The organism is Acinetobacter rathckeae (assembly GCF_015627125.1).
Classification (GTDB): domain Bacteria; phylum Pseudomonadota; class Gammaproteobacteria; order Pseudomonadales; family Moraxellaceae; genus Acinetobacter; species Acinetobacter rathckeae.
The window spans coordinates 230,686-345,589 of record NZ_VTDO01000002.1; the positions used below are offsets into that span (position 1 = coordinate 230,686).

Below are 114,904 nucleotides of genomic sequence, written 5' to 3' on the forward strand. Positions count from 1 at the left end.
CGCTATGTGTCACTGATGCATGCCTGAGATTTGCTTGCGTATTTTTGGGTACAAGATCCATGGATATTGATAATCCTGCCATCAAATACCTACCTTTAACCATTGCTTGTCTAATATAACGTGCAATGGTTAAGTTCGGTTGACATTATAAAAAATTTATTTATCTAATGTCTTTGGTATGTAGGGCATTATATACGTTGTCTGACCATTTCAAAGAAACAAATTGAACCTGCAATGGCAACATTGAGAGACTCTTGGCCACCAGGTTGTGGAATAGTCACTGCTTTTGCATGGGCTAATGCAAATTCAGATACACCTTGACCTTCATTGCCAAGTACCCAAACACAAGGGTTTTTAAGATCTTGCTCGTACACAGTATTGGCTTGATGAGAGCTTGTCGCAAATACAGGAATTTTAAACTGTGGTAACACTGTTGTTAAGTCCACACGCTCAAAGCAACACAAAGAAAAGTGAGCCCCCATGCCTGCACGAAGTACGCGAGGTGACCATAGTGAAGCGACAGCAGGTGTACATAGAATTTGCTTAATGTTGGCTGCTGCTGCTGAGCGTAATAATGTACCTACATTACCAGGGTCTTGTACGTCATCTAAAATTAAGGTGTCAACATTGTAATTGATCGTTTGAGTATGTCTTGGAATATCAATCACAGCCAAGCAGGCAATGGTTGTGCCAAGTGTACTTAAACTCTTATACAGTGCTTCACTAATAATAAAGATATGGCCTGTGTGTAGCGCTTGAATGTCTTGTAAGTCAGGATGTTTTAGTGCGATTTCAGTGGTAAAAAACGCATGAATTTTTTGGCCGCTTTCTAGCCAAGCAATACATGCATGTGTGCTTTCTAAAACAGTTTGTTGCTGTTTCTTTCGATAATTGTTTTGCTCGATTAATGCACGTAGGTGTTTAATCTTAGGATTGTCTTTCGACTCTAGGTAAATGATAGACATCTTTTTCGCCAAAAAAAGTACAAAACATCATGTTTTGTACTAGGGGTAAAGTAATTAGGGCAGATTAGTGATAGCTTTTTAAAAGCTCAATCTCATCTTTTGCACCTAAAATGACAGGAACGCGTTGGTGTAATCCAGTCGGTTGAATATCCATAATACGCTCACGGCCTGTAGTTGAGTCACCACCTGCTTGTTCAATGAGCATACTCATCGGGTTTGCTTCATACATTAGGCGTAAACGACCTGGCTTACCTGTATTTTTAAGGTCGAAAGGGTACATGAAAATTCCGCCACGACTTAAAATACGATGTATATCGCCTACCATACATGCGATCCAACGCATGTTGAAGTCTTTACCTCGAACGCCTGTTTTGCCATCGAGTAATTCTGAAATATAGCGTTGAACAGGTTTTTCCCAATGTCTATGGTTTGATGAGTTAATCGCAAACTCTTGGGTTGTATGTGGAATGGTTACATTTTCTTGAGTTAAGACAAAATCTTTTAAATCAATGTCATAAGTAAATAAAATAACACCTGTGCCAAAGGTCAAAGCCAGCATGGTAGATGGCCCATACATGACATAACCTGCTGCAACTTGGCTTGTACCTGGTTGCATAAAGTCTTCGGCTTGAGTGATTTTATTCTTTGCAGGAAGTACAGAGAAAATACTACCCACACACATATTAATGTCGATGTTACTTGAACCATCAAGTGGATCAAACAACACTAAATATTCACCATTTTCTTGTGCAGGTAGAAACTCTTCAAGTTCTTCAGAGGCAAATCCACCTACATGAGGGTGTTTTTGGAGTGCATTGATAAATTGTTCGTTAGAGAAAATATCTAGATTCTTTTGTGTTTCACCTTGTACATTTTCATGTTCTGCACTGCCTAAAATGCCAGCAATTGCACCTTGTTGTAAGTTGTAGTCAATAATATTACAGCATGTGGCAATTGCATTGATAACCTCAGCAAGTTCAGTTGGTATTTTTCCCGTTTGTTGTTTTAAGTATTGGGACAAGGTGGTGTTCGACATAACGAGAGGCTCCGAAAAGTACAGTTTTTTCTTAGCAAAATAGTGAGCTGATGTATTATAGATGAAACTTGATTGTGTAAAGTTTTTCTAACGATGACCATGCATGTTTATTCTATGAGTGCTTACAATTTGCTAAGAACGTGCTATGTTTATTATATAACAAGTTTGCCTTGAAGGTGGCACAGATGACAACAAAAAGTTTTGATGAAATGCCAATAGCCACAGAGTCTTTAGATATAAATGAGATATCTGAGGAATCCAGCAAGCAAGCTTGGGCTGATTATGAAGTCAAGCCTGAATACAAGCAATATAATAAACATGATTTAATTGAATCATTTCAATCTTGCGAAAATGTGACTTTCACAAAATTAGACACAAAAAAAGTGCTCTATAAATAAGAGCACTTTATGGTGTTTGTTATGGGAGTAACAGCGGTGGTACGGCTTCGTAGTTAAGTTCCACACGGCGGTTTTCAGCCCATGCTTCTGGTGTATGTGCTGGGTTTACAGGCATTTCTTTACCATAACTAATGGCTTCAAGCTGACTTGCATTGACACCAATTGAAATTAAATAGCTTTGTACTGCTTTTGCACGTCGTTCACCTAAAGCCATGTTGTACTCACGTGTGCCACGTTCATCTGTATGACCTGTCAGTGCGACATGTGATGTTGGGTTGGCTTGTAAGAACTGTGCATGTGCTTGTAGTGTTTGGTAATCCGTTTGAGAAATTGCACTACTGTCAAAATCGAAATGTACAACATGATTTGCTAAGAAGGCTTTATTTTCTGCTGTTACACCTTTAGATGAGGCACCTTTAAGGTTTTTAGCATCTAAAGCTGCATCATCGCTGAGTCCATTGGTATTTACAGCCATGGGCGTTGGTGCTTCTGTCATGGGCGTTGTTGTTTGAGTGGCAGGTTTACGTGTTGCACACCCTGTAAACATGAGTGCGGACATAATGCACGGTAAAATGAGATACTTTTTATTCATTGTAGACTCCAGTCATTTTATTTAGGGGCCCAAGCAGGTTCTCGTACTTCACCTTGTTCGCTTGGTAGGTTCATTCTAAACTGCCCATTGAGTGATACGATGGATAACAGGCCACGATTTCCTTCTTGTGTGGCATATACAACCATCTGCCCATTTGGAGAAAAACTTGGAGATTCATCGAGGGTTGTTGGGGTGAGCACACTATACACACCAGAGTTTAGATCTTGTATTGCAATTTTGAAGCTGTTACCACTTTGACGACTGACCATCGCAAGTTTTCGGCCATCTGCACTTAATGTGCTACGTGCATTAAACGTACCTCTAAAGGTAAGGCGTTGAATTGAGGCATTGTCAAAGCTGTAGCGGTAAATTTGTGGTGAACCACCACGGTCAGATGTGAAAATAAATGATTTACCATCAGGGGCATATCTTGCTTCTGTATCTATGGCTGAATCTTTAGTAAGGCGTTCAATTTGGCGTGTTTCTAGGTTCATTTGGTAAATGTCTGGGTTACCGTCCATAGAACCTGTAAATAGCATAGATTTACCATCAGGGGAAAAGCTAGGTGCACCATTTAAACCTGGATAATTGGTGAGAACTTGTCTTTGACCTGTAGATAGGTCTTGTAAATAAATACGTGGTCTTTTGGTTTCGAATGATACATAACCAATAGACTTACCATCTGGTGTCCATGTAGGTGACAAAATAGGGTAGTGTGATGCCAATACTGTGATTGGTCTTTCACCATCTGTATCTGCAACTTGTAGTGTATAGCGTTGGTCAGGTAAGTTTGGATTACGTAGTACGTAAGCGATTCTACCACTAAAGCTACCTTGTATACCTGTAAGTGCTTGATAAATAGCATCACTAATGGCATGACCTGCTTGACGTACTCTAGAGACTGGTGCTGTGAGTACTTCATTCAGTAAAAACTGCTTTTTTTCAACATCAAACAGTTGGTAGTGAATTTGGTAACTATTTGGATCGGGTTGGCTGACTTTGCCGACAACAACGTAAGGCACACCTGCATTTGCCCAACTACTTGCATCTATGCTATTGAGTGAAGACGTTGAGGGTAAGTTTTTAGATGCACTGGTGAATTTTCCAGAATGATTAAGGTCATTCTCTACAATGGTATATATTTTTTGGTCACTGTCGAACGGTACAATGGCAATTTTGGGTGCGGTTGCATCTGGTGATTTAGCAATTTCCAGCTGTAATTGAGCCTGTGCAGAGGTTGTGATGACTGCACCACATGACAGTGCTAGCATAATTGCCAGTAAATGTTTACGGTTCATTTCCATAATTATTTTCACGTATAACAAAGGTTAAACTTAAGTCAAACTAGCATGATGCATACTAATTTAACCCAAATAGATTAAGTAAAGTGTTACTGTGCTGTAAATGTTGCATTAACAGTTTGTGCTTCACGTCTTGCATCTGGGTCAGATGGCATTGGGTAAGGTGCTGCTTGTCTAATCGCGGCTTCAACACTCGCTTTAACATCTGGATCGCTTGCCGTCACGAGTACAGATGCGACTTGGCCTGAAGCGGTAAGCATGAGGCGCACTGTTGCTTTTTTACCGCTGGTACCTGGTGGTACATCCCAAGTTCTTTCAATCTTTTTGGTAAATTGATTTTTTGCATCAGATGCAATTCGTTTTGCTTCGGCTTTTTTATTTGCTGCTGCATCAGCTTCAGCTTGTTGCTTTGCTTCGGCCTCCGCTTTTTGTTTAGCAAGGTTCGCCTGTTTTTTAGCCTCTAAATCAGCTTTATGTTTTGCGTCTGCTTCAGCTTTTTGCTTAGCTAAGTTTGCTTGTTTTTTAGCCTCTAAATCAGCTTTATGTTTTGCGTCTGCTTCAGCTTTTTGCTTAGCTAAGTTTGCTTGTTTTTTAGCCTCTAAATCAGCTTTATGTTTTGCGTCCGCCTCGGCTTTTTGTTTAGCAAGATTGGCTTGTTTTTTAGCATCTGCCTCAGCTTGGCGTTTTTCTTCCGCTTCGGCTTTTTGCTTAGCAAGGTTAGCTTGTTTTTTAGCTTCTACATCAGCTTTATGTTTTGCGTCCGCCTCGGCTTTTTGCTTGGCAATGTTTGCTTGTTTTTTAGCATCTGCCTCAGCTTGACGTTTTTCTTCCACCTCTGCTTTTTGCTTAGCAAGATTGGCCTGTTTTTTAGCTTCTAAATCGGCTTGACGTTTTTCCTCAGCTTCAGCTTTTTGCTTAGCTAAGTTGGCTTGTTTTTTAGCATCTGCCTCAGCTTGACGTTTTTCTTCCGCCTCGGCTTTTTGCTTGGCAAGGTTCGCCTGTTTTTTAGCTTCTAAATCGGCTTGACGTTTTTCCTCAGCTTCAGCTTTTTGCTTAGCTAAGTTGGCTTGTTTTTTAGCATCTGCCTCAGCTTGACGTTTTTCTTCAGCTTCTGATTTTTGTTTAGCAAGGTTTGCTTGCTTTTGAGCTTCTAAATCAGCTTCACGCTTTGCATCTGCTTCGGATTGTTCTTTAGCCTTGGTTTCTTCCTGACGTTTTTTTTCTGCATCTGCCTTTTGTTTACTCAGGAGTGTTTGTTGAGCCGCTGTGGCTAATGCAAGCGTCTCTGCAACGTTTTGATGATCACTTGGTGCTTCAGAAGCTTGGGTCGTTGTAGGCGTTTCTTGTTGTGTATCTTCACTCTTGTTTTGAAAAGGTGTGAGCTGATCTGCACTGACTAAAAATGTTTTAATTTCTTTGGGTGGTTTTGGGGGAGGTGTTGTACCTAAATAGAGCAGGCCTGTTAAGGCAACAGCATGTACACCCACCGTAAAACCAAGGGCTTTAATATTATCTTTTTGAGCATACTTTTGTTGAAATTTTTTCATACATTATTTGGTGGTGTCGGTGAGTAAACCCACTTGGGTCAGGCCAGCATCTTGTAATGATGCCATGAGAGCAACAACTTCACCATAAGGTCTAGATTTTGCACCATTAATAAGTACAGTCAGTTGTTTTTGCTGACTTTGTGCTTGATTTTGCTCATCGGTTAACGCAGTTTTTAGTGTGTCGAGTGACATTTTTTGGTCTTTATATTGACCATACTGCAATAAGTACTCTCCCTGTTCATTTAAACTCACAATCGCAGGGGGAGATTTTGCTTCAAAGGGTTGTGAATTGGCTTTTGGTAGGTCTACTTTTAGACTACTGGTAATCATGGGTGCTGTGACCATAAAAATAACCAAAAGTACCAGCATGACATCGATATACGGAACGACATTCATATCGCTTTTAAGCGGTTTTTTGATGCGTGCAAAACGTCCTGAGCGCTGTATTGCCATTATGCACGATCCTTCGTCGCTTCAATTGATTGACGTTGTAGTACGGTAATCATTTCTTCTGCAAAAAGTGCTCGGTCTGAATAAATGGCTTCACTTTTTGAGGTGAATCTGTTAAATGCCAAGACCGATGGAATCGCTGCAAAAAGACCAATTGCAGTTGCAATAAGTGCTTCTGCAATACCCGGTGCAACTGTAGCAAGGGTTACTTGTTCTACCGCAGAAAGTCCAATAAATGCATTCATAATGCCCCAGACTGTGCCAAATAGACCAATATAAGGCGCAACTGAGCCAATGCTTGCTAAGCCACTTAACCCTTGCTCTAGACGGCTTTGATCTCTTGAGAGCCCAACATGCAGTATGCGTTCAGTACCATCCATTTTTTGGCTAATGGTACTTTCACTTTTTTGTAATCTGGTAAACTCAAGGTAGGCATCATAGAAAATATCTTCAAGGCCACGGCGTTGTGAGTTAAGTTGTGCATTGTTAAATAGGGTGTTCAGTTCAGCACCAGACCAAAAGATTTTTTGAAAGTGTTCATCTTCTTTGCCGGCCTTGTTGAACCCCATGGAAAGTTTTGCAATCACATACCAGCTGTAGAACGATGCAAATAAAAGAATGAGCATGACCGCTTGAACAACAGGGCTTGCTTGTAAAACGAGATCACTGATGTGTAGTGATGTAGCATTTGGAGTGGTCATAATATACGTTTAGTTCTGTTTTACTGGTGGCTGAGATATTGCTTTTATTTCTTGGGGTAATCTGCAAGGGGCCATATTCGCATTTAAGCATGCCAATTCGACCTTGCCTGTAACAAGCAGGATTTCACCACGATAAATATTTTGTTGCAATACTAAAGATGCACTTTTACAACAAATAACCTCTACACCCACATGTACGAGGTCATCCATCAGAATTGGCTTAAGGTATTTTAGGTCGACATGTCGTACCACAAAGCTGTAGTCTGTTTGATGCCAGTAATGTGCAACACCTGAAGCACGTAACCATTCTGTGCGGGCACGTTCCATGAAAGACAGATGGTTAGCATGGTAAACAATACCACCTGCATCGGTGTCTTCTATATAAACACGAACTGGAAACCAAAATGTATTGTTATTGTCTGGATGTTGACTAAGTTGTGACATATCAAACCTATATTTATTGTGTTGTTTTTTCTGGTGGTGTTAGGCCAAATTGTAAATAAGCCATATTGGTTGCAATACGCCCTCTAGCGGTACGCATGACATAGCCTTGTTGTATAAGGTATGGCTCGATGACATCTTCAATTGTACCACTGTCTTCGGCCATTGCTGCAGCCAGTGCTTCTACACCTGCAGGGCCACCATCGAAGCGTTCTATGAGCATACTGAGGTAGCGACGATCTAGCGTATCTAACCCTGAACGATCTACATTTAGCATATCTAATGCCAGTTGGGCAATCTCTTGGGTGATTTCGCCTGTGCCTTTCACTTGTGCGTAATCTCTTGCTCTACGTAATAGACGGTTAGCAATACGTGGTGTACCTCTAGAGCGTTGAGCAATTTCTTTTGCCCCTGCTTGTGTTGTAGGTACATCCATGAGTCGTGCTGAACGTTCAACAATAAATGTTAAATCTTCGACAGAATAGAACTCTAGTCGTTGCACAATACCAAAACGATCACGTAGTGGGGAGGTGAGTAAGCCTGCTCGTGTCGTAGCAGCAACAAGTGTGAACTGGGGTAAATCGAGTTTAATTGAGCGAGCGGCAGGGCCTTCACCAATCATGATATCTAGCTGGTAGTCTTCCATGGCTGGATATAAAATTTCTTCAATGACTGGAGAAAGTCGATGAATTTCATCAATAAATAAAACATCACCTTCTTCTAGGTTGGTGAGCAAGGCGGCCAAGTCACCTGCACGTTCGAGTACTGGGCCTGAGGTTGACTTTAAGCTACCGCCCATCTCTCTTGCAATAATATTGGCCAGTGTGGTTTTACCCAAACCTGGAGGGCCAAAAATGAGGGTGTGGTCGAGTGCTTCACCACGTCCTCTGGCTGCCCCAATAAAGATTTCCATTTGCTCTCTCACCACAGGCTGACCAATATAGTCACTGAGTGTTGTTGGGCGAATGGCTCGATCAATTTGGTCTTCTGGCTTTTCAAAGCCACTTATCATTCTATCTTGCATGGCTATGTTATTTCATCATCGATTTAAGTGCAGCACGAATCATATCGGCCACTTCGGTGTGTTGGTCTTTGACTGATGCAATGACTTTTTTGGCTTCAAGTGGTTTGTAGCCAAGTGATTGCAGTGCCGCTTCTGCTTCTGCAACTGCAGTATGTGCTGAAAAGGTTGCTATATTATCTGTTGTGCTTTGTAATGTAGATGCTGTTGTCGTGCTGTGGTGTTGTAATGCTTTAATTCGATCTCTTAAATCAATCATTAAGCGTTCAGCTGTTTTTTTACCAACGCCAGGCACTTTGGTTAGGGTATTAATATCATCATGTTCGATGGTTTGTATCAGTAGATCTACACTAAGGGTGGATAAAATACCCAGTGCCATTTTAGGTCCAACGCCAGTGACTTTGAGCAAGGTGCGAAAGATGGTTTTTTCACGTGCTTCTGCAAAACCATATAGTAATTGTGCATCTTCTCGCACAGAGAGATGTGTCCATAGTGTGATCGTTTGGCCTTTTTGTAGCTGACAGAAGGTAGATAAAGGTGTATCTATTTCATAACCCACACCATGTACTTGAAGTAGTACTGTCGGTGCTTCAAGTGCAACCACCTCGCCAGTTAAGCAACCAATCATGTCGTGTCCTTTTTATCTGTATGTAGGTCGTTGACCTTGTAAAATTTGTGCAATATCGTAAGCTTGATGGTCTGAAAATTTACCGACAATATCTAAGACTTGCATAATATTTTCGTAATGACTTGCACCAAAATGAATGCCATATTGTTGTAAAATGGTCATGAGTTTTTGGTCTTTAAAACTGAGTTGACGTGCAGGGTCGGCGAGTGGAACAAATGCATCTAAGATGTGCTGTAGGCTCATATGTGCCACAATTTCTAAGTCCATTTTTTGTCTATGTGCAAAAATTTTGTCTCTTGCTAAGGTTTTTGCAGCATCAATGCCCTGAGCAATGTCAGGTGAACAATATTGGAGAAGTGTACCCTTAAATTGGCCTCTTAAAATATCTGTTTGATATTTTGCAAATGTACTTGCCACTTCTTCTACGAGTCTTTTCATGGCACGGCCACGTAGGGCAGAAATTTTTTGTTGCCATGTTACCCATGTGAGTGAAAGTTCATGGGGTATGCCATAGTCTGCAATCAGTTGTATAAAAATAGGTTCAACTTCTTCATAGCTGAGCATGTCTAAACTGATGCCATCTTCTAGGTCGATGAGAGCATAGCAAATGTCATCTGCAGCTTCTAATAAATAAGTGAGGGGATGGCGACAGTAGTGGTAGGGGCCGAGTTCAATCAGTCCTAATTTGTTGGCAATATTTTCTAGGATATGTTTTTCACTTTGATAGCAACCAAATTTACTGCGTTGATACGCTTGCTTAGTGTCATCATTGCTAATGATATGAGATAGCCACGGGTATTTAAGGTATGTACCAAGTGTTGCAAACGTCAGGCGCATGCCACCATCTTCTGGGTGGTCATCTATGCGTGTAATCAGGCGTAGGCCTTGAGCATTGCCTTCAAACTGTCTGACATCTGCTTGTTCTTCGGGGCTCAGTTGGTCAAGTTTCCCTTGTTTTGCGGCATGGTCAAACCACTCTCTAATGGCATATTCACCTGCATGGCCAAAAGGTGGGTTGCCAATATCATGTGCAAGACAAGCGGCTTGAATAATGGCACCAACATCTGTGGGGTCTATCCATGATGGTAAATCATCTTTAATTTTTTCGGCAGCTAACATCCCTAATGAACGACCAATACAAGACACTTCTAATGAGTGAGTCAAGCGAGTATGTACACCATCGTTTTGGGTCAGTGGGTGCACTTGTGTTTTTCTGTTGAGCTGTCTAAAACTTTGTGAAAATACAATGCGGTCATAGTCCTTATGAAAAGGGCTTCTGCCCAGTTCACTATGACTTTTTTTGCTTCCTAGCCGAATGGCGGAAAGTAGTTCTAGCCAACGCATTTCTTTCATTAATTTTAATAAGTTCCTTGTAGTGGTTGTTTACATCATGCCAAAAAATTGCAGGATTCTCTAGTCACTTGCGTCAAAATTTGTCGCAGTATTTGGATATTTGTTTGGAATTTTAACGATATCTGATAGGCATATAAAATATTGGCTTTTATGATTGGTATTCATTTGAATTAAGTTTTATTTAAGCTTCGGTTTTTATTATACAAAACATAGGAATTCTGCTGTAATTTCCTATTTTTGGGCCATACTCCTACTGACAGAGTATGGCTTTTTTTTATCTGTAAAATATGCCTTTTAAGTGAAAACGCAATATTTAAGAGGTTAGATTTTGCTGTAATTACGGGCAGTTTAAGCGTTGTAATGCAGCAACACGTTGTTCAATGGTTGGGTGCGTTTGAAATAAAGCACTTAAACTGAAGCCACCTTGCTCTTTACCTTCGGTAATCGCTAGTGCTTTCATTTCTTTTGGCATTTGATCAGGTAATTCAGTTTCTGCTTGTAAACGCAGTAAGGCTGAAATCATGGCTTGCTTACCTGCGAGCTGTGCACCTGCTTCATCTGCACGGTACTCACGGTAGCGCGAGAACCACATCACGACAGCACTTGCTAAAATACCAAATACAATGTCTAACACCATCGTAATAATAAAGTAGGCAATACCAGGGGCTTCACCGTCTTCACGACCAAAAACATTGCGGTCAATAAAGTCACCGACGACGCGAGCAAAGAACATCACAAATGTGTTCACGACACCTTGAACTAAAGACAGTGTGACCATATCACCATTGGCAACGTGACCAATTTCGTGTGCAAGCACTGCACGCAATTCGTTTTGATTCATGCGTTCAAGTAAACCGCTAGACACGGCAACTAAGGCATCATTTTTATTCCAACCTGTTGCAAAAGCGTTTGATTGGTAAGAATGAAAGATACCGACTTCTGGCATTTTAATACCAGCACGTTGTGATAAATCAGCAACCATTTGCAGTAAAACAACTTCTGCTTGGCTACGTGGTGCATTCGGGTTAATAAGTTCTGTACCCGTGGTTTTTTTCGCCATCCACTTTGACATGAATAACGATACAAAAGAGCCAACCATACCAAACACAAAACAGACAACCAGTAAGTTACCTAACTTTAGACCGCCTGCGCCGTGATAACTCCCGACACCTAAAACTGACAAAATAAGACCAGCGACAACTAGTACCGCGAGGTTGGTTAGCAAAAACAAACCAATCCGCATCATTGAGTAGATCCTCTATAATAGAAAAAAGAAGTTATTGTTTATTTATAAACAATAAACCTTAGTATTTACTATGTGGCTTGGTTTTTTAAATTTCAAGCACTATTTGTTAGATTTTTGAATATTATCTGCCAAGAGAGCATCATATTATTTTTGTACGAGTACTTCAGTAAATGTACCATCTGCAGTTTGAATAATTTTTTTACGATACTTTGAGCTATCTACATTTGTTTGTGTTGTTTTTTTTGTACTTGGCACTGTGTTTGACGTACTGGTATTTAGACCTAACTGTGTTTGATATAGGTTGTGGTAGCGACTGAGTACACGTTCTACATAGTTCTGTGTTTCTTTAAAGGGGGGGATACCCCCATATTTGTTGACGTTACCTACACCTGCATTATATGCCGCGAGTGCTAAAGGCGTATTGCCATTAAATTGCTTTAATAATAACGCAATATATTTTGCTCCACCATGAATATTGGCCTCAGGATTAAAGCTGTCAGATACATTTAAATGCTTTGCTGTTGCTGGCATGAGTTGCATCAGCCCCTGAGCTCCTACAGGTGATTTTGCATAAATATTAAAACTAGACTCTGTGTGCATAATGGCTTTAATAAGCCCTTCAGGTACGCCGTGCTTTTGTGCGGCACTACTAATAATTGTATCGAAGGCATTTTTGTTTTTACTAAAACTAGGTAGTACTGCAGACTCATTTTTTCCCCAGTTTTTATAGCGATGAATATTACTGTCTGGGTAATAAGTGACAGTCACTTTTTTTAACTGTTTATTGGATTGGGCTTGGTTGGTAAGCAGTATATCACCATTGGCATCTTGGTAAGTATAAATATTGCCTGCATGGCTTGTAGAGGATGTATAAATACCATGTGTTGCAAGTAAAAGCATGAGCACGTGATGTTGTTTCAATATGAGTGATATTCGATGAAGAGATTGACTAATGCTTTTATCAATTTAGAAAATGAAAAGCAAGTAGAAATATGGTAAAGCAATAGTTTGATGATGAGTAAGACCTAATATGGCGTGGTCTTACTCGTCATCAACACGATCGTGTGAGTATTAGCTGATTTGCTGTTGGCGTACAGCAGTTGGTGTTTTAGCTTGAATCTTTGCTTTTAACTTTTTTTGCATAGGCCTTTCGTTATATAACTTGAGTATGATCACAATAATTGCAAGTATGGCTGTGAGTCCATTGGCAGTCATGACTGGAATATCATTCATTTTATAACCATAAAATGTCCAACTGGTAACGCCAAAAAATAATGCAGCATACATGCCTAAAGACACACCTTTTGTGTCTTTTTGGCGAATCATGTGAATTACTTGTAACGAAAAAGATCCTGTAGTGACCCATGCTGCTAAGGTGCCGAGTGCAACAGGCCAACGATAGAGCACAGCAACTGAAATAAATACTGCAACAACCGTTGCGATCACGCAGTAAACACTCCTCCGATACTGTTTAGTCATCATCTTTTCCTTATTGTTTGTGTTTATCTTCACTCGGTGATGTTAAACGAGTGAATTGTTTTGATGAGCTCTGTATAAAAAGTTTTTTGCTCAGCCAGTGAGCCAAACAGGCCTGTATGTGTTGCAAACGCAGATACAGGGTCTGAGTGTTCAAAAACTTTATCAATGGCTACATCATTTAACGCACTATCTAGGTATTTAAAAGACAGTTGACCTTGGTGGTACTGTTGTAAAAAATAAAAATATAAAGCGACAAGTTGAAGTGCGTACTGTGGAGTTTTACCGAGCTCTAAGCAGTCTTTAATGGTCGGTAAAATAAAGCCACGTAGTTTGGAGATACTGTCTGAAGCCACTCGAGCAACCGTATCTTTGACGTATGGACTACTAAAGCGGTCTAAGATGGTTTGACATTCAACATCGGTATTGATGCTGATGTGATGGCTTTCTAAAGCATCTTTAACATCATATTTAGCATAATTTGTCAGTATGTTGCAAATTGATGGCGCTAAAGTTTCATGAATAAAAGTATGTTTTTGTAGTGCACCAAACCAAGAAAGTCCGCTATGACTGGCATTAAGCAGTCTAATTTTAGCTTCCTCATAGGGCATAACATCTTCTACAAATTCAACACCGACTTTAGAGAGTTGAGGGTAGTCAGTAACAAAATCTTTTTCCAAAACCCATCGAGTGTAATGTTCACATGTAATTGGGACGGCATCAGATTGCTCTAGTTGCGCTTGAACACGCTTAATACTTTGTGTATTGACTTGAGGGGTAATGCGGTCAACCATACTGTTTGGTGTTGAAGTGAACTGTTCGATCCATGCTAAGAGTTCTATATTTCCTTTGGCTTGGACAAAATCATATAACCCTTTGGCAAAGCTGTCGCCATTACTGCGTAAATTATCACAACATAATAATGTCACTGCACCACTATGCTGTTGCATGCGTAAATTAAGTATGTCGTAAAGTACCCCATACAGGGTTTGAATTTCACCACTACCTAAAAGGTCATGCTGAATTGCAGGGTGGTCTAAGTCAAGCTGGTTATTCTCTTTGAGAAAGTAACCGCCCTCAGTTACTGTAAAAGAAATGATTTTAGTGTTTGGGTTCGCACCAACTTTTACAGTTGATTGAAGCCGATGGTCCCATAATAAAATTTGGTCAAGACATTCGATGGTTTGATAATTGAACTCTCCTGAAGGAGAAATCATTTCGAGTGTGTAGTCTCCATTTTGTTGTTGCAGTTGTTTAAGCGTTTCTTGAGATGAACTGTTGCGAATATTTGCTAAGCTCACTTGCCACGCTTGTTTTCCTTCTTGATTGAGTTGATTTAAATAATATGCTTGGTGTGCTCTGAAAAAGGCACTTGCGCCTAAATGTAGCCAAATATTTTCAGAGTTGGGTTCCATACTCTGCCTACTCAAACTAGCTCCTTCCTCTGTAGAGGTTTTTTTGATCACTTTTAGCTTAGCATTAACTGAGACAAAATAAAAAACAACTTGGCATAGATTAAGGGGTTTTAGCCTCAAATCTATGGGGGTTATGTATAAATAGACTCTCTTTTTTTTTGTTTTTATGAATGTTTTTTAAGTTGTAAAATATTGTTTTTAATGTATATAAAATTTATATTTTCTTTTTTTAGTTGTTTTTTATACAACGTATTAGATTTTGTAACAATTTAGACATATTTATTTTTATCTTTTGATATTTTATACCACATGATTTGTTACACATTGTAAATTGTTGATCTTTTCAGCATTTTTGTTTTATGAAAAAAAATTAAAAATATTTTTAATTTTTTTGTCTTGACTTAATTAAGTTGTTGTTTATAAATAATTTTATTTAGAGGTTAAAAAATAACCAAACCAATGCAAAGCCTTATGCTACGTGTGCTTAGTTTTGTCAAGATGGTGACAATCCACAGGTTTATCCACAGTTTTTGTGGAAAACTGAGTTGAGGAAAATGATTTATTTCGATTGTTGCTGAAATTGCTTAATAATTGATAGATTTTGCTTGCTAGGTTTATTTTTTACCTTAAAAAATGACTTTATATATGAAAATGCTACATGATAAAACAGATGTGTTTGACGTTTAAATTGAAATATCTTATGTAATTGATTGATAAGATAGATGCGAATAAGGAAAGAATCATATAAAATTGCCATCTATTTTTTTTAATGGTTTGCATCGTCATGTACTCTCCAATTGAGTCCCAACAAGGATTTAATTTTAAGCCTGAATTGCCAACAAGTTCATCGTATTATCGGTTGTTAAAGAAACTGCGTAGGCAGGTAGGTCATGCTATTCGTGATTTTAAAATGATCGAAGAGGGTGATAAAGTGATGGTGTGTATTTCTGGTGGGAAAGACAGTTATACCTTGCTTGACATTTTATTGCAGTTTAAGCGTATTGCACCAATTCATTTTGATGTAGTTGCTGTGAACTTGGATCAAAAACAGCCAGGTTTCCCAGAAGATGTTTTGCCAAAGTATTTAGAAGAAAATAATATTCCGTATTATATTTTAGAAAAAGATACGTATAGCATTACAAAAAAACTGACACCAGAAGGTAAGACCTATTGTGCTGTGTGCTCACGTTTACGCCGTGGCTCGCTATATGGCTTTGCACAAGAAATTGGGGCAACTAAGGTAGCTTTAGGGCATCACCGTGATGATATTATTGCGACCTTCTTTTTAAACTTGTTTCATGGCGGTAGCTTAAAAGCGATGCCACCGAAACTTTTGTCTTCAGATAAGAAAAATATTTTGATTCGTCCACTGGCGTATGTGGAAGAAAAAGATATTATTAAATATGCCCAAATGCGTAAGTTCCCGATTATTCCATGTAATTTATGTGGTTCGCAGGAGAATTTACAGCGTGCAATGCTCAACGATATGTTGCGTGAGTGGGATAAAGCACATCCTAAGCGTTTACACAGCATTTTTGGTGCATTACAAAATGTTGCACCATCGCAATTAGCAGATCGTGAGTTATTTGACTTTGAAAAGTTAGATGAGCAACGTGAGACTGAGGCAAAAAGCCCTGAATCAGATAAAAACAAACTAGACGTTGTTAATTTAGGTTATATGGCATAATGAGCACAGAAAGAGGAGCGATATACATATATCGCTCCTTTAAATCGTGTTGTACCATTTATAACAATTTTTAGATGATATATACGCCACCACATGTTAACGGTAGATGTAATCATCATTTTGACGATGTTTGTCGTTTAAAATTTAAATAAGTTAAAGGAAGTAGTATGCCTGTATTTTTAACCGAAGAATGGTTTTCTCAAGTTGAAACACTCACAGCTCAAGCAGGAGATTTAAACTTATCACCTGCGTTGCAGAACTTAATCATTAATTTGATTGTGTCTGACTCAGAAACAGGCGTAAAAGAGCTTTCTTTAGCAGCGGGGAAGTTACAAAAAGGGCTTGCTGAACATGCGAAAACGACATTAACAATGAATGCACAAACCTTGAGAAAAGTATTTCTAGAGTTTGATATGACTGCAGCCATGCAAGCATTTATGACTGGTAAAATTAAAGTACAAGGTGATATGTCGCAGCTGATGGCATTACAGACAGCAAAACCAAGCCCAGTGCAAAAAGAGTTATTCCGTAATATTTTGGCACATACTCAGTTATGATCATGTGGTAGTGGTTATGTAAGAGGGGGGGCATTTATATATGCTGTTAGAACCTTCTTAGCTATAAAAAAATGAGCGTTATGCTCATTTTTTTATAGCTAAATTTTATACTTCAACCGTAGAAGTATAATTGCTTTGAATATGTTCGAGATACGCACGTATACGCGTCACATATTGTACAGCTTGTCTATATTTACCATTTGAGGCTTGATTTGCCTTTAGGTAGCTGTAAATGTTAATCCATTCATTAGGGTTTTTGCCCTGTTTAGATACTTTAGATTGTATCGCTGATAAAGCACCAGGTCCCATGTTGTAAGCAACCAAGGCATACCATCCACGATCAGGATAGGCAATTTCATCATATTGCTCTAGCAGTTGATCTAAGTACTTCGCACCACCTTGTATGCTTTGCTGCGGGTTGTCTCTGTCTGTAACACCCATGGCTTTTGCTGTGTTGTTGGTGAGCATCATTAAGCCACGAACGCCTGTGGCAGATACTGAATTAGGCTTAAGGTATGACTCTTGATACCCCATGGCAGCTAAAAATTGCCAATCAAGATTATACTTTTGTGCTTCTCGTTTAAAGCTTGCCTTGTAAATTGGCATACGCTTTTTAAGGTCTTGTTCAATGGTTTCCCAAGCGTCTTCATCTACTGTATTGTGGTTGTAGAAAGAGGCCAGCTGGTCAATGTATCCATTGTCATTGGCTTTACAGGTAAAACCTGTGGCTGTTTGTGCCAATGGATCAGCTGCATTATTAACGACTAAGTTAATGTTGCTTGATAGACCATGTTTTTCAAGTGAGTTTAGGTTGCCACATGTTGCTGAAAAAAAGTTTAATTTCTTTTTTTCTATGGTTTGCATCGGTGCATTGGTTAAAGCCATGTTTGCTTTACCATCTGCAACCAATTGAAGTGCAGTTGCATCGTCAGCAACAATTTTAAAGTCAAGCTGAACATTTAAACTTTTTGCGTAGTTACGCATGAGGTCATAGCCAAAGCCATGTAAGCTTTGGCCATTATTAAATACTGTATTCGGGCTTTTCACCGAGACTACAGTTAGGCGATTGTTGTTCATTACGTCTACATATTGGTTGGTTTCTTTTTTAGAACCAATGGCATGTAGCTGTAATAAAGGTAGCATGGCAAGTGCTGTGATAACAGATAAGCGAACGGGCAGTTTTTGGGTTTGACATGTAAGACGCAAACGCCTCGCTACATCCGATAAGTTTTTTTGCATAGTGACTCCACGACAGAGAATAACCACCCAATGAGGCTAAAAAAAGACAGATGTCTAATGCCTACGTAAGTTGCTAAAGTGTTGAGGGGGTAGTCATGTTTGCTATGTTGATAGCAAGAATTAAAGTTGGATTTATATCGTATGGAAGTAATTAAATTACTTTACTTACAATATAGGTGAAAAAATAGCCATGTTGTGAGATTGGGTGAATAATAATGTGCTGAATATCAAAAGTCAAACTTGACTTTTTTAAATAAATGAAATTTAAAATCTAAAATTTAAATTGTTACAAATTTTTATGATTAAACTCAATCATTTAATTTGATTCTTCTATCATAAAAATAATGCAAATTTTTTTGATCATCCTTGCAAAAATTTATGTGTGTCTGCTTAGAAAATAGACTTTTTTAGGGGGGGTGGGGTGAAATGTACTTCCAATGAAAAGCAATGGAAATATTTTGATATGCTGTTGGTTTTTTTTTGTGCTTTTAGACGAGTCCTAGACATAAAACATTTGCAATGTAATCATTTTGTTTATATTATTACGCACATTGGAAGCGTGGCAGAGCGGTTTAATGCACCGGTCTTGAAAACCGACGAGGGTTTACCCCCTCCGTGAGTTCGAATCTCACCGCTTCCGCCAAATATACTGTTCTACACAGTGCAAGAAGCCACCCTAGTTTAGGGTGGCTTTTTTGTTTTATTCGGGTAGGTCAAACCAAAGCACATGACTGTCTTTGGAAAGTGCAGTAATACGGTCTTCATTTGTAAAAGCCAAAGCATCGCCTGGATTCAAGACATGTTGCCCAATTTTCACTTGGCCTGAAATGACATGGATATAGTTAATGTCATGCTGGCGTGTGATAGGAAGTTCTTGGCTTTCATTAATAAAAGCTGTTTTTACTTCTGCAGACTGGCGAATGTACATTAATGCATTATTCTCTTGCCCTGCAATCGTATGCCATTGGTCTGGTTGCTGTTTGGGGTCGAGTGCAACTTGTTGATAGCTTGGTGTTGCGTTTCTTACATTTGGATGAATCCAAATTTGAAAAAGATGCACAGGTGTAGCATGTTGATTGACTTCACTGTGCTCGACACCTGTTCCTGCACTCATTAATTGCCATTCACCTGCATGAATTTCACCATGATTACCCATACTGTCTTTATGGGTAATGGTACCTGAAATGACGTAGGTTAATATCTCCATATTGTCATGTGGATGTGTACCAAAACCGCGGTGTGCTGCAATGGTGTCATCGTTAATGACGCGTAATGCACCAACACCCATAAAGCGTCTGTCGACCCATCGGCCAAATGAAAAGCTGTGGTAGGTGTTTAGCCAATCACTTTGTACATGGCCACGATTTTGATGGTGATGTAAATATGTTTTCATGTCATATGCTTCTTTATTGATAATATAATGACTATTTTATTGTTTTAAATTAATGTTTAAATGTTTAATTTAGGAAGTACTGTTCTAAAAATAAAACAGTTTGATTAGAAAAGCCTTTGCATTTTATTGTTTAATGCAAAGGCGTTAAGGGTGTTATTTTTCAATGCCGAACTTGTAAATAGTTACACTATGATATGTCTGGTCAGGATTGAGGCGAGTAGATGGAAAGTTACTTTTGTTTGGACTATCTGGAAAGTGCTGTGTTTCTAGAGCCAATGCATCTGATTGACGATAAAGTACACCATCTCTGCCCATGACATTACCATGTAAATGGTTTGCGGTGTAAAACTGTATGCTTGGTTCAGTGGTAAATACCTCTAGGCTACGTTTAGATTGAGGGTCTATGACTTTAGCTGCAAGATCTAGATGATTTAATTGAGTTTTATGAAGTACCCATGTTTGGTCGTAGCCATAGCCGTAGGCCAGTTGTTGGTTATTGCTACGAAGATCTTTGACAACAGGTTTTGCCGTTGTGAAATCAAATGGTGTGCCTTTGACATCAATAAACTCACCTGTTGGCAATGAGTTTTGATCTGTTTTTAAAATATGGTCTGCGTGTATCTGTACTATATGGTTTAAAATGCCATACGGGCTATTTTTAACGCCTGCTAAGTTAAAGTAGCTATGGTTGGTTAAGTTAATAACAGTGGGCTGGTCAGTTTTGGCTTTATACTCAATTTTAAACTCATTTTGGTCAGATAAGCTGTAAATGACTTCAATATCAAGCTTACCTGGAAAACCTTGATCACCATTGGGGCTAGTTAAGGTTAATGCTGCTTTTACAGTTTCACCTTGTTCGATTAATGGTTTTACGTTCCATATTCGCTTGTCATAGCCAAGTGAGCCACCATGTAATGTATTTGGGCCATTGTTTTTTTCAAGTGTGTAGGTTTTTCCATCTAAAGTAAATTGGCCTTGACCAATACGGTTGGCATAGCGACCAATCAGTGAGCCAAAGTGAATGCCTTCTTGGGTATCTGTGACTTCATAACCGTGTAAATCATCAAAACCAAGTACAATATTTTCTTTCTGGCCTTTTGAGTCGGGTGTGATCATTTGTGTGATTACAGCACCAAAATTAAGAAACGATACAGAAACGCCTTGATTATTGGTCATGGTATAACGAGTGACAGGCTGTCCATTTTGTGTTGTGCCATAAGGTTCACTTGTCAGCGTTGCGGCATGACATAAGTTTCCAAGAGCCATTGTAATAATACCTATATAGAGTTGATGTCTACTTTTCATTGAATCGTCCTTTGATTCTATTGTCTATTTTATTTATGTTGCAAATACTTTTATATTTGACAAGGCTATTATATTTATGAAAAGTATAGGAATATTGCAGTTATTTAGACTTATGCGTGTCAGCTATAACGTATTTTTACGTGAGGAGCGGTATATATAGTGAAAATGCTAAATATATAGACAAGTAAAAATTACAGAAGTAGGTCATTTTTTGATGTTATTAGTTAGTTGTATGAAAACGTAGAGGGTTTGACTATATAGGAGCTACTATGTATGGCAGAACAATATGTAGTTTTTGTGGCTATAGATGTGCAAGCCACGACAGCTTGTTTAGTTGTATAGGAAGGGTTTTTTGTAGGGAATTTGGCATTACATCTTAAGTCAGAGGTAAGCCAATAATGACTTACCTCTGATATTTATTAAAGTGCTTTAATGTGGCTGTCGATAGCGTTAGCTTGAGTTGCTGCATTACCTACATAAGTTGCTGGAGTAAGTTCAACAAGGCGAGCACGTTCAGCTTCAGGGACGTGAGCTAATTCATCGCTATTAACAAAGTTGACCATCATTTCACGTGTCATGGCTTGGCCACGTGTCAGTGCTTTAAGTTTTTCATATGGTTTTTCAATGTTATAACGGCGCATCACTGTTTGAATTGGTTCAGCCAATACTTCTTGTGATTGCTCTAAGTCTGCAAGTAAGCGTTGAGCATTGAGTTCAAGTTTACCAACACCTTTTAAGCATGCGTCAAACGCAATTAAACTTTGTGCAAAACCAACACCCATGTTACGAAGTACAGTCGAGTCCGTTAAGTCACGCTGCCAACGAGAAATAGGGAGTTTCTCGCCAAGATGAGCAAGAATTGCATTGGCAATACCTAAGTTACCTTCTGAATTTTCAAAGTCAATTGGGTTGACTTTGTGTGGCATGGTTGATGAACCCACTTCACCATCTTTTAATTTTTGTTTGAAATAACCTAAAGAGATGTAACCCCATACGTCACGGTTGAAGTCAATTAAAATGGTATTGAAACGACGTAAAGCATCAAATAGCTCTGCCATGTAGTCATGTGGTTCAATTTGAGTGGTGTAAGGGTTGAATGTTAAACCCAATGATTCTACAAAGTTTTGTGCATGAGCTGCCCAGTCAATTTCTGGATACGCTGAAAGGTGAGCATTATAGTTACCTACAGCACCATTAATTTTTCCGAGTAAATCAACATTTTCAAACTGTTTTACTTGGCGAGCAAGGCGATACGCCACGTTTGCCATTTCTTTCCCTAGCGTTGTTGGGCTCGCTGTTTGTCCGTGGGTACGAGAAAGCATTGGCTGTGCGGCATGTGTTGTTGCAAGTGTTGCCACAGCAGTTGTCAGTTGATTCATTGACTGTAATAGCACTTCACGGCCAGATTTAAGCATGAGTGCATGAGATAAATTGTTAATATCTTCAGAAGTACATGCGAAATGGATAAATTCGCCAGCATCTTTTAATTCATCAATGTGTGCAATTTTTTCTTTCAGAAAGTATTCAACTGCTTTTACGTCATGGTTTGTAGTGCGTTCAATTTCTTTAATACGTAGAGCATCAGCTTCGCTGAATTGGTTTACAATCTCATCTAAAGCATTGTTTGTTGCTTCGCTAAATGGTTGTACTTCTTGAATTTGCGCATGTTTTGCTAAAGACTGTAACCAACGAACCTCTACAGTAACACGGGCATGAATTAAACCGTATTCTGATAAGAAAGGACGCAAAGCATCGCATTTGCTCGCATAACGACCATCTAGTGGTGAGAGTGCTGTTAAAGCGTTCATAGATTTTCCTTTAAATATAGTGCGTGGTGACACCTAAAATGGTTACTTGTCTGCAAGTTGAAATTGCATACGAGCAATGGCATGAATATTTTGTTTGATCTTACGTTTGCTAAAAATTAAGTGTCTAGACCGCCCCCCCATCTGTCGCCAAAGATGAGCCAGTTGCAGACCTGTAAATAGCATGGCACGTATACGGTTGGTATGTTGAGTATCTTTAAAAGCTTCTGGATTCCCTCTAACTAAAATACGAGGCTCTATTTGAGCTGCTGTATCTAGGTAGGTTTGCGCCAGATTGGCAATAATGCTTGGATGTAAGTAGTTTTGATCAAAAAAAGACAGCTGTTGCAGTATTTTTTGCTGTGTTTGACTGATTTTTTCTACGAAGGCAGGATTGCTATACACTTTCTTTTCTAATTGTAATAATGAAATGGCATAGGTGGTTGCAAGTTTAGCTTGAGGAAGCTTGGGTGTTTTTGCTTTTGGGTGTGGTGAAAAGGGTTGATTGACGCTGTCTTCTAAATTTTCTAGCCCGAGTGTCAGTGAGTTAAAGTGGTCAAATAAGTCGAGTGGGTTAAGTTTTGAATGTTGATTGGTGGTTGGGCGTATATTTAGACTGGCTTTAATCAGCTGTTCAAAATAGAAAAGACACCGATCGGTACTGCGTTGTGTACCAGTAAGTGCGGTCAAGTGCGTCAGTTGAGCGGCTTGAAAGACCCCTGCAAGAGCAAGGGTTCTGTTTTGAGCATCTGTGAGTATGCTAGGCTGTTGAAAAGGCTGATCAACCATGCCTGTGTATCCTCTTATATAAAGTCTGGGGTTGGTGCATTGCTATGGTGAATGACTCCACCGCCTAAACACACGTCATCTGTATAGAACACCACGCTTTGACCCGGTGTTACTGCACGTTGAGCAACATCAAACTCAACACGAATACCATGTTGTTCATCTATAAATAAGGTGCATGCTTGGTCAGGTTGGCGGTAACGTGTTTTTGCAGTACAGCGAAAGCCTGTACTTGGAATGTTTTGCTCACCTGCGACCCAATCTATGCTGTTTGTCCAGAGCACTGTACTTTGCATGAGTGGGTTTTCATGGCCTTGTCCTACAACGAGACGGTTATTTTCTAAGTCTTTATATAGTACGAACCACGCACCCTCTTGGCTGTCTTTAATGCCACCTAAGCCAATACCACCACGTTGTCCGAGCGTGTAGTACATAAGTCCATGATGCTCACCAACTTCTTGGCCATTTTCGAGGACAATTTTTCCCGGTTGCGCAGGTAGGTATTGCTTTAAAAAGTCGTTGAAACGTCTTTCACCAATAAAGCAAATACCTGTAGAGTCTTTTTTCTTGGCCGTTGCAAGGCCGAGTTCTTCCGCAATACGGCGTACTTCAGGCTTTTCAATATTTCCTACAGGAAAGAGGGTTTTGTTGATCTCTTGACCATTGACTGCATGTAAGAAGTAGCTTTGATCTTTATTTTGGTCTACACCACGTAACAATGGGGCATAGGTTTGACCTTTGCTATTGGTTTTGCTTTCACCACGCCGTGTGTAGTGACCCGTGGCAATAAAGTCTGCACCTAAAGTCATGGCATGGTCTAAAAATGCTTTAAATTTAATTTCTTTATTGCATAAAATATCTGGGTTTGGTGTACGACCTGCCGCATATTCTGCTAAGAAAAGTTCAAATACACGATCCCAATACTCCATGGCAAAGTTTGCAGTATGCAAAGTAATGCCGAGTTTGTCTGCAACGGCTTGTGCATCTGCAAGGTCTTCTAATGCGGTACAGTATTCGGTGCCATCATCTTCTTCCCAATTTTTCATGAATAAACCTTCAACATGATAGCCCTGTTGAAGTAATAAAGCCGCAGAAACAGAAGAATCTACACCACCAGACATTCCGACGATGACACGTTGTTGCATAGGACTATGTATCCAAATTTAAAGTAGGTTGAGGTGAAAAAGGGTGTTCGTAGATCATCGATAAAGGGTATTTTTGCCCTTTTTCATAATCTTGAATGGCTTTGATAACCAATGGGCTTCGTGCTTGAGCTGAGAGTTCTAATTCTTCTTTGCTGAGCCAAACAGTCCGAATAATATCTGGGTCAAGGGTCGTGTTAGCGACATCATTGAGTATGTGTGCAGCAAAACAGAATCTAAAGTATGTACGATCTGGTGCCATAGGTGGGGTATAGCTGTAAATACCAATGAGGTGGTCAATCTCAACGCAATAGCCGGTTTCTTCCAGTGTTTCTCTTTGAGCAGCCGCAATGAGCGTTTCATTGTATTCTAAATGGCCAGCAGGTTGGTTATACACAGTATGTACAATGCCTTCGCTGTGTTCTTCCACAAAAAGGTATTGTCCATCTTTTTCAATGACAGTGGCAACTGTCACATGTGTAGACCAAGCATTCGCCATATTTCAATGCACCATGCGCTAAAAAAGCGTATTTTACGCAATTTCAGCACATGATGCTATGCTTGGTTCTAAATTAGAATAAATTACTAAAGAATTGTTTAATGTGATCAATCATTCTAGAGAAGAAACCTGCTTCTTCCACTGCTTTTAAAGCAACGACAGGTTTTTCAGAAATGACTTTACCATTAAGTGATGCCACCAATTTACCAATCACTTGACCGCTTTGTAAGGGTGCATTGAGTGATGGTGAAATTTGCAGGTCGGTTTTAATATCGCCTGCTTGGCCTTTTGGCATGGTCACACTAAAGTCATCTACAATACCTACAGGGACTTCATTGTCTGTACCAAACCATACTTTGACATTTTTTAGCGTTTGGCCAGCAGGTTTTAGGCGAACGGTTTCATAGTTTGCATAACCCCAAGCCAAAAGCTCACGTGTTTGTATCGCACGTGCATTGACACTTGGTGCACCAAAAATGACGGTAATCAAACGCATTGGCCCGCGTTTACTAGATGTTGTTAAACAGTAACCTGCTTCATTGGTGTGACCAGTTTTTAAGCCATCTACTGTTGGGTCGGTATAAAGCAGTGGGTTGCGGTTACCTTGCTTAATGTTATTAAAGGTAAACTCTTTTTCTGAGTAAATTGGATAATATTTTGCACTGTCATGAATAATATGCTGTGCCAAAATTGCCATATCTTTGGCTGTTGAATAATGGCCGTCAGCAGGTAAGCCTGTTGAGTTCATAAAATTGGTGTTTTGCATACCAATTCGTTTGGCTTCTTGATTCATCATATGGGCAAATGTGCCTTCATTTCCGGCAATGTGTTCAGCCATCGCTTTGGCTGAGTCATTACCTGACTGCACAATAATACCACGTAACATTTGCATCACACTGGCTGTACCATTTAATGGCACAAACATGCATGATTCTGAACGGTTACCACGACACCATGCGTCTTCATTGACTCTCACATTTTCATTTTCTGTGAGTTGGCCTTTTAAAAGCTTTTGTTCAACGATGTAACTGGTCATCATTTTTGTCATTGATGCAGGAGCGAGTTTTTCATTCTCATTTTTAGCTGCAAGAATCTGTCCTGTCTGATAGTCCATAAGGACATAGGATTTATTATCGAGATCAGGCGGTGAAGATAGGACAGTTGCTGCATACGACAGTGATGGTAAAAGTAGGAGCGCAGCAAAGGTGCTTTTTCTGCTCATTGAGGATCATTCCAATGGTTAGAGTCGTGTAATTAAGTTGGGCATTGTAGGGTAAATTTTGGCTAACTTCTATATGTGTTCTGTGCTTATTTACCTTGTGTATGGCCGAATTTAAGGGCTTTTTGCTAAAGAAGAGATTTCTTTACAAATTTCTTTATTGTCAGCTTCACCTGCTTTGTTTGCATCTTGTCGAGCTTGTTCTAAAAAGGGTTTGAAATCTTTTTGTTTGGCTCGCATTTGTAGTGCATTGACAGGGTTTTGAATGCCAGGCATATTTTCTTTAACTAATTCTGCATAACCACTACGGTAAGCAGGGTCTTTTTTAAATCCATAGTCAGTACATAGCTCAGACAGCACATAAATAGCGGCTAATTCTTCGTCGGTAACACCCCCTTGTTGAGGGGTCACATCAATATTTTTGTCATCTGTATTTGTTGATTTTGCTTGTAGTTGACTCACGGGCAACGCAAGCAAAAAGCTACTCATAAGACAAGCTACAAGCGGGTGGTGTAATGGTTTTTTTATCATAAGCGGTACTTTAAAGACATCATATTTCAAGAACTGTTTATGATATTAAACAACTTTTCTTAGAATGAAAGCAATAAACTGTATAAAAGCTGTATAAAGTGTTGTTGAAATTTTATATTTAGCCAAAGTGTAGGCATTTTCGTGTATGAATATCATGTCTAGTTATACATTTTTTATAAAATACTGTTTTATATGAACTTTAATTTTTGGTGGTGAATTATGAATATTTTGGTTTCAAACGATGATGGGGTGCTTGCCCCTGGTATTCAGGCATTGGCAAAAGCACTTAAACCTTTAGGGCGTGTGGTGGTGGTTGCGCCTGAGTCGGAAAAAAGTGGCTTTTCAAGTGCTTTAAGTTTAGATCGACCTTTACGTCCTGTAGAGATTATGCCAGATGTGTGGGCTGTTAATGGTACGCCTGCAGACTGTGTGTATTTATCGATGAATGGTTTGTTTGACTTTGAGTTTGACTTGGTGGTGAGTGGTATTAATAGTGGCTCAAATTTGGGAGATGATGTGTTGTACTCGGGTACAGTCGGTGCTGCATTTGAGGGACGTTTAATGAAACAGCCTGCGATTGCTGTGTCTTTGGTGGGCCAACAACGTAGTGATTATCATGAACCCAATGCATTTGCATATGCTGCTCAGTGGGCACATGATTTTATTTCTAAAGGATTGCCACAGCTTCCTGAGCGCCATATTTTAAATGTCAATATTCCGTATTTGCCTACCGAGCAGATTCGAGGTACACGAGTGACTTATCAAGGCCAGAGAAAACAAGCTAAACCTCTCACAAGCCATGTCGACCCAAGAGGCCATCACGTGTATTGGATTGGGCTTGCAGGTGAAGCCATTGTTGACACTTTAGATGAGGGTACGGGGCAGGTTTCAGATTTTTATGCCATAAATCATGGCTATGTGAGTGTGACACCTATACAAATGGATGCAACAAACTATGCTGTTTTGGAACAATTAAAACAATCGATTGAGTCCTTGGTTTAGAGGGTTCAATGTATTGATGTTATTGCTTTGTGAAATTAGGTATTTATTTCACTACCTGTGTGGGCTTTTTTGTTAGTCTTAGTGCCATCAAGCCAATTGTTTGGAACGATGAGGAATATTCATGTCAATTTTAATAAAAAAACAAGCCAATCATTCTGTGTGGCAGTTATCTCGTGTCGTATTGCTCGGCTTACCTTTGGCAAGTGTTGTATTGTTAGGTGGCTGTGCATCTAAACCTGAAATTACTGCACCTACACGAATTGCAGCTCAGCCAGCCCCTGGTTCTTATACTGTTAAGTCTGGTGATACGTTAAGTGGTATTGCTGCACGTTATGGGCTGAACTATATTTCTGTGGCAGAAATGAATAATATTCCTGCACCGTATACCATTTATGTGCATCAAGTATTAAAACTAAAAGGCACTGCTGAAAGTAGTAGTAATACAACTGTTGTAAGAAGTACACAGCCAACGCCTGTACGTACGCAAAGTATTCCACCAATTCAAACGCAAAGTATTCCATTACCGTCTGCAGAACCTGTGAAAGTAACGCCACCTGTAGTTAAAACCGTCCCTTCGGTGTCTGTACCAGCGGCCAGTAATGCCTTGCACTGGGTAAAACCATCGAATGGGCAAGTTATTGCCAGATATGATTTAAGCCGTAATATTAAGGGGATTCGCTATGCAGGTCAGGTAGGTGACCCAGTATTTGCGGCAGCCGATGGTCAGGTGGTTTATGCTGATGATGGTTTAAAAGAGTTTGGTAATCTGATTTTAATTAAGCATAGCAATGGTTATATTAGTGCTTATGCACATAATAGTCTGATGCTTGTGCAAAGTGGTGCACGAGTAAAAGCAGGACAGAAAATTGCACAGATGGGTTCATCTGGTACAAACCGTGTCATGCTTGAGTTTCAACTAAGAGCTGAGGGTAAGGCCATAGACCCTGCATTGGTTGTGCCTTTAAACTAATTGTAAATGGTTCTGAAAGGGTGAGTATACCTTTGATTTAGCGTACTCTTTACTGAAAAGCCTTACACAAGACTAGATCTATGCGGTATGATAGCCCACGAAGTGTAAATGAATGAAGGAACACAAATGACTGAACAAGCACGCGACACTGAAGCATTGATTCACGAGCAAATTGCGAAACATGCAGTGTTATTGTACATGAAAGGTACGCCACAATTTCCACAGTGTGGTTTTTCTGCCCGTGCGGTAGAGGCACTCAGTCAAATTGGTCGTCCATTTGCTTATGTGAATATTTTAGAAAACCAAGACATTCGTGCAACATTGCCTAAAATTGCAAACTGGCCAACATTTCCACAATTGTGGGTGAAAGGTGAGTTAATTGGTGGTAGCGATATTATTCTTGAAATGTTCCAAAATGGTGAATTAAAGCCATTAATTGAAGAAAATAGCCCTGAAGCATAATTGTTTGTCTTATTGAAATAAAGCACCTTTGGGTGCTTTATTTTTTGAGTAATAAGGAGTGGGTATGCGTATTAGTGTTGTAGGTGCAGGGCGAGTAGCCACACATTTGGCCTTGGTTTTAAAAGCACAGGGCTATTTATTAGTTGACATATGTAGTCGGCAACAATCACATGCTGAACAACTTGCACAAGTTGTGGGGGCACGTGCTTTAACAGACATACATCAGCTAAATACCCATATAGACTTACTGATGATCGCAGTGACAGATCAGGCGATTGAAAGCGTTACTCTTGAGTTAGAACATATACAGCCAGATTTTTTGGTGGTACATACCTCAGGGAGCACAGACTTAAAGGTGATTTCTGAGCGTATAAAGTATGCAGGGGTGTTTTATCCGCTACAAACATTTAGCTTAGGGGCTAAAATAGATTGGTCAAGTGTGCCTATTTTTATAGAAGCAAATACTGTAGAGCATGTAGATGTTTTAAAAGCATTCGCTCAACAGTTGTCACATCATGTATATGAGTATAGCTCGGCTCAGCGTTTAAGTTTGCATTTGGCCGCCGTGTTTGCTTGTAATTTTTCTAATTATTGTTATGACGTTGCTCAGCAAATTGTTCAAGCACAGGGCGTTGATTTTAAGCTTCTTTCGCTACTGATTTTAGCCACAGCACAAAAAGCAACGCAAATTGACCCTGTAATGGCTCAAACAGGCCCTGCCATGCGACAGGATGCAGTCATTTTACAGCAACATCTTGCATTTTTGCAGCAACATATGCCAAGCCAAGCTAAGATGTATCAGCTACTCAGTGAGCAGATTCAGCATAGGCATATATTGTCTGATAAAAAATAAAAGGCTACTGTATTAATTTACTTTTTTAAAGATAAAGTCATTAATTACGTGACCTGCCTCAATACCACGGCGCTCAAATTTAGTAAGTGGTCGCCAATCTGGGCGAGGGTAGCTGTTGCCACGCCCTGCAAGGTTTTCTAGATTTGGTCGGTTATCGAGTACATCAAGCATCCACTCGGCATAGGGTTCCCAATCTGTTGCAGCATGAAATGTGCCACCCATTTCTAACTTTGCTTCCACCAATTCCATGCGTTCATGTGCAACAAAACGGCGTTTAAAGTGGCGTTTTTTCTGCCATGGATCTGGGAAATATAGTTGTATACAGTTAATGCTATGATCAGGCATTTCTTTCAGTACATGAATAGCGTCTGCATCAAGCACTTTTAAGTTATTTAGCTCTGCAATCCCTGCTTCGTATACACACTGTGCGATACCCGGTACGTGTACTTCAATACCGACAAAATTACGTTCAGGATTAGCCGCAGCCATTTGTACCAATGAACGTCCCATACCAAAGCCAATTTCGACAGTTAAAGGTCGCTCTGGGTGTTCGAAATGCTGACGTAAGTCACCAACAGGGTAAGATAAAATTAACGCTTGGTGTTGTTCAAGTGCAGTACGTTGTGAGGTGTTTAATGGCGAAGAACGTCGCATAAATGTCACAATTTCACGATGTTCGTGTAAATCATCAAGCTCGACAATTTGAGGGTCAAGTGGATTGTTACTGGTCATTTTAAACATCACATCACATTGTAAAAACGCTATTTTAAGTACTGTTATGGTGAAGTCAAATGCTATTTAACTTTTACGTAAGGTTAGTGCTTTGCAGGGTTAAGGTATTTTTTACAAAAAAAGAATGCTCAAATACACGTATTATGAATAAACCTACTGATTGACCGAATCTTAGATTTTAGACCAAATCATTTTTATATCAAATGCATCAACATTTTAATTTAGAGCACTTAGAAGATGGTATAACTATATGCTATACATAATTAAACACAGCAGGTATGTAGTATTGGCTGTATATATAAGAGCAAAATATGCATATATTTCGGTATTGTAACGAAGCACTGTACTGGAAAAAGAATATATTATTCAAAACTATGTTTATGGTGTGGCTTTTACTTCACACTTATAAGGTGTGATGAATATGCTGTAAATATTGAGTAATGACTTGTTTTGCGGCAGTTTTTACGAGATCACCATATTTCTCACTGTCGTCTCTGATTTTTTCAATATCAATTTGATGGTGAGACAGTTCATGATGATGGCCAATCAGCCACTGCTCAATATACTGAGCATCTATTTCTAAGTGAAATTGTAATGCCAAGCTGTGACCGAGTTGAAAGGCTTGATGAGGGTAGTATGCAGAACTGGCCAGTAGTTTAGCTTTTTTTGGTAAGTCGAAGGTATCGCCGTGCCAATGTAATACTGGTATATCGGCCAAAGGTGACAAAATATTATTAGCGTCACTGAGCTGTAATTGCCCCCAGCCAATTTCTTTATGCTCACCTGCATACACTGAAGCACCGAGTGCTTTTGCCATGAGCTGTGCCCCTAAGCAAATACCAAGCGTAGGCTTGTTGTGTATTAAACGTAGCTTAAGTAAAGCCAATTCATGCTTTAAAAAAGGAAAGCTTGAGATGTCATTTACACCAATCGGGCCACCTAAAATCACGGTTAACCCTTCATGATTTAATGCAGTGTCAAGAGAGTCTACGCCTGCATCAAAATAGCGTATCCGATAACCATGTTCATAAAAAACATCTTCAAGTGAGCCTAAGTCTTCAAATGAAACATGTTTAATGGCGTAAATGGTGGGGTGTGAGCAATGCATAAGCAATACCTTTATTCGTAGAAATGGCGTGAGCACTAAAGTATATTAGCATAGCTTTTGATGGCTAAAAGCTTAACATTTCGCATAAAAGTCGGTAGGCTATCTAGATTATATTTTTGAAGTGGTCGTATGAAGCAAGAAACTGCGTTGAAACTCTTAAAAGCAGGCGAAAATGTATTTTTGACAGGGTCGGCAGGGGCGGGCAAAACGTACACACTGAACCAGTATATACAATATTTAAAAGAACGTAGAGTCTCTGTTGCCATTACTGCATCTACAGGCATTGCTGCAACGCATATGAATGGTATGACCATTCATACATGGAGTGGTATAGGAATTAAAGATCACTTGACGCAAGATGATCTTAAACGCATGAAAGAGCGTAAATATTTAAAAGAACATTTAGAAAGTGCTCAGGTTTTGGTGATTGATGAAATTTCAATGTTGCACGCCAAACAGTTAAATCTAGTGAACCAAGTTTTAAAACATTTTAAAGAAAATGATGAACCATTTGGTGGCATACAAGTTATTTTAGCGGGCGATTTTTTCCAGCTTCCTCCTGTTGGTCGTAAAGGTGAACGTAATCGAGATAAGTTCTGTTTTATGTCTGAGGCATGGGTTGAAGCAAAGTTTAGAATTTGTTACCTGACAGAACAGCATCGTCAAGATGATGAAACACTCAATCAAATTTTAAATGCGATTCGCTCTGAATCTATTACACCACAACACCAGCAAGCGTTAAGCGCCACAAAGCAACAAGATATTGGTGATACATATACGCGTTTATATACTCATAATATGGACGTAGATAGCCTAAATGAACAACATTTACAACAGTTGAACCAAGAATCACATACCTTTCAAGCCACATTAGAAGGCAATGCTAAACTTTTAGAAACCTTAAAGTCTTCTGTAAGAGCACCTGAAACATTGGTGTTAAAAAAACATGCCAAAGTAATGTTTGTAAAAAACAATTTTGACATGGGTTATATTAATGGCAGCTTAGGTGAAGTCATTGGCTTTGAAGATGATGATGAGTTTGGCTTATTGCCTGAAGTAAAACTCACAGATGGTACAGTGTTATTGGTGACACCAGAAACATGGTCTGTTGAAAATGATGAAGGCAAAGTCATTTCAAGTTTTCAACAAATTCCACTCCGACTTGCATGGGCGATTACCATTCATAAAAGCCAAGGCATGACTTTGGATGCAGCAGAAATTAATCTATCTCATACCTTTGAAAATGGGCAGGGCTATGTTGCATTGTCGCGTTTAAAATCTATACACGGCTTAAAATTATTGGGTTTTGATGCAAAAGCATTAACACTCGACCCATTGGCGATAAAAGCAGATCGACGTTTTCAAGAACTCTCTGAAGAAGCTCAAGTACATTTTGCAGATGCAGATTTGGAACAACAACATAAAGCATTTATTCGGCATTGTGGTGGTACGCTCAATGAAATTGAGATTAAGAAAAATAAAAACAAAATGACCCAACATGCTCAAAGCGCTCTCAATTTAAATACGCTTGAGGCCACCCGTGATTTATTTGAAAATGGCTATGAGATTCAAGATATTGCTCAAGAACGTGGTTTAGCACCATCGACAATTATTCGCCATTTAGAAAAACTACACAAAGAACATGGTTTAGATATTAGTACCGCAAGTCCTGGTGATGAAGTGATTGAGCAGGTCAGAAAAATTTATAAGAAATTACAAAAGTCGAAAAAAGAAGAGCACTTTTTAGCAGATGGCTCAATCAAACTACGCCCAATTGTAGAGCAAATTCAACCAACAATGGGATACGATCAGGTACGATTAGCACTGCTATTTATTCAATAATTGTAGATATGTATTGCAGTGTCATAGACATTGCGTAAGATAAATTATTGTCTTTGAAAAGAGTTTGCTGTCATGAAAGCATATATCTATGAGCATTGCCCATTTTGTTTGCGTGTGCGTATGATCGCAGGATTTAAAAACTTGCCCATGCAATATGCTGTGATTATGGAGGGTGACGCTGAAACACCAATCCATTTGGTGGGTAAAAAAGTTGTACCGATCTTACAACGCCTTGATGGGAAATATATGACTGAAAGTTTAGATATTGTGCAGTATCTAGATCATCTGAGTGAACCACGCTATGCACAAGGTGACTTGAACCCTGAGATTAAACTATGGCTTGATGGTAGTTTAAAACTGATTACTAAATTGATCGTGCCTCGTTTTGTGCGTGCAGACTTCGCAGAAATTTCTACACCAGTATCACGCCAAGCTTTTATTGAGCGAGAAACACAGGTCTTTGGTTCATTAGATGCATTGTTTGAGCAAAGCGATATTTATATTCCTATGATGAACAAACAATTGGCAGCATTAGATGTCTTAGTGGACCAAGATGAGCAGATTAACTTAACAGATTTTATTTTATTCCCTTGGTTACGTAGTTTGAGTATTGTTGCAGGCGTGCAATTTGCACCAAAAACACTCCGTTATATGAACCGTATTGCCACAGCAAGTAAAGTCCCCTTATTATTTGATCAAAATCTTTGATATGCACTAATTTGGTGCATTGTGTGGGTGTTATTTGTGAAACTATCCTTTATCTTATGTTTTTTTTAAGTGACCACTGAGATTAATTGTACTGAAACGAGTGTTTGTAGATTAAAATAAGGTATATGTGAGTAAATAAAAAACAATTGTTGGCTATTTTTGTTTTTAATAGTTAAAAGTATGGTGTGATACATTGTATTGGCATTATATATGCTTGTTTGTGTCGATGTAATGATGTAATAAAAATATTCAAAATAAATTGGGTGATATTATGACAAAACAAGCTTCACAAGACCTCTCTCAGGGGCTTAAAAATAGGCATGTCACCATGCTTTCGATTGCGGGGGTGATTGGTGCTGGACTATTTGTAGGTTCGGGGCATGCGATTGCGTCTGCGGGGCCTGCGGTACTGTTATCTTATATGGTTGCAGGTACATTGGTTGTTTTAGTCATGCGTATGTTATCTGAAATGGCGATAGCCCAGCCAGACAGTGGCTCATTCTCAACATATGCAGATCGTTCAATTGGAAAATGGGCAGGCTTTACCATTGGTTGGATGTATTGGTGGTTTTGGGTATTAGTGATTCCTTTTGAAGCAAATGCTGCGGCAACCATTATGAACTCTTGGGTTCCTGATGTGCCTATTTGGGTATTTGCATTTGTGGTCACGGCTGTGTTGACTGTGACCAATTTGTTTAGTGTTAAAAACTATGGCGAATTTGAATTTTGGTTTTCAACCATTAAAGTAGTTTCTATCATTGCTTTTATTGTAATCGGCTTAGCTGCCATTTTTGGCTTTTCTGCGAATCCTAATGTGAGCGGTGTGAGTAATTTATATGCTCATGGTGGTTTCTTACCCAATGGTTGGGGGGCTGTATTAGGTGCATTACTTGCAACCATGTTTTCTTTTATGGGCTCTGAGATTGTCACCATTGCGGCAACAGAATCAAAAGACCCAGAAAAGCAAATTAGCAAAGCAACCAATTCAGTCATTTGGCGTATTGCTTTATTTTACTTGCTGTCTATTTTTATTGTTGTGAGTTTAGTGCCTTGGAATGATCCAATGCTTGCCAAGATGGGGTCATATCAAGCCGTTTTACAGCTTTTACATATTCCATATGCGAAGTTTATTGTAGATGTTATTGTACTGACGGCTGTAACCAGTTGCTTGAATTCTGCATTGTATACAGCATCACGTATGGTATTTTCATTGTCAAAACGTGGCGATGCACCAAAATTCTTACAAACCTTGAGTCAATCTAAAACACCAATTTACGCAGTATTACTCTCAACAGCAGTTGCATTTTTATGTACTTTTGCGAATTATGCAGCCCCTGCAGAAGTTTTTAGTTTCTTACTAGACAGTTCGGGTGCAATTGCATTACTGGTTTACCTTGTAATTGCTGTATCTCAGCTAAGAATGCGTAAAAAGCTGATTCAAGAGGGTACAGATATTCGTATGAAAATGTGGCTGTATCCGTATTTGACATGGGCTGTCATTATATTTATTGTTGCAGCACTTGTGGTAATGTTTTTTGATCCGAAACATACTCATGAAATTACATCTACAGGCATTTTAGCGATCTTGGTAATCATTTCAGGTGTCATTGTTTCAAAAAAGCGTAACCATGCCCAATAGCATAAGGGCATAGTACAAAATATAACGTGTTAAATCGTTAAATGTTTTTAGGGCATGAGCAGTTACTCCTCTCATGCCTTTTTTTTCTTTTTTGGTGGAAGGTCTGTTCTGAAAAAGAGTAACTAAAATAACCACTTATAGTAGTGTTGTTGACCCTGTTCAGAAATTTCAAGTATGTATGCTTCGCCAGACTCTTCTCGCCAATCACCCAGTACAATTCTCTGTTTTTGCTCGAGTAGATGTATTTGTGGGCGGTGTGTATGCCCATGTATGAGATGGTCAACCTTTAATATGGCGTCAGATGTTGCGTTTGCATTGACATCCATAATGGTTGGTTTTTTATGTTGATGCGATTGTGCACTTTTTTTTCTAAAGCCGTTGGCGAGTTTTTTACGAAAAGAGAGTGGTGTTTTTTTGAGTGTAGACAGTACCAGTGGGTGTCGAATGACTTTCTTAAACCGCTGATAGGAAATATCATCTGTACACAGTGCATCGCCGTGTTCTAAGCGATATGTTTGATCTGCAATGTGTAGGGTATAGCTGTCTGGTAAGTAGACGCCTGCAAAGTGATCTAAAAATTGTTGACCTAAGGCAAAATCTCGGTTGCCAGCTTGAAAGTAAATACAATTCCCTGCATTTTGAAAGCATTGTAATTGCTGGATCATTTCATCTAACCATGGACTTTTTTGGTCATCACCAATCCAAGCGTTAAACCAATCGCCCAAAATATAGAGTTGTGTTTGCTGATTCTTATAATGCTCAAGTAAATCGAAGAACCCCCGAACGAGTCGAGGGTGCTGTTCAGACAAATGTAAGTCTGAAATAAAAAGGTATGTAGCCACTGTATGGAAGACTAAAATTATTCAGAAATAATTTTAGCAGACTCAATCACAATGTTTTCTAAAGGAACATCTGCATGGTAGCCACGGTTACCAGTGCGAACGCCTTTAATGCTTTCAACAACGTCTAGGCCTTCAGTCACTTTACCAAATACAGCATAACCCCAACCTTGAGTGGTTTTACCTGAATGGTTTAGGAAGCTGTTGTTTTTTACGTTAATAAAGAACTGAGCAGATGCAGAGTGAGGTGCTTGTGTACGTGCCATAGCAATTGTACCAACATCATTGCTTAGGCCGTTGTCTGCTTCGTTTTCAATAGAGTCACGGGTTACTTTTTCTTTGAAGTTTTCGTCAAAGCCACCGCCTTGAATCATAAAACTGTCAATGACACGGTGAAAAATCACGCCATCATAAAAACCATCACGGACATATTCTAGAAAGTTAGCCACTGTTTTAGGTGCTTTATCGCTGTTGAGTTCAAGAACAATACGTCCTTTATTGGTGTTTAACTCGACAAGAGGAAAACTCATTTCATAATCTCCTAATCATGGACACAATTGCCATGGTTTTTTGGTTGAGAGAAGCATAAGCAAACTGTAAACTAGATAGCAAGTATAAACATCAATTATCTTTGAAAAAAGCCAAGATGATGTTCCGTTTAGTCAAAATTTAACTGTATAGAAGTGAATAATCTATTATGAAGCCAAATGATGTTGTTTCAAATCTGCCTACCCCTCCGACGACAGATCGTCTTGCTTCTACTGAGTCTGTGCAGCAAGAACAACAGCCAGGCTTAGACTTTGTGCGTCAAATTATTACTGACGACTTAGCAGAGGGGCGTACACAAACAGTGGTAACACGTTTTCCACCAGAGCCAAATGGTTATTTACATATTGGTCACGTAAAAGCCATCTGTTTAAACTTTGGTGTGGCAAGTGAGTTTAATGGTCAATGTAATTTACGTTTTGACGATACAAACCCAGATGCAGAAGAACAAGAATATGTTACAGGTATTGCAAATGATATTCAGTGGCTAGGTTTTGAGTGGAGTGGTGACGCTCGCTATGCATCAAGCTACTTTGAACAACTTTACACTTGGGCCGTTGACCTGATTAAACAAGGTGATGCGTATGTAGATTTACAAACGCCTGAGCAAATTAAACTGAACCGTGGTAATTTTGTGGAAGCGGGTAAAAATTCACCATACCGTGATGCCAGTGTAGAAGAAAATTTACAGCAGTTTGAAAAGATGCGTTCTGGTGAGTACAGCGAAGGACAAGCTGTCTTGCGTGCTAAAATTGACATGGCAAGCCCGAATGTACACATGCGTGACCCAATTTTGTACCGTATTTTGCATGCATCGCACCATCAAACAGGCGATACATGGAAAATTTACCCAATGTATGACTATGCACACCCATTGTCTGATGCAATTGAGGGTGTTACACACTCATTATGTACTTTAGAGTTCCAAGACCACCGCCCATTTTACGATTGGGTGATTGCGAAAGTACATTCAAAAGATGTACCTCGCCAGTATGAATCATCTCGTTTAAATATTGACTACACCATCACTTCAAAACGTAAGTTACGCCGTTTGGTTGAAGGTGGTTTTGTGAGTGGTTGGGATGACCCACGTATGCCAACCGTTGTGGGGATGCGTCGCCGTGGTTTTACACCAGAAGGCTTACGTGATTTCTGTAAGCGTGTTGGGGTATCTAAAACAGATGGTGTGGTTGATGTGGCCATGCTTGAATTTTGTATTCGTCAGTCATTAGAAAGTACGGCTGCCCGTGGTATGGCAGTACTAGAGCCATTAAAAGTTACGCTGACCAATTTACCTGAAGCGATGGATTTGGTGCATGCACGTCATCCAAATGTAGACTTAGGCGAGCGAGTGATTCCTTTAACGCAAGAGATTTATATTGACCGTAAGGACTTTGAAGAAGTACCACCAAAAGGCTTTAAGCGTTTGACAGTGGGTGGTGAAGTTCGTTTACGTCATGCCTATGTAGTACGTTGTGATGAAGTGATTAAAAATGAGCAAGGTGAAGTTGTTGAACTAAAATGTTCAATAGATGCAGATACTTTGGGTAAAAAGCCAGAAGGCCGTAAAGTGAAAGGTGTGATTCATTGGGTATCTGCTACGCATGGTGTGCCTGCAGAAGTACGTATGTACGATCGTTTATTTAATGAAGCGAATCCAGATGCAGGTGATGACTTCTTGGCACATTTAAATCAAGATTCACTCAAAGTGGTACAAGCGGTGGTTGAGCCTGCACTTGCACAAGCTCTTGCAGAAGATCGCTTCCAGTTTGAGCGTGAAGGTTATTTTGTGGCTGATCGTTATGATCATTCAAAAGACAAATTGGTGTTTAACCGTATTTTAGATTTAAAAGACAGTTTTAAACCTGATGTTAAATAAATAATCATGTATTGATGAATAAGGGCTTTTTGGCATTGGTTAAAAGGCCCTTATTTTTTAGGGTAGTTTTTTTGTCGAATACTTTTGCTTTTATCATGTAGTTTTTTCTTGATATAAAGTACCAGTGCAAAACAGGCGGTCGCAATCGTAATAAATAGACCGTTCATGTAACTCATGAGTGAGCTGACATAGCCAATGGTCGTGAGTCTGTTCATCATTTTAACCACTTGTGGACTACTTTCTATCCCTGTAATCGCCCAACTACATAAATGCTCGCAGTTGTTAATAATTAAATGGTATTGGTTTTCATGCATACGTGAACGCATACGCCGTACTACCGCTTTACCTGAAAATTTGGGATTTTTATATGTACGAATATATACGTGTTTGCCATGTGAAAACTGCCAAAATTGCGTCAGTTCTATCGGACGTTTTTTAAATAAGTGGGCAAACCCTGAGTAATGTATAACACGCCCCCGACCAGCATATATACCGTGGTGGCTATAGCCCAAATGTTTCACAATTAAGTGTGAACCGATAGGAATATGTAGGCGTTGATGCTGTTTTTTCACAGGAAAACAAAGTAATCAAAGTCACGTTATTATAACAAAATTACGTCTTATATATTAAAAAATGACTGATTTTCACGAACTATTCAAAGCTAGACCATAGTCTACATCGCTTTTTAAAGATGGTTGGCATAGCTATTGCTTCTGTTGTTACATGAAATAAACAAAAATAGAAGGTTTTCATGAGCAAAGTAAAAGGGTTTTCTTCACCAGAAGATGAATATTTAGGAGTTGGGAAAAGCTTTGCCTATGGTTTACAGCATGTATTAATCATGTACGGTGGGATTGTTGCACCTCCATTAATTGTTGGCTCAGCTGTCGGTTTAAGTGCGAGCCAAATTGGCATGCTCATTACGGCATCATTATTTGTGGGTGGTTTGGCAACTTTGCTACAAACCGTTGGGGTGAAATGGTTTGGGGTGAAACTGCCTTTAGTGCAGGGGGTCTCTTTTGCAGGTGTAGCAACCATGATTGCCATTGGTACATCTGGTGGTGGTTTTCAAGCCATTTTAGGCGCAGTCTTTGCCAGTGCGATTGTGGGTTTAGTTATTGCACCATTTTTTGCAAGAATTGTAAGATTTTTTCCACCTGTCGTCACAGGGTGTGTTATCACCATTATTGGGCTATCACTGCTTCCTGTTGCGTTAAGATGGGTCATGGGTGGCAATAGTAAAGCACCGAATTGGGGCTCATTAGAAAACCTTGGTTTAGCTGCCATGACTTTAGTGATTCTATTAATTTTAAGTAAATTTGGCTCAGTTGCGATACGCCGTTTGGCTGTTTTGTCTTCAATTGTACTTGGAACAATTTTTGCCTATTTGCTTGGTTTTTGTGATTTTTCGAAAGTTACAACAGGCAGTTGGATTGCGTTTCCAAGCATTTTAGAATTTGGTATGCCAACATTTCAAATACCTGCCATTATTGCCATGTGTATTGTTATGATTGTTACACTTACAGAAACCACTGCAGATATTTTGGCAGTCAGTGAGATTGTAGGGACAGAAGCAGATCAAAAACGTATTGCCAATGGCTTACGTGCAGATATGTTGTCCTCAGCAGTTGCACCATTTTTTGGCACATTTATGCAAAGTGCATTTGCACAAAACGTAGGTTTGGTTGCCATTACGGGTATTAAAAGCCGTTTTGTGGTTGCTGCAGGTGGTGTTATTTTGGTGTTGCTTGGCTTGTTACCAATTATGGGGCGTTTTGTAGCAGCAATTCCAACACCTGTACTTGGCGGTGCAGGGCTAGTGTTGTTTGGTACTGTGGCAGCAAGTGGTATTCGCACCTTGGCACAAGTTGACTTCCGTGAGCAGAAAAATCTTATTATTGTTGCTGTTGCTATTTCAGCAGGCATGATTCCAATCATTAATGGTGATTTCTTTATGCACTTCCCTAAATGGGTACAAACGCTATTTCATTCAGGAATTAGTACAACCTGTATTGTTGCTGTATTTTTAAATATTTTCTTTAATCACTTTGCAATGGGTCGTCAAACAGCCTCAGCGAAAACAAGTACAGACTCAGTAAAATCATCACATTAAATTGGAGTCATAGCAGTGGGTAAGCTCACTGCTACTGAGTGATGTGTTGCGTATCAAATAAGTGATGAGAATCACTTATTTTTTTTGCGATATAAAATTGATTAGATGCTTTAACAATAATAATTTGGCTACGAATTGGAATTGTACCAAAGTCAGCATAGACCTGAATATAATGCAATTGACCATATTCATCTCTCACTCTTGCTTCAGCATGACGATGAGTTGAAGCCTCTCCATTAGAAATCGTTGCCAGTCTTCCTACTAAATTGGGGGCTTTATAGCGATAACGTGGTGTGATGACTTGGTTTAAGCAATGCACCATAAATACAGTAAAAAACGTACCTATAACGGTAGCCAGTGGTAATACATATAGCATGGTACTAAAGCTTTGCTGATAGGCAAAATAAGCGAATTGTACAAAGTAGCCTGCAAAGCTAAAATTTAGTAAAAAGAACAGGACAATCAGTACTTTTGAGAACTTTACCGATGAAAAGCTACGCCATAAATGACTCGGAATAACAGGTTTTAGAAAGTACAGCGGTTGTTTGCCAAAATAAAAACCAATGGTTTCAATGGCACTCATGGTAATGAGGCTCACAACACAGACATGAAATGGCAGTAATTCTGGGCTAAGTAAAAAATGACTAAACCGATGACCCATATAATATCCCCCTTACGTTAAAGCGTACATGTAGATGTCTTGTGATTTAAAAGCGTACCCCATGTTCGATAGCCTTGCGTATCTATATGAATTTGTCCAGAGGCATACACGCCTAGACCAAGATTAAGATTTGCACCATATTTTTGCCAAAACTTACACAATTCAACTTTTGTTGATGCAATCTGCTCTAAGTCAGCGTCTTGTGGCGTTGCAGGGCCAATTCTAAAATCAATGGCCGAATTATATAGATGTCGTGACTCATTCGCACCACCTGCACATTGGTTGGTGGGAAGGTCTCTGTATACAGACGTTACTTCAAAATCTTTAAGTATGTGCTGTTCTATAAGTTGTTTTAATACTTTGAGGGTGGCAACTTGATTTGGCCAAAGCTCTTGATTCGGTACAGCGTACTCTTGACTGGCACATTTTTGCCAATCTCTTGCTGTGCGAAATAGTTCAAATGAGGGTACAACATTGGCAACATGGTGTTTTGCTAAAAAGTTTTCGTAGGCACTGACTTGTTGAGCGTGGTTTTTCTCAGCTAACCATTGTGTGTAACTATTGGGTATGGCTTTGCTGATGACAACAGCATGCTTTAAATCTATTGTTGTAATACTATTACTGACGAGCAGTTTAGATGGCTCATTATGCTGAGTTGTAATAGGAGTTTGTATTGACTCACAAGACAGAAGCAGGAATGGCAGTGTAAAACACAAAAACGACTTTTTACGTGGCAATGCAGTCATATGGGTAGATCAAGTGAAGAGAAGGTGACTTGAGCGTAGTTTACGTGATATTTGAAATAGAAAAATGATTAATTGGGTGCTAAATAAAAAAGACCAGTAAATACTGGTCTTTCAAATTATTTTTCTAAGTACTGTAGCTTATCAGGCTTACCATTCCATTCATCACGGTCTTCTGGCTGTTCACCAATTTCGGTGATGTTCGTCCAGTTTTCTGCCTCTGCTAACTCTGCATTGAGTGCAATAAACACTTCTTGGCCTTCAGGTAACTCATCTTCAGAGAAAATCGCATTGGCTGGGCATTCAGGTTCACATAATGCACAGTCAATACATTCGTCTGGGTGAATAACAAGAAAGTTTGGCCCCTCATAGAAGCAATCTACAGGACATACTTCAACACAGTCTTGATATTTACATTTAATACAGTTTTCAGTGACAACAAAGGCCATAGCGACAGCTACCTAAAAAATTTGGTGTTAATTCTTGATTGTCATATTGTAGGCAAAAAAGGGGGTAACTAACAATTCCTTTTATTGATATTAATTATTAAAATCTATGAATAAGACACTTCTATATGAATTTTTCTGATTAATGATAATTAATATCATCTAAAACATGTTTCAAATTGTGAACAAAAAGCCATTGTCATATTTTTTTAAACAAACTTTTGCATGCTCGTAGTGTAGTTGTTTGAGATGTTCTTGATATGGCTTATATGGATGGTCGAATGAATAGCAAAACAGAATTAAATCAGCAAAAACAAATCAAAAACGCAAAACGTGGTGGACATAAACCGAGTATTGCTAAAGATATAAACAAACATAAAATACAAAAACTACAACGTTTCATGAAGGAGTTAGAGCAAGAATATGCCCAGCATTGGCATGAAGCCACGCATCAGGCACAGGTCTATGAGCAAGGTTATGCCCAAGCCCTGCATCATGTACAAAGTCGATTAACTGATATTCTAAGCATTAAATAATATATTAAATCTCGTACTTATTATGCTTTAAGTACGAGATTTTTGTCTTATTGAAGCTCAGATTTTAGTGCATAGAGTCGTTCTAAGGCTTGTTTGGGTGTCATGTCATCGAGGTCTAACTCGCGAAGCATTTGATCAATGCGTGATGGCGTTTCAACATGGATGACTTTTTCAACCACCTCAGGCTCAATCTGACTAAATAGGTCACTTTGTTGTGCTGTGCTTGGTGTTGTAAGCTGTTGTTTTTCTAACAGCTTGAGCTTTTTTTGTGCTTCTTTGATGACATTGTTTGGAATACCTGCCAACTTCGCCACTTGCAAGCCATGACTTTGACTGGCAGGGCCTGTTTGTACTTTGTGAAGTAAAATGAGGCTACCATTTATTTCTTTAGCAGTGACGTGATAATTGTCTATGTTTTGGTCTGAACCAAGTTCGGTAAGTTCAAAGTAATGTGTGGCAAATAAACATAAACATTTAATACGTTTCGATAAATCGAGTACGCATGCCCAAGCTAAAGACAGGCCATCATAAGTACTCGTACCACGCCCAACTTCGTCCATAAGTACTAAGGACTGTGGTGTGGCATGGTGCAAGATTTGTGATGTTTCCGTCATTTCTACCATAAAAGTAGACTTACCTGTAGAGAGGTCATCTGCTGAGCCAATACGCGTGAAAATACGATCGATTGGGCCAAGGAGGGCCTGTTCAGCAGGTACAAAACTACCACAATGTGCCAATAACGTAATCAGTGCTGTTTGACGCATGAAGGTAGATTTACCACCCATGTTGGGCCCTGTAATAATAGCAAGGCGGTGTTGGTGGTCGAGATGAGTGTTATTGGGCGTAAATGGGCTTTTATTGAGTGATTCGACTACAGGATGGCGACCTGCGGTAATGTGTATACCAGTTTCTACAGTAAAGTCAGGTTGAGTCCAATGTCTAAGTCGTGCTTGGTGAGCAAAGTTACTCAGTACATCGAGCTGTGCAATAGCACTGCTCATACACTGAAGTTGACCTAAATGACCACGCAGTTGTTCAAGTATTTGCTCAAATAGCATTTTTTCACGGGCTAAAGCACGTGACTCACTTGAAAGTACTTTATCTTCAAAGGACTTTAATTCAGGCGTAATGTAACGCTCAACATTTTTAAGTGTTTGTCTGCGAATATAGTGTGTTGGTGCTTGTTCTGCTTGGGCTCGTGAGAGTTCTATGTAATAACCACTGATACGGTTATAGCTAATTTTTAAGGTGTTAATTCCCGTTTCTTGTTTTTCTTTCACTTCAAGATCAATGAGGAATTGCCCTGCGTGGTCACGTATTTTTCTTAGCTCGTCAAGTTCTGGGTCAAAACCTTCTGCAATGACTTGCCCATCACGTAGTAGTACAGGGGGTGCTTCTACAATAGCAGCAGATAAATATTGATGAAGTGATTCAAAATCGCCAATGTCTTGGGCTAAATCTTGAAGTAGCTTGGCCGATGGCGTTAATCTGAGTAAAGGTTCTAAAGTCTGTTTAAGCTCAGGCAGTTGTGCACATGCTTGTCTAATTAAAACCAAATCACGAGGGCGAGCTGTACCTAAAGCCACTCGACTCAACACCCGTTCAATGTCGCCAATCTGTTTTAATGGGGCTCTAATATTACTTTCATGGTCGTACTCAAGCATATGGCGAATCGCATCAAGCCGTTGCTCGAGTATGGCGCTGTCTCTGAGCGGTTGCATGAGTGTACGGCGTAATAAACGTGCCCCCATGGCAGTTTGGCAGTCATTCACCAAATCAAATAAAGAGGTTCCATGTTCAAATAAGGGCTCAACGATTTCTAAGTTACGCCGTGTTACAGGATCTAGTGCAATGAAGTCTTGGCTTTGTTCAACTTGTATGGCTTGAATGTGTGGTAACGCCGTTTTTTGAGTTTCTTTGGCGTAGTGAATTAGTGCTGCCGCCGCTGCTTGTGCAAGGGGCAGGTGGTCTATACCAAAGCCTGCAAGTGTTGAAACATTCAGCTGATCACATAAGGTTTTATGTGCATTGTTGACATTAAAGTCTACATTTGGGCGTTTTGTAATTGGACACTCTTGTTGTTTTTTAATGAGATCTATGATGTTTTCATCAATTAAATCTTCATCAATTAGAATTTCACTTGGCATAAGCCGAGACAGTTCAATACCCAATAATTCGGGTTTAAACTCAATTTGCTGTACTTTAAAAAGACTTGAGCTTAAGTCGAGTAAGGCAATACCAACTTGATTTTGTTTAATACTTAAAGCCACTAAATTTGAGCTTTGTGTGCTGTTTAATAAAGCATCATCTGTAAGTGTGCCTGGTGTTAAAATACGCACGACTTGTCGGTCTACAGGGCCTTTGCCTGTGACTTCACCCACTTGTTCACAAATGGCAACAGTTTCACCACGTTTGACTAAGCGAGCCAAGTAACCTTCTGCAGCATGGTAAGGTACACCAGCCATTGGAATAGGGTCACCGCCACTTTTCCCCCGATGGGTGAGTGTTATGCCAAGTAGTTTAGCAGCCTTTTTTGCATCATCAAAAAATAATTCGTAGAAATCACCCATACGGTAAAATAATAAGCTGTGAGGGTGTTGGATTTTTACATTGAGATACTGCTGCATCATGGGGGTGTGTGCTGCAATATTTTCAAAAATTTGATTGAGTGTTGACACAAGCAAGCCTTAAATTGAATAAAAACAAGAACAATGTGAGGTGACTTTACTATAAATAATGTTGAATAAACAGGTTGTATAGATACATGCAAAGCATGATCAAATAAAAAGGATTTAATTTATTATTTTTTAACCACTTTGTGTGGCTTAGTCTTTCGTTATATTTGACTTTATTTTGAGCATTTTTAGTGTTTATATATAGCATCTGCTTACTTTTTAAGGCATAGTCAAATAAAGCAATAAAACTAACCTGTAAAATAATGGAGCTGAACATGTCTGGCAAAATAGATACAAAAATATTACTTATTGGTACGCAATCTGAAATTTATATTCAGGCATTGCAAGCCACATTTAGCACAGTACATCAGCTTGCATTAGAACAAGACCAGACTGAATTTCTAAAACAACATGGACACGAGTTTAAAATTGCAGCAACAAGTAATAATGTCGGTATTCGTGCCGCGTTGATTGACCAATTACCTGAGCTAAAAATTATTGCAAGTTTTGGTGTGGGTTTTGATAGCATTGACGTGGCTTATGCAAATAAAAAAGGTATTGTTGTTACCAATACACCAAATGTATTGAATGATTGTGTAGCAGATACAGCCATGATGATGACTTATGCACTGTCTAGACAGCTTTTACAAGCAGACCGTTTTGTTAGAACAGGACAGTGGGCAAAAGCTGAGTATCCATTGACGCGAAATACAGCACGAAAAGTTTGTGCCATTTTAGGTATGGGAAATATTGGTGAAGCGATTGCTAAGCGTGCTGAAGCTGCAGGCATGGAAATTATTTATCATAACCGTAGTAAAAAATCGCATGTGTCATACCGTTATGTAGACAGTGTAGATGAATTAGCCAAACAAGCCGATGTACTGGTATTGGCTTTACCAAGTACAGGCCAAACAAAACATATTCTGAATGCAGATGTATTGGCACAAATGAAAAAGACTGCTTTTGTGGTGAATATTGCACGTGGTTCCGTGATTGATCAAAAAGCACTGATTCATAGTCTACAAACAGGTCAAATTGCAGGAGCGGGCTTAGATGTCTTTGAGGTTGAGCCTTGTGTAGATAGTCCGTTATTGAGCATGGACAACGTCGTTTTGACGCCTCATTATGCCAGTGGTACTTATGAAACACGCCAAGCGATGGCTGATTTAGTGGCTGATAATATTAAAGCATATTTAGATGGCCGTGAAGTATTAACCCCTGTGACTGTTTAATTGTAATGAGTGAGTACATGGCTCTAAATAGATACATGTACTCTATTATGTGTTGAGCAAAAAATTGGGCAACATTATATTTGTATTGAGGTGTATCGTTATAAAAAGTTGTGTTGTATTCAGCGTGTGAAAATAAAAAATGATTAAAATGTACCTTATATAATACTGGTGAAAATAATGAAAATTTCAACATGTTTATCTATATTTCTAATGACCTTAACTTTCCCAAGCCTAGGTCATTGCTTTACACCTTCTGGGTCATGGACGCTCGTTGATGATACGCCAGATGTAAAAGATTATTTTTTTAGAGTTAATGTTGATCCAGGGGAAGAGTATAAAAATATTTCAACTGATGTGACTGCACCCTCATCGGTTTATTTTGCACAATACGTGACGTTTCAACAAGCCAATGGCGGTTATTTAGGGTTACAGCGAAGCCGTGGTCAAAAACGAGCATTGGTTTCATTATGGACAGGCGATAAACCTGAAGAAAGTAAGTATTTTAATGCAGTAGGAGGTGCACTACCTAAGTTGGAGAGTTGTCATGAGTTTGGTAAGTGTTCATCCATTCAAGGAGCGTATGCGTGGAAAGTTGGTCATCAATACCGATTTAGATTTGAAAAAAGTCCAACATTAAAAGATAAAGGTGGGCAATGGTGGCAGATTACCTTAACTGATTTAACAACCAATCGCACCGATATTCTAGGTCAGTTAGAGACACCACTGAGTTTTGGGGGCTTAAAGAAATCAAACGGATTATTCCTTGAATATTTTTGGGGGCCTTACCGCTGTGATACCTTGAGACATGCAAATACAACATATTATGCCATTCAAGGAAATTGGGGGAAATCTACAAAACTGGCTTCAAAGGATGGCACGGGGTATGGCAAAGTCCATGAGTGTGCAAATGATCTATTGCTACCGAATACATCAGCGACAACGTTAGGGTCAAGTTCTTATGTCGGCCGTGATAATGCTGTTGAGGCGGTTGGAAATCAATATCGTGGTGTGCAAAAGTGGGATTCTTCGGTAAATTTTGTGCGACAAGGGATTTTTTATTCTAAGAACCTGAATGACACCTATCCTGTATTATGGCAAGCTAAAAAAACAGGTCATGTGCAAGACATTCCAACTACTGAGGTATCTAATAGTGACTGGCGTTTTATAGGGTTAGGTTATCCGATTATTAATGATCTTTATCTGACAAATCGCCCATTATTTCAGTGGGATCAGCGTAATGATCGTGACGTGATTGTTGGTGATTATTTTGTTTATTCTAACCCATATAGCAAAGACGTAGAATATTTTAAACTGAAAAGAAAATCTGCAGGATATTTCCCAACCGATAAAAGCAGTAATGCAGATTGGGAATATATTGGTCGTCATTTTATTAAAGGAGAGCCTTTAAAGCCACAAGTGTATTCAACGTGGGGGGCGAATAATCGTTATGGGAAAGTTGGCGAGGTCTTTCGCTCAGGTCACTTATTATTTCGACTAAAAACAACCGCTCAATATTGGTATTTCCCTGATCAGGGGGCGACAAGTAATACATGGTGGGATTTAATAGGTATTTTGCCTTAAATGCTTGTGTATGATGATGGGTCAAGATTTCAATACAAATATTGACCCATTTATTTTTTTAAAGATATTGATGAAGAGTTACTTCGCTTTCTAACGATTAAATACATCATAAGTAAATCTTTTTTATTTTTAAGAAACCTCATGATATTAGGCTGATGTATGAGTTAAGCCTAAGGGGATTAAATGGGGTAGAGGTTTTATGTTAAGTTTGTATTTTGGGTTGGCTATTTTTTGTTTTATTGCCTCGGTAACCCCAGGGCCAAATAATATTATTTTAATTATTGCAACGCATCGAGCAGGTCTTGTTGGGGCAATACCTGTACTTTTAGGCATTTGTGTTGGATTTTCTATCATGCTTGCCTGTAGTGGCGTGGTGCTTGGTTACTTAAATCAAAATATTTATGTGCATAATATTTTGGCAGTTGTGAGCCTGTGTTTCTTACTTTATGTTTGTTATTGTATTTTTAAAATGAATATTAATGATAAATTAGTAGATGATGATGCAAAAAGTAAAGACTTTAATTTTTTCACAGCATCTTTATTTCAATGGATTAACCCCAAAGCTTGGATTATTTGTAGTGCCGCTGCTGCAACTTATGTAAAAGCAGACATGGGGTATGGCAGTGTATTTTTAACTGCGTTTGTTATGTCTATTTTAGGTTGTACCCCATGGCTGGTTTTAGGTAGTTATTTAGATCAAATCTTAAATACCACGCTTAAAAAATCTATATTCTTTAAGAGTATGGCAGTCATTTTATTGGTGACAGTATTGTATTCATACCTTGCATAGCATACATGGTGATTGAGTTGGATATTGCAACATTAAAGCATTTTGCACAGTATTATATTTGGGCAACTGCTCGTTTAAATGAAACGTTGGTGCAGGTGTCTGAACAAGATTTTATACAGGAAAAAGGTCTATTTTTTCATAGTATTTTAGGCACACTCAATCATTTATATGTAGGCGAAACATTGTGGTTTGCCCGATTTAACCAATTAGAGCCACCCCAGTTGAGGTTAAACCAAATTGTTTTATCGGGTAAACAAGATATATTGATCGGGTTGCAAGAAAAAGCAGTGCAATGGCAATCATTTCTTGATGTTATGCCAGAGTCTTTATTAGATAGTGATTTAAACTATATATCTTCTACAGGAGCTGAGTATTGTTTACCTTATGGACAAACGTTGTTGCATGTATTTAATCATGCAACACACCATAGAGGCCAAATTACTGCTGCACTGACACAGTTTGGTTATACATGTCCTGAACTTGATTTGGTGTATATGTTGGTTGAAAATAGGGTTTAAGTACTATTGTACTTGGTTGGTAAAGTTTTTAGATTATGGTTTTGAGTCATTTGCATTCTATTTAACTTTTTTGTGTATATTGTTGTTTTATAAATATAATAATTCGCCACGATTAAAAAATGAAATAAAAATGACACCTTGATCTAATATGCTATCTTTTGTACTCATTTTATTTTAAACAAAGCCCCCCCAAGCTAAAAGATAAGGTTAAATGGCTTTAAATAGAGGCATAGATGTTTTTATAGTGATAAAAATACTCAAGGTTTTTAGTTTAGAGTAAGAGAAAAGTGCAATAGGGGGCAGTGAGTCATTATTTATCAGTGGCCTTTTTAGGTTTTTAGGCTAAGAGGTCAGTCATTTTATAGCGATGCTCCTTCGATAGCATTGTCTTTTATAAAGTCTTTAAATTTCAGTTTTTAAAAAAATAATACCACTGGTGTTATAAGTTTTTTGGGGGAAGTGGTATGCATAAACATCAAATTAAATTCAAATATTTATCGATGATTCAGCATGGTTTATTACGATTGTTTACATGTAAAACATTGCTACACGTTCGCCGTTGGTTAATGCATTATATTCCTTTTCTGAAATTAAAAAGTGAAGTCACTGATGTTGTATATTTATCTTGGTTGGTAGATGTTGATGCAGTGACCGCACAATATCCTCATTTTGTACCTTTTTGGCAAAAAGATGGCAAAACTATTTTTACAATTTTGACCTATCAACATCATCATTTTGGCTTCGCATTTTTAGGTTGGTTGCGTAAATTGTTCCCATCACCTAAGCAAAGTAATTGGCGTTTTTATTTAGCCACAACACACGCCAATAAAACGGTCATCTTTGAGCAAATCATTGTTGACCAGTTCCTTTATGTGCTTGGGGGGCGTTTAGCAAGTGATGTCATGCCTGCACAATTGGCAACACAGTTTGAGCATCATATAAATAGAAATATGCTGTCCGATGAAATAAGGACGCATATTCAATTGGATGATCAGTATTCATTTTCCTCCCAAATCAGAACAACAGATCAAACACAGTTGCCTGACGTATGGAAGCCATTGTTTAAAGATTGGAATGAGGCGGTCACATTCTTGGTCGATCAAGATCATGCTTGGTCACAGTGGAGCGATGATGCTGAGCATATTTCGCAAGGAGATATTGATATGTCCATTCAGCCGAACCAAATTAGACCTGCAAAAGTACAAAACATTCAAAGTCCTGAGATTTTAAAACAGTGGACAACGGACACAGAGCAAGAGGTATTTGCTTTTGTTGTGTCAGATTTACATTTTTATGTGCAGGGTGAGCATATGTTACTTAGAAATAGCTCATATTAATAACGAAGTCTAAGCAAAGGGTCTTAGAATTGTTGGTTATTTAAACCAGAAATGAAATGCCAGTCGATTTTCTAGAGCCTATATCAGATTTTATGTAAGTGCCTTTTTGGGTATTTCAAAATTCTATGGTTTTGTCATAAAAAAGCCATATAGAATCATCATCTATATGGCTTTTTAAGAAGCGTGTTAACTCTTAACCAAATGGAACCCCAATTTTAAATACAAATTGGTTACGTCCGTGGTTGTCTGAAACTTTGTTGTAGCCTGTGGCACAGTCGGCAGTACCATCTGCAAAACATTTACCTTGAAGTTGATAACGCCATGCTGCAGTTGCCCACCATTTTTGTGAAGCGTAATGTACTGTTGGGCCAATAAAGTGAGCCGTTTGTGTATGCTCATTCCAGAAGTAGCCATCATGGTCTGTGTGTAAGCGTCCTTCTAAACCTGCAGACCAATTGGGTGCAAAACGGTAGCTCGCACCATATAGAATGTCTCCCATTGAGTTGCGAATGGTTCCAGCATTATCATATTTTTCTTTTTCTGGCTCGTATAATAAGTTTAGTGCAACAATCAGACGGTCATCTAAGAAGTTAGATTGTAGTAAAAGGCGAACTTCAAGTGAGTCTTCTAGTCGGCCTAGTGTTGGTTCAACATATACCCCAACACCGACTGGTGAAGTGACTGGGTTGATTGCTCTCCAAATGAGCTCTAAAGACCCGCCATCAACAGTGAATTTTTTGTATGAGTCTGCGTCATGTGCACTAGAAGGTACACCAAAGCCTGCATTACATGGGTTTGCATCGCCATCACACATGTCTGGATTGGTATAGTTTTTCTTGGCCTGTATAGAATATGCATTTAAATAGCCTGCAATTTGTACGTCATCCGATACGCCATATTCTATTGCTGTACGGTACAAGCCTAAATTGTATGAGCCAGTTTGTTGGCCATGAGTAACATCAGCGCGTTGCTCAAATTCATACGTACCTTTTGGTTGTGTGTCTAATGTATATAAAAAACCAAAAAGCCCCTCACCAGCATGGGTGACGTTGCTGACACTACATGCCAAACATAAAGATAAGATCGTCTTTCTTAATGAAAATTGTCGCATTTTAGTTACTCTTTTTTATTGAGTGTTAATGATTATCATTTTTTCTTAATTTTTTATTAATTTTTGCACGATTTTTTAATTGCTTTTTAAGATACACTCTTAAAAATACGGATCCAATAAAAACATAGAGACGGTTAGTCATCATGAAATGGACAACTTGTTTGGGTGCTACATTACTTGTGACTCCCATTGTTTCACATGCCACGATTTATCTTACCAATGAACAAGTAAAGCAGGTTATTTTCCCAAACCAAATGCTTGTAAAGGAAAATATTCAACTGACACCAGAAAAAATTAAACAGCTTAAACAAATTTCGGGTATTAACTCTGCACTCAAAACAGATCAGATTTATAAAACCAAAGAAGGGGATTGGCTGATTATAGATCAGGTGATTGGTAAGCATGAAATGATTACTTACGCCGTGGGAATTCACGCCAATGGCAGTATTAAACAAATTGAAGTGATGGAATACACAGAAACGTATGGTGACCAAGTCAGAAATGCATCATGGCGTGATCAATTTGTAGGTAAAACTTCAAATTCTGCGCTGACTTTAGGTAAAGATATTAAAAATATTAGTGGTGCAACATTGTCTTCTAAGCATTTAACCGATGGTGTGCACCGTGCAATGGCATTGTATGCAATGGAACTAAAATCATTAAAATAACGCGTTCTCGTCCATTACTTGGTACATTTGTAGATATCCATGTACATGTGCCTAATAAAAGCCAACTTATGGTTGATCGGGTACATGTGGCGATATCACAAGCTTATCAAGTCATTGAGTCTGTACAGTCTTTAATGAGCTTTCACGACAAAAATAGTGCCCTTAATCAATTAAATGCAACAGCCCATACCACAGTAGTGCAAACACACCCTTGGATTTATGCAGTATTGCAACGTGCTCAAAAAATACATCATTACTCAGATGGATTATTTGATTGTAGTATTGCACCTATCTTGGTGGATTATGGTTTTTTACCTACACATCAATCCCATAACAATACTAACAACCAGTGGGCTACACAAAAAGATGTCATCTTATTGTCTCAAAATAGAGTTCAATTTAAATCACCTTTAAGCCTAGATTTGGGTGGTATTGCAAAAGGTTTTGCGGTAGATCTAGCACTACATTGTTTAAGACAACACCACATTAAACATGTTGTCATTAATGCGGGAGGGGATTTACGAGTGATGGGAGACTTTGAAGAAGCGATTTATATTCGTAACCCTGTTCAACCAAGCCAAGTAAAGTATTTGGGGAGCTTATCTAATGGCGCAATTGCAACATCGGGGAGTTATTTTGCAACAAAAATGTACCATCAGCAGCAAGTATCACATTTGATTGACCCTTTAACACAGCAGTCCGTGGTTACGGATCAAAGTTTTACTGTACTTGCCCCACAGGCATGGCTTGCAGATGCTTTAACTAAAGTGTTGGTACTAAGTGAAAATACCGAACACACTTGTTTTAAGCATTTTGGTGCGAAAGCATTGATTATAGAAAAATTTGAGAGTGAATGGTGAAAACATCAATTCGATTGCCTAAAATTCAAAAATATACCTTATATGTGATTTGGACGGTTTTAAGTATCACGGGGGTGTATTTTGCATATAGCCAAGATTGGAAAATGTATGATCCAAGCGATCTGACGGTATATAGTCTAAAATTACACGGTATTTGTGCCAGTATAATGCTGATCTTAATTGGAACACTGATTCCAATCCATATTCAACGCTCATTAGAAATCAAACGCAATGTAAAATCAGGCATTCCGACACTGGTGTTTATGCTGTTATTGGCTTTTAGTGGCATTGGTTTGTATTACAGTGCAGAAGGTTGGATAAGTGTTGTTAAGTTAGTACACATTTGGGTGGGTATTTTAATGATAGTTCTTATCCCATTTCATATTTGGCTTGGTCGTAGACGTAAAAAAATCACACTACCATAAGGTTGTAGTGTGATATCTGATTTACGCTTTAAATTTTATAGCATGGTAAGCCAGTGTTAACCAACCCAAAATCATCAGCAGGCCACCAAAAGGAGTGATTGCGCCGAGTACACGAGGTAAGCCTAAACTCATGACATAAAGCGAACCACAGAAAAATAAAATGCCGACTTGAATAAGTATAAAGCTGGCTTTAATTGGAAAAGCTGGTACAGCTTTAGCCAATATAGAGAGTGCAAGAAGGCCTATTGCGTGGTAGAAAAAATATTCTGTTGATGTATGCCACCATGTGAGTTGTTCTACACTTGCACGTGTTTTTAGCCCATGTGCACCAAATGCGCCTAAAATCACGGCTATTGCCAAATTAATTGCAGAAATTGCAAGCCACATCTTTTGCTGTCCTTGAATCTATCATAATGAGCATCAGTATAAGCATGCAGAAAAAGAAAGGGTAGCACTTATGGCTACCACTTTATTAGATCAGTCAATGCCGTTGAATTAATTGGAAGACATGGCGACTTTAATTTTTTCCATTGCATTTTTTTCGAGTTGGCGAATACGTTCTGCTGACACGTTATATTCAGATGCCAATTCATGCAAAGTCGACTTGTCATCATCAAGCCAGCGTCGTTGTAGAATATTCCGTGAGCGGTCATCTAAGTCATTCATTGCACTATGCAGTGCATTGTTACTTTCTTCCTCCCAATCCTCATCTTCAGCAAGACGAGCAGGATCGTAACGATTATCTTCAAGATAAAGTGAAGGTGAGACGTAGTGGCTAGACTCATCGTCATCGTCATTTTGACTCTCAAAGGCAGCATCGTATGATGTTAAACGCCCTTCCATTTCTAAGACTTGTTCAGGTGTAACATTTAAGTCTTTTGCAATTGACTCTGCTTCTTTGAGTGTAAGACGTTTGCTTGATTTTTTTAAACTTCTTAAATTAAAAAAGAGTTTACGCTGTGCCTTAGTGGTTGCAATTTTAACAATACGCCAGTTTCGAATCACATACTCATGAATTTCTGCTTTAATCCAATGTACTGCAAATGACACCAAACGTACGCCCATACTTGGGTCAAAACGCTTAACGGCTTTCATTAGGCCAAGGTTACCTTCTTGTATAAGGTCACCCTGAGGTAGGCCGTACCCTGCATATGTTCGTGCAATATGAATGACAAAGCGCAGGTGAGACATCACTAACATTTTAGCGGCATCTAAATCTTGGTTATAAAAATAACGATTCGCCAGCTCTCTTTCTTGCTCTGGCGTTAATATGGGAATTTGGTTGACACTACTGATATATGCTCCCAGATTTGCACCTGGTGCAGACAACGACAGGGGCATCGGTAGATTGCTGCTGTCAGTCATGGATACTCCTTAATGGGATACGTTTTCACGTGAGTTTTATGATAATTCGCTTTACAAGATAGATTAAGGTAAAAAGCGTATATAAATGTAAATAAGTATATCAATGGTGAGCGTTCAAGTATTTTGAGTATTAAATTGAATACAAAAGTGAAACTCGACTTCAGATATTTTAATCAAAGTGCAATGGATATTACGTAACTGACAAAAGCGTAAGATATCTATTTCACTATTGGGGTCAGAGGTAATCAGTTTTAAAGGTTGATGAGGATGGTCTTTAATCGCACGCTTGAGCATGAGTAGTGGCAAGGGGCAAGTTTTATTCGTTGCATCAACAGTGACAAAATTTTGTACGTGTTGTGAGGTCATAAAAATCTGTAAATACTTCAAATATTCAGATTATTTTAGCAAAAACATATGGGTTTAAAAAGTGATATTTAAAGAATTGAAATGATAAGCAGAATTTCAGCAGATTATTTATAAAAACAATAAAAGATTTGTTGAAAATATTCTATGAATTACGAGTTAAGCGTGTTACTCTCGAATAGTAATTAAGGGGAGCTTAAATATAACAGCCCACCATAAATACATTTTTTGGATGTAACCGGATTTTGTTGATAGTTTTACAGAAATGATCACAAGCTTAGAAATAATAAAATTTTTAACACTTGTTCACTCTGCTGTTTGCAACACCGGGTGGTCCTTTTCAATATCACTGAGGATTAACTTATGACAGTACGTGAACAAGGCGTAGTTAAATGGTTCAACGACACTAAAGGTTTCGGCTTTATTCAACGCAATGGCGGCGACGATGTATTCGTTCACTTCCGTGCTATTCAAGGCGACGGTCACCGTTCACTACGTGACGGCCAACGCGTTGAATTCAGTGTTGTGCAAGGTCAAAAAGGTTTTCAAGCTGAAGAAGTTCAGCCTTTAGACTAAGTATTTGGCAAATTGCTGAATATGACACCCCGATAGTTAACACTTCGGGGTGTTTTTGTTTATAATGCTGTTTCATTAAACTGAGTTAGAGATTCATTTAGAATGGCAGCAGGTTTTGAAACCATTAAGTTACACCCACAGTTAAAACAGGCGATAGACTCGCTCGGTTTTAAATCTATGACTCCCATACAACAACGCGTCCTTCAGTTTACTTTAGCAGGGCATGATGCCATTGGCCGTGCACAAACAGGGACAGGAAAGACTGCCGCTTTTTTAATTAGTATTATTAATGATTTGTTGAATAATCCAATACAACAACAACGATACCGTGGTGAACCACGTGCTTTAATTTTAGCACCAACAAGAGAGCTTGCTATTCAAATTGAGCAAGATGCCAAAGAACTGACAAAATTCACAGACTTAAGTGTTTTAACTTTGGTGGGTGGTGTCGATTTTGATAAGCAAAAAAAACAGCTAGATCAAAAGCATGTAGACATTATTGTCGCAACGCCAGGTCGCTTAATTGACTTTAGTGAGCAAAAAGAAATTTGGTTAGATCAAATTGAGTTTTTAGTCATAGATGAAGCAGACCGCTTGTTAGACATGGGATTTATTCCAAGTGTGAAGCGAATTATTCGCTTTGCACCACGTAAAGAACAACGCCAAACGCTGATGTTTTCTGCAACTTTTAGTTATGATGTCCTCAATTTGGCTAGGCAGTGGTTATTTGAGCCAGTGACGGTTGAAATTGAGCCTGAAAAGAAGACTAATGCAGACGTGGAGCAGCGTGTGTATGTGGTTTCAAAACAAGATAAATACAAACTACTCAAAGAAATTTTGTCGAAAGAACCGATTGAAAAAGTCGTTATTTTTGCCAATAGACGAGATCAAGTCCGTAAAATCTATGATCATCTGAAAAAAGACAACTATGCTGTAGTGATGCTGTCGGGTGAAATCTCACAAGACAAACGCTTAAAAATGCTCGATCAGTTTAAGTCAGGTAAACATCATATTATGATAGCAACCGATGTTGCAGGCCGTGGTATACATGTCGATGGTGTTTCACATGTGATTAATTATACTTTGCCTGAACAGTCAGATGACTACGTACACCGCATTGGTCGAACAGGCCGTGCAGGAACACAAGGGGTAAGTATTAGTTTCTTATCTGAAGATGATGCCTTTTACTTGCCAGATATTGAAAAAGCGATTGGGCAAAAACTTCCCTTAACACGCTTAGAAGGCTACTGCTAATCATACTTACACAAGTCCATATTCTGGGCTTGTGTTGTTTTAGGTGGTGAAATTGAATACAAACCATATTTACGCTATGTTGGGTCTGCGTAATAATACTGGCGTATTTTTTTTAGATTATGCTAACCTAAATAAAATTTAACAAAACTGATTGAGACACTTATGACATTATCATCTGTAGATTTAATACATGACAATATGCTTCAACGCCAATCAGTAGGGCTTTTGAGTGAACCTGCACCGAATAAGCAACAGTTAGAGCGTGCGTTCCAAGCGGCTTTGACAGCACCAGATCATCACCGCCTCAAGCCCACCAGTTTTGTTGTCATTGATGAAGAAAAGCGTCAGGCTTTTGGTAACTTGCTATCACATGCTATGGCAGACTTTGATGGTATAGATCCGACACAAGTTGAGCGTGTGAGATCTCATCCGCTTCGAGCGCCACTTTTAGTACTTGCACTTACCACCTTAACAGATCACCCGAAAGTGCCACATTATGAACAAATTTTAAGTACAGGTGCTGCTGTACAAAACTTTTTATTGTCCCTGCAGTCACAAGGTTTCTCAACCATTTGGCGTACAGGCGCAGTTGTAGAATCAAGTACCTTAAAAAAAGCACTTGGCTTACAAGAGCGTGATTATATCTCTGGTATTATTTATATTGGTACAGCAGATAAAGCATTACAACAACGCACAGACCATAATGTAGATGGTCATATTTCTGCATGGCAGAGTGATGCAGATTTAGAAGCGAAGTAACTTAAACATGATAGAACAAGTATTCTCTGAAGCTGTGAGCAAAACACAAAGTCATCAAAACCAACTAAAACTTGCTATTTTGGGTGGTGGAAGTTTTGGTACGGCAATGGCCAATATGGCTGCAAAAAATGGTTGTGATACTACACTGTGGATTCGTAATGCGGATGTTGTAGCTGAAATTACTCAAACACGTATTAATAAAAAATACCTACCTGATTTTGAGCTCGATGCGACATTGAAGGTTTCTGCATCATTAGAAGAATCTGTTTTAGGTTGTGATTTGATTTTGGTGGCAATTCCTAGTCATTCATTTCGTGCAATTCTGAAGCAGATAAAACCATTTATTACTGCACAAGCTGTCATTTCTTTGACCAAAGGTATTGAACCCGATAGTTTTTGTTTTATGAGTGAAATTATTCAACAAGAATTACCACAAGTGCCTTATGGCGTGATTTCTGGCCCAAACTTAGCCAAAGAAATTGTCGCAGGCATGCCAACAGGTACAGTGGTAGCAAGTCAATCAGACTTGGTGCGACATGCTGTGCAAACATCACTACATAGTGCAGTTTTTCGTGTTTTTGCAAGTGACGATGTCTATGGTGTAGAGCTTGGTGGGGCACTTAAAAATATCTATGCTATTGCTATGGGTATGGCTGCAGCTTATAACATTGGTGAAAACACCCGTAGTATGATTTTGACCCGAGCACTTGCAGAAATGAGTCGCTTTGCTGTAAAGCTGGGTGCAAATCCACTTACATTTCTAGGGCTTTCGGGTGTTGGTGATTTGTTTGCCACCTGCAATAGTGCACTGAGTCGCAATTACCAAGTGGGTTTTGCACTTGGAAAAGGACAAATGCTTGAAGAAGCTACAAAAGCACTTGGACAGACTGCAGAGGGAATCAATACAGTCATACAAGTGCGTAAGCGAGCCATTGAGTTAGATGTTTATATGCCAATTACCAATGCATTATATGAAGTGATTTTCGAACAGGCTCCTGCACTAAATATGGCATTGTCACTTATGAAAAATGGGCATCGTAGTGATGTTGAATTTGTTTTACCACATCAAGAGAATATGCTATTTAAATAATTTGGAGTGTGAAAAATGCAACTTACGTTGGTTCGTCATGGTGAAGCACATCCTGCTGGTGTTGATGGTAATGATACCATTCGACCACTCACACCAAGAGGTCATGAGCAAGCTGAGCAGACTGCACAGTATATCAAACAAAAAGTTGCGCAACCTGATTTGTTTGTTGTGAGTCCACTACTTAGAGCACAGCAGACCCTTAAACATATACAACAACAGTACCCAAACATTCCTGTTATGTTGTGTGATCATATCAAACCTGATGATGATGCTGAGGTTGCTGTAGAGTGGCTGTCTTATTTAGATTTTGAAAATGTGGTCGTGGTGTGTCATATGAATGTTGTGGCACATATAGAAGAACTTTTGTTGGCACAGAGTTTTCACTCATTTTCACTTGCTGAAGCTCGTATATATGATCAAGCGGTGATTGCTAAAGGATTGTCGGAATTAAAAGGTGGTTTTATTCCTCAAGATAAATAATAGATTACAGAGAGTATGACAGTTTTATGAAAAATAATAACGCATAAAGCATAGTATTTATAAAGTTAAATGCCCTATAATACACCAAGTTAAAGCCAATGAAATTGATTGCATATGATGTATTCACTCGCTCGACCTCTGTTATTTTCTTTGTCACCAGAGCGTGCACATGAGTTGACATTATCTTGGTTAGATCGTGCATATCGCTTAGGCTTACTTAAAGCGAAAACGATTCAAAAACCTGTCACATGTATGGGTATTGAGTTTGCCAACCCTGTTGGTTTAGCCGCAGGGTTAGATAAAAATGGTGCACATATTGATGCACTTGTCGCACTTGGCTTTGGGTTTATTGAAATTGGTACAGTAACACCAAGACCACAAAGCGGAAATCCCAAACCTCGCTTATTTAGAATTCCTCAGGCACACGCTATTATTAACCGTATGGGCTTTAATAATGACGGTGTAGATCAGCTGGTTGAAAACGTAAAAGCTGCAAAATATACAGGTGTGCTTGGTATTAATATTGGTAAAAATGCAGATACACCTGTAGAGAATGCAGTTGATGACTACTTATATTGCTTAGAAAAAGTTTATCATTATGCTTCTTATGTTACGGTGAATATCTCATCACCAAACACAAAGAATTTAAGAAGTTTACAAAGTGGTGATGCGTTAACATTATTACTTTCAACCTTAAAAGCACGCCAACTTGAGCTTGCTGAAGAATACCAACACTATGTACCACTGGTGTTAAAAGTTGCACCAGACTTAACCACTGAAGACATCGATTTTATTGCATCTGCTTTACTTCAATACAATATTGATGGCTTGATTGTGACCAATACTACGCTCTCACGAGAGGGTGTTGAAAACCTAGCATGTGCAGATGAAGCGGGTGGACTATCTGGTCAACCTGTGTTTGAAAAAAGTACGAGCTGTTTAAAACAATTTGCAGAACGTTTAAAGCAAGATATTCCATTGATTGGTGTTGGTGGCATTTTAACGGGCGATCAAGCATTGGCGAAACAAAATGCAGGTGCACAATTGGTACAAATTTATACAGGACTGATTTATACAGGGCCAAAACTTGTACAAGATAGTATTCATGCGATGACCTAATATACATGAACAGCTTAGATATTATTATTGTGGTGCTCGTGTTGTTAGGAGGAGTAAGTGGTTTGCGACAAGGATTGATTCAGGCCTTGGCGAACTTAGTGGGCTGGTTTTTTGCACTATTTGTTGGTGCAAAATATGCAAGTGATCTTGCTCCGATGATGTCAGGCTTAAGTCATGATGTTGTTGTGCAAAAAATTGTTGCATTTGCTACTTTAGTTTTAATGGTTGTAGCGTTAACATGGCTGGTTTCTGCCATTATCAATAAAATTTTTGTCAGTTTAAACTTAGGCCCACTAAACCGTTTTGCTGGCGGTATATTGGGTGTCCTAAAAACTGTTTTAGTCATACTGATTACTATGCAAGGCATACAACCTTGGGTACAGACTGCAGAAAATTGGAAGCAGTCGAAAATTGTACACATGTTATTGCCATATGCTCCACTTGCTACTGGTGTGACAAAAGATGTTGCGCAAGAAGCAATAGAGCACTTTCATAAAACAGAGACACCAAATGTCTCACCTGTGAGTTCAGAGACTTCATTGAAAAGAAGCTCATCTGGACATGCTACAGAAAACCCTTTTAATTAATCCAAGCTTGATTGCGAGGTTGCTATGTGTGGAGTTGTTGGGATCGCTGGAAAATCACCGGTAAACCAATTATTGTTTGACGCTTTGACGATGTTACAACATCGTGGACAAGATGCTGCGGGCATAGTCACTTGCAAAGATGGTCGTCTATTTCTTAGAAAAGACAATGGTTTAGTGCGTGATGTCTTTCATACACGCCATATGCGAGCTTTGCAAGGTAACTATGGTATAGGCCATGTTCGTTACCCTACAGCAGGCTCGTCAAGCAGTGCAGAAGCCCAACCATTTTATGTGAACTCACCGTATGGTATTACGTTGGCACATAATGGTAATTTAACCAACGCAGATGACATTAGACAAGATCTGTTCGAAACAGACTTACGTCATATGAACACGGACTCTGACTCAGAAGTGTTACTGAATGTCTTTGCACATGAGTTACAAAAGCTAAGAACATTGCACCCAACACCAGAAGATATTTTTTACGCAGTGCATCGTGTACATCAGCGTTGTCGTGGTGCATATGGTGTATTGGCTATGATTACAGGTCAAGGCTTGGTTGGTTTTCGTGATCCAAATGGTATTCGTCCACTTATTTATGGCTCACGTGAACTAGAAAGTGGGCAAAAAGAATACATTATTGCATCAGAGTCGGTGGCAATTACTGCACTTGGTTTTAAAGTCGAACGTGATATTGAACCTGGTGAAGCCATTTATATTGATGAAGCTGGAAACTTGTTTAGCAAGCAATGTGCGACAAACCCACAATATTTCCCATGTATTTTTGAATATGTTTATTTTGCCCGTCCAGATGCGATTATTGATGGTATTTCTGTCTATAAAGCACGTTTGAAAATGGGTGAAAAACTTGCTTCCCGTATTTTAAAAGAATGGGGTGAAGAGCACGGTATAGATGTTGTGATTCCTATTCCAGATACTAGTCGTACATCTGCTTTAGAGTTAGCCAATGTTTTAGGGGTGAAGTTCCGAGAGGGCTTTATGAAAAACCGCTATATTGGCCGTACCTTTATTATGCCAGGGCAACAGCAACGTGAAAAATCTGTACGTCAAAAGCTAAACCCTGTTGAGCTTGAATTCAAGGGTAAAAATGTTTTACTCGTTGATGACTCGATTGTACGTGGTACAACTTGTAATGAAATTATTCAAATGGCACGAGACTCAGGTGCTAAAAAAGTATTCTTTGCTTCTGCTGCACCTATGGTGAAATATCCAAATGTGTATGGTATTGATATGCCAGCAAAAAATGAGTTGATTGCATCTGAGCGTAGCGTTGAAGAAATTAGAGCATTAATTGGTGCAGATCGTTTAATCTTCCAAGACTTAGAAGAATTAAAAGATGCTATACGTATCCCGAAAGTACCACAAGTGACAGACTTTGACTGTTCAGTCTTTGATGGAAAATATGTGACAGGTGATATCGATACAGTATATCTAGACCACCTAGAGCAAAGCCGTTCAGATAAAGCCAAGAAAAAAGACAGTTATATTGATGTCAATATTGATGCTGCATCGGTCGATCTGACAGGAATTACAGAAGCCTAAGAGATAAATAAAAAGTGGGTATATCCCACTTTTTATTTGCTTTATGATTGAGTGTTTTCATATAAAAATGACTGATTCATGATATTGTGAATTAATGATGCACTGTATAAAAACAAAAAATGAGTTGTAGCACATCGTAAGAGAAAACTGATTGGTCGTTTAAATTGTTTTGCTTATGATCAAAAGTGTATGTATATGGAATAATCTTAATCTAGGAATGGTTAACATTGACACAGCATAGAACAGCAGCCATGCATAAAAAGAATCTGTTTATTGCAATGATTATCTGTTTATTTGCTATTGTACTTACATTGGCAATTTTAAACTTTTCATTTGGCTTAATTGTATATTACTTAGACCAAACACAATCAATTTGGTGGAATCGCTATAGCCAAACCTTTTTAATGTGTGTGATTTCGATCATGCTTGCATCTTTAGTCTACGAAATATACATTTTTAGAAAAGGCGGGCATTCGCTAGCACGGCAAATGAATGCTCGGTATCTAGATATTTCGGAATGTACACCTGAAGAGTTAGTTGCGGTACAAATTACAGAAACATTAGCCGAACAGTTTCATATTGTCGTCCCTTCAGTTTATATTTTACCGAATGAGGTCGGGGTGAATGCATTAACAGCAGGGGCAGACGATACCGATACAGTGATTATTTTAACTTGGGGTGCATTACAAAACTTAGATGAATTAGAGCTACATGGTTTATTAAGTTATACCTTTAACCAAATTATTACGGGTGAAGCACAACAAAATATTCGCTTAAAAATTTTATTTAGTGCACTGATTACCTTTAATCAATTGGGAAGTGAAATTGCACGTCGGGGATTCCGTTCAGACATCAAACAACAACGATATAAGTTTGAAACAGTACTTATTGCTGTTGGCGGAATGATTTGGTTGATGGGAAGTTTAGGGCTTCTGATTTCGAGATTAGTGAAGTACTTTACGCTGTCTGGTCGAACATTTAAAAATGACATACAGACCCAAGCTTTATTGCATAGCGATACCAATTTGCAAACACTGCTTAGAATTTATGTACACCACGCAGGCTCTCAAATACATAGTTCATACTCAGAGTCGATTGCGCATATGTGCTTTGCAAACTCTTTAAGCCCGCAAAGTTGGCTTAATACTCATCCGAGTATTAAAAGCCGTATTTATCGTTTATCACCACATTTACTTAAAGAGCTGCAACAAGAAAAGCTCAAAAAATTAACACATTTAACCTCATTTAAGTTATTTAGGCCTTTTGAGTATGAAGAATTTGGCACAACACATATTTTGTGGTCTGCGCCTAAGCCTTTACCTCAGCTAAGACTTGCTAATGACCGATGTGCTGAGCATGAGCATGTTTATACACTAAATCCAGCAATACGAAAAAATATAGAAAAGCCCCAAGTGGTTATGCGTGCATTACAAACTGCTACGGGTGTACGAGAAGTTTTAGTTGCCATTTTAATGATTCGACAGCATAAAGCATTTATTCCAGCAACAGCAACAGCAACGGTGAGCCATGCAATTATTGAAGCATTACAACATATAGATCATCGTTTACATGTACAAATTTTTTTAGATGCTTGTGAGCAACTGACAACAATGCCTTTGAGTATGGCACGTAAGTTTCTAACACGGTTGGCAGACATTATTCAAAGTGATAGTTATATTGGGCTACTTGATATTTTATTATTAGAAAAGGTAAAGGCTAAACTAAATCTTTTGCCTGTACATATGCCAACATCCAGTGACAACATTTCAACAGAGCTAGCAATATTGGTTGATGCACTATTGCATGTTCAGCACCTTGGGCAAGACAGTCAAAAAAAACGTCGTACAGATATACTTATGCAATTGATTGGCGAAGATCTAACAATAAATCAGCATCATGTCGATTTGGGATTAATCCTTCATCACATGGGAGGACTTCTATTGAGAGATCGACTAAAGTTTTTGTATATTGCAGAGCAATGTTTATGGAATGACCGTGTAATTACACAGGAAGAACTTGATGTACTTGAACTGTTATATTGGAGATTCGGTTTTAAAAGTCATGTGATGGTTGATCGGGTATTAAATCATAATAATATAATGATAATGTAGTTCATCTATATCTGTGAAATGCTAAAATAGCAGGCCCAAGAGATAAATTCCATTGTTTATGAATGATCTGATGTCACAGCAACAGCGACACCTATTACAAAGTATGGGGGTTGATGTATGGGTTGCCAAAGATACGCAAGCTCAAGTTTTTGTTGCAACACAATTCTGGCGTGATCAGGTCAGTGAATCGTTTGATCTTGATGAAGAGCCACCACAGCAAGTGGTACAGAATTTAGTTATAGATAAACCATCACGTCATATTGGGTCAAAGCACAATATAGAGGCCGTAACAGCAGAGTCTATTACGCCTGCCGTTGTAAAAAATCAAACTATAGCCCCTGCAGAAACGCCTTTAGCACAACTAGAAGCTGAAAAAGTTATACAGCAGGTATTGCCATTTACTTTAGCTTTATTGGTCACAGATCAGTGTAGTGTGTTGTTTGATCATACGCAACTATTGGCAGAAGAGGTATTGTTTGTTGAAAACTTGGTATCTGCTTTAGGTGCAACCATAACACAGTTACGTTGGCCAATAGACTTGGCAGGTTTTCAGCAAAGTGATTATATAAATAGTTATGTGAAGGGGTTTATTGACAGCGTATCACCACAACAACAGGTGATTTTACTTGGAAACTTACCAACGGCAGTAAATATAGATATTACATATAAAATGCAAAGTATTGCAGAATTAATGAAAAACCCTACACAAAAAAGAGCACTGTGGGAAAGTATAAAAAGTATTGAATAGCTAAAAAGTGCTTTAAATTAAGCGTTAAGCTGTGCCTTAATTTTAGCAGAAGCAATAGAAGGGTCGGCACGTCCGGCTATGATCGGACGTAGAGAATTCATCACCTTACCCATATCTTTCATGCTAGTAGCTTCTTGCTCAGAAATAATCTTTGCAATGATAGAATCAAGCTCTTCCTCAGTCATAGCAACTGGTAGAAATTGAGATAAAATCTCAATTTCGGCTTGCTCTTTACTAGCTAAATCGTCACGGCCAGCAACAGCAAAAGCTTTTACTGACTCTTTACGTTGTTTAACTTGCTTTTCGACAATTGCAAGTACTCGACTTTCATCAAGTTCTATGCGTTCATCAACTTCAATTTGTTTAATAGCTGCTTGTAAGCTACGAATAACAGTCAATGTCGACATTTCTTTAGCGCGCATGGCACTTTTCAATGCGTCAGTAATTTGGCTTTTTAAGTTATTCATACAAGCAACCTCAGTCACAAATTAATTAGTAAAGACGAGTAGTACGTACAGATTCGCGAGTCAATTTCTTTTGGTAGCGTTTAACAGCAGCTGCTTTTTTACGCTTACGTTCTTGAGTTGGTTTCTCATAGAATTCACGTTTACGAACATCTGCTAAAACACCAGCTTTTTCGCAAGAACGTTTGAAACGACGGATTGCTACGTCAACTGGTTCGCCTTCTTTCAATTTAACTTGTGGCATGAAGAATCCTCAATATTATGGATAAAATCTAGTACGGTATGCACTAGAAAACAAGTGAAGTGCGGTATTTTACTCATTTACATCTCATACTACAAGCCTATAATAGCTTTGCTGTGAATTGAATGTGAAAAATAGGCGTATAAATGATTGTTTTAGGCTTGGAAACATCTTGTGATGAAACTGGACTTGCACTGTATGACAGTGAAAAAGGCTTGCTTGGTCAAGTGCTTTATACACAAATGCAACTGCATGCAGAGTATGGTGGTGTTGTACCAGAACTTGCTTCTCGTGACCACGTTCGAAAAATGGTGCCATTGCTAGACAGTTTGTTAAAGCAAGCCAATATTCAAAAGCAGCACATTGATGCAGTGGCATATACACGAGGCCCGGGTTTAATGGGTGCACTCATGACAGGGGCTCTATTTGGTCGCACTTTGGCATTTGCATTAAATAAACCTGCAATTGGTGTACATCATATGGAAGGCCACATGCTTGCACCGCTGTTGTCTGAAACACCACCAGAGTTTCCTTTTGTGGCGTTATTGGTTTCAGGTGGTCATACCCAACTCATGGCAGCCTATGGTATTGGCGATTATGAAATGCTCGGGGAATCTATTGATGATGCGGCAGGTGAAGCCTTCGATAAAGTTGCAAAAATGATGAATCTCCCTTATCCAGGTGGGCCAAATATTGCAAAACTTGCTTTACAAGGGAATGCTCAGGCATTTGATTTTCCACGTCCAATGTTGCATAAAGGCTTAGTTTTTTCATTTAGTGGCTTAAAAACTGCGGTTTCAGTGCAACTTAAAAAACTTGGCGATGAAAATAGAGATGCTGATATTGCAGCCTCTTTTCAAGAAGCCATTGTAGATACTTTAGTGAAGAAGTCAGTCAATGCTTTAAAACAAACAGGGTTAAAGCGTTTAGTGATTGCAGGTGGTGTGAGTGCAAACATACGCTTACGTGAACAGCTAGAACAGGCTTTGCCAAAAATTAAAGCACAAGTTTATTATGCAGAGCCTGCTTTATGTACAGATAATGGTGCAATGATTGCTTTTGCTGGTTATCAACGTTTAAAAGAGGGGGCGTGTGATAGTTTGGTGGTCACAACAACCCCGCGTTGGCCAATGACTGAGTTAGATAAACCTAATAATTTACCTCAATAAGCTGAAAACGAGCCACATTCTCTCCGTTAGCTAAAGTCACGTGTTCTGTAAACATGGTTAAAGGTCTGACCCATAGCGAAAAATCACCGTAGAGGCACTGATATACGACCAGTTGCTCTTGGGTTTCGCTGTGCTTGGCTGTGCCGATGACCTGATACTTTTGACCTTTATAGTGTTGGTAAATACCGTGTGGTAGGTGCATGATGTATTCCGCAGGTTGAATGAATGGTTTATAAGGTGCTTATTATATGGCTATAGCCTAAATTAATCTTGAGTATTACTTTTTGAGTCAATTTAATTGTATTTAGATTCAGGTTATAAAACGTTATAATTATTTAAAATTCAATGTAATGAGTGAGTATGCCATTTACGATTCTAAAAACAGTTGCTTATGAAGAAGACGTAAAGAAAAGCCGTTTTCAAGCATTTGCGATTCCTGTTGAAACAGAAGAAGATGTGAAAATGGTTTTAGATGACTATAAGGATATCTCGACGACACATCAGTGCTGGGCATGGAAAATTGGTCATAATGTAAGGTTTAATGATGATGGTGAGCCATCAGGTACGGCAGGGCGTCCTATTTTAGCGACCATTGAAGGCAACGAGTTGACCAACGTTTTAGTCTTAGTCAATCGGTGGTATGGTGGCATTAAACTAGGTACAGGTGGTTTGGTACGAGCCTATGGTGGAACAGCAGGAAAAGCATTACTTTTGGTAGAAAAAGTAGAACTGATAGAAAAAGTAGATGTTTTTTTTGATTGTAATTTTAGTGAATGGCCTATTTTACAGTACGAGTTAGTACAACAAGACATTACATTTACGGAAGAATATACAGCAGATGGCGTAAGTATTACTGCGAAAATACAAATACACCAAAAAGATACCCTTGCACAAAAAATTCAAGATGTAACCCGTGGCAGAGAAGAGCTCAAAGGACTGGATGATGACTGATCCACTGCTTAAATATAGAGAACAGCATAAGCATCGTTTAAACTATATGCCATGGTTATATTGGCGACTTAAAGATAAGCATAAACAGTGGGCAGTAGCGTGGCAAAAAGAATACCAAGCGTATTTAATGGATATGGAAACCATTGAAATTGGCGAGAATGTTTTTATTTCGCCATTGGCTCATATTTTTGCAGAACGTGGGCGAAAAATAACAATAGGTGATAATACGTTTATTGCTGCAGATAGCGTACTACATGGCCCATTAACCATTGGTAACGAAGTGGCCATTAATCACCATTGTATTTTAGATGGTGGTCGGGCGGGAATTGTCTTACATGACCAAGCAAGACTTGCCGCTTATACTCATTTGTATGCATTTAATCATGGCATAGAAAAGGACACAGCCATTTATCAACAACCTGTGACATCTAAAGGCATAGAAGTAGGTCAAGATGTTTGGTTAGGGGCACATGTAGGCGTTAGAGATGGCGTAAAAATAGGGGATCATGCTGTAGTGGGTATGCACAGTATGGTCACAAAAAATGTAGAGCCTTATGCTGTAGTTGCGGGAAATCCGGCTAAATTGATAAAATTTCGTGACAATTGATACATAAATGAACGAATTTGTGCCTGTAATTAGAATAAAACAGTTGCACGGGTATCCACTTGTGTTAAGTTGAAATAATGATTACGTATAGAACAAACTCGTAAGAGAGGCAAAAATGAAACGTGTTATTGCGTGTATTGACTCATCACCATGTGTTAATGCAATTGCTGAAGCTGCGGCGTGGATTGCAAAAACAACGCATCGTGAGCTTGTGTTATTACAGGTTTTAGATTATTACCCATCTAGTTATCATTTAGGCGAGATTAGTGGTGTAATCGGTTTTGAAAGTAATGCTATGCTACTGAAAGAGCTGGCTGAGTTAGAGCAAAAACAAAGTAGTCTTGCATTAGATTATAGTAATAATTTATTGAAACATATTAAACAGCAAATAGAAGAGAAGCATGGGTTAAGTGTTTCTATTGTGCAAGAAAAAGGTGATTTTTTAGAGCAAAGTTTAGGTGCTTTACAAGAAGATGATATTGCTTTGATTGGTAAAGTAGGTGACAGTGCTGCTGAGAAAAATAAAGATTTAGGCGGTAATGTTGAAAACTTTATTCGTGGTGCCAAATGTACAGTCATGACGGTAAGTGAACACTTTAAGCCACCTACTCGTTTTATTTTTGCATATGAATATTCTGATGTTTGTACGAAAATGATGCATAGTATTGCGGAAAGTGATTTATTCAAGCATTTGCAATGCCATTTATTATATGTTGGTGATTATCCTGAAGTATTGGAAGAGCCACAAGCGTACTTAAAAGAGCGTGGTTTTGATGTGGTGGTAGAGCATCGTCATGGTGACGTTGCACAAGGAATTATTGATTACCAACGAGAGCATGGTATTCAGTTTGTGATTTTAGGTGCATTTAGCCAAAGTCGTATTCAGCAATTTTTCTTAGGTAGTATCACGACAAAAGTATATCGTGAGATTACTGTACCGTTAATTGTGGCAAAATAATGTGTACCATAAAGTTATCCGCAAAAGATGTGGATAACTTTATGGATAATGTTTTTATATATAATTAACTATATGTTTCTAAAGATAAAATATAAAGTGTCTATTTTTTGTTTTATTTAACAATAGCAATTGCTAAACCATCGTGTCCTTTACTACCTACAGTTTGTAATGCTGTACAAGAGAGCAATTTAGGGTGTTCTTTTAATGCTACAAACATGTCTCGAATACCTGTAATACTCGGTTTATGATTTGTAGGGTCAATAATATCACCTGCACGAATGACATTATCTAATACAATAATACTACCAGAGTGACTAAACTGAAGTGCCAGTTCTAAGTAAATAGGGTAGCTCCCTTTATCTGCATCAATAAATATAAAGTCAAATGGTGCAGTGTCTTTAGGCAAAGCATTTAGTACCTCTGCTGCCATGCCAATGCGTAGTTCAATATTGACATTCATTTGTGCATTGTTAATATTTTCTTGTGCAACAGCTGCGTGACTATCTCTTCCTTCAATGGTCAGTAAGTAGCCATCTTCAGGTAATGCACGAGCCAGCCAAAGCGTACTGTAGGCGGCAAATGTACCAATTTCTAGCACACGTTTAGCCTTGTTCATTTGGATGAGCATTTGCAATAACATGCCTTGGTTTGGGGCAACTGCAAGATGATTAGATAAACCACGTTGGTCTGTATTGTCTATGACTCGTTGTAGTTTTTCATCTTGAGGAATCAGGTGAGATTCGATGTAGTGATCAAGGTCAGACCAAGTTTTTTGCATTGTATTACCGTATTTATCTATAACGAAAAGCTGTCATGAATTGTATACAATTCATGACCCAGAAAAATACTGATTATTCAAATAATGGTTGTTTTATTGCCATTGGCACAATATTTTTTTGTGCATCATGTAAAAATTGTTCGAGTGGGCACAGTGTACCTACGGGCGTTGGTTTACAGTAATTGTACTGGAGTGTTGCCTGTGGTAGGGGCTGTTGACTTGAAAGTGGAGTGAGTTGTCGCCATTGGTCTAGGGTTCTGGCACTAAAATCTATTTTCACAAACTGTTTGTTGGTTTTAAGCTCTTTATATTTACTAAACGTTAAACTACCACCTGGTGGAATATCATCTGCTAAGTATTGTGGTAGTTGCCAATGGAAACCAAGCAGTGTTTTTATTTCAGAGATATTGGTGTCATGACCTACAAATACAACCAAAGGTCGGTGTAAGGGGCTTGAGGTCTGTGTGGTTGAAAGGGCTTTGAGTATTTGTTGATATAAAATAGATCCTCCCATTTGGGCGTAGGGCATAATTTCATTGAGATAAACATATTTTGCTTGATGCAATTGCATGAGGTTTTTTACATCATTGGCATTATGCACATGGCCAAAAGCCACTTGATCGAGTGGGAAGTTTTCACTGTACTGTAGGCGAATGGTTTCACCAATATTTGCTCCTTCACTTGCAGGACCACTGAGTTTAGGTTGGCCCTTTTGACTCAGTTTTAATTTCCATGGCTCACTTAAAAATTGGCAACTGTCTGGAGCACATACAGCACTTTTTAAGCTTTGGCCTGCATTGTGGTAGCGTGCTTGAACTTGATCTTGGCTCACTATTTTCTGTTTAAATTGTTGTTTAATCTCTTTAAATACACTTTCTGCACTTCCCATTTTTAATGCATCAAATAAAGGGTCTTGGTCATATTTACTGACATTAACACTAAAATGGCATTGCGGATTTATCCCTGTCGCAAAAGCTTGAGCTGTTTTTTGCGTTCGCTCATCTGGTGCTGCCCAAATAAAAAGCTGGTTTTGCTGTGTTTCACAGGGCTGTGTTTGTGTGAATGCTAACCCTTGTTGTTGCCACAAACCAATTTGATATTGTGCTTGGTTTACAATACCTGCATAACCTCGTGCAGTCAGGTGACCATCGGGTACTGACCATGTTGGCCATGTTTTTCCAGTGGCTTGATTGAGTGCTTCAGTATTGGTTTGTGGGCGAATGCCGTGGCGAACTAAAGTGACAACCTGTTCTAATTGATATTGCTCTGTACTATTTGCATAAGTCTGGCATGATCCAATCAGCATCATTGCTGTCGTGAGTGTGCCTAATACTTTTTTGTGGTGCATTTTTGTATGCCTATACTGTTTTTATTTAATATTTCAGTGTAGTCCTTGAATGATTTACTTTTGATTAAATGCAACAAAATAATAAATAAAAAAGCCACGGTCATCTGCCGTGGCTTTATTTTGTTTTATGTTTTAAGCTGAGATTGCCATAGCATCAACTGAAAGTTCTGCAACACTAGGTTTTGGTTTTTCAGGGGTGAGTCCAAGCTTAGCAAAGAGTTGTTTATCTTGACCTTCACCTGCATTTGGTGTGGTCAGCAATTTTTCACCTGAAAACAGTGAGTTTGCACCTGCCATAAAGGCCAATGCTTGATCTGAGTCACTCAGTGCTTCACGGCCTGCAGAAAGGCGTATATAGCTTTTCGGCATAATAATACGTGCTACAGCAATAGTTTTAATCCATTCTGTAGTGTCGAGCTTATCTACATTGGCAAGTGGTGTGCCTTCAATGGGTACAAGCATGTTGATAGGTACAGACTCTGGGTGTATTGGTAAGGTAGCAAGTTCATGCAATAAACCGATACGGTCTTGTTTACCTTCACCAAGCCCAACAATACCACCGCTACAGACTTTCATACCAACACTTCTTACGTGGTCAAGTGTATCTAAGCGGTCATCAAAAGTACGGGTTGTAATAATATTACTGTAGTACTCACGAGAAGTATCTAGATTGTGGTTGTAGTAATCTAAGCCTGCAGTTTTTAAGCGTTCCGCTTGTGATTGATTCAGCATACCCAAAGTCATGCAAGTTTCTAGGCCTAAAGATTTTACTTCTTTTACCATTTCTAATACATAAGGCATATCTCTTTCATGTGGGTTACGCCAAGCGGCACCCATACAAAAGCGAGAAGAGCCAGCTTCTTTCGCTGCTTTTGCTTCGGTAATCACTTTTTCAACTGCAATACGTTTTTCAGCTTCTAATTTAGAATCATAGCGAGATGATTGTGAGCAATATTTACAATCCTCAGGACAACGACCTGTCTTAATTGAAAGGAGTGTACTCACTTGAATGCTGTTTGCTTCGAAGTTTTCACGATGAATACGTTGGGCTTCAAAAACAAGATCTAAAAAGGGTTGATCATAAAGTTTTTGGATTTCCTCACGGCTCCAATCATTTCTTACAGTCATTTTGTATTCCACATCAGTTGCAGTGTAATTTTATAGTGTCATCATACCGAAAATAATCTGTTGTGATTAGGCAAAATACTCCAAACTTCTTATGATTTGTAAGTTTGCTGTTGTTAGAGCATTTATCTGCGTCTAGAGCTAGTACGACTACGCCCTCGTGCCATACCACCAAGGGCATTCAGCACAGCCATTTTGCTCATGCTACCAGATGCATGAGCATGGCAAATGGCCGCAGCTAATGCATCGGCTGCATCGGACTGTGGTTTAATACTGAGTTTTAATATCCGCATGACCATCATTTGAACTTGTTCTTTGTCTGCAGCACCATAACCAACAACAGACTGTTTAATTTGTCTTGCGGTGTATTCGGCTACTTGTAAATCTAAATTCACCAGTGCTGCAATGGCTGCACCACGTGCTTGACCAAGTTTTAGAGCAGAGTCTGGGTTTTGTGCCATAAACACTTGTTCTACAGCGGCTTCCGTTGGCCCATGAAATTTAACAATACGTTCTATGCCTGCAAAAATTCTTTTTAGCCTTTCAGGGATTTCTTGTGTTTCTGTTCGGATTGTACCTGCATCAATAAATTTAAGCTCACTGCCTTGACGTTCAATAATACCGTAACCTGTGAGGCGAGAACCTGGATCAATCCCAATAATTAAAGACATAATAAAAGTATTTTGTAGAGTTATGCAGGAAGTATAGAACGTTTTAATCAAGATTATGCCAATACAGCATGCTATTTGTTTAATTTATATTTAAATTGACTTTAATTTTTATAAAAAGCCCTTATCTTATTCATTGAGATATAAGTGTCGTGTTGTGTATTTCGGCAACTTTATATGACTTTATTTGAGTGTTAAAAGGTAAGCAAAATTTCATGAACATCGTTTTTATGGTTGTTATTGGTGCAATTTTAGAAATTGCAGTATGGATTGGTGTTGCTCAGTTCATTAGCGGTTGGTATGTGTTTTTTTGGTTTATCTTTGCCGCACTAATTGGCTTTAAGTTACTACGTTCAAGTACCGCAACCATTATGCCTCAATTACAACAAATGCAAATGACTGGGCAGATGGCTTTAGATGCCAATGTATCACGTAAAGTTGCTATGGCAATTGCAGGTGTTTTACTTATTATTCCTGGGCTAATTTCAGATCTCATTGCATTACTTATTTTACTACCTCCTGTACAAAAAATGGTGGTGTCTGCATTAATGGGTGCAATGGCAAAACGTCAGCAAGCCATGATGGATAAAATGATGGGCGGTATGATGGGGGGTGCAACAGGTGGTGCAAATCCATTTGAAGATCTAATGAAACAAATGCAAGGTCAAGGGCAACAAAATTCATCACGTGGAAAAAATGGTGCTCAAATTATTGATGGGGAAGCGACTGAAGTGAACCCTGATGTGAAAAAAATTAACATGAAAGATGTGAAATAGTTTTAGCTATATCTTCATTTGAGTAAAGCCTTCAATATTACACATTAACTGTTGAGCTTAAGAGATTGAACAAGTAAGGCGACTGTCTGTTGCTTCGTATTTAATCTGCTTTATGAGGGGGTAAAGATAATCCCTTATTCAACGCCGTAGATGTCATATATTTTTTAGCGTAAAAATAATCTTACTGTGCAGGTCATTATATGGGTTAATGATCTGTGATTTATACCATTATTTAGGTTTCACTTGAGGTGTATGTTCATTATTTAAAGGTACTTGTTTTTCTGCTTTGTCATAAACGTGACTTGTGAGCTTCGCTACATGATTTTCAGAACCTTTATAACCTTTGCTACGGTTGGCTCTTTCTCGGAATTTGCCTTGATTAATTAACATGGTTAATTTGCCTTTTTGTTTGAATTAAAAAAACCCACATCATGTGGGTTTTTTATTATGCTAGGTGATTATAAGCCACTTGCATCGCGTAGTGCTTGCATTTTGTCGGTTTTTTCCCAAGTAAATGCATGGTCTGAACCATCACGGCCGAAGTGGCCATAGGTCGCAGTTTGTTGGTACATTGGCTGAATGAGATCAAGCATACGTGTAATGCCGTATGGTCTTAAATCAAAATGCTCACGAATTAAAGCAATGATTAAAGCTTCATCGACTTTAGCTGTGCCAAATGTATTAATTGAAATCGATGTTGGTTCTGCAACTCCGATCGCATAACTGACTTGAATTTCACATTTTTCTGCAAGGCCTGCTGCAACTACATTTTTAGCAACATAACGACCTGCATATGCTGCCGAACGGTCTACTTTTGACGGGTCTTTACCAGAGAAAGCACCACCACCGTGACGAGCCATACCACCGTAAGTATCAACAATAATTTTACGGCCTGTTAAACCACAGTCACCTACAGGGCCACCAATCACAAATTTCCCTGTAGGGTTAATGTGAAACTTGGTGCTCGAATGGAACATATCTGATGGAATGACAGGTTTAATGATTTCTTCAATCACAGCTTCTTTTAGTTGCTCTTGAGAGATATCTGGGTCATGTTGTGTAGACAGTACTACAGCATCTAAACGAACAGGACGGCCATTTTCATAGGCAAAAGTCACTTGGCTTTTTGCATCTGGACGCAACCATGCCAATGTACCGTTGCGACGTAGCGTTGCTTGACGCTCCATTAAACGGTGTGCATAAGACACGGGAGCGGGCATAAGTACGTCAGTTTCACGGCTTGCGTAACCAAACATGAGTCCTTGGTCGCCTGCACCTTGGTCTTCTGCATTTTGGCGGTCAACACCCTGAGCAATTTCAGGAGATTGTTTACCCATCATATTAATGACAGCACATGTAGAGCCATCAAAGCCTAAATCTGAATGGTTGTAACCAATATCATTAACCGTTTTACGAACAATGGTTTCGATATCAATGTTCGCCGTGGTCGTGACTTCACCAGCAAGTACAACAGCCCCTGTTTTTACTAAAGTTTCACAGGCAACCCGACCATGAGGGTCTTCTTTTAAAATTGCATCTAGAATTGCATCACTAATTTGGTCGGCCATTTTATCTGGATGACCTTCGCTTACAGATTCCGAAGTAAAAACAGCGTACTCGCGCATGAAAGCCCTATAACAGTAATTTTTTAAAGACCCAACATTTTACATTGAGTTGGATAGAATCACTAGGGGCAGTTACGCTAATTGAATAAAATTCTTGCAAAGAGAGAATTCTTTTAGTTTTATTCAGTATTTAAATCAAAAAAAGCCCATCTTAGACTAAGATGGGCTTTTGCGGTGATAGGTGTTTAGTTAATAACCGCCTGTTTTAAGTGATCTACTTTAGTGCCAATGTCTTTTTTTACTTCACCTGTTTTTTCTGCTACGGCATGAGCATCTTTTTTCACAGTTTGACCTGCTTGAGCTGTTTTTTCTTTAGTGTAGTCTTTGGTTTTGTCCCACTTTTCGCCTGTGTAGTTTTTGGTTTTATCCCACTTTTCAGATGTATAGTGTTTCCCTTGTTCAGCTTTTTTTTCCACGGTATGTTTACTTTTCTCAAAAGTACGTTTGGTTGCGTCTTTTGCTTCAGTATATTTATCCTTTACTGTTGTATCAGCTTTGCCTGAGTCGGTTCTAATGCTACTTCCAGCTGCACTGGTTTTTTGCTCAGCTTTTTGCCATGCGTGTTTTGCATCACCTTTGAGGTCTTCTGCACGTGTGGTCGCAGATTTTTTAACATCTTGGTAGTCTTGTGAAATTGTTTGCACAACGCCATTACTGTTGGTGGCTGTTTCAGTAGCGTTTGCAAATGTGCTCAAACTTGCAATAGAGCAAAGCGTTCCGACTAAAACTGTATTTTTAACGTTCATTGTTATACCTTAAATATATGAAACACATCATAATATTAGCAAGAATGAATAATTTTGCTGTTAATAGATGTTTAAGAATTGGTTGCGTCATGACATAGTCCTGTTGTGAAGATGTAACTTTGAGAATATTTTTGATTAAAAAACAAGCATATTGGCGCTTTTCTAACATTAGAATAGTTTTTGCTGCATAAATTGTAGCCTAGAGTCTTTACCCCGTCGCATTTTTTTAAGACAATATGCACAGCTTGAATATCTATTCACTTTCTTTAGCATTTATTCTTGGATCTGATCTATGACAACCCCTTTAAATGAACGTCGTATTGCCAATGCGATTCGTGTATTAGCAATGGATGCTGTTCAACAAGCGAACTCAGGGCATCCTGGTGCACCAATGGGGATGGCAGATATTGCTGATGTGGTGTGGCGTGAGTTTTTAAACCACAACCCAACGAATCCACAGTGGTTGAACCGTGACCGTTTTGTCCTTTCTAATGGTCATGGGTCAATGTTGCAATACGCACTGCTTCATTTAACAGGTTATGACTTATCTCTAAATGACCTTAAACAATTTAGACAACTACACTCTAAAACACCAGGTCACCCAGAATTGGGCTATGCACCAGGTATTGAAACGACGACAGGCCCGTTAGGTCAGGGTATTGCTAATGCGGTTGGTTTTGCTTTGGCAGAAAAAACCCTTGCTGCACAATTTAATAAAGAAAACTTTGATGTCGTAAACCATTTCACGTATGTGTTTTTAGGTGATGGTTGTTTAATGGAAGGTGTTTCTCACGAAGCATGCTCGTTGGCTGGAACGCTAGGCCTAGGCAAGTTAATTGCTTACTACGATGACAACGGTATTTCTATTGATGGTGAAGTAGAAGGCTGGTTTAGTGATGATACAGATCAACGTTTTAAAGCATATGGTTGGCAAGTATTGCATGTAGATGGTCATGACCATGATGCAATTCGTAAAGCAACAGTTGAAGCAAAAGCAGAACTCACAAAACCAACACTTATTGTATGTAAAACAGTAATTGGTTTAGGTTCACCAAACAAACAAGGCAAAGAGTCAAGTCATGGTGCACCACTTGGGGCAGATGAGATTACATTGACACGCCAAGCACTGGGTTGGGATACCCCTGCATTTGAAGTACCTGCAGACATTTATGACGCATGGGATGCTAAAGAAAAAGGCCAACAGTCTGAATTACAATGGAATGCATTGTTTGCAAAGTATGAGTCACAATACCCAACTGAAGCTGCAGAGTTATTACGCCGTACACATGGTGATTTGCCTGCAACTTTTGCTGCTCAAGCAGACGAATTTATTGCACAAACGGCTGCAAAAGCAGAAACCATTGCAACGCGTAAAGCAAGCCAAAATACCCTACAAGCGTTTGGCCCATTATTACCAGAGTTTTTAGGTGGTTCTGCTGACTTAGCAGGTTCAAACTTAACCCTATGGAAAGGCTGTGAAGGCGTACAAAATAATCCAGCGGGTAATTACGTGTACTACGGTGTACGTGAGTTTGGTATGACCGCGATTGCAAATGGTGTTGCGTTACACGGTGGTTTCGTTCCTTATGTTGCAACGTTCCTTATGTTTATGGAATATGCACGTAATGCGGTACGTATGTCTGCATTAATGAAGCAACGTGTGATTCATGTGTATACCCATGACTCGATTGGTTTAGGTGAAGATGGCCCAACGCATCAACCAATTGAACAAATTGCATCTTTGCGTAATACGCCGAACTTAAATACTTGGCGTCCTGCAGATACAGTAGAAACAGCTGTGGCTTGGAAGTCGTCTTTAGTACGTAAAGATGGCCCATCTGCACTGATTTTATCTCGTCAAAATCTGGCATTCCAAACACGTACAGATGCGCAAATTGCAAATATTGCGAAAGGCGGTTACGTGCTTGCTGAAGAAAAAGGTGAGTTAAAAGCCATTATTATTGCTACAGGATCTGAGATTGATCTTGCAATGCAAGCATATGCTCAATTAGAGGGTGTGCGTGTGGTATCTATGCCATGTGCTGAAGAGTTTATGAAGCAAGATGTTGCATACCGTGAAGCAGTATTGCCAGCGGCTATTCGTGCACGTGTTGCAGTAGAAGCTGCGCATGTAGATTACTGGTGGAAATTTGTTGGTTTAGACGGTCAAGTGATTGGTATGACGACCTATGGAGAGTCTGCACCTGCAAAAGCACTGTTTGAGCACTTTGGTATTACTGTTGAAGCGATTGTAAACGCAGTAAACACAATGACTGCTTAATGTAAAGCGATCTAAAAAAGCCTCCGCAATGTCGGAGGCTTTTTATTGTTATCTAGAAATTAAAGCTTATTGAGTTGTTGCATACCTACCCAATGTTTAGAAAATTGATAGGCGGCACGGCCCGAGCGTTGCCCTCGACTTTGACACCATCTTAATGCTTCAGCCCTTACATGTTCATCATACACAAGGCCTGCTTTTTGTAGATAGTGTTCTACAATCTCTAAATACAAATTTTGGTCCATTGGATAAAAAGAAAGCCATAAACCAAAACGGTCAGAAAGAGAAATTTTTTCTTCAATGGCCTCTTGAGGGTGTAACTCGTTGTATTGGGGCACATCAACACGAGTCACTGGAGTGTTTTCATGCATAAACTCTGGTAATAAGTGGCGTCTATTACTGGTTGCATAGACAATAAATTGGTTATTGCCCGATTGTAATGAGCCATCTAAAGCACTTTTTAAACTACGGTAATTTTCATCTTCGGCATTAAATGCGAGATCATCACAGTAAATAATGTATTTTTCTGGTCGCCCAACCAATAACTTTTCAATTAAGTGTAAATCACATAAATCATTACGTTCAATTTCAATCAATCGTAAGCCTTGGTCTTGGTAGCGGTGTAATAGTGACCTTACTATTGAGGACTTACCTGTACCACGTGAGCCTGTGAGTAAAATATCATTGGCAGGTAAGCCATGAAGAAACTGTAAGGTATTTTGAATGATTTTTTCTTTTTGTCGTTCAATGCCTTTTAAGTCATCTAAATAAATGGCTTTAGGGTTATGAATAGGTACAAGCTGTTTGTTTTGCCAACGGTAGGCGGGTGCTGAAAAGTCTGTCTCTTGTCGTAGCTCAGGTAAGCTTTGTTGCAGTCTTTTAAGTACATCGGAAAATGTATTGATGATTGTATCTGGAATTTGTAATTGCATTGTTGTGACCAAAAAACTGAATGTATAGATTATCTTGGCGTGTTTTTTACATAATGTATAGATGATGCAAGTAAATTCTTTACGATAAGCAGGTTTATAAATGCTATATTTAAATGACAACAAACAAAACATTGCTGTAATTACAGCAATGTGATGATGGGTTAGAGGTAGGTTATGCTTGATTTAATTTCAAAACATACATCAAATATTCAACAGACATTTAAAATAAAAAAATTAGAGCATCAACTGGCTAAAGCGGAAAACTATGCACAGTGGCAACAGATTGCTTTTGAATTAGATCAATGTACAGATGCTTTGGCATGGAAACATGACCTACAATCTTCTTATTTTACAGTAGATTTGATTTTAAATCGGCTAAATACGCTAAGACAATATCGAACACAGCACGATATACCAGCAATGATTCATTTACTTAGAGAAGGGTTAAGTTACGATATTGCCAATATTTGTCATCCTATGCTGTTTTCAGTGATACGTTTGGGTACAAAACAAATCATTGAAGACTATGTGGCAGAGGTGAGTGAATGTTTGAGTGATATTTCCCAGTTGCCAAATGTCGAGATGAGCTTAGAGCAAAAGCTTAAATTTTTTAATCGCTGTCAAACGGCATATGGTCAGCCTGCTTTAATGTTTTCAGGTGGGGCAACGCTTGGGCTTTTTCATAGTGGTGTGTGTAAAGCACTTAAAGAACAAGATTTGTTGCCAAATGTACTCTCTGGAGCAAGTGCAGGGGCTGTTATGGCATCTTTACTGGGCAGTATAGATGCAGACCAGCTAGACATACTCACACAAAGTGATAATTTGTTTAGTGATGTTTTTCAATTTAAGTCTTTTAAAATGCTATTAAAAGAACCTACGGGTTTTACCAGTAACGAAGCATTAAAAAAGTTTTTAATCGCACATTTAGGCGATCTCACTTTTGCTGAGGCTTATGAAAAGTCAGGACTACATTTAAACATTGCTGTGGCACCGTATGATGCAACACAAAAACCACAGTTACTTAACCAATATACCTCACCAGATGTTTTGATTTGGAGTGCGGTACTGGCTTCGTGTGCTGTACCTATCTTGTTTTCACCGGTGAAGCTTTTGGCAAAATGTGAAAATGGTCAGCATGTGCCATTTTTAGGAGACACCCAGTGGGTTGATGGCAGTGTACGTAGTGATTTTCCGCAAGAAAAAATGGCTCGGTTATATAACATGAATTACAGTATTGCTAGTCAAGCCAATCCGCATGTTGTGCCATTTATGCAAACCGATGTAGAGCGATATAGGCAAGACTTGCTCAGTTGGCCTGAAAAAATTGTACGTCGGCAAGGAAAACTACTGGCCAAGGGTGTAATGGACTTTACGCGTGAGCGTGTTGGTGCTGTACCACAAGTTAGACGTTTACTCGACCACGGTTATGGCATTGTAGACCAACATTACTATGGTGATATTAATATTATTGGGCAGTATAGCCTACGTCATTACACCTATTTATTACAAAATCCAACGCCTGAAATTTTTAAGAAATTACAACTTGAAGGCGAGCGGGCGACATGGCCAAAACTATCTATGATAGAAATGCATGCACGCGTGGGAAAAACCATTGAACACATTTTGACTGATTTGAAGAAACAGCAAAATACGAGTTAATGTCCCATGTGTTTTGATTTAAATAAACCTTACGCCGTGCAAGCATACCCTCGTAAAGAGAGTGAGCAATATGGTCGTAAGTTGTATCAATTGATACAAAATGAGCAACAATATTGGCTTAAATATCAGCAAACAGATGAGCTTGAGCAATATAGTCAAATACATATAGATGGGTGGCAAAGAGAGCTACTTTTTTATCATAAGCATAAAGATGTTGCATATGTACTGCCAAGTCAAATGATAGACCTTGCACAGTTAAGAGGTATTGATGCTAGGGGGCAGGGCATGCTATTGCCTCATAAAAACTATTACTTTACCTCAGCTCCTCAAAATGTCTGTGAAGCACAACAACGAATCAAAGCAGTCTGTCAGGTATTATTTCAATTCCATGCTCTAGGTTATGTGCATGGCGATATAAAAAAACATCACTTTTTAGCAGATTTACAAGGTCTTTATTTAATTGATTTTGAACATAGCTTTTATGACGGTACAGAAATTGTAGGTACGCATGCGACTCCACGTTATATGGCACCAGAGTTGTTTCATGGTGCTTTAAAAACGCAAGAAAGTGACTTTTATGCGCTTGGTATAGTGGTTTATGAATGGCTCACACACAAAAAACTATTTGCTAAAGATTATCATGATTGGGCAGTTTTACATTGTCAGTGTGAGTTTTATACTTTGCCTGAGGTGTATAAAGGGTTGCAGCCGATATTAGATATCATGCTCAGCAAGCGAGTAGAGCAAAGAAAGCAGCGTTTACAGCAGTTAAAAAGTATATTAAATCAACAGATTGCTTGAAGTTATATGTATTTTCCTTAATTTTGATTGATATTTGCACATGCGGTAATTTTTTTAATAAAAAGGCTTGTCAGCTATAATGGTTATCTATATTATACACATCCATCGGGGGCGTGGCGAAATTGGTAGACGCACTGGATTTAGGTTCCAGCGCCGCAAGGTGTAAGAGTTCGAGTCTCTTCGCCCCCACCAACACATGTTATGTGTTATAGAGGATTGGTGTAATGGTAGCATGACGGTCTCCAAAACCGTTCGTAAAGGTTCGAATCCTTTATCCTCTGCCATGATTGGGGATGTGGCGAAATTGGTAGACGCACTGGATTTAGGTTCCAGCGCCGCAAGGTGTAAGAGTTCGAGTCTCTTCATCCCCACCATTAAAAAAGCAAGATTGAAAGTCTTGCTTTTTTTGTGCCTGTAATTTAGAAAGTTATTTCATATTTTTATAAAAAATAATAATCTGAATATGGATACATTATTTTAAACTTTCAATTGGACAGAGACATAAATGATTACTCATTTTAAGTGAGTGACTACTGAGATAGAGTTATCCTAATATTATTCTATTCATTACAGTACAATTTTCGGTGCTTTACGTAAGCTTAAGAATAAAACAAATAATGCGATTACATTAACGAAGCAGTTGAATATAAATACCTGCCTAGAGCCTAGAAAATCCACAATTAATCCACCAGATACTGCACCTAATGGCATTGCTCCATAAATTAATGTTCTTGCTGCACCTACAACCTTCCCCATTGTTTCAGACGGTACCACACTTTGGCGGTAAGTCATTGAATAAATATTAAATAACCCAAGACATAGCCCCCACAAAAAGTATCCAAGCGAGATAAGTATAGATGTCATCCAAATGGGTCCTATTGCAAGTGACATAATGACCGAACCAATAATCATGATTGTGATAGAGCAGAGCATTAGAAATTTGACACTAAAAAACTGGCAAAGCCATCGCGCTAAAAAGTTCCCAAGTAATGATCCGATACCACTGAAGATTAATAGAGTAGAAGCTATTAATGTACTAAATCCGAATAAATTAAAACTAATCACAAAATAAACGGATTGCACAGCCATGAAGCCAAAGTTTGCTATTGCACTTACGAGGACAATACTCATTAATATAGGCCGTGATAAAAGCTCATTAAAGCCATCAAAAAATGAGTTTTTAGGATTGTGGGGAATTTCTTTTCTATCTGTAGGTTCTACAGCGAGCTTTGTGATCAATATGGCTGAAATGAAAAATGTGAGTGCATTAATGAAAAGTGAAGATATTGCGCCTAGCATATTGACAATGAAACCTCCTAGGCCAGGACCACTAATTTCACCGATGGAGGAAATGATTTCAAGGTTAGAGTTGGCAGAAAGGCGTTTATCGCTAGGAATCACGACAGGGAATAGTGAAGATATTGATAATTCAAAGAAGATTCTAGCAATACCAATCAAAAACGCGATTGTTATGATAAATGGAATGTTTATTGTATAAAAGCTATATAAAATAGGGATGGATAATACTAAAATAAACCGAGTGAACTCTGCATAAATTGCAATCTTCTTTCTATCTGCACGATCAACAAAAGTACCAATACTCATGCTAAAAAGTAGGTTAGGTAGGTAGCGTGCAGCAGATATTAAGCTAACTTCTACTGCAGATGCATGTAATACATGAATGGCGATAATTGGTAAGGCAATGTTATGAATTGCTATACCTACAGTTGCAACAGCCTGAGAATACCAAATGACTCTAAATTGATTAAGCACCCATGCTGAATGAGAATCGATTTTTTTAAACAAATGGGTGCTCCTTTTTTATTTTTTGATGGTGGTATTGGGATTTTTATTTAATCCTGTATTTTGTTTTTTTGTGTAATATCTTTAGCTTACTTATGAGTAATTTGTATATATACTACCTGCTAAATCATTTTTATTTTACTATTTTGGGTTGAAATAAGTTAAACAGGAAAACCGATACAAATAGTTTAAATGTTTTATCTAACTTTATAGTGTGTCTCAAAGCTATAAATGCCTTTTTTCTTGCAATCTTTTTACTGTATCCTCTAATTGACTATAGTGATGAATAGTTGCATCAGAGAGTGGTTGTTGAAGGCTAAGTGTAGGGTGAAAGTAAATTGTTTGCATCCCTACTTTTTTTGCACCCTCGATATCTGCTTTAGGATGGTCTCCAATAAAAATACAATCAGATGGTCTACAATTGAATTGCTTACAGGCATACATAAATATTTCTGGATCTGGTTTTCTTAAACCAATTGCTTCTGAAACAACAACCAAAGAAAAATACTCAGACAAGCCTAAGGCATAAAAGTTATGCTCTTGAAAAGGGGTTTTACCATTGGATATTAACCCAAGCCGATACCCTTGTTTATATAGTCTTTGCATTGTTTCTTCTACACATTCAAATGATGTAGAGAACTTATTAAAATCATTGATGTAAGACTCAAGTAGTTGATGTTGAGTGTGGTTAGTAATATGAAACTCTTGAATTAACTGGCGGTAAACAACATCCTTCCATACAGATCCATTATTTTCTAATTCAATAAATCTTTTAATAAAGGATTCTTTGAGGGCTTGGGGAACGAGTTTAAAAAAGTTTACTTGCCAATTAATAAACTTGATTAGTGACTCACTTCTATTCAGAATGGTTTGGTCTAAGTCAAATAAGAGTACTTTTTTCATGTTGTCGTTTACGCCTTTATTGGATGAAAATATTAACCATTACATGGCTTATAATATAAGTTTATGTATGATGTAGAAGTAGCTAAAGGTTTTGTTTTATATTAATAATTTCAAATTAATATGTTTTATACATTTGAAGTTGAGTTAGCTCCGTAGTGTGAGGAATATCCACACACAGTAATTAATATAAAATCTTATATTTTCAAAAAATGTATGCTCTGTCATGTTTTTATATACTTCAAAGTATATATGTTATTAAAATTGATCTCAAAAAATGGCTTAAGCTTTTTAATACTAGACGTATTGCATGAAATAGCTAGCCATAATATGCTAATTTCTTAGGTTGATTGATAAAATTTTTAAAAATCCTCATCCATTTCTATGAAATGTTCTACTTTAATTTGAAGACTTACTAGAGTTGATACTGTGCGAGTGTCATTAAATGAATGAAATTAGTTTTAAATTAGTCAATATCACAAAAAAATTTGACGAAAGAGTAGTTTTAAATAATATTAATTGTGACTTTAATCGGTGTGGGTTATATGCTTTTATTGGTGAAAATGGATCTGGGAAGTCCACGTTATTATCCATTCTTGCATGTAATTTGAAACCAAATTCAGGTCATGTACTATTAAACAACAGAGTGTGTAATAGTGCTGAATTTTATAGTGATATTGCATATATTCCAGATAAAGTTTTAGCTTATCCATTTATTACGGGAATTGAGTTTATAGAGCTCATATCTATACTGAGAAAAGTGGACCCAGAAAATTATAATGCTTTAATTAGGAGGTTTAATTTAGAAGAACATAAGTATACAAAGTTTGAAAATATGTCTTTGGGTACGGCAAAAAAATTCATGTTAATTTCTGGGCTGATGACAAAGTGCAAGGTGCTAGTGATGGATGAACCTACGAATGGATTAGATATTCATTCTGTTGATGTGTTAAATGATATATTGTTAAAAATGAGAACAGATAAAATGATATTTATGACTAGCCATGATCAATTTATTTTAGAGAGTCCTTTTGTAGAAAAAATAGAAATTAACCAATTGAATGATTCTTCTTAGGTATTTTATGTTTAAATCATTTGAAATTTTCTCTAAAGTCTTATATTGGAGAATGCATTACTTCTCAAAAGAAACATTTAATCTATTAAAAAACTATAAACATATACTATTAAGCCTTTTATTATTTTTAGGCCCAATGTTTTTTTTAATTCTAAACTCATTCTCTGTGGTTTTATTAGATTTATTGAAATCTAAATCTGTTGTTAATAGCTTTTTGACTTGGATTGGTTTGTTACTTATTTATTTGGTGGCTGTATTTTCGCAAAAGAAATCTATATTGGGAGGGGAAGAATACTTTTATTTACTAAAAAGTCATTTAGGGGATTATCAAAACTTCTTTTTGAACATTGTTGTGATTTTTATATCTAATATTTATTTGTTTATTCCATTTTTAATGGCTCTCTTTGATGTGTTCTATGTTGGTAATGATTCAAATGCTTTTCTAAGCTTTTTAGTTTTAATGTCTTGGATTTTTCTAACATTAGTTAGTCAATTAACTTTAATTACAAGCAAAAAGTATATTTTTCTATTCGTATTGATACTTACATTGGCTAGTGTTTTATCTATTCCTGTTTTTGGTGGAATATTTATTTCATTATTAATCAATATTTTTATATTAATAATATCAGTTTATAAAATTACAAGAAAGAAGGAGTTAAGTTATATTAATTTGGATAAAATTCACTATAGTATAGATCTAATGAAAATAAATAGAGAGTCTAGCTTATTATATAATATCAGTAAATTGCTGATTCAATATTTTTGTATAAAACATGATTTAATTAAAAAACTTTTTTTAATTTTAATATCATTGTCACCTTTTATATTTTATGTGTTTATATGGATTAATTATTTTAAGAGTGGAAAATTTTTAATTTTAATATGTTTAATTACACTCTCTTATATTTCAGTGGCTTTAGGAAGGATAGGGGCTGTTTTTAATTATCAATATAAAAGTAACTTATATTTTTTGAAATGTAATGGTCTAAATACCAAAATTTATTACATCTCAGTTTTATTGAATTTAATATTGGTTTCAACAGTCTTAAGTATACCAGCTATTTTGACGATTTATAGTATTGAAGCTAATAAGTGTTCTTTGGTATCTTTAATTATTTTGTATTTAGGCGTGCTTTTATCATTTTTTATAAATAAAAATATTGAAAGTGTTTATGTGGTTTCTAGAGTATTGGTATGGATACTTTTGGGAATAACTTTTTACTATTTTATCGGCTTATAAAATAATGAGCAATAAACATCATACGTTAAAGACTTTATTTTTAAGCTGAAATAGCCTATACACATGTAATTAATAACCCTTATTTTGTTTTGAACTTATTGAGTGGTTTTAAAAACAACTTGTATAAGCTTGGAGTTAGTGCTAATAACCTTTAAGCCGAAGCATTCACTCTTTGAATGGTCGGCTCACTTGGTATGTAAACATCTATAAGAGAAATATATATTCTAAGCTTTCAAATGGTCTTCAAACTCTTCGCCCAGTTGCATTGCAAGAGGGTTACCAGAAAGCTCACAGGTTACCAAACCGTATTCTTTCTTAAAGCTAAACGTAAAGCCTCGATTGTCAGTCAAACTTTTTACTGAATAGCCTAAGTTTTCTAGCCAAATTCTAAATGCAATTAAATTTTTTGCTTTAACAACTTTTTTCATTTTAATAATGTCCTTTAGTGTGCCTACCTAAATTCTTTATAAGGTTAACTCATGTATTTTTAAAGGGTGAATTGATATAATAATTGTGATTTTTTTTCACCTTTGTAAAAAATTATAGCCAAACAAAAAAATTATGCAGGCATTCTAAAAAATGTACTAAAATTGATCTTTTAATGTACGAATATGACTAAATTCATTCACGGACTCAACTCGTAAAAAAGGATTGGTCTCTAACTCTATAGATAAAGTGCTAGGTAGAGTGACTTGGTTAAGTAATCGTAAATTTTCAATATGTTCAGCACGTTGCTGTAAAAGCAAATTATGTGGCTCTATGGTTAATGCAAATTTTGCATTTGAAAGCGTATATTCATGTGCACAGTAAATTTTTGTACTTATAGGTAGGGCAGATAAGCGCTGTAGAGAGTTAAACATCTGTTGATGTGTACCCTCAAATACACGTCCGCATCCGAGTGCAAATAATGTATCACCTACAAAAGCACTCTCTATTGCAGAAATATAGTAACAAATATGCCCAAGTGTATGTCCTGGTGTATAAATGACTTCAATGCTTAAATCTGCAAATTTAAAATAGTCACCATCGCTGAGTGCATGGGTGATCATCGGGATTTTTTGTTGTTCGTATATTGGGCCATATACAGGCACTTGATACACTTCTAATAAACCACTCACACCACCAGTATGATCTTTATGCCAATGAGTAAACCAAATTTGTTTTATTTGGAGTTGATGCGTAGCACAATAGTCAACTACACAAGCAGACTCGGTTGGGTCAATAACTACAGTGTTGTTATTTCGATCTTCAATCAGCCAAATGTAGTTTTGTGAACTATTCGCAACATCAATGACATGTATTTTGAAATTTTGCATGATATTTTTCCTACCAGTAAGCTATTACTATCAATATACATGATGATTTTATTGGTTTTAGTGTTGATTCAACAATCTCTATACATCTTAGCTATTTATCATAGCCCAACGTTATAACATTGCCTACGAAACCTTATCTTTTGAGTAAAATAACAAGAAATAAAAACATAATACCACTAAACTATATCTGTTGGTTTGAATGAAAAAGGTGTGTAAGCATAATGTTGTGTTTAAAAAATGGCATGTTGTTAGAAACGGCTTGTGTTGCGATACAAGATCGAGCCTTTCAGTATGGTGATGGCTGTTTCACAACCATGAAAATCCAACACAATCATATTTCATTGTGGCCAAGGCACATTCAGCGTTTACAACGAGATTGTGCAAAACTCATGCTTAAACCACATTGGCATTATGTAGAGCAGCTGATTCAAGATATGAAAAATGCCAGTGAATTACAGCATTTTACAGGCACCATTAAAGTAGTTATCAGTCGTGGGCAAAGCCAAAGAGGTTATGGTTTTTCTGATGTGCAAAAAGCAGATGTTTATATTTTATTTTATGAAGATCACAGTATAAAGCCAAGCTATAGCGAAATTGCTTCTGATGTTTTAGCATTACCTATTGCTACACAATTGATGCCAAACTTAGTTGGTGTGAAGTCTCTAAATCGCCTAGAGCAGGTATTGTTAAAGCATGAAGCGGGCAGTCGTGATTTATCTGAGGCTTTGGTTTTAGATACTCGTGGTCATATTGTAGAAGGTGTAAGTAGCAACTGTTTTTTATATGTTGATGGTGTATGGCATACGCCTCAATTGAGTGGTAATGGGGTGCAAGGTGTTATGCGTGAAGAAATTTTATCTCGTATGCGTAGTTTTGGTGTGCCTGTTTATGAGTCAGATTTGTCTAAAGAGCAGTTAGATGGTGTGGATGCCTTGTTTTTTTGTAATGCATTACACCCTATGCAGGCAGTCCATACTTTATCGGGGCGTTGTTTGGATACATCAATCACCCAAGCGTTATTTAATCTGTTGACATTGGAACAAATATAATGTGTGCAAAATCATCAAAAACGAAAGTAAAAAAAGCACGCACTTGGTTTATTGGCTTTATTGTTATGGTAATACTGATAAGTTTTGTCATCTATAAAATGAGTTTAGGGCGTATTTATCCAATAACTGCTAATAAACAATTTGTGTCAATTAATAGTGGCGAAACCTATAGTGGTTTAATTGATAAACTGGCTGAACAAAATAAAGTACAATTTCCTTTTGTGCTTAAAATTTATCGTAAGTTGTTCATACAAAGCCAATTAAAAGCAGGTGTTTATGAAGTTCATCATGGTATGACAGTCCGAGAGGTTTTTGACTTAATGTCAGATGCGGACAATGCGCAAATGAATAAAATTATGGTTATTGATGGTACAACGTCAAAACAATTACTAGAACGTTTAAGAAAAGACCCGAACGTTGTTAAAACCGTAGTGAATCTGCCCGAAGCAGAGATGATGAAAGCATTAGATATTCCTTATAGTCATTTAGAAGGTTTACTGGCACCTGATACATATTTTTTTATGAAAGGTGAAACAGATAAGAAAATTCTGTTGCATTTATACCACCGTCAAATGGATACCTTAGATCGTGAATGGCAAGGTAGGGCAACAGGGTTACCCTATAAAAATAAATACGAAGCATTAATTATGGCCTCGATTGTTAAAAAAGAAACCAGCGTAGATCATGAGCTTACTCAGGTTTCAGGTGTTTTTACCCGCCGTTTACAGTTGGGTATGAGGCTACAAACGGATCCTACGGTGATTTATGGTATGGGGGACCGTTATAATGGTAAAATTACCAAGCAAGATTTGCGTACACCAACCGCATACAATACTTATACTATTACAGGTTTGCCACCTACACCGATTGCTTTACCAGACGCAAAATCTATAAATGCAGTGATGCACCCAGATGACTCAAAAAATGTCTATTTTGTGGCAACGGGCAATGGTGGCCATAAGTTTAGTGAAAATTTAACTGAGCATAACCAAGCTGTACAGGAATATCTCTCAGTGCTAAGATCGAAGAAAGATGGAGCAACACCTTAAATGTTTATTAGTTTTGAAGGTACAGAAGGTGTCGGGAAAAGTACGCTAATTCAGCGAATTTATGACACCTTACTCGAAAAAAATAATGCCGTGACTTTAACTCGTGAGCCGGGAGGCACAGCGATCGCTGAGCGTATTCGAGCATTGTTATTAGAAGTTCATGAAGAACAGATGTGCTCAGATACAGAGCTTTTATTGATGTATGCAGCGCGAAGTCAGCACCTTGCACAGGTGATTTTACCTGCGCTAAATGCCAACCAAATTGTATTATGTGATCGTTTTACTGATGCAAGCTTTGCTTATCAGGTCATGGGGCGTGGTCTTGCTTCAGAAAAACTACAAATCCTGAATCAAAGTTTTGTTTCTCGTATGCCAGATTTAACACTTTGGCTTGATGCACCTGTAGAAATAGGTATGGCTCGTGCAAAAGCACGTAGTGAGTTGGATCGTTTTGAGCAAGAAAAGATTTCATTTTTTAATAAAGTACGTTCAGGTTATCAATATTTATATGAAACACAGCCTGAAAGAGTAAAAAAAATAGATGCAACTCAACCACCTGAAGATGTTTTAAGTCAGGCTTTAGCATATATACAGAAACACATTACTGTCTGAATTTAGTTAATGCCCAGTTATTGGGCATTAATTTTTTTGCTTGCTTATATTTGGTGCGTGTTGATTTTGTTGTATAGAATATAATTAACCTATTTATATTAAATAAATATTAATTTACAAAAACAATTAATTTAACCAATACAGCATGATAATTATTCTAGATAGACATTTTTTGATCAAATATGATAATTGATTCAAAGTTGGTATGGTATTTGCTTCTATGGGTGGAGAGTTTTGGTCATCTTTTTTATTTTAAAAGACACTAAAACAGGGCGAAGTCATAGGGGTTTAAGGAATGAAATTTTTATCAAAATCTGTACTAGTTTCAGCGTTAATGGTGTCTAGTTTTGGTGGTTTAGTCACGTCAGCAAATGCTGCTGATACATTAGAAAAAATTAAAACAAGTGGCAAAATTATTATTGGTCACCGTGAATCATCTGATCCGATTTCATATGTTGCTGGTGGTAAGGCTGTAGGTTATGCCGTTGATATTTGTGACAATGTGGCAAATGAAATTAAAAAAGAATTAAAAATGCCAAACCTAAAAGTTGAATATAAGGCGATCACATCTTCAACACGTATTCCTGAACTATTGTCAGGTAATATCGATATGGAGTGTGGTACAACAACGAATTCTAAACAACGTCAAGAACAAGTTGGTTTCTCTACAAACTACTATGCAACTGAAGTTCGTATGGCTGTAAAAGCAAATTCAGGCGTGAAGAGTATTGCGGATCTAAATGGTAAAGCTGTTGTAACGACACAAGGTACAACTTCAGACAAATACATTAAAATGAATGAAAAAGGTCAACAAGTAAATGTACAAAACGTTTACGGTAAAGACCATGCAGATTCATTTGCAATGCTTGCCTCAGGCCGTGCAGCAGCATTTGTAATGGATGATAACATTCTTGCAGGCTTGATTGCTAAATCATCTAACCCGAAAGAATTTGCAATTGTAGGTCCTGTACTTTCATCTGAACCTTACGGCATTATGATTGCTAAAGGCGATACAAAAATGAAAGCAGTGACTGACCGTGTTGTGACAGGTATGTGGAAATCTGGTCAAATGGATCAGCTATACAAAAAATGGTTCCAATCACCAATTCCACCTAAAAATGTAAACTTGAACATGCATCAAAGTGAATCGTTCAAACATTTGAAACAACATCCTACTGACGCTGGTATCTAATATACCAACCAGCTAAATACTGACCATCTTCCCAAAGATGGTCAGTCTGTTTTTTTAGGGGGATTTATGTCATTTGGTTCATTAAATTGGACAGCATTTTGTTCTGCTTCAAATGAATTTGGAGTAGATAAAGCTGCATGGGCTGAGTCGATATGTCAGCATATTGGTGGACAAAGCTACTCTGTAGCTGCAGAAGCACCAACGTGGTTGCAAATGCTAGGTGCTGGTGTATTCACTATGGTGTGGACCGCATTTGGTGCATTTCTTATTGCCTTCTTTCTGGGGTCATTATTGGGCGTAGCACGTACATTGCCGAATAAGTGGTTGTCAGGCGTAGGTAATGTCTATGTTGAAATATTTCGAAATGTTCCGCTTATTGTACAACTTTTCTTTTGGGCGTTTATTTTCCCAGAGTTTTTACCACACAGTATTAGTAGTGGTAGTGGTGAAATGGTTGCAGGTGGTTGGTGGAAAGGCCTACTTAACACACATCCAGCGGCAATAGGTGTATTTGCATTAGGTTTATATACTGCAGCGCGTGTTTCTGAACATATTCGTGCAGGTATCTTAACGGTTTCACGTGGTCAAAAGTTTGCTGCGTCTGCAATGGGCTTTACGACAGCACAAAGCTACCGTTATGTAGTACTACCAGTTGCTTACCGTATGGTATGGCCAACGGTGACTTCAGAGGCGATGAACGTCTTTAAAAACTCAGCTGTTTTGTATGCGTTAAGTGTGCTTAATTTCTTTGCATATACGAAAACTATGCGAGAAGAAACATCTCAAGATATCGTTATTTTAGTTCTATCAACACCTGTTTATTTGGTTGTAACGTATTCAATCAAACACCTTATGGTTTGGATTGAGAAAAAAATGGCTGTACCTGGTCTAGGTTCAGGAGGTAAATAAGCATGGATTTTAGTTTACTACAACATGCAGAAGTATCTCAGGCATTATTAAAAGGCCTAGGATTTACGCTTACAGTTACAGTTTTATCGATGATTGGTGGTATTTTAATTGGTACCCCACTTGCAATGATGCGTTTATCAAACAATAAGTTTGCCAGTAACTTTGCAAAAGTGTACGTTGACTGTTTTCGTGGTATTCCACTGATTCAGGTCATCTTTATTTTTTACTTTTTACTCCCAAAAGTTTTTGAATTCCAAACAGATACTTATTACGGCCCACTTTTCTCAAGTGTCATTACATTTGCGATTTTTGAAGCGGCCTTTTTCTCTGAAATTGTTCGTTCAGGAATACAATCTATTTCTAAAGGACAAGTTTCAGCAGGGTATGCGATTGGTTTTACCTATAGCCAGTCCATGCGTTATGTTGTGCTACCACAGGCTTTTCGTAACATGATTCCTGTGCTACTCACACAAACTATTATTTTGTTCCAAGATGTCTCTTTGGTCTACGTGATCAGTGCACCTGACTTCTTAGGTAATGCAGACACACTTGCAAATACTTATGGTCCAGAAACCAAAGCGACATTTTATGCAGTAGTTGCGATCGTTTATTTTGCTATTTCATTCTTCTTGTCTCGTTTAGTGAAACGTTTACAAGAAAAAATAGCCATCATACGTTAGTAGGGAAATTAAATATGCCAATGATTGACATCCAACATATCTCTAAATGGTATGGTGACTTCCGAGTATTGACAGATTGTTCAACCACAATTGAAAAAGGTGATGTAGTTGTTGTCTGTGGTCCATCTGGATCTGGTAAATCAACACTCATCAAAACAGTAAATGCACTTGAACCATTTCAAAAAGGCAATATTATTGTCAATGGTGCATCGTTAAAGGACCCTAAAACCAACTTGGCTGAGTTTAGATCACATGTTGGTATGGTGTTTCAGCACTTTGAATTGTTTCCACACATGACTGTGATGGAAAACCTGACCATTGCACAAGTAAAAGTATTGGGTCGTAATTTGGCTGATGCTCAGAAAAAAGCACAACAATATTTAGAACGTGTTGGTATGCTTGCACATAAAGATAAGTTCCCAGGACAGCTTTCAGGCGGTCAGCAACAACGTATTGCGATTGCTCGTGGTCTATGTATGGACCCTGTGTGTATGTTGTTTGATGAGCCGACATCTGCACTTGACCCTGAAATGGTGGGTGAAGTTCTAGATGTAATGGTTCAACTTGCAAATGAAGGCATGACCATGATGTGTGTAACACATGAAATGGGCTTTGCTAAGAAAGTATCGAATCGTTTAATCTTTATGGACGCAGGTGAAATTTTAGAAGACTGCTCTACAAAAGACTTCTTTGAAAATATTGATGAACGTCATGAACGTGCACGTATTTTCTTAGATAAAATTCAAGCGGTGCACTAAGGTCTTAAATGACTTGAATCTGTAGAAAAAATTGCCGATACGCTTCAACTTTCTTTTCTAAAGCTAAAGGATATGCTCTAGAGCTAGAAGGCAAACGATACAAGCCAAAAGATCTGTTATCAACAGTGACTTGGCTTGGTTTGCCAATTTTGGGTATAGGTGTGTTTTTAAAATGCAACATCATCGCCTGTGTTGCTTTTTCCCCAGTTGTCATAATTGTATGGCAGTTGGGGATTTTTTTGAGTAGTGCTAAGAGGTTGGTTGGCTCGACCACATGCAAATGTAAATCTGATGCATTTTGTTTTTTTCGAATGACTTTAAATGCTGTATCAAATATACCAATATTTTGTGTTTGTAAAAATGTTTTAATCTTGTCCAAGTGAAAGTTTTTTTGCTCTGTATTTATAAAATAATGTTTATCATTAAAAAAAATTAGTCCCATAATTCGCCACATATCATTTTGATAGTTTGGATAATAAAAATCCATTTTCCATTTGTCTTTCGGTGGGGGAAAGCTACCGAGAAGTAATATTTTTGTATTGGAGGGTAGAAATGGATCGAGTGGGTGAGTTTCAATATCTTGCATATTATTCCTTATAAAAGCTAAATATGGGTGTGGTGCATTTAATGTTAAATCTTAAATTCACTAGGGATAACTATGGCTTCATGATATGGTTATAGCTGTTTCCATAGTTTAAGGTAAGATGTTTTATGTATGAATATAACTATAGAACGGGCTGGGGTGAAGCTAAATATGACTTTAGTGCAGAGTTAAATAAAGAAGTCGAAGCTTTAGGCGAGCCAACAACACAAGAGCAAGCGATTGAGCAACTCGGTTATATTTGTGATCAGAGCTTGTTTTTTAACCCTGAGAATTCCCCTAAATATATTACTGTACTGATTGCGAAAGATGTAACGCCTGATTTATATCAATATATTGTAATTTTTGCTTTATACACTGAAAGTGTAGAGTATTTTGGCGTGACAGATACACCAAGTTTAATAGAACTATTGGGTAAACTTGTACCATTGGTGCAGTATTAACATTCGTTTTATCATGTGAATGGAAAACATGGCTTGATAATGCAAGATTGGGAGATTTTGAAAAATATCCGTCTGCAATCGTTGTTAGATAGTCCAAGTGCTTTTGCAATAACCTATGTCACTGCTCAACAATATACGGAGTCGGAGTGACGTAGTCGAGCATCATCTGCAACACAGTATCAATATGCTTTAGCTTTTTCTGAAGGAATAGCAGTGGGTATTATTGGTTAGACTAAAAACTTCCTTAATGAGTTTAATCTTATAGCAATGTGGGTAGACCAAGCTATCGTGGTCAGGGGGTTGCTGATGAGCTCATTTTTTTTATGAAAAAATTAGCAATATCTAAAGGATATAATCGAATAGTACTCAATGTTTCTAAAGGTAATGTGAAAGCGTTTTCTTTTTACTCTAGACATTGTTTTAATGTACAGACTAAACAAGCGAATTTATCTGTAACAACTGACGATGGGGCTGAGAAGATGGTACGTATTATATAGTGTGAAGTTAATATGGCCTAACTATCTAATCTTTATATAAAATACTAAAAGTGTTTTTGAAGTCTATCGCTTTTACTTTTTTCTGAGGGATAATCGCTTCGCGATATGTTTATAAATTCTTATATCATAAGCCGTATTGTAAACAGGTAATAAACCCGAATTATTATACGGCTCATTTTGTTGCCAGACTTAAAAAAGACAAGATTTTACTGATGAGATGTCTTTGTTATAAAGGCATCAAAACCATTTTTTCTAAGTTCGCATGCAGGGCATGCATTGCAACCATAGCCCCAAGCGTATAAATGTGTGCGGTCGCCATTGTAGCAAGTATGTGTTTCTTTAATCACATAATCGACAGCACTTTGACCACAAAGAGATTGGGTCATGGCCCATGTGTCACATTTGTCTATCCACATCAGTGGTGTGTGAATGACCACTTTTTTATCCAACCCTAAACTTAATGCGACTTGTAGGGCTTTCATGGTGTTGTCTCTACAATCTGGATAGCCAGAGAAATCTGTTTCACAGACACCAGTGACAATATGTTCTATGTCATGCTTATAGGCTACAGTGCTTGCGACATTTAGAAAAATTAAGTTGCGACCAGGTACGAATGTATTTGGGTACTTTTCTGTTTGGTCAATACTGACTTCATGGGTAAGTGATGTGGTATTTACTTGTGATAAGAAGTCTAAATTAAAAATATGGTCTAATTTTAACTTGTTTTTCCAGCTAGGCTTTAATGTTTCTATAGATTGCAAAATTTGACTACGGCATTGCATTTCAACATGATGTTTTTGACCGTATTCAAAGCCTACAGTATAGACCTCATCAAAATTTTCAAGCGCCCACATGAGGCATGTGGTGGAATCTTGTCCGCCAGAAAACAAAACTAATGCTTTACTCATATTTAACAGCCTATTTTAAAACAGTGAATAGTGGCTTGTACTATGTTACATATGCAACAGACATACAAAAATAATGCGTAATGACGCAATATTGGTTGGAATAAATAGATGGTTAGCAAAATAGTATATCTTGAGCGATATGTAAAACAAATATTCTGCTTGCATTTGCCAGTTGTAATAAAATGTACAACTACGATTGGTAACATATAAATACTATCCATTTACGTCGTTTTATGGAATGATGTATTTATAAAATATAAAGCAAAGTCGTAATGCTTTATCACAGTTTTGTCCAGTTTTGGACCGCCATGAATCGTCTCTACGAACGTGGTTTTTTATTAGAAAGTCAATAGGGCTTATTTTAGCCCTATTGTTGTCTTGAATGATTAGTCTTCTACTTTTACTTCTACTCGCGCAGTAATGGCACACATAAGCTCATAGCCGAGCGTACCTGATGCTGCCGCAACTTCATCTATTGCTAAGATATTGCCACATTTAGATTGTCCCCATAGTACAACTTCATCGCCAATATTGGCATCTGAATGTGTAAGGTCAACAGCTAACATATCCATACTCACTCGACCCAGTAGAGTAGTCCGTTGACCATTAACCAATACAGGTGTACCTGTTGGAGATACTCTTTGGTAGCCATCTGCATAACCGCAAGCAACAATACCGACTTTCATGTCTTGTTTTGCAATAAATTTTGATCCATAGCCAATGCTTTCGTTTGCACCGATTTGCTGTACGGCAATAATTTCACTGCGTAAACTCATGGTTGGCTTTAAGCCCCAATCGGCTGCACTGTGTGTTGGGTAGTCGGGTGAGCTACCATAGAGTGCTATACCTGCTCGTACAAAGTCTGAGGGGATATGGTGATGGCGTAACATGGCAGCACTGTTGCTTACCGATTGTTTTCCCGCTAAACCGTTAATGGTGTTTTGAAAAACTTCATATTGGTAATTTGTACCATTTTCACCAAAGCGGTCACCATCTGCATCTGAAAAATGCATCATATGATGTAATTTAGAGACGCAGTTTAATTGCGATAAGGTATGCCACGCTGTCGCATAATCTTCAGGTTTAAAGCCTAAACGATTCATACCGCTATTCATTTTTAAAAACACTTCGAATGTTGCATTACTTTGGTGGGCTTTTAGCCATTGAATTTGATGTGGGCTATGTATGGCAAAACTTAAATGATATTGTGCACATAAGTCTAGATCTGTGGCATGAAATATGCCTTCGAGTAACAGAATTTGACCGTTGTAATTTAGCTGACGTAAACGCATTGCCTCACTCAAATCGAGTAAGGCAAAGCCATCTGCATTTTTAAAGCAATCATATACATTTTCAATGCCGTGACCATAAGCATTGGCCTTTACAACAGTAAGTAGGTGTTGTGAGTTTCCTGTATGTTGTCGTGCAATTTTAAGGTTGTTTTTTAATGCATTTTTATGAATGATAGCCTGAATAGGGCGTGGCATATAGAACTTCCTGTATAAGTAAATGCAATCTTAAAGGTAACGCTGTAAAGATAGACCTTCAGTACTAATATCAGGGCGTTGGTTGAGTACCAAGTCACTGATGAGCTTTCCTGAGCCACATGCCATGGTCCAACCAAGGGTGCCGTGTCCTGTGTTTAAGAATAAATTATTATAGCGTGTTGCACCAATAATTGGCGTGCTGTCTGGTGTCATTGGGCGTAAGCCAGTCCAAAAAGTCGCCTCAGCTGTGTTACCGCCTGGGAATAGGTCATTGGTGACCATTTCTAAAGTGGCTCTACGTTTTTGTTTTAAGCTTAAATCGAAACCGCTCAGCTCAGCCATACCACCAACACGAATACGGTTGTCAAAACGAGTAATGGCAATTTTGTAGCTTTCATCAAGCACTGTAGATTCGGGTGCACGTGTTGCATCTGTAATTGGAATCGTGAGTGAGTAGCCTTTAACTGGATATACTGGAATATCTAAGTGCAAGGGTTTTAAAAAGTCACGACTGTAGCTACCAAAGGCTAAAACATAACGGTCTGCAGTATGTACAACACCATCAACGAGAACCCCTTTAATTTCATCGCCTTCAACAATCAGTTGTTGTACATTTTGATTGAATTTGAACTCAACACCTTGTTGTTCTGCCAGTTTTGCTAATGCATTGGTAAATAAGTAGCAATCGCCTGTTTCATCGTTTGGTAGATGTAAGCCTCCAACCAGTTTGTCTTTTGCAAAACCTAAAGCAGGTTCAACACGCTCCAGATCATTACTATAGAGGAGTTCATGGGGGACGCCACATTCTTTGAGTACGGCAATATCACGTTGCACTGCTTCAAGTTGGGCTTCTTTGCGAAAAACTTGTAATGTGCCCTTTGAGCGGTGTTCATAGGCAATACCCGTATCACTACGTAATGCACGTAAGCAGTCACGGCTGTATTCGGCAACCCGTGTCATGCGTTCTTTATTGGTCGCATAACTTTTGGGGTTACAGTTTTTGAGCATTTGTGCCATCCACTGTAGCTGCCATGCACTGCCATCTAAGCCAATTGCAAGTGGTGCATGTTGTTGAAACATCCACTTCATGGCTTTGATTGGAATACCAGGTGCTGCCCAAGGGGTTGAATATCCAGGAGAGATTTGCCCTGCATTAGCAAAGCTAGTTTCTTCTGCAGGATTAGGTTGTCTATCAAAGACAGTGACTTGAGCCCCGTTTTTCGATAAATAGTAAGCACTGGTTGTGCCAATCACACCGCTACCAAGAACAATCACGTGCATGAGGATTTCCTGCAAAATTTTATAAGTGAATTTACCTAGTATATTGTTATTTTAGGAGTGAATTTTACTGTTTTTAGTGCTTTAATGGCCTGTATTCCACAGATTTTCATGTAAATTTAGGTAAAATGAGTAAAAATGCGTAAGTTAGATCGGACTGATTATCAAATTTTAGATATCTTGCAAAAGCAAGGTCGTATTGCCATTAGTGAGTTGGCATCACAAGTCAATTTGTCGACAACACCATGTTCTGAGCGTGTAAAAAGGTTAGAACGAGAAGGTGTGATTACAGGGTACCATGCACGGTTAAACCCTGCTTATGTAGACCGTAATTTATTGGTTTTTCTAGAGATTAAACTTTCTGCAAAATCTGGTGATGTGTTTGACCATGTGGCCATGAATTTGTCTGATATTCCAGAAGTATTAGAGTGTCATTTAATTTCAGGCGAGTTTGATTATTTGGTGAAAGCTCGCTTAAAAGAAATGGGGGTATATCGTCGGTTATTGGCTGATATTTTGAAAAAATTACCTGCATCTGCTTCATCACACAGTTATATTGTTATGGAAGAAATTAAAGAAACGCTGTATTTAGATTTAAAGCAACTGTAGTTAAGTGTATCTGATCAATCACTATCATGGCTAATAATAGAAGCCATATAGATGTTTTTGAAGCAAATAAAGTATTATCTAATGCCTATGGAATGGCTAATGATGAGATATTGGGTACATGCTTTTTGCTAAAATATCAAAAGATATAAGAGATATATTTATTAATACCTCTTGTTTGCTGGCACGATGTAAAGCAAGTTAAAAAATTGTTTCTAAGTTGCTTTGATGAATCAATTGGTTGGTATGTTTTTTATATATGAGAGTAAATAGTGCTTTTAATGAGGGTAAACACGATACAACATTGAGTTTATTCTAGATATAGAAGACAATCTAATTTCATTAAACTGGGTTTTAATGGCAGGTTGTTTATTTTTAATGTATGCAACCTTTTTGTATAACTACAGCATATAAAATATTTTGGAGTCTAAAGATGATGCAACGTAAGATTGCTTTTATTGGCGGTGGTAATATGGCAGCTGCCATTATTTCAGGTTTAATTGCATCTGGATATGACAAAAAATTGATTACTGTGTCTGCCCCAAGTGAAAAGACCCGCACACGGTTTAGTCAAAATGTGGGTGTTTTAGCCACGGCAGATAATGTAAAAGCTGCTTCTGAGGCAGATGTGGTGGTGTTGGCTGTAAAACCACAGCTTATGCGAGAAGTATGTGATGGTCTAAAAGGGATTACAGATATTGACCAAAAGCTGTTTTTAACCATCGCTGCCGGTACGGCAGTCCAGCTATATAGAGATATTTTAAGCCCTAATTTAAAAATTATTCGTATTATGCCGAATACGCCGTCACTTGTAGGTGAAGGAGTGAGTGGTTTATTTGCAGATGATAAAACCAGTGCACAAGATAAAGCATTTACAACGGACTTAATGTCTGCTGTAGGTAAAGTCGTTTGGGTGGAAAAAGAAACCGAGATCAATCATGTGATTGCTATTGCAGGCAGTGCACCTGGATATTTATTTTTATTTTTAGAAGCGATGCAAGAAAAAGCAGTATCGCTTGGTTTTCAGCCTGAACAAGCACGTGAGTTAATTTTGCAAACAGCAAAAGGTGTTGTTGCTTTGGCTGAATATGAGCAAGATTTAGGTTTTAATCAGTTACGTGCAAATGTTACATCTAAAGGCGGAACAACTTTTGAAGCTTTAAATGTGTTTGATAAAAAAGGCTTAAAACCTACAGTAGATGAAGCAATGCAAGCAGCCATTGACCGTGCTCAAAGCATGGAAATAGAGTTCTCCTTAGCAAAAAAATCATAAGTATTTTATAGCGAGCTAGAATGTAGTGAATACTAAAATTTACTATGTTCTAGATAAGTGCATACATATTTTTTACGAGATAAATTAGCAATATTACTGGCTGAAGATGCTATAGCCGATGGCTGAATTTGTGTATAATAAAATGCAATATTAATAAGATTGGCAACATGAATAACATGTGCCATAGATCATCGACATGAAAATTTTACCATCTTCCGAATATCACCAAATTATAAAATATACAGGGTATTGGTTGTGTGTTTCTGTTGCAATCGGACTAATTTCTGGTTTGGCATCAACATTGATTTTTAGTTGTTTCGATATTGCCAATAAAGTACGTGCTTTATATCCTGCATTAATCTACTTTTTGCCTTTTGTTGGTTTGTTTATTGGTTATCTATTTTATCGTTTTGGTACGCCAATTGAAAAAGGCACACACTTACTGATTGATGAAATTCATGAACCAAAATCATTCATTCCAAAAAGAATGAGTCCACTCATTTTCTTTAGTGCAATTTTAACGCAGTTATTTGGTGGGTCTGCAGGACGAGAGGCCCCTGCGGTGCAGTTGTCTGGTGCATTAGCAGACCATATTGCACAAGTTTTGCGGGTTTCTAGAGATCATCGTAAGATTTTTCTGATGGCAAGTATTGGGGCTGGTTTTTCAGGTATTTTTGGGTTGCCACTTGCTGGTGCAATGTATGGTTTAGAAATTACCGCACTCGGTAATTTACGTTATTCGGCTGTTTTTCCTTGTTTTGTTGCTTCATTGATTGCGGCTAAAATTCCAGAGGCATTTGATATTGTGCATCCACATATCTTTTATGTGGTCAGTAGTTATCCTGAAATTAATATAAAAATTTTACTATCTTTAATTATTGCAGGGCTGATCTTTGGTGTTGCTGCACGGTTATTTATTGCATCTATTCACTATGCCAGTATAGGATTTAAAAAAGCCATTCCGTTTATGCCGTTTAGGGCAATGGTGGGCGGCATTATTTTAATGTTACTTACGCTTTGGGTTGGCTCACAAGAGTTTAATGGCTTAGGGGTAAATAAAGTGATTGCTGCCTTTTATGTGCCATTACCTGTGACTGATTTTTTAAATAAAACTTTATTTACAGCATTAACTCTAGGCTCAGGTTTTAAGGGGGGGGAAATTACACCATTATTTTTTGTGGGGGCAACGCTTGGTAATGCACTTGGGGGTTTTTTACCATTACCATTGTCTTTATTGGCGGCACTTGGGCTAGTGGGTATATTTTCAGGTGCAAGTAAGGCTCCAATTACGTCTTTAATTCTAGCTGTAGAGTTGTTCGGTACGCAGGTTATTGTTTATGCAATGATTATTTGTCTGGTTGCGTATTTATTTTCAGGCAACTGTGGGCTATATAGAACACAAAAGCCCACAGAGCATCATTCATAACATTAATGAGGCAGTGTACGTTTTTCTACTTTTAGTGCAATTAAGAAGATGATTAATCCGCCTAAAGTTAAAATAATTGCTACCCAAATTGGTGATAACCAACCTAAGTTTTTGTTGAGTACCCATCCTCCTAAAAATGCTCCAAGCGCATTTGCGAAGTTGAGTGCTGAATGATTTAATGTGGCAGCTAAAGACTGTGCATTTCCTGCAACGTCCATTAATCGAGTTTGTAGTGTTGTGGCAAGTCCCATAACACTCACACCAATTAAAAACAGTGCCAGTATGGCAGTGTACATATTACTCATCATGATTAATGCAATACAAAATGATAAAGTTGAGCAAGACAATATTCCAATAGTGGTTTTAGTGAGGTTTTTATCTGCAAAGTAGCCACTAACAAAGTTACTACAGACCATACCAAGTCCCCAAATGGCCAATACAATTGGAATCAGGTCATTCTTTAGGTGGGTGTAATTGAGTAAAATAGGTGAAATATAGCTATAAACAGCAAATATACCACCAAAACCAATCGCACCTACCGCAAGTGTGAGCCACATATTAATATTTTTTAAACCGCGAAGCTCTTCTAAAATACTCTCATTGTCTTTAATGGCAATATTCGGTACAAAAAACAAAATCGCAATAATTGTAATAAAGGCCACTGTGCCAGAAAAACCAAAGCCTGCTTGCCAACCAAAGGTTTGCCCAATCCATGTGGCTAAAGGCACACCAATCACGTTTGCTACGGTTAAGCCAAGCATCATGCGTGCAACTGCAGTTGCACGACGCTTTGGCCCAGCAAGTTCAGCTGCAACCAAAGAGGCAATACCAAAGTATGCACCATGAGGTAAGCCTGCAACAAAACGAGACAGTAAGACAATATCATAGCTATGTACAAAAGCCGTGGTGATATTGGCTAAACCGTAGAACAGCATTAATGCAATAAGAAACTTCTTTTTGGGAATACGTGCCCCAAGTATTGCAAACAAAGGTGCACCCACAAGTACACCTAAAGCGTAGGCACTTATGAGATGTCCTGCACTTGGTACAGAAATTTGCAGGTTATTGGCAATTTCTTGTAGTAGCCCCATCGCTGCAAATTCGGTTGTACCAATACAAAACCCACCGATTGCAAGGGAGAGTATGGCTAAAAATAAGGAGTAAGAGGGTTGAGTTTGTGCGGTCATATTATCATCGAAAAACAAGGTTATTTTTATTCTACAAGAAAAAACCACTGCTCTTGAACCCTATGTCGCGTTATTCATATAAAGATAAGAAGTAAAAGTTCAATTATACTGACGTGAGTTGAATGCTTTAATGGCTATCAATGTTATAAAGTATGGCTCATTTTAGTGTGATAGTTATATTGGGGGGAGTTTCTTTGAATTGTGTTTGGATGTTTGTTTAATGTCACCCGTTAAATCATCAAGCTAAGAATATTTTTATATTTGAAAATAGTTTTAAATCATTAAGAGTTGAAAGTGAATTTTTATCATTAAATTTATGATATAATGAATTATTTTCAAAAAATAATGGTTATGTTAGAAATTCGTCATTTAAAAACATTGTTGGCTTTAAGAGAGCATGGCTCTTTGGTGGCGGCTGCAGGTGATTTGTGTTTGACGCCATCAGCAATTTCGCATCAACTTAAAGAGCTAGATCATTGGTACGGTGTGGAGGTCGTGAATCGTCGTAGTCGGCCAGTACAGTTCTCAAGTGTTGGGCAGCGTTTACTTAAGTTAGCTGATGATATTTTACCGCAAATACATCTTACACATAGTGATATTACACGTATTATCCATGGACAAACAGGTCGTATTATTTTTGCATCGGAATGTCATAGCTGTTTTGACTGGTTGATGCCATTGTTGAACCAATACCGTCAACAGTATCCTGATGTTGACTTGGATTTTGCACCAGCATTTGAGTCAAATCCACATGAATTACTACAAAATGGTGAGTTTGATGTGTTGATTACTGCAGACCCTATTGAGCTAAAAGGTATTGAATATTTTGCTATTTTTGAATATGAATCACGACTCGTGTTATCAAATACACATGCTTTGGTTCGATCTCAGCAGATTACTGTACAAGATTTGGCAAACGAAACTTTAGTCACTTATCCTGTAGATAAGCACCGTTTAGACATTATGTCTCACTTATTTATTCCTGCAAAAATACAACCTAAGAGTGTGCGTACGACGGATTTAACACAAATGTTAATTCAGTTGGTGGCGAGTGGTCGTGGCGTAGCGGCATTGCCTGATTGGGTGGTGAATGAGTATGAACAAAAAGGGTGGGTGACGAGCCGTCGTTTAAGCTGTGTTTCGCCACAAGGGTTGCGCCGTACATTGTATGCGGGTTATCGTACAGAAGGTAAAGAAAAAAGCTATTTTGAAGGCTTTTTAAAGCAACTTGAAAAGTTCTCGAAAAAAAGAACACAATATTATTAGACACTTAAAGATAAATATGGCATTTATTAAATGCCATATTTATGGTTTTAAATGTGTATTAGGTTGTTGTTATATTTACTCCAGCATGTTTTAAATATTCATCAAAAGAAATAAAGCTTTCTTTTTTAGTGCAGTATACACGTGCGTGTGGTGGAACTGGTCTATCAAATTGTACATAATGCGTGGCGTAGTCTGTAGTATAATTTACTGTAGGTGTAGCAATATGGGTTTTCATAATATCTGCCTTGACCAACATATCTCAAATAATACGGTCACCATATAGCGATTGTTCTTTGGGTTTAAAGAGCCATAAGCGTAATAGAGAAAATACTTCTTTTCTAAAAAAGTAGCAGTTTGTATCAACAAAATCTTTACCATTCGAATGTGTACAAGTGCCTAAGCGTTCTTCTGGTTCAATATATAGTGTTCTTGCTATTGTAATGACAGGCGGGTTGCCGTAATTTTTATATGTCCAAATAATATTGCTGATATGTTCATCATCATACCAGTTGTCTGCATCTAAAAAGCAAATGGCATCAAATTCTAAAGCAGAGGCAATTGCTGCTCCAATGCCTCTGGGGGTGTCACCATAATCTGCAGTGTTGGGTATCGTCATATGTTGGCAGTCCCATGTATTAATTTCTTGGTATGGGAAGCCATCTGAAATTAGAAAATGAACCACATTTCCTTGCTGTCTTAATACACTGTCATGACAGCGTTTAATCATATTTATACTTTCTTTAAAATAGGGGGTAATAACGGCAATTTTCATATAATTTTTTAATGTAGTTAAAGTTTAAAAAGTAGTATGTAAGGGAAAAACAATCATTTCTAACGCATAAAGTCTATCATTGAATGGTTAATATTTATAAAATTATATTTTATTTAAAGTTTGTTAGTGAAAAGCTCAACTAAATACTTTAAATATGACATTGTATTTTTTAGTGCTGTCTAACTCTATTTAAATGAGCGGTGCTAAATTGAATTTAGATAGTATTTCTATTTTAAAATATTTGATTACTTTTGACGTGTTGTAGTTGTTTTTATATTTTTGAATTAAAGCTATTCCTGCAAAAAATGAAGCAATCATAAAAATTTTTTACTACACGATGTTCAGTAACTTTAGAAAAGAAATCGTAAGTGCTATACAAAGTATTATTTTTGCGAAATTTTCTTTTTGAGCATACCAAAACAGCATTGATAGTAAACTTAAAAATGTAGCCATCGAAGATAATATTTCTATCATTTAACACCTCTTCTTTTCACAATTATTGGTGTATGGACAATTTGGCTCTTTATATCGCTATTATTGAATTAAAATACTTAAAATCATATTAAGTATTTTGAATATAATGTCAAAAGGGGGTACTTTAACATTGAAGTGTCAACAACAATAGATATCATCTAGATAAACTATTTAGCCCTAAAAAGAGTCTTGAACCTTTCAAGTTGTCTTTTAGTCAATGCTAGTTTGATTTAAGCTTGATAGATAAAGAGCGATAAAATACCTGCTGCAATGAGTGGCCCAACAGGTACGCCTTTTAAAAGTGCTACGCCTGCAATTGTGCCAATTAATAGCCCTGCAATGACATCTGGTTGAGCACTCATAAGGCGAACACCACGAGCACCAAGCCAAGCAACTACTAAACCAGTGACAATGGCTAAAATGGATTTATAGCTAGCAAAAGATTTAAGAAGTGTTTCTCCTGCGATTGTACCACTTGCAATGGGTGCTAAAACACCAATAGTCAGTATAGTTATACCAAAATTTAGCGCATGGCTTTGAATAAATGGAAAGTATTGCGACAGTGGTGTAATCCGCACAATAATTAAAACCACACTGGCAATGGTAACAGATGAGTTGTGGCTCATTACGCCACAGGCCAAGAGAACAAAAAGTGCGGTGAGGTTAATATCAATAGAAGCCATATGCCAAGATAAAGTCATTGTTTTGCCACATTGTAGCCTATTTTATCTGGATTACTGATATATAAGTCATAAAAAGTTCATAAAATCACAGCATTTTTAGTAAACTGTGTTTATACATGGTTTAGGTTACTCGAATGCGTTTAGATAAATTATTAATTTCTCAAGGTTTTGGTCCAAGAAAGGAGTGCCAGTTTCTAATTGAGCATGGTGCTGTGTCTGTGCATGGTGAAGTGTGTACGAGTATTAAACAGCACGTAGACCCTAAAGGACTTGAATACACGGTAAATGACGTAGTGTATGAGTACCGTGAAAATGTGTATTTGGCACTGAATAAACCACAAGGCTATGAGTGCTCACATCGGCCAGACTATCATTTAAGTGTTTTTGAGTTGTTACCTGAATTGCTGATTAACCGTGGTTTACAAGCCGTTGGCCGTTTAGACCAAGATACAACAGGGCTAATTTTATTTACAGATGATGGTAAATGGTTACATGGATTGACGCACCCGAAAAAGCATATTGCAAAAAGGTATGTTGTTACGACAAAAGACCCTATAGATGCCACGCAGATTGAACGACTAGAACAAGGCGTTGCTCTACGTAATGAAATTGGTTTATATAAAGCCACTGATGTATTGCAGGTGGATGAGCATACTTTACAGTTTACGATTCATCAGGGCATTTATCATCAGGTGAAGCGAATGATCGCTGCAGTGGGTAATGCAGTAGATACGTTGCATCGAAGCCAAATAGGGGAATGGGTGTTGCCTGAAACTTTAGCAGAAGGGGAATGGCAGTACTTAGCGGCCTCTGATTTATTAAAACTACAGCATCAATAACATTTACTGATCATCTTTATTGTTGAGTAGTGCTTGGAGTGTTTGTAAAAACTCATCATCATTGATGTTGTGTTGTTCTTGTACCGTGTTGCTCTTTTTGTTTCTGGGAGTATCTAAGTTGATATTCTGATTTTCAATAGAAAATGGAATAGATTTAGTAATGACGACTTGCTTAAAAAAAAGGCGCACGGCTTGAGCAGGTGTAATACCGAGTTGCTTAAATACGGCAAATGCTTGTTTTTTTTCTTGTGAGTCTAAACGCACTTGATAGACTTCGGTTTTTCTCATGACGCTAAGCCAATTCATTGTAAGTTAATATCAGTTTATTTTAGCTAAAATTTAAGCAATTACAATATCTATACGCACTATTTTGTCATTACACTGTCATGGCAATGTCAGGTTTTGGCGAGAAAAAAACTGCATATTTTGTTTTGTGATTGGATCTGTAAAAGCCAACATATATGCAAGTAGTTGCAAGGGCTGGCTAAAGTCATGTTCTTCTTTGTGTGTGACGACAGGGTAAAACGGGTCATATAAAATAGGAATATTTAAAGCATTTAAATGCACCCGCAGTTGATGCTGCTTACCTGAGCTGGGTTTGAGTAAGTATTTTGCATAGTTTTGATTGTGCATTATGCACTCAATTGTTGTTTCACTATTTGCAGGTAGGTTTGGATCAATGCACATGGTGTAAAAGGGTTCACCTTTTTTCATGTGGCACTGAAATTGATATGGCAAAGACAGGTTTGACGTATATCGTGCAATGGCGTGGTAATGTTTGGTGACTTGGCGGTCTGCAAATAGCTGCTGGTATACAGCACGGTTAGTTGGCTTTTTAGAAAACATCACTAAGCCGGCTGTTTCACGATCTAAGCGATGAATGGGGCTTAAATCCTCAATACCCGTTTGTTGTTTTAAACGAACTAAAAGTGTCTGTTGTACATAACGCCCTGTGGGGCTGACGGTTAAAAAGTGAGGTTTATCGACCACTAGAAGATCATCATTTTCAAAAATAATGTGGTGTGAGAAAGGCACGTTTATTTCGTGTTCTAAAAAGCGATAATAAAAAATATATTGCTGTGCTTGGTATGGTGTGTACGTATTTACAGGCATTAACGCTTGATTTAAAACTAGGCCATCATCACAGCGTTGTTGCCATTCATCTGCTTGAATGTGTGGAAAATGTGCACATAAAAACTCAAATATGGTCTTATGGTGGGTATGTGATGGTAGTACAACACGACTGGCACTAACGCCGTGTATCATAGGTGGTTTAAGGTCGTGAAGTGACATAAATGAGGTGCTGTAGCGTAGGCAAATAAATGGGGAATAGTAGGTTTTCAAGTGTTGCAATGCTATCATAGCAAGGTATTTTTTTCTATGATTTAAGACTATGTTACACAGCCTCACTTTAGATGTTTTATCTATACAAGACACTCAGCGTTATGCAGATACGTTAGCCAGTTGTTTTACTGAAGGGGTGGTGTATTTAATTGGTGATTTGGGGGCAGGTAAAACGACTTTTACACGTTACTTTTTAGAGTCTTTTGGCCATGAAGGGGCGGTGAAAAGTCCAACATATACCATCGTTGAGCCGTATCATATCGACGGTCGTAATATTTTTCATTTTGATTTATATCGTTTAGATGACCCGTATGAGCTTGAACTTATGGGTATCCGTGATTATTTAGAAGAAGATCATGCACTGTTTTTATTTGAATGGCCATCGAAAGGCGATGGTGAAATTCCAATGGCAGACATTACTTTACGTATTGAAAAAACAGAAGATGAGCAAGCCCGTAAATTTACTTTTGAAAGTGACTCTAAACGGTTAATTGAGTTAATACAGGAACATCTGAATGCAAAACGCTAATCTACAGCGAATTGAAACGTTAGATGCGGCTTTAGCCAACCAAATTGCTGCAGGTGAGGTGATTGAACGCCCATCGTCTGTGGTGAAAGAGTTACTGGAAAATGCGATTGATGCTGGTGCTAACTCGTTAATTATTCGAGTCGCACAAGGTGGCAGTACGCTCATTGAGATTATAGATAATGGTATTGGTATTCATGCTGATGATTTAGCATTCGCTGTGATGCGCCATGCCACAAGTAAAATAAAAACATCTGATGATCTACATTCGATTGCCAGTTTAGGCTTTCGTGGAGAGGCTTTGGCATCTATTGCGGCCGTTTCTCGTTTAAGTCTTACCAGTAGCCAAGATGACTCAGGTGTGGGGTATCAGCTTGAAATTAATGGTACAGCGTTTAACCATCAACAGGTTCGAGCCTGTGCGTGTGAGCGTGGTACACATATTCGGGTACAAGATTTATTTTTTAATGTACCTGCACGGCGAAAGTTTTTAAAAAGACCTTCGACTGAGTTTATGCATATAGAAGAGGTGGTACGCCGTTTAGCACTGACGTATTTTGATGTGCGTTTTATGCTTGAGCATAATGACCAAATTAAGCTGAATTTACCTAAAGCAACCAGTGGTGCGTTGCGGTTACAGCGAGTACAGCAACTTTTAGGTAAAGCTTTTGCAGAAAATGCCTATTGGGTTGATGCGGAAATGACAGGAATGCGTTTGAATGGTTGGTTAGGTCATCCATCAGATGCACGCCCTCAAGCCGATTTACAATATGTGTATGTGAATGGTCGTATTGTGAAAGATAAAACCATTTCACATGCCTTGCGTATGGCGTATGAAGGGATATTACATGGACATCAGTATGCAGGGTATTTGCTATTTTTAGAGGTCGAGCCAGACACTGTAGATGTTAATGTTCACCCGACAAAACATGAAGTGCGCTTTTTAAATCAAAGAAGTGTGCATGAGTTTGTACGTCATACTGCAAAAGAGGTTTTGGCACAATTTCAAACCGCAGTTGCTGACCTCAGTCAAGCTGTTAAAGCACCTGTGATGCATCAAACCATGATGCCACAGCCTAGATTGCAAGAAACGCTTGGTTTACATCAGCAGACAGTTGAGCAGACAGCTGAAAAAAATGAGATGCTACATACGCATGATGATGGTTTAACCACCACGTTTAATCAGGCACAAGTTAAATCTTCGGTAAATTATGGTCAACCGAAAAATGTATCTTCTTCGCCACAGTTTCAAAATGCCTTACAGTCGTATTTAGCACCATTACGTGACAGTGAACAGGTTGAAACAACACAGACCAAAGATGAGCACCCTTTGGGTGTTGCGATAGCTCAGCTACATGGTATTTATATTTTGGCACAAAATACTGAAGGCTTAATTATTGTAGATATGCATGCCGCACATGAGCGAATTGTATTTGAGCAGATGAAAGCCAGTTGGGATAGTCCTGAGTTTTGGGCATCACAGCAACTGTTAATTCCTAAAATAATTAGCCTAAGCGTATCTCAGATTGAAAAATTTGAACAACGCAAAGCTCAATTTGCAAAGTTTGGGTTAGAGCTTGACTTATATGGCCAGCATGAACTGATTGTACGTGGTGTACCTGCAATTTTACATCAGGCTAATCTAACGCATTTGGTGTCTGAATTACTTAATGACTTAGACCCTAATGACCAAGCTTTAGGTTTATTGCAAAAACGAGATCAGATTTTAGCAGGCATGGCATGTCATGGTGCAGTACGCGCCCATCGGCAACTCAGTCTACCTGAAATGAACGCTTTATTGCGTCAAATGGAACAGACTGCATTTGCAAGCCAATGTAATCATGGTCGGCCAACATGGCGCGCGTTTCCATTATCGCAATTAGATAAATTATTTGCTCGAGGAGAGTAGTGATTCATGAGCAAGACATTACCTGTCATTAATTTAATGGGGCCAACTGCCAGTGGTAAAACTGCGTTGGCGTGTGAGTTGTATGAACATGGCGGTTTTGAGTTAATCTCTGTAGATTCTGCTTTGGTGTATAAAGATATGGATATTGGTACAGCCAAACCATCTGTGGCAGAGCAACAACAATATCCACATCATTTAATTGACTTAATTACGCCGTTAGAGGTGTATTCTGCTGCTGAGTTTGTGACAGATGCTGTACGTATCATTGATCAAACGCATGCAAAAGGTAAAGTGCCTATTTTGGTGGGTGGTACAATGCTTTATTTTAAAGCGTTGTTAGAAGGCTTGTCTGACCATTTACCCAGCGCAGACCAGAGTGTACGTGATGAGATTTTGCAACAAGCAGAGCAGAATGGTTGGCAGTCTGTGCATGAAGAATTACAACGTGTAGATACCGAGGCTGCCGCAAAATTTTCTGTTTCAGATAAGCAAAGAATGATTCGTGCCTTAGAGGTTTATCGCTTAACAGGTCGTTCAATTACAGAAATACAACGTGAGCAACCCAAATCCCTACCATACCGTTACAATTTTCATAATTATGCTTTAGTCCCAGATCGGTTAAAATTACACCAGTCAATTGAGCAGAGACTCA

The 114,904-nt window shown here is 38.2% G+C and carries 121 protein-coding genes and 4 tRNA genes (2 of these 125 running past the window's edge); 62 read left to right on the plus strand and 63 right to left on the minus strand.

The window, feature by feature from the left end; translation table 11 throughout:
• The 3 genes from I2F31_RS04525 to I2F31_RS04535 form a co-directional block, all read right to left on the minus strand.
• Positions 1-61, minus strand: partial view of an RNA polymerase sigma factor gene (locus I2F31_RS04525; protein WP_228285896.1) — the beginning only. The gene continues 563 nt to the left of window position 1, outside the view; only the first 61 of its 624 coding nucleotides appear in the window; the start codon lies at positions 59-61; the stop codon falls past the left edge of the window.
• 127 nt (positions 62-188) lie between these two features.
• Complete coding sequence (locus tag I2F31_RS04530) at positions 189-965, minus strand: TrmH family RNA methyltransferase (RefSeq protein WP_195773518.1); 777 nt, start codon at positions 963-965, stop codon at positions 189-191.
• 64 nt (positions 966-1,029) lie between these two features.
• Positions 1,030-2,001 carry a class 1 fructose-bisphosphatase gene (locus I2F31_RS04535; protein ID WP_195773519.1) on the minus strand — a complete coding sequence of 324 codons (972 nt, stop codon included), beginning with the start codon at positions 1,999-2,001 and terminating at the stop codon, positions 1,030-1,032.
• A 185-nt stretch (positions 2,002-2,186) separates the two neighbouring features.
• On the opposite strand from I2F31_RS04535, the gene I2F31_RS04540 reads away from it, so the two are divergent.
• Positions 2,187-2,399 carry an NF038105 family protein gene (locus I2F31_RS04540; RefSeq protein ID WP_195773520.1) on the plus strand — a complete coding sequence of 71 codons (213 nt, stop codon included), beginning with the start codon at positions 2,187-2,189 and terminating at the stop codon, positions 2,397-2,399.
• Between the two features lie 19 nt (positions 2,400-2,418).
• Here I2F31_RS04540 and pal read toward each other — a convergent pair whose 3' ends face one another.
• From pal to I2F31_RS04605, 13 genes are all read right to left on the minus strand, one after another.
• On the minus strand, positions 2,419-2,991 hold the full coding sequence (gene pal / locus I2F31_RS04545) for a peptidoglycan-associated lipoprotein Pal (protein ID WP_195773521.1): 573 nt from the start codon (positions 2,989-2,991) through the stop codon (positions 2,419-2,421).
• Between the two features lie 17 nt (positions 2,992-3,008).
• Complete coding sequence (gene tolB, locus I2F31_RS04550; RefSeq protein WP_195768347.1) at positions 3,009-4,295, minus strand: Tol-Pal system beta propeller repeat protein TolB; 1,287 nt, start codon at positions 4,293-4,295, stop codon at positions 3,009-3,011.
• Between the two features lie 86 nt (positions 4,296-4,381).
• Entirely contained in the window at positions 4,382-5,839 is a 1,458-nt protein-coding gene (gene tolA / locus I2F31_RS04555; protein ID WP_195773522.1) for a cell envelope integrity protein TolA, read from the minus strand.
• Positions 5,840-5,842: 3 nt separating this feature from the next.
• On the minus strand, positions 5,843-6,292 hold the full coding sequence (tolR, locus tag I2F31_RS04560; protein ID WP_195768349.1) for a protein TolR: 450 nt from the start codon (positions 6,290-6,292) through the stop codon (positions 5,843-5,845).
• Complete coding sequence (tolQ, locus tag I2F31_RS04565; protein ID WP_195768350.1) at positions 6,292-6,990, minus strand: protein TolQ; 699 nt, start codon at positions 6,988-6,990, stop codon at positions 6,292-6,294. The genes tolR and tolQ overlap by 1 nt, the downstream gene beginning before the upstream one ends.
• 9 nt (positions 6,991-6,999) lie before the next feature.
• A complete protein-coding gene (ybgC, locus tag I2F31_RS04570) occupies positions 7,000-7,434 on the minus strand; it encodes a tol-pal system-associated acyl-CoA thioesterase (protein WP_195768351.1) in 435 nt (144 codons plus the stop codon).
• A 13-nt stretch (positions 7,435-7,447) separates the two neighbouring features.
• Positions 7,448-8,455: a Holliday junction branch migration DNA helicase RuvB gene (ruvB, locus tag I2F31_RS04575; RefSeq protein ID WP_195768352.1), complete on the minus strand. Its 1,008-nt coding sequence runs from the start codon at positions 8,453-8,455 to the stop codon at positions 7,448-7,450.
• Positions 8,456-8,462: 7 nt separating this feature from the next.
• A complete protein-coding gene (ruvA, locus tag I2F31_RS04580) occupies positions 8,463-9,080 on the minus strand; it encodes a Holliday junction branch migration protein RuvA (RefSeq protein ID WP_195768353.1) in 618 nt (205 codons plus the stop codon).
• Positions 9,081-9,092: 12 nt separating this feature from the next.
• Positions 9,093-10,433, minus strand: coding sequence for a deoxyguanosinetriphosphate triphosphohydrolase (locus I2F31_RS04585; RefSeq protein ID WP_195768354.1), 1,341 nt, complete (start codon positions 10,431-10,433; stop codon positions 9,093-9,095).
• Positions 10,434-10,770: 337 nt separating this feature from the next.
• A complete protein-coding gene (gene htpX, locus I2F31_RS04590; protein ID WP_195768355.1) occupies positions 10,771-11,679 on the minus strand; it encodes a protease HtpX in 909 nt (302 codons plus the stop codon).
• Between the two features lie 144 nt (positions 11,680-11,823).
• The gene (locus I2F31_RS04595; protein WP_195768356.1) at positions 11,824-12,579 is read right to left on the minus strand and encodes a lytic transglycosylase domain-containing protein; all 756 of its coding nucleotides are present in this window, start codon (positions 12,577-12,579) and stop codon (positions 11,824-11,826) included.
• A gap of 171 nt (positions 12,580-12,750) precedes the next feature.
• Positions 12,751-13,125 (minus strand): SemiSWEET family sugar transporter, encoded by a 375-nt coding sequence (locus I2F31_RS04600; protein WP_213014811.1) that lies wholly within the window; start codon positions 13,123-13,125, stop codon positions 12,751-12,753.
• 62 nt (positions 13,126-13,187) lie between these two features.
• Positions 13,188-14,570, minus strand: a complete 1,383-nt coding sequence (locus I2F31_RS04605; RefSeq protein ID WP_195773523.1) for a mannitol dehydrogenase family protein — start codon at positions 14,568-14,570, stop codon at positions 13,188-13,190.
• A gap of 784 nt (positions 14,571-15,354) precedes the next feature.
• Between I2F31_RS04605 and ttcA the strand changes: the two genes are divergently transcribed.
• Both ttcA and I2F31_RS04615 read left to right on the plus strand, forming a co-directional pair.
• Positions 15,355-16,257 carry a tRNA 2-thiocytidine(32) synthetase TtcA gene (gene ttcA, locus I2F31_RS04610; RefSeq protein ID WP_195768359.1) on the plus strand — a complete coding sequence of 301 codons (903 nt, stop codon included), beginning with the start codon at positions 15,355-15,357 and terminating at the stop codon, positions 16,255-16,257.
• A 167-nt stretch (positions 16,258-16,424) separates the two neighbouring features.
• Positions 16,425-16,814 (plus strand): SCP2 sterol-binding domain-containing protein, encoded by a 390-nt coding sequence (locus I2F31_RS04615; RefSeq protein WP_195768360.1) that lies wholly within the window; start codon positions 16,425-16,427, stop codon positions 16,812-16,814.
• Positions 16,815-16,919: 105 nt separating this feature from the next.
• Here the strand turns inward: I2F31_RS04615 and I2F31_RS04620 are convergent, their stop codons facing one another.
• Positions 16,920-18,053 (minus strand): transglycosylase SLT domain-containing protein, encoded by a 1,134-nt coding sequence (locus I2F31_RS04620; RefSeq protein WP_195773524.1) that lies wholly within the window; start codon positions 18,051-18,053, stop codon positions 16,920-16,922.
• 553 nt (positions 18,054-18,606) lie between these two features.
• Here I2F31_RS04620 and I2F31_RS04625 point away from each other — a divergent pair.
• Positions 18,607-18,696: transfer RNA gene (locus I2F31_RS04625), tRNA-Ser, on the plus strand.
• A gap of 57 nt (positions 18,697-18,753) precedes the next feature.
• Here I2F31_RS04625 and I2F31_RS04630 read toward each other — a convergent pair.
• From I2F31_RS04630 to I2F31_RS04665, 8 genes are all read right to left on the minus strand, one after another.
• Positions 18,754-19,446, minus strand: coding sequence for a pirin family protein (locus I2F31_RS04630; protein WP_195768362.1), 693 nt, complete (start codon positions 19,444-19,446; stop codon positions 18,754-18,756).
• A 153-nt stretch (positions 19,447-19,599) separates the two neighbouring features.
• Positions 19,600-20,751: an aldose epimerase family protein gene (locus I2F31_RS04635; RefSeq protein ID WP_195768363.1), complete on the minus strand. Its 1,152-nt coding sequence runs from the start codon at positions 20,749-20,751 to the stop codon at positions 19,600-19,602.
• Between the two features lie 419 nt (positions 20,752-21,170).
• Entirely contained in the window at positions 21,171-22,559 is a 1,389-nt protein-coding gene (gene purB / locus I2F31_RS04640; RefSeq protein ID WP_195768364.1) for an adenylosuccinate lyase, read from the minus strand.
• 42 nt (positions 22,560-22,601) lie between these two features.
• Positions 22,602-23,345: a DUF489 family protein gene (locus tag I2F31_RS04645; RefSeq protein WP_195768365.1), complete on the minus strand. Its 744-nt coding sequence runs from the start codon at positions 23,343-23,345 to the stop codon at positions 22,602-22,604.
• A gap of 14 nt (positions 23,346-23,359) precedes the next feature.
• Complete coding sequence (gene mnmA / locus I2F31_RS04650) at positions 23,360-24,487, minus strand: tRNA 2-thiouridine(34) synthase MnmA (RefSeq protein WP_195768366.1); 1,128 nt, start codon at positions 24,485-24,487, stop codon at positions 23,360-23,362.
• A gap of 4 nt (positions 24,488-24,491) precedes the next feature.
• Positions 24,492-24,983: an NUDIX hydrolase gene (locus tag I2F31_RS04655; RefSeq protein ID WP_195768367.1), complete on the minus strand. Its 492-nt coding sequence runs from the start codon at positions 24,981-24,983 to the stop codon at positions 24,492-24,494.
• A gap of 73 nt (positions 24,984-25,056) precedes the next feature.
• On the minus strand, positions 25,057-26,205 hold the full coding sequence (gene dacC / locus I2F31_RS04660) for a D-alanyl-D-alanine carboxypeptidase PBP5/6 (protein ID WP_195768368.1): 1,149 nt from the start codon (positions 26,203-26,205) through the stop codon (positions 25,057-25,059).
• 111 nt (positions 26,206-26,316) lie between these two features.
• Complete coding sequence (locus I2F31_RS04665; RefSeq protein WP_195768369.1) at positions 26,317-26,691, minus strand: MCR_0457 family protein; 375 nt, start codon at positions 26,689-26,691, stop codon at positions 26,317-26,319.
• A gap of 261 nt (positions 26,692-26,952) precedes the next feature.
• Between I2F31_RS04665 and surE the strand changes: the two genes are divergently transcribed.
• From surE to I2F31_RS04685, 4 genes are all read left to right on the plus strand, one after another.
• Entirely contained in the window at positions 26,953-27,735 is a 783-nt protein-coding gene (surE, locus tag I2F31_RS04670) for a 5'/3'-nucleotidase SurE (RefSeq protein WP_195768370.1), read from the plus strand.
• Between the two features lie 121 nt (positions 27,736-27,856).
• The gene (locus I2F31_RS04675) at positions 27,857-28,705 is read left to right on the plus strand and encodes a peptidoglycan DD-metalloendopeptidase family protein (protein WP_195768371.1); all 849 of its coding nucleotides are present in this window, start codon (positions 27,857-27,859) and stop codon (positions 28,703-28,705) included.
• A 126-nt stretch (positions 28,706-28,831) separates the two neighbouring features.
• The gene (gene grxD, locus I2F31_RS04680) at positions 28,832-29,167 is read left to right on the plus strand and encodes a Grx4 family monothiol glutaredoxin (protein WP_195768372.1); all 336 of its coding nucleotides are present in this window, start codon (positions 28,832-28,834) and stop codon (positions 29,165-29,167) included.
• 64 nt (positions 29,168-29,231) lie between these two features.
• Positions 29,232-30,020, plus strand: coding sequence for a Rossmann-like and DUF2520 domain-containing protein (locus I2F31_RS04685; protein WP_195768373.1), 789 nt, complete (start codon positions 29,232-29,234; stop codon positions 30,018-30,020).
• 12 nt (positions 30,021-30,032) lie between these two features.
• Here the strand turns inward: I2F31_RS04685 and trmB are convergent, their stop codons facing one another.
• Together trmB and I2F31_RS04695 are read right to left on the minus strand one after the other, a co-directional pair.
• Positions 30,033-30,752 carry a tRNA (guanosine(46)-N7)-methyltransferase TrmB gene (trmB, locus tag I2F31_RS04690; RefSeq protein WP_195768374.1) on the minus strand — a complete coding sequence of 240 codons (720 nt, stop codon included), beginning with the start codon at positions 30,750-30,752 and terminating at the stop codon, positions 30,033-30,035.
• A 403-nt stretch (positions 30,753-31,155) separates the two neighbouring features.
• Positions 31,156-31,860 (minus strand): glutamine amidotransferase, encoded by a 705-nt coding sequence (locus tag I2F31_RS04695; RefSeq protein ID WP_195768375.1) that lies wholly within the window; start codon positions 31,858-31,860, stop codon positions 31,156-31,158.
• Between the two features lie 129 nt (positions 31,861-31,989).
• Between I2F31_RS04695 and I2F31_RS04700 the strand changes: the two genes are divergently transcribed.
• From I2F31_RS04700 to gabP, 3 genes are all read left to right on the plus strand, one after another.
• Positions 31,990-33,702, plus strand: coding sequence for an AAA family ATPase (locus tag I2F31_RS04700; protein ID WP_195773525.1), 1,713 nt, complete (start codon positions 31,990-31,992; stop codon positions 33,700-33,702).
• 72 nt (positions 33,703-33,774) lie between these two features.
• Positions 33,775-34,410 (plus strand): glutaredoxin 2, encoded by a 636-nt coding sequence (grxB, locus tag I2F31_RS04705; RefSeq protein ID WP_195768377.1) that lies wholly within the window; start codon positions 33,775-33,777, stop codon positions 34,408-34,410.
• 271 nt (positions 34,411-34,681) lie between these two features.
• Positions 34,682-36,049, plus strand: coding sequence for a GABA permease (gabP, locus tag I2F31_RS04710; RefSeq protein ID WP_195768378.1), 1,368 nt, complete (start codon positions 34,682-34,684; stop codon positions 36,047-36,049).
• A 122-nt stretch (positions 36,050-36,171) separates the two neighbouring features.
• Here gabP and I2F31_RS04715 read toward each other — a convergent pair whose 3' ends face one another.
• Complete coding sequence (locus I2F31_RS04715; protein WP_195768379.1) at positions 36,172-36,891, minus strand: UDP-2,3-diacylglucosamine diphosphatase; 720 nt, start codon at positions 36,889-36,891, stop codon at positions 36,172-36,174.
• A 17-nt stretch (positions 36,892-36,908) separates the two neighbouring features.
• On the minus strand, positions 36,909-37,418 hold the full coding sequence (locus I2F31_RS04720; protein WP_195768380.1) for a peptidylprolyl isomerase: 510 nt from the start codon (positions 37,416-37,418) through the stop codon (positions 36,909-36,911).
• Between the two features lie 167 nt (positions 37,419-37,585).
• On the opposite strand from I2F31_RS04720, the gene I2F31_RS04725 reads away from it, so the two are divergent.
• A complete protein-coding gene (locus I2F31_RS04725) occupies positions 37,586-39,313 on the plus strand; it encodes a glutamine--tRNA ligase/YqeY domain fusion protein (protein ID WP_195768381.1) in 1,728 nt (575 codons plus the stop codon).
• A 50-nt stretch (positions 39,314-39,363) separates the two neighbouring features.
• Here I2F31_RS04725 and I2F31_RS04730 read toward each other — a convergent pair whose 3' ends face one another.
• Positions 39,364-39,858, minus strand: coding sequence for a lecithin retinol acyltransferase family protein (locus tag I2F31_RS04730; protein ID WP_407647863.1), 495 nt, complete (start codon positions 39,856-39,858; stop codon positions 39,364-39,366).
• 206 nt (positions 39,859-40,064) lie between these two features.
• On the opposite strand from I2F31_RS04730, the gene I2F31_RS04735 reads away from it, so the two are divergent.
• Positions 40,065-41,426 carry a nucleobase:cation symporter-2 family protein gene (locus I2F31_RS04735; RefSeq protein WP_195773526.1) on the plus strand — a complete coding sequence of 454 codons (1,362 nt, stop codon included), beginning with the start codon at positions 40,065-40,067 and terminating at the stop codon, positions 41,424-41,426.
• A 31-nt stretch (positions 41,427-41,457) separates the two neighbouring features.
• Here I2F31_RS04735 and I2F31_RS04740 read toward each other — a convergent pair whose 3' ends face one another.
• From I2F31_RS04740 to fdxA, 3 genes are all read right to left on the minus strand, one after another.
• Positions 41,458-42,087, minus strand: coding sequence for an OB-fold-containig protein (locus tag I2F31_RS04740; RefSeq protein WP_195768384.1), 630 nt, complete (start codon positions 42,085-42,087; stop codon positions 41,458-41,460).
• A 17-nt stretch (positions 42,088-42,104) separates the two neighbouring features.
• A complete protein-coding gene (locus tag I2F31_RS04745; RefSeq protein ID WP_195768385.1) occupies positions 42,105-42,833 on the minus strand; it encodes a D-Ala-D-Ala carboxypeptidase family metallohydrolase in 729 nt (242 codons plus the stop codon).
• A 116-nt stretch (positions 42,834-42,949) separates the two neighbouring features.
• Entirely contained in the window at positions 42,950-43,279 is a 330-nt protein-coding gene (gene fdxA / locus I2F31_RS04750; RefSeq protein ID WP_195768386.1) for a ferredoxin FdxA, read from the minus strand.
• 278 nt (positions 43,280-43,557) lie between these two features.
• Here fdxA and I2F31_RS04755 point away from each other — a divergent pair, with 278 nt between their 5' ends.
• Positions 43,558-43,812, plus strand: coding sequence for a hypothetical protein (locus tag I2F31_RS04755; RefSeq protein ID WP_195768387.1), 255 nt, complete (start codon positions 43,558-43,560; stop codon positions 43,810-43,812).
• A gap of 47 nt (positions 43,813-43,859) precedes the next feature.
• Here I2F31_RS04755 and mutS read toward each other — a convergent pair whose 3' ends face one another.
• Positions 43,860-46,442 carry a DNA mismatch repair protein MutS gene (gene mutS / locus I2F31_RS04760; RefSeq protein WP_195768545.1) on the minus strand — a complete coding sequence of 861 codons (2,583 nt, stop codon included), beginning with the start codon at positions 46,440-46,442 and terminating at the stop codon, positions 43,860-43,862.
• A 320-nt stretch (positions 46,443-46,762) separates the two neighbouring features.
• Here mutS and I2F31_RS04765 point away from each other — a divergent pair, with 320 nt between their 5' ends.
• The 5 genes from I2F31_RS04765 to I2F31_RS04785 all read left to right on the plus strand — a co-directional run bounded on the left by I2F31_RS04765 (position 46,763) and on the right by I2F31_RS04785 (position 51,945).
• On the plus strand, positions 46,763-47,719 hold the full coding sequence (locus I2F31_RS04765) for a 2-hydroxyacid dehydrogenase (protein WP_195768388.1): 957 nt from the start codon (positions 46,763-46,765) through the stop codon (positions 47,717-47,719).
• Positions 47,720-47,896: 177 nt separating this feature from the next.
• The gene (locus I2F31_RS04770; RefSeq protein ID WP_195768389.1) at positions 47,897-49,300 is read left to right on the plus strand and encodes a hypothetical protein; all 1,404 of its coding nucleotides are present in this window, start codon (positions 47,897-47,899) and stop codon (positions 49,298-49,300) included.
• 199 nt (positions 49,301-49,499) lie between these two features.
• Positions 49,500-50,090 carry a LysE family translocator gene (locus I2F31_RS04775; RefSeq protein WP_195768390.1) on the plus strand — a complete coding sequence of 197 codons (591 nt, stop codon included), beginning with the start codon at positions 49,500-49,502 and terminating at the stop codon, positions 50,088-50,090.
• A gap of 5 nt (positions 50,091-50,095) precedes the next feature.
• Complete coding sequence (locus I2F31_RS04780) at positions 50,096-50,608, plus strand: DinB family protein (RefSeq protein ID WP_407647859.1); 513 nt, start codon at positions 50,096-50,098, stop codon at positions 50,606-50,608.
• A gap of 464 nt (positions 50,609-51,072) precedes the next feature.
• A complete protein-coding gene (locus I2F31_RS04785) occupies positions 51,073-51,945 on the plus strand; it encodes a DUF2071 domain-containing protein (RefSeq protein WP_195768391.1) in 873 nt (290 codons plus the stop codon).
• A gap of 193 nt (positions 51,946-52,138) precedes the next feature.
• On the opposite strand, the gene I2F31_RS04790 is transcribed toward I2F31_RS04785, so the two are convergent.
• Positions 52,139-53,056, minus strand: coding sequence for a DUF6662 family protein (locus I2F31_RS04790; protein ID WP_195768392.1), 918 nt, complete (start codon positions 53,054-53,056; stop codon positions 52,139-52,141).
• A gap of 143 nt (positions 53,057-53,199) precedes the next feature.
• Here I2F31_RS04790 and I2F31_RS04795 point away from each other — a divergent pair, with 143 nt between their 5' ends.
• The 3 genes from I2F31_RS04795 to I2F31_RS04805 are packed head-to-tail and all read left to right on the plus strand — an operon-like array spanning position 53,200 to position 55,009.
• Positions 53,200-53,724 (plus strand): FMN-binding protein, encoded by a 525-nt coding sequence (locus I2F31_RS04795; RefSeq protein WP_195768393.1) that lies wholly within the window; start codon positions 53,200-53,202, stop codon positions 53,722-53,724.
• Positions 53,721-54,584, plus strand: a complete 864-nt coding sequence (locus I2F31_RS04800) for an FAD:protein FMN transferase (protein WP_323127563.1) — start codon at positions 53,721-53,723, stop codon at positions 54,582-54,584. The genes I2F31_RS04795 and I2F31_RS04800 overlap by 4 nt, the downstream gene beginning before the upstream one ends.
• Positions 54,578-55,009, plus strand: a complete 432-nt coding sequence (locus I2F31_RS04805; protein ID WP_195768395.1) for a DUF4405 domain-containing protein — start codon at positions 54,578-54,580, stop codon at positions 55,007-55,009. The genes I2F31_RS04800 and I2F31_RS04805 overlap by 7 nt, the downstream gene beginning before the upstream one ends.
• Positions 55,010-55,030: 21 nt before the next feature.
• Here I2F31_RS04805 and I2F31_RS04810 read toward each other — a convergent pair whose 3' ends face one another.
• The 3 genes from I2F31_RS04810 to I2F31_RS04820 form a co-directional block, all read right to left on the minus strand.
• Positions 55,031-55,396: a DUF423 domain-containing protein gene (locus tag I2F31_RS04810; protein ID WP_195768396.1), complete on the minus strand. Its 366-nt coding sequence runs from the start codon at positions 55,394-55,396 to the stop codon at positions 55,031-55,033.
• A gap of 108 nt (positions 55,397-55,504) precedes the next feature.
• On the minus strand, positions 55,505-56,374 hold the full coding sequence (gene rpoH / locus I2F31_RS04815) for an RNA polymerase sigma factor RpoH (RefSeq protein ID WP_195773527.1): 870 nt from the start codon (positions 56,372-56,374) through the stop codon (positions 55,505-55,507).
• Between the two features lie 114 nt (positions 56,375-56,488).
• Positions 56,489-56,740, minus strand: coding sequence for a sulfurtransferase TusA family protein (locus I2F31_RS04820; protein ID WP_195768398.1), 252 nt, complete (start codon positions 56,738-56,740; stop codon positions 56,489-56,491).
• Positions 56,741-57,100: 360 nt separating this feature from the next.
• Between I2F31_RS04820 and I2F31_RS04825 the strand changes: the two genes are divergently transcribed.
• The 10 genes from I2F31_RS04825 to I2F31_RS04870 all read left to right on the plus strand — a co-directional run bounded on the left by I2F31_RS04825 (position 57,101) and on the right by I2F31_RS04870 (position 67,024).
• Positions 57,101-57,313 (plus strand): cold-shock protein, encoded by a 213-nt coding sequence (locus tag I2F31_RS04825; protein ID WP_088822748.1) that lies wholly within the window; start codon positions 57,101-57,103, stop codon positions 57,311-57,313.
• A gap of 102 nt (positions 57,314-57,415) precedes the next feature.
• The gene (gene rhlB, locus I2F31_RS04830) at positions 57,416-58,567 is read left to right on the plus strand and encodes an ATP-dependent RNA helicase RhlB (protein ID WP_195768399.1); all 1,152 of its coding nucleotides are present in this window, start codon (positions 57,416-57,418) and stop codon (positions 58,565-58,567) included.
• A gap of 162 nt (positions 58,568-58,729) precedes the next feature.
• Entirely contained in the window at positions 58,730-59,326 is a 597-nt protein-coding gene (locus I2F31_RS04835; protein WP_195768400.1) for a nitroreductase family protein, read from the plus strand.
• Positions 59,327-59,333: 7 nt separating this feature from the next.
• Positions 59,334-60,416: an NAD(P)H-dependent glycerol-3-phosphate dehydrogenase gene (locus I2F31_RS04840; RefSeq protein WP_195768401.1), complete on the plus strand. Its 1,083-nt coding sequence runs from the start codon at positions 59,334-59,336 to the stop codon at positions 60,414-60,416.
• A 15-nt stretch (positions 60,417-60,431) separates the two neighbouring features.
• Complete coding sequence (locus tag I2F31_RS04845) at positions 60,432-60,896, plus strand: SixA phosphatase family protein (protein WP_195773528.1); 465 nt, start codon at positions 60,432-60,434, stop codon at positions 60,894-60,896.
• A 114-nt stretch (positions 60,897-61,010) separates the two neighbouring features.
• On the plus strand, positions 61,011-62,015 hold the full coding sequence (locus tag I2F31_RS04850) for a quinone-dependent dihydroorotate dehydrogenase (RefSeq protein WP_195768403.1): 1,005 nt from the start codon (positions 61,011-61,013) through the stop codon (positions 62,013-62,015).
• 5 nt (positions 62,016-62,020) lie between these two features.
• Positions 62,021-62,602 carry a CvpA family protein gene (locus I2F31_RS04855; protein ID WP_195768404.1) on the plus strand — a complete coding sequence of 194 codons (582 nt, stop codon included), beginning with the start codon at positions 62,021-62,023 and terminating at the stop codon, positions 62,600-62,602.
• A 24-nt stretch (positions 62,603-62,626) separates the two neighbouring features.
• Positions 62,627-64,165: an amidophosphoribosyltransferase gene (gene purF, locus I2F31_RS04860; RefSeq protein ID WP_195773529.1), complete on the plus strand. Its 1,539-nt coding sequence runs from the start codon at positions 62,627-62,629 to the stop codon at positions 64,163-64,165.
• A gap of 251 nt (positions 64,166-64,416) precedes the next feature.
• Entirely contained in the window at positions 64,417-66,276 is a 1,860-nt protein-coding gene (locus tag I2F31_RS04865; protein WP_195773563.1) for a M48 family metalloprotease, read from the plus strand.
• Between the two features lie 70 nt (positions 66,277-66,346).
• Complete coding sequence (locus tag I2F31_RS04870) at positions 66,347-67,024, plus strand: hypothetical protein (protein WP_195768406.1); 678 nt, start codon at positions 66,347-66,349, stop codon at positions 67,022-67,024.
• A 17-nt stretch (positions 67,025-67,041) separates the two neighbouring features.
• Here the strand turns inward: I2F31_RS04870 and I2F31_RS04875 are convergent, their stop codons facing one another.
• Entirely contained in the window at positions 67,042-67,491 is a 450-nt protein-coding gene (locus I2F31_RS04875; protein ID WP_195773530.1) for a GatB/YqeY domain-containing protein, read from the minus strand.
• A gap of 25 nt (positions 67,492-67,516) precedes the next feature.
• Complete coding sequence (gene rpsU / locus I2F31_RS04880; RefSeq protein ID WP_004652785.1) at positions 67,517-67,732, minus strand: 30S ribosomal protein S21; 216 nt, start codon at positions 67,730-67,732, stop codon at positions 67,517-67,519.
• 143 nt (positions 67,733-67,875) lie between these two features.
• On the opposite strand from rpsU, the gene tsaD reads away from it, so the two are divergent.
• On the plus strand, positions 67,876-68,898 hold the full coding sequence (gene tsaD, locus I2F31_RS04885; protein ID WP_195768408.1) for a tRNA (adenosine(37)-N6)-threonylcarbamoyltransferase complex transferase subunit TsaD: 1,023 nt from the start codon (positions 67,876-67,878) through the stop codon (positions 68,896-68,898).
• On the opposite strand, the gene I2F31_RS04890 is transcribed toward tsaD, so the two are convergent.
• Positions 68,879-69,100, minus strand: coding sequence for a DUF1653 domain-containing protein (locus I2F31_RS04890; RefSeq protein ID WP_195768409.1), 222 nt, complete (start codon positions 69,098-69,100; stop codon positions 68,879-68,881). The genes tsaD and I2F31_RS04890 overlap by 20 nt on opposite strands.
• Positions 69,101-69,258: 158 nt before the next feature.
• Here I2F31_RS04890 and I2F31_RS04895 point away from each other — a divergent pair, with 158 nt between their 5' ends.
• The 3 genes from I2F31_RS04895 (at position 69,259) to I2F31_RS04905 (ending at position 71,414) form a co-directional block, all read left to right on the plus strand.
• Positions 69,259-69,849, plus strand: a complete 591-nt coding sequence (locus tag I2F31_RS04895; RefSeq protein WP_195768410.1) for an IMPACT family protein — start codon at positions 69,259-69,261, stop codon at positions 69,847-69,849.
• Positions 69,839-70,456, plus strand: coding sequence for an acyltransferase (locus I2F31_RS04900; protein ID WP_195768548.1), 618 nt, complete (start codon positions 69,839-69,841; stop codon positions 70,454-70,456). The genes I2F31_RS04895 and I2F31_RS04900 overlap by 11 nt, the downstream gene beginning before the upstream one ends.
• 115 nt (positions 70,457-70,571) lie before the next feature.
• Complete coding sequence (locus I2F31_RS04905; protein ID WP_195768411.1) at positions 70,572-71,414, plus strand: universal stress protein; 843 nt, start codon at positions 70,572-70,574, stop codon at positions 71,412-71,414.
• Between the two features lie 112 nt (positions 71,415-71,526).
• Here the strand turns inward: I2F31_RS04905 and I2F31_RS04910 are convergent, their stop codons facing one another.
• From I2F31_RS04910 to ruvC, 4 genes are all read right to left on the minus strand, one after another.
• Positions 71,527-72,192, minus strand: a complete 666-nt coding sequence (locus I2F31_RS04910) for an O-methyltransferase (protein WP_195768412.1) — start codon at positions 72,190-72,192, stop codon at positions 71,527-71,529.
• A gap of 73 nt (positions 72,193-72,265) precedes the next feature.
• The gene (locus I2F31_RS04915) at positions 72,266-73,540 is read right to left on the minus strand and encodes a histidine-type phosphatase (RefSeq protein ID WP_195768413.1); all 1,275 of its coding nucleotides are present in this window, start codon (positions 73,538-73,540) and stop codon (positions 72,266-72,268) included.
• Between the two features lie 132 nt (positions 73,541-73,672).
• On the minus strand, positions 73,673-74,668 hold the full coding sequence (gene bioB, locus I2F31_RS04920; protein WP_195768414.1) for a biotin synthase BioB: 996 nt from the start codon (positions 74,666-74,668) through the stop codon (positions 73,673-73,675).
• A gap of 122 nt (positions 74,669-74,790) precedes the next feature.
• Positions 74,791-75,336 carry a crossover junction endodeoxyribonuclease RuvC gene (gene ruvC, locus I2F31_RS04925; protein WP_195768415.1) on the minus strand — a complete coding sequence of 182 codons (546 nt, stop codon included), beginning with the start codon at positions 75,334-75,336 and terminating at the stop codon, positions 74,791-74,793.
• A gap of 212 nt (positions 75,337-75,548) precedes the next feature.
• Between ruvC and I2F31_RS04930 the strand changes: the two genes are divergently transcribed.
• The gene (locus tag I2F31_RS04930; RefSeq protein WP_195768416.1) at positions 75,549-76,109 is read left to right on the plus strand and encodes an FxsA family protein; all 561 of its coding nucleotides are present in this window, start codon (positions 75,549-75,551) and stop codon (positions 76,107-76,109) included.
• A gap of 228 nt (positions 76,110-76,337) precedes the next feature.
• Here the strand turns inward: I2F31_RS04930 and I2F31_RS04935 are convergent, their stop codons facing one another.
• The 3 genes from I2F31_RS04935 to I2F31_RS04945 form a co-directional block, all read right to left on the minus strand.
• Entirely contained in the window at positions 76,338-76,499 is a 162-nt protein-coding gene (locus I2F31_RS04935) for a hypothetical protein (RefSeq protein ID WP_195768417.1), read from the minus strand.
• Positions 76,500-76,567: 68 nt separating this feature from the next.
• The gene (gene metK / locus I2F31_RS04940; protein WP_195768418.1) at positions 76,568-77,734 is read right to left on the minus strand and encodes a methionine adenosyltransferase; all 1,167 of its coding nucleotides are present in this window, start codon (positions 77,732-77,734) and stop codon (positions 76,568-76,570) included.
• Positions 77,735-77,919: 185 nt separating this feature from the next.
• Positions 77,920-78,480, minus strand: coding sequence for a hypothetical protein (locus I2F31_RS04945; RefSeq protein ID WP_195773531.1), 561 nt, complete (start codon positions 78,478-78,480; stop codon positions 77,920-77,922).
• 292 nt (positions 78,481-78,772) lie between these two features.
• On the opposite strand from I2F31_RS04945, the gene tkt reads away from it, so the two are divergent.
• Positions 78,773-80,761 carry a transketolase gene (gene tkt, locus I2F31_RS04950; RefSeq protein ID WP_195768420.1) on the plus strand — a complete coding sequence of 663 codons (1,989 nt, stop codon included), beginning with the start codon at positions 78,773-78,775 and terminating at the stop codon, positions 80,759-80,761.
• A 59-nt stretch (positions 80,762-80,820) separates the two neighbouring features.
• Here the strand turns inward: tkt and I2F31_RS04955 are convergent, their stop codons facing one another.
• A complete protein-coding gene (locus I2F31_RS04955) occupies positions 80,821-81,690 on the minus strand; it encodes an ATP-binding protein (protein ID WP_195773532.1) in 870 nt (289 codons plus the stop codon).
• 174 nt (positions 81,691-81,864) lie between these two features.
• Here I2F31_RS04955 and I2F31_RS04960 point away from each other — a divergent pair, with 174 nt between their 5' ends.
• From I2F31_RS04960 to I2F31_RS04980, 5 genes are all read left to right on the plus strand, one after another.
• On the plus strand, positions 81,865-83,349 hold the full coding sequence (locus I2F31_RS04960) for a DUF3336 domain-containing protein (protein ID WP_195768422.1): 1,485 nt from the start codon (positions 81,865-81,867) through the stop codon (positions 83,347-83,349).
• Positions 83,350-83,355: 6 nt separating this feature from the next.
• Positions 83,356-84,150, plus strand: coding sequence for a protein kinase domain-containing protein (locus I2F31_RS04965; protein WP_195773533.1), 795 nt, complete (start codon positions 83,356-83,358; stop codon positions 84,148-84,150).
• A 107-nt stretch (positions 84,151-84,257) separates the two neighbouring features.
• A tRNA-Leu gene (locus I2F31_RS04970) sits at positions 84,258-84,342 on the plus strand.
• An 18-nt stretch (positions 84,343-84,360) separates the two neighbouring features.
• Positions 84,361-84,434 (plus strand) — tRNA-Trp (locus I2F31_RS04975).
• Positions 84,435-84,439: 5 nt separating this feature from the next.
• Positions 84,440-84,524, plus strand: a tRNA-Leu gene (locus I2F31_RS04980).
• 193 nt (positions 84,525-84,717) lie between these two features.
• Here the strand turns inward: I2F31_RS04980 and I2F31_RS04985 are convergent.
• The gene (locus I2F31_RS04985; RefSeq protein WP_195768424.1) at positions 84,718-85,956 is read right to left on the minus strand and encodes an MFS transporter; all 1,239 of its coding nucleotides are present in this window, start codon (positions 85,954-85,956) and stop codon (positions 84,718-84,720) included.
• Between the two features lie 222 nt (positions 85,957-86,178).
• The gene (locus I2F31_RS04990) at positions 86,179-86,856 is read right to left on the minus strand and encodes an HAD family hydrolase (RefSeq protein ID WP_195768425.1); all 678 of its coding nucleotides are present in this window, start codon (positions 86,854-86,856) and stop codon (positions 86,179-86,181) included.
• A gap of 442 nt (positions 86,857-87,298) precedes the next feature.
• On the opposite strand from I2F31_RS04990, the gene I2F31_RS04995 reads away from it, so the two are divergent.
• Together I2F31_RS04995 and I2F31_RS05000 are read left to right on the plus strand one after the other, a co-directional pair.
• Complete coding sequence (locus tag I2F31_RS04995) at positions 87,299-87,928, plus strand: ATP-binding cassette domain-containing protein (protein ID WP_195768426.1); 630 nt, start codon at positions 87,299-87,301, stop codon at positions 87,926-87,928.
• A gap of 7 nt (positions 87,929-87,935) precedes the next feature.
• Positions 87,936-89,168, plus strand: a complete 1,233-nt coding sequence (locus I2F31_RS05000) for a hypothetical protein (RefSeq protein ID WP_195773534.1) — start codon at positions 87,936-87,938, stop codon at positions 89,166-89,168.
• Between the two features lie 224 nt (positions 89,169-89,392).
• On the opposite strand, the gene I2F31_RS05005 is transcribed toward I2F31_RS05000, so the two are convergent.
• Entirely contained in the window at positions 89,393-89,596 is a 204-nt protein-coding gene (locus I2F31_RS05005; protein ID WP_092746930.1) for a hypothetical protein, read from the minus strand.
• A 156-nt stretch (positions 89,597-89,752) separates the two neighbouring features.
• Complete coding sequence (gloB, locus tag I2F31_RS05010; protein ID WP_195768428.1) at positions 89,753-90,484, minus strand: hydroxyacylglutathione hydrolase; 732 nt, start codon at positions 90,482-90,484, stop codon at positions 89,753-89,755.
• Between the two features lie 221 nt (positions 90,485-90,705).
• On the opposite strand from gloB, the gene pabC reads away from it, so the two are divergent.
• The 7 genes from pabC to I2F31_RS05045 all read left to right on the plus strand — a co-directional run bounded on the left by pabC (position 90,706) and on the right by I2F31_RS05045 (position 96,733).
• On the plus strand, positions 90,706-91,533 hold the full coding sequence (gene pabC / locus I2F31_RS05015; protein WP_195768429.1) for an aminodeoxychorismate lyase: 828 nt from the start codon (positions 90,706-90,708) through the stop codon (positions 91,531-91,533).
• A complete protein-coding gene (gene mltG / locus I2F31_RS05020) occupies positions 91,533-92,582 on the plus strand; it encodes an endolytic transglycosylase MltG (protein WP_195768430.1) in 1,050 nt (349 codons plus the stop codon). Before pabC ends, mltG begins: the two co-directional genes overlap by 1 nt.
• Positions 92,583-93,194, plus strand: a complete 612-nt coding sequence (gene tmk / locus I2F31_RS05025; RefSeq protein ID WP_195768431.1) for a dTMP kinase — start codon at positions 92,583-92,585, stop codon at positions 93,192-93,194. It abuts the gene before it with no gap.
• Between the two features lie 334 nt (positions 93,195-93,528).
• Positions 93,529-94,386: an amino acid ABC transporter substrate-binding protein gene (locus I2F31_RS05030; RefSeq protein ID WP_407647864.1), complete on the plus strand. Its 858-nt coding sequence runs from the start codon at positions 93,529-93,531 to the stop codon at positions 94,384-94,386.
• Between the two features lie 66 nt (positions 94,387-94,452).
• On the plus strand, positions 94,453-95,295 hold the full coding sequence (locus tag I2F31_RS05035; RefSeq protein WP_195773535.1) for an amino acid ABC transporter permease: 843 nt from the start codon (positions 94,453-94,455) through the stop codon (positions 95,293-95,295).
• A gap of 2 nt (positions 95,296-95,297) precedes the next feature.
• Entirely contained in the window at positions 95,298-95,975 is a 678-nt protein-coding gene (locus I2F31_RS05040; protein ID WP_195768434.1) for an amino acid ABC transporter permease, read from the plus strand.
• Between the two features lie 14 nt (positions 95,976-95,989).
• A complete protein-coding gene (locus I2F31_RS05045) occupies positions 95,990-96,733 on the plus strand; it encodes an amino acid ABC transporter ATP-binding protein (protein WP_195768435.1) in 744 nt (247 codons plus the stop codon).
• A 4-nt stretch (positions 96,734-96,737) separates the two neighbouring features.
• Here I2F31_RS05045 and I2F31_RS05050 read toward each other — a convergent pair whose 3' ends face one another.
• Positions 96,738-97,319, minus strand: a complete 582-nt coding sequence (locus I2F31_RS05050; protein ID WP_195768436.1) for a uracil-DNA glycosylase family protein — start codon at positions 97,317-97,319, stop codon at positions 96,738-96,740.
• Positions 97,320-97,444: 125 nt separating this feature from the next.
• On the opposite strand from I2F31_RS05050, the gene I2F31_RS05055 reads away from it, so the two are divergent.
• Positions 97,445-97,777, plus strand: coding sequence for a hypothetical protein (locus I2F31_RS05055; RefSeq protein WP_195768437.1), 333 nt, complete (start codon positions 97,445-97,447; stop codon positions 97,775-97,777).
• Positions 97,778-98,100: 323 nt separating this feature from the next.
• Positions 98,101-98,274, plus strand: a complete 174-nt coding sequence (locus I2F31_RS13420; RefSeq protein ID WP_323127559.1) for an N-acetyltransferase — start codon at positions 98,101-98,103, stop codon at positions 98,272-98,274.
• Between the two features lie 206 nt (positions 98,275-98,480).
• Here I2F31_RS13420 and queC read toward each other — a convergent pair whose 3' ends face one another.
• The 3 genes from queC to I2F31_RS05075 all read right to left on the minus strand — a co-directional run bounded on the left by queC (position 98,481) and on the right by I2F31_RS05075 (position 101,950).
• Entirely contained in the window at positions 98,481-99,182 is a 702-nt protein-coding gene (queC, locus tag I2F31_RS05065) for a 7-cyano-7-deazaguanine synthase QueC (RefSeq protein ID WP_195773536.1), read from the minus strand.
• A gap of 386 nt (positions 99,183-99,568) precedes the next feature.
• Positions 99,569-100,669, minus strand: a complete 1,101-nt coding sequence (alr, locus tag I2F31_RS05070) for an alanine racemase (RefSeq protein ID WP_195773537.1) — start codon at positions 100,667-100,669, stop codon at positions 99,569-99,571.
• 30 nt (positions 100,670-100,699) lie between these two features.
• Positions 100,700-101,950 (minus strand): D-amino acid dehydrogenase, encoded by a 1,251-nt coding sequence (locus I2F31_RS05075; protein WP_195768440.1) that lies wholly within the window; start codon positions 101,948-101,950, stop codon positions 100,700-100,702.
• Between the two features lie 135 nt (positions 101,951-102,085).
• On the opposite strand from I2F31_RS05075, the gene I2F31_RS05080 reads away from it, so the two are divergent.
• The 3 genes from I2F31_RS05080 to I2F31_RS05090 all read left to right on the plus strand — a co-directional run bounded on the left by I2F31_RS05080 (position 102,086) and on the right by I2F31_RS05090 (position 105,252).
• The gene (locus tag I2F31_RS05080) at positions 102,086-102,556 is read left to right on the plus strand and encodes a winged helix-turn-helix transcriptional regulator (protein WP_195768441.1); all 471 of its coding nucleotides are present in this window, start codon (positions 102,086-102,088) and stop codon (positions 102,554-102,556) included.
• Between the two features lie 430 nt (positions 102,557-102,986).
• Positions 102,987-103,826: a pyrroline-5-carboxylate reductase gene (proC, locus tag I2F31_RS05085; RefSeq protein WP_195768442.1), complete on the plus strand. Its 840-nt coding sequence runs from the start codon at positions 102,987-102,989 to the stop codon at positions 103,824-103,826.
• Positions 103,827-104,022: 196 nt separating this feature from the next.
• Complete coding sequence (locus I2F31_RS05090; protein ID WP_195768443.1) at positions 104,023-105,252, plus strand: chloride channel protein; 1,230 nt, start codon at positions 104,023-104,025, stop codon at positions 105,250-105,252.
• Between the two features lie 2 nt (positions 105,253-105,254).
• On the opposite strand, the gene I2F31_RS05095 is transcribed toward I2F31_RS05090, so the two are convergent.
• Positions 105,255-106,439, minus strand: coding sequence for an MFS transporter (locus tag I2F31_RS05095; protein ID WP_195768444.1), 1,185 nt, complete (start codon positions 106,437-106,439; stop codon positions 105,255-105,257).
• A gap of 351 nt (positions 106,440-106,790) precedes the next feature.
• Between I2F31_RS05095 and I2F31_RS05100 the strand changes: the two genes are divergently transcribed.
• On the plus strand, positions 106,791-107,705 hold the full coding sequence (locus I2F31_RS05100) for a LysR family transcriptional regulator (RefSeq protein ID WP_195773564.1): 915 nt from the start codon (positions 106,791-106,793) through the stop codon (positions 107,703-107,705).
• A 58-nt stretch (positions 107,706-107,763) separates the two neighbouring features.
• Here the strand turns inward: I2F31_RS05100 and I2F31_RS05105 are convergent, their stop codons facing one another.
• The 3 genes from I2F31_RS05105 to I2F31_RS05115 all read right to left on the minus strand — a co-directional run bounded on the left by I2F31_RS05105 (position 107,764) and on the right by I2F31_RS05115 (position 109,634).
• Positions 107,764-107,940, minus strand: coding sequence for a hypothetical protein (locus tag I2F31_RS05105; protein WP_195768445.1), 177 nt, complete (start codon positions 107,938-107,940; stop codon positions 107,764-107,766).
• A gap of 24 nt (positions 107,941-107,964) precedes the next feature.
• Positions 107,965-108,432, minus strand: coding sequence for a glycosyltransferase family A protein (locus I2F31_RS05110; RefSeq protein WP_195768446.1), 468 nt, complete (start codon positions 108,430-108,432; stop codon positions 107,965-107,967).
• Between the two features lie 749 nt (positions 108,433-109,181).
• Positions 109,182-109,634: a DUF441 domain-containing protein gene (locus I2F31_RS05115; RefSeq protein WP_195773565.1), complete on the minus strand. Its 453-nt coding sequence runs from the start codon at positions 109,632-109,634 to the stop codon at positions 109,182-109,184.
• A 134-nt stretch (positions 109,635-109,768) separates the two neighbouring features.
• Here I2F31_RS05115 and I2F31_RS05120 point away from each other — a divergent pair, with 134 nt between their 5' ends.
• Positions 109,769-110,473 (plus strand): pseudouridine synthase, encoded by a 705-nt coding sequence (locus I2F31_RS05120; protein ID WP_195768447.1) that lies wholly within the window; start codon positions 109,769-109,771, stop codon positions 110,471-110,473.
• A gap of 3 nt (positions 110,474-110,476) precedes the next feature.
• Here I2F31_RS05120 and I2F31_RS05125 read toward each other — a convergent pair whose 3' ends face one another.
• Both I2F31_RS05125 and I2F31_RS05130 read right to left on the minus strand, forming a co-directional pair.
• Positions 110,477-110,761, minus strand: coding sequence for a type II toxin-antitoxin system RelB/DinJ family antitoxin (locus I2F31_RS05125; protein WP_195768448.1), 285 nt, complete (start codon positions 110,759-110,761; stop codon positions 110,477-110,479).
• Positions 110,762-110,857: 96 nt separating this feature from the next.
• Positions 110,858-111,766 carry a pseudouridine synthase gene (locus tag I2F31_RS05130; RefSeq protein ID WP_195768449.1) on the minus strand — a complete coding sequence of 303 codons (909 nt, stop codon included), beginning with the start codon at positions 111,764-111,766 and terminating at the stop codon, positions 110,858-110,860.
• Between the two features lie 100 nt (positions 111,767-111,866).
• Between I2F31_RS05130 and tsaE the strand changes: the two genes are divergently transcribed.
• The 3 genes in view from tsaE to miaA are tightly spaced (at most 6 nt apart) and all read left to right on the plus strand, a layout consistent with a single transcriptional unit that may run on beyond the window.
• Positions 111,867-112,346, plus strand: coding sequence for a tRNA (adenosine(37)-N6)-threonylcarbamoyltransferase complex ATPase subunit type 1 TsaE (gene tsaE / locus I2F31_RS05135; protein ID WP_092746953.1), 480 nt, complete (start codon positions 111,867-111,869; stop codon positions 112,344-112,346).
• Positions 112,333-114,252 carry a DNA mismatch repair endonuclease MutL gene (mutL, locus tag I2F31_RS05140; protein WP_195773538.1) on the plus strand — a complete coding sequence of 640 codons (1,920 nt, stop codon included), beginning with the start codon at positions 112,333-112,335 and terminating at the stop codon, positions 114,250-114,252. The genes tsaE and mutL overlap by 14 nt, the downstream gene beginning before the upstream one ends.
• Before the next feature lie 6 nt (positions 114,253-114,258).
• On the plus strand, positions 114,259-114,904 hold the 5' portion of the coding sequence (gene miaA / locus I2F31_RS05145) for a tRNA (adenosine(37)-N6)-dimethylallyltransferase MiaA (RefSeq protein ID WP_195768451.1). The gene runs 299 nt beyond the window's last position; the window shows 646 of its 945 coding nt (coding positions 1-646); it begins with the start codon at positions 114,259-114,261; the stop codon falls past the right edge of the window.

Coding starts and splice junctions, on each gene's coding strand:
- ruvA (WP_195768353.1), bottom strand. CDS start 9,080: ATGATTGGTTGCTTAACTGGCGAGGTGGTTGCACTTGAAGCACCGACA.
- I2F31_RS04740 (WP_195768384.1), bottom strand. CDS start 42,087: ATGGGTCATCGGTTTAGTCATTTTTTACTTAGCCCAGAATTACTGCCA.
- purB (WP_195768364.1), bottom strand. CDS start 22,559: ATGAACGCTTTAACAGCACTCTCACCACTAGATGGTCGTTATGCGAGC.
- I2F31_RS04825 (WP_088822748.1), top strand. CDS start 57,101: ATGACAGTACGTGAACAAGGCGTAGTTAAATGGTTCAACGACACTAAA.
- tsaD (WP_195768408.1), top strand. CDS start 67,876: ATGATTGTTTTAGGCTTGGAAACATCTTGTGATGAAACTGGACTTGCA.
- ybgC (WP_195768351.1), bottom strand. CDS start 7,434: ATGTCACAACTTAGTCAACATCCAGACAATAACAATACATTTTGGTTT.
- I2F31_RS04965 (WP_195773533.1), top strand. CDS start 83,356: ATGTGTTTTGATTTAAATAAACCTTACGCCGTGCAAGCATACCCTCGT.
- fdxA (WP_195768386.1), bottom strand. CDS start 43,279: ATGGCCTTTGTTGTCACTGAAAACTGTATTAAATGTAAATATCAAGAC.
- surE (WP_195768370.1), top strand. CDS start 26,953: ATGAATATTTTGGTTTCAAACGATGATGGGGTGCTTGCCCCTGGTATT.
- rpsU (WP_004652785.1), bottom strand. CDS start 67,732: ATGCCACAAGTTAAATTGAAAGAAGGCGAACCAGTTGACGTAGCAATC.
- I2F31_RS04840 (WP_195768401.1), top strand. CDS start 59,334: ATGATAGAACAAGTATTCTCTGAAGCTGTGAGCAAAACACAAAGTCAT.
- mutL (WP_195773538.1), top strand. CDS start 112,333: ATGCAAAACGCTAATCTACAGCGAATTGAAACGTTAGATGCGGCTTTA.
- I2F31_RS04875 (WP_195773530.1), bottom strand. CDS start 67,491: ATGAATAACTTAAAAAGCCAAATTACTGACGCATTGAAAAGTGCCATG.
- I2F31_RS05075 (WP_195768440.1), bottom strand. CDS start 101,950: ATGCACGTGATTGTTCTTGGTAGCGGTGTGATTGGCACAACCAGTGCT.
- I2F31_RS05055 (WP_195768437.1), top strand. CDS start 97,445: ATGTATGAATATAACTATAGAACGGGCTGGGGTGAAGCTAAATATGAC.
- I2F31_RS04620 (WP_195773524.1), bottom strand. CDS start 18,053: ATGCAAAAAAACTTATCGGATGTAGCGAGGCGTTTGCGTCTTACATGT.
- dacC (WP_195768368.1), bottom strand. CDS start 26,205: ATGAGCAGAAAAAGCACCTTTGCTGCGCTCCTACTTTTACCATCACTG.
- I2F31_RS05130 (WP_195768449.1), bottom strand. CDS start 111,766: ATGTCACTTCACGACCTTAAACCACCTATGATACACGGCGTTAGTGCC.
- I2F31_RS04605 (WP_195773523.1), bottom strand. CDS start 14,570: ATGGAACCCAACTCTGAAAATATTTGGCTACATTTAGGCGCAAGTGCC.
- tolQ (WP_195768350.1), bottom strand. CDS start 6,990: ATGACCACTCCAAATGCTACATCACTACACATCAGTGATCTCGTTTTA.
- I2F31_RS04655 (WP_195768367.1), bottom strand. CDS start 24,983: ATGGCGAATGCTTGGTCTACACATGTGACAGTTGCCACTGTCATTGAA.
- tmk (WP_195768431.1), top strand. CDS start 92,583: ATGTTTATTAGTTTTGAAGGTACAGAAGGTGTCGGGAAAAGTACGCTA.
- I2F31_RS05030 (WP_407647864.1), top strand. CDS start 93,529: ATGGTGTCTAGTTTTGGTGGTTTAGTCACGTCAGCAAATGCTGCTGAT.
- ttcA (WP_195768359.1), top strand. CDS start 15,355: ATGTACTCTCCAATTGAGTCCCAACAAGGATTTAATTTTAAGCCTGAA.
- I2F31_RS04915 (WP_195768413.1), bottom strand. CDS start 73,540: ATGCACCACAAAAAAGTATTAGGCACACTCACGACAGCAATGATGCTG.
- trmB (WP_195768374.1), bottom strand. CDS start 30,752: ATGACCAGTAACAATCCACTTGACCCTCAAATTGTCGAGCTTGATGAT.
- I2F31_RS04850 (WP_195768403.1), top strand. CDS start 61,011: ATGATGTATTCACTCGCTCGACCTCTGTTATTTTCTTTGTCACCAGAG.
- I2F31_RS05045 (WP_195768435.1), top strand. CDS start 95,990: ATGCCAATGATTGACATCCAACATATCTCTAAATGGTATGGTGACTTC.
- I2F31_RS04935 (WP_195768417.1), bottom strand. CDS start 76,499: ATGTTAATTAATCAAGGCAAATTCCGAGAAAGAGCCAACCGTAGCAAA.
- tolA (WP_195773522.1), bottom strand. CDS start 5,839: ATGAAAAAATTTCAACAAAAGTATGCTCAAAAAGATAATATTAAAGCC.
- ruvC (WP_195768415.1), bottom strand. CDS start 75,336: ATGTCTTTAATTATTGGGATTGATCCAGGTTCTCGCCTCACAGGTTAC.
- I2F31_RS04630 (WP_195768362.1), bottom strand. CDS start 19,446: ATGAAAACATATTTACATCACCATCAAAATCGTGGCCATGTACAAAGT.
- I2F31_RS04645 (WP_195768365.1), bottom strand. CDS start 23,345: ATGGTTGATCAGCCTTTTCAACAGCCTAGCATACTCACAGATGCTCAA.
- I2F31_RS04635 (WP_195768363.1), bottom strand. CDS start 20,751: ATGAAAAGTAGACATCAACTCTATATAGGTATTATTACAATGGCTCTT.
- mnmA (WP_195768366.1), bottom strand. CDS start 24,487: ATGCAACAACGTGTCATCGTCGGAATGTCTGGTGGTGTAGATTCTTCT.
- proC (WP_195768442.1), top strand. CDS start 102,987: ATGATGCAACGTAAGATTGCTTTTATTGGCGGTGGTAATATGGCAGCT.
- I2F31_RS04585 (WP_195768354.1), bottom strand. CDS start 10,433: ATGAAAGAAATGCGTTGGCTAGAACTACTTTCCGCCATTCGGCTAGGA.
- I2F31_RS05090 (WP_195768443.1), top strand. CDS start 104,023: ATGAAAATTTTACCATCTTCCGAATATCACCAAATTATAAAATATACA.
- bioB (WP_195768414.1), bottom strand. CDS start 74,668: ATGACTGTAAGAAATGATTGGAGCCGTGAGGAAATCCAAAAACTTTAT.
- pal (WP_195773521.1), bottom strand. CDS start 2,991: ATGAATAAAAAGTATCTCATTTTACCGTGCATTATGTCCGCACTCATG.
- I2F31_RS04905 (WP_195768411.1), top strand. CDS start 70,572: ATGAAACGTGTTATTGCGTGTATTGACTCATCACCATGTGTTAATGCA.
- I2F31_RS04855 (WP_195768404.1), top strand. CDS start 62,021: ATGAACAGCTTAGATATTATTATTGTGGTGCTCGTGTTGTTAGGAGGA.
- I2F31_RS04725 (WP_195768381.1), top strand. CDS start 37,586: ATGAAGCCAAATGATGTTGTTTCAAATCTGCCTACCCCTCCGACGACA.
- I2F31_RS05095 (WP_195768444.1), bottom strand. CDS start 106,439: ATGACCGCACAAACTCAACCCTCTTACTCCTTATTTTTAGCCATACTC.
- rpoH (WP_195773527.1), bottom strand. CDS start 56,374: ATGACTGACAGCAGCAATCTACCGATGCCCCTGTCGTTGTCTGCACCA.
- I2F31_RS04910 (WP_195768412.1), bottom strand. CDS start 72,192: ATGCAAAAAACTTGGTCTGACCTTGATCACTACATCGAATCTCACCTG.
- tolB (WP_195768347.1), bottom strand. CDS start 4,295: ATGGAAATGAACCGTAAACATTTACTGGCAATTATGCTAGCACTGTCA.
- I2F31_RS05080 (WP_195768441.1), top strand. CDS start 102,086: ATGCGTAAGTTAGATCGGACTGATTATCAAATTTTAGATATCTTGCAA.
- htpX (WP_195768355.1), bottom strand. CDS start 11,679: ATGATGCGGATTGGTTTGTTTTTGCTAACCAACCTCGCGGTACTAGTT.
- purF (WP_195773529.1), top strand. CDS start 62,627: ATGTGTGGAGTTGTTGGGATCGCTGGAAAATCACCGGTAAACCAATTA.
- I2F31_RS04735 (WP_195773526.1), top strand. CDS start 40,065: ATGAGCAAAGTAAAAGGGTTTTCTTCACCAGAAGATGAATATTTAGGA.
- tolR (WP_195768349.1), bottom strand. CDS start 6,292: ATGGCAATACAGCGCTCAGGACGTTTTGCACGCATCAAAAAACCGCTT.
- I2F31_RS04700 (WP_195773525.1), top strand. CDS start 31,990: ATGAAGCAAGAAACTGCGTTGAAACTCTTAAAAGCAGGCGAAAATGTA.
- I2F31_RS04890 (WP_195768409.1), bottom strand. CDS start 69,100: ATGCACCTACCACACGGTATTTACCAACACTATAAAGGTCAAAAGTAT.
- I2F31_RS04790 (WP_195768392.1), bottom strand. CDS start 53,056: ATGCGACAATTTTCATTAAGAAAGACGATCTTATCTTTATGTTTGGCA.
- I2F31_RS04675 (WP_195768371.1), top strand. CDS start 27,857: ATGTCAATTTTAATAAAAAAACAAGCCAATCATTCTGTGTGGCAGTTA.
- I2F31_RS05040 (WP_195768434.1), top strand. CDS start 95,298: ATGGATTTTAGTTTACTACAACATGCAGAAGTATCTCAGGCATTATTA.
- rhlB (WP_195768399.1), top strand. CDS start 57,416: ATGGCAGCAGGTTTTGAAACCATTAAGTTACACCCACAGTTAAAACAG.
- I2F31_RS04960 (WP_195768422.1), top strand. CDS start 81,865: ATGCTTGATTTAATTTCAAAACATACATCAAATATTCAACAGACATTT.
- I2F31_RS04780 (WP_407647859.1), top strand. CDS start 50,096: ATGGTGATTGAGTTGGATATTGCAACATTAAAGCATTTTGCACAGTAT.
- I2F31_RS04775 (WP_195768390.1), top strand. CDS start 49,500: ATGTTAAGTTTGTATTTTGGGTTGGCTATTTTTTGTTTTATTGCCTCG.
- I2F31_RS04835 (WP_195768400.1), top strand. CDS start 58,730: ATGACATTATCATCTGTAGATTTAATACATGACAATATGCTTCAACGC.
- I2F31_RS04865 (WP_195773563.1), top strand. CDS start 64,417: ATGCATAAAAAGAATCTGTTTATTGCAATGATTATCTGTTTATTTGCT.
- I2F31_RS04535 (WP_195773519.1), bottom strand. CDS start 2,001: ATGTCGAACACCACCTTGTCCCAATACTTAAAACAACAAACGGGAAAA.
- alr (WP_195773537.1), bottom strand. CDS start 100,669: ATGCCACGCCCTATTCAGGCTATCATTCATAAAAATGCATTAAAAAAC.
- I2F31_RS04955 (WP_195773532.1), bottom strand. CDS start 81,690: ATGCAATTACAAATTCCAGATACAATCATCAATACATTTTCCGATGTA.
- I2F31_RS04540 (WP_195773520.1), top strand. CDS start 2,187: ATGACAACAAAAAGTTTTGATGAAATGCCAATAGCCACAGAGTCTTTA.
- I2F31_RS04785 (WP_195768391.1), top strand. CDS start 51,073: ATGCATAAACATCAAATTAAATTCAAATATTTATCGATGATTCAGCAT.
- I2F31_RS04665 (WP_195768369.1), bottom strand. CDS start 26,691: ATGAGTAGCTTTTTGCTTGCGTTGCCCGTGAGTCAACTACAAGCAAAA.
- gabP (WP_195768378.1), top strand. CDS start 34,682: ATGACAAAACAAGCTTCACAAGACCTCTCTCAGGGGCTTAAAAATAGG.
- I2F31_RS04945 (WP_195773531.1), bottom strand. CDS start 78,480: ATGAACGTTAAAAATACAGTTTTAGTCGGAACGCTTTGCTCTATTGCA.
- I2F31_RS04745 (WP_195768385.1), bottom strand. CDS start 42,833: ATGACTGCATTGCCACGTAAAAAGTCGTTTTTGTGTTTTACACTGCCA.
- I2F31_RS04770 (WP_195768389.1), top strand. CDS start 47,897: ATGAAAATTTCAACATGTTTATCTATATTTCTAATGACCTTAACTTTC.
- metK (WP_195768418.1), bottom strand. CDS start 77,734: ATGCGCGAGTACGCTGTTTTTACTTCGGAATCTGTAAGCGAAGGTCAT.
- I2F31_RS04900 (WP_195768548.1), top strand. CDS start 69,839: ATGATGACTGATCCACTGCTTAAATATAGAGAACAGCATAAGCATCGT.
- grxB (WP_195768377.1), top strand. CDS start 33,775: ATGAAAGCATATATCTATGAGCATTGCCCATTTTGTTTGCGTGTGCGT.
- tsaE (WP_092746953.1), top strand. CDS start 111,867: ATGTTACACAGCCTCACTTTAGATGTTTTATCTATACAAGACACTCAG.
- I2F31_RS04930 (WP_195768416.1), top strand. CDS start 75,549: ATGAACATCGTTTTTATGGTTGTTATTGGTGCAATTTTAGAAATTGCA.
- I2F31_RS04695 (WP_195768375.1), bottom strand. CDS start 31,860: ATGCATTGCTCACACCCCACCATTTACGCCATTAAACATGTTTCATTT.
- I2F31_RS04845 (WP_195773528.1), top strand. CDS start 60,432: ATGCAACTTACGTTGGTTCGTCATGGTGAAGCACATCCTGCTGGTGTT.
- I2F31_RS05115 (WP_195773565.1), bottom strand. CDS start 109,634: ATGGCTTCTATTGATATTAACCTCACCGCACTTTTTGTTCTCTTGGCC.
- I2F31_RS13420 (WP_323127559.1), top strand. CDS start 98,101: ATGAAAAAATTAGCAATATCTAAAGGATATAATCGAATAGTACTCAAT.
- I2F31_RS05100 (WP_195773564.1), top strand. CDS start 106,791: ATGTTAGAAATTCGTCATTTAAAAACATTGTTGGCTTTAAGAGAGCAT.
- I2F31_RS04895 (WP_195768410.1), top strand. CDS start 69,259: ATGCCATTTACGATTCTAAAAACAGTTGCTTATGAAGAAGACGTAAAG.
- I2F31_RS05005 (WP_092746930.1), bottom strand. CDS start 89,596: ATGAAAAAAGTTGTTAAAGCAAAAAATTTAATTGCATTTAGAATTTGG.
- I2F31_RS04530 (WP_195773518.1), bottom strand. CDS start 965: ATGTCTATCATTTACCTAGAGTCGAAAGACAATCCTAAGATTAAACAC.
- I2F31_RS04995 (WP_195768426.1), top strand. CDS start 87,299: ATGAATGAAATTAGTTTTAAATTAGTCAATATCACAAAAAAATTTGAC.
- I2F31_RS05120 (WP_195768447.1), top strand. CDS start 109,769: ATGCGTTTAGATAAATTATTAATTTCTCAAGGTTTTGGTCCAAGAAAG.
- queC (WP_195773536.1), bottom strand. CDS start 99,182: ATGAGTAAAGCATTAGTTTTGTTTTCTGGCGGACAAGATTCCACCACA.
- I2F31_RS04805 (WP_195768395.1), top strand. CDS start 54,578: ATGGTGAAAACATCAATTCGATTGCCTAAAATTCAAAAATATACCTTA.
- tkt (WP_195768420.1), top strand. CDS start 78,773: ATGACAACCCCTTTAAATGAACGTCGTATTGCCAATGCGATTCGTGTA.
- I2F31_RS05125 (WP_195768448.1), bottom strand. CDS start 110,761: ATGAGAAAAACCGAAGTCTATCAAGTGCGTTTAGACTCACAAGAAAAA.
- I2F31_RS04755 (WP_195768387.1), top strand. CDS start 43,558: ATGAATAGCAAAACAGAATTAAATCAGCAAAAACAAATCAAAAACGCA.
- I2F31_RS04595 (WP_195768356.1), bottom strand. CDS start 12,579: ATGCTTTTACTTGCAACACATGGTATTTATACATCCTCTACAAGCCAT.
- I2F31_RS04990 (WP_195768425.1), bottom strand. CDS start 86,856: ATGAAAAAAGTACTCTTATTTGACTTAGACCAAACCATTCTGAATAGA.
- I2F31_RS04685 (WP_195768373.1), top strand. CDS start 29,232: ATGCGTATTAGTGTTGTAGGTGCAGGGCGAGTAGCCACACATTTGGCC.
- I2F31_RS04615 (WP_195768360.1), top strand. CDS start 16,425: ATGCCTGTATTTTTAACCGAAGAATGGTTTTCTCAAGTTGAAACACTC.
- I2F31_RS04795 (WP_195768393.1), top strand. CDS start 53,200: ATGAAATGGACAACTTGTTTGGGTGCTACATTACTTGTGACTCCCATT.
- gloB (WP_195768428.1), bottom strand. CDS start 90,484: ATGCAAAATTTCAAAATACATGTCATTGATGTTGCGAATAGTTCACAA.
- I2F31_RS04820 (WP_195768398.1), bottom strand. CDS start 56,740: ATGACCTCACAACACGTACAAAATTTTGTCACTGTTGATGCAACGAAT.
- grxD (WP_195768372.1), top strand. CDS start 28,832: ATGACTGAACAAGCACGCGACACTGAAGCATTGATTCACGAGCAAATT.
- I2F31_RS04765 (WP_195768388.1), top strand. CDS start 46,763: ATGTCTGGCAAAATAGATACAAAAATATTACTTATTGGTACGCAATCT.
- I2F31_RS05035 (WP_195773535.1), top strand. CDS start 94,453: ATGTCATTTGGTTCATTAAATTGGACAGCATTTTGTTCTGCTTCAAAT.
- mutS (WP_195768545.1), bottom strand. CDS start 46,442: ATGATGCAGCAGTATCTCAATGTAAAAATCCAACACCCTCACAGCTTA.
- I2F31_RS04870 (WP_195768406.1), top strand. CDS start 66,347: ATGTCACAGCAACAGCGACACCTATTACAAAGTATGGGGGTTGATGTA.
- I2F31_RS05050 (WP_195768436.1), bottom strand. CDS start 97,319: ATGCAAGATATTGAAACTCACCCACTCGATCCATTTCTACCCTCCAAT.
- I2F31_RS05000 (WP_195773534.1), top strand. CDS start 87,936: ATGTTTAAATCATTTGAAATTTTCTCTAAAGTCTTATATTGGAGAATG.
- I2F31_RS05105 (WP_195768445.1), bottom strand. CDS start 107,940: ATGAAAACCCATATTGCTACACCTACAGTAAATTATACTACAGACTAC.
- I2F31_RS04810 (WP_195768396.1), bottom strand. CDS start 55,396: ATGTGGCTTGCAATTTCTGCAATTAATTTGGCAATAGCCGTGATTTTA.
- mltG (WP_195768430.1), top strand. CDS start 91,533: ATGTGTGCAAAATCATCAAAAACGAAAGTAAAAAAAGCACGCACTTGG.
- pabC (WP_195768429.1), top strand. CDS start 90,706: ATGTTGTGTTTAAAAAATGGCATGTTGTTAGAAACGGCTTGTGTTGCG.
- I2F31_RS04720 (WP_195768380.1), bottom strand. CDS start 37,418: ATGAGTTTTCCTCTTGTCGAGTTAAACACCAATAAAGGACGTATTGTT.
- I2F31_RS05110 (WP_195768446.1), bottom strand. CDS start 108,432: ATGATTAAACGCTGTCATGACAGTGTATTAAGACAGCAAGGAAATGTG.
- ruvB (WP_195768352.1), bottom strand. CDS start 8,455: ATGCAAGATAGAATGATAAGTGGCTTTGAAAAGCCAGAAGACCAAATT.